An 89,313-nucleotide genomic window follows, 5' to 3' on the forward strand; every position below is an offset into this window, starting at 1 on the left:
CGCGGGCATCGACCCCCGTCTCACCACAGGCCGCCGCACACGATGAGGACCAGGACGAGCAGCACGAGCAGCCGCCGCCACAGCGGGAGGAGACATCGGCGGTGGCACGGCTTCTGCGGCTGCGGCTGCGGCGCACCATGACGACGACCGAACACGGCGCTCAGCCCTCGGGGTTCAGCTCAAGGTGCTCCTCCAGTCGGGCGATGCGTCGATTCAACGGTTCGAGTTCCTTCCGGACGGCAACGGCGAGCGCTTCCCGTACATCCGTGGATGCCACCTGTCGCCCCTGACCGCTCTCCGCTCGCAGATGGACATAGCCCGCGAGTGCGGCGGTGACGGCTCGTCGGACGAGCTTGGGTTCCGCGCCGAGCCCCCTGAGGACCTGTCCGGCCACCCCGTCGGGCTCCACGGCCAGACCGAGCAGCAGATGCTCGCACCCGATGTAGTTGTGGCCGAGTGCGGTCGCTTCCGTGACCGCCAACTCCAACGCGGTGGCCGCGGGCCCGTCGAACCGGCGCGGATCGCCGTCCGGCACGGCGGTCTCCGACCGGTCGGGCTGTCGGCGGACCAGATCGCGCCCGACCTGCTCGGGCTCGATCTCCATGGCGCGCAGTACATGGAGGGCCAGGTTGGTGCCCTCATCCAGCAACGCGCCCAGCAGGTGCTCGGTCCCCATCCTCGGTGCACCGGCGTCCCGGGCCCGCTCCACCGCCAGTTCGAGCACGGTGCGCGTCCTCGCGGTGAAGTGCGCCAACGCGCCGGTGGGTTCCTTGTCGAGGTCGGCCACGACCGTCTCGCGAATGGCGGTCAGCCGCCGCACGGCCTGTTCCAGGGCCCGCTGGCAAACGGCCGACACGGGCACCCCCGCCTCCTTCACCGCTTCGGCCAGTTCATCGGGCAGATAGACGTTGATCTTCGGCATCGCACACCCCTCGGGTCGACTAGTAACCCCAAGATAACCCCCTTGGGGTTATCACCACAGAACTGTCGGCGCATCAAGGGCCAAAGCCGGCCAGTTGCCCTCCATGGCCCCCGCGCCGCCCCACCACATCCGGATCGCCCAGCGATTCGCCCCGCCGACCACCCGACTTTCACCAGCAGCAAACGGGCCGGCCGGCCTCCAGCCATCCCGGAGAGACACGAACCCAAATTCACCTAAAAACACAATATTCACGACAAACTGCCGGTCAGTCAGTCCCTTCTCACGGGACATCAGCACAAGGAGAGCCCTCCATGAGACGCTCGCTCGGCGCGCGCATCTGTCTGTCCGTCCTCCTCACGGTCCCTGCAATCGGCCTCGGCAGCGCATCCGCTGCAGCCGCAGAACCCGAACCCTCCCCCGGGGTCACGGCCTCCACCGGTACGTACGCCCTCGATTCCCGGCTGGAGAAGTCCCTGGGTGAACACGCGGCCGGCTCCTATCTGGACTCGACGACCGGCGAACTGGTGGTCGCCGTCACCGACGAGGCATCGGCGGAGCAGGTGCGCAGGACGGGCACTCGCGCACAGGTGGTCAAGCGCAGCACGGCCCAACTGGAGGCCGCCATGGCGGTCCTGGAGGAGCAGGCGAAGATCACCGGCACCTCCTGGGGCATCGATCCGTCGACCAATCAGGTCGCCGTGGAAGCGGACGAGTCCGTGTCCGAACGCTCCATCGCCCTGCTCAACACGGTGGCCGGCGGTCTGGACGACGCGGTGAGGATCAAACGGGTCCCCGGAGTCTTCAACAAGGAACTGGCGGGCGGGGACGCCATCTGGTCCTCGGGCTACCGCTGCTCCGCCGCCTTCAACGTGGTCAAGGACGGGGTGCGCTCCTTCCTCACCGCCGGACACTGCACCAACATCGCCGCCAGCTGGGCCACGAGCAGCGGTGGTCCCGAGGTGGGAACCCGTGAGGGCACCAGCTACCCGACCAACGACTACGGGATCATCCGCTACACGGACAACTCCCAGGCTGAGGGGACCGTCAACCTGTACGACGGCACCTTCCAGGACATCACGTCCGCCGCCGACGCCATCGTCGGGCAGGCCATCCAGAAGAGCGGTTCGACGACCCAGCTGACCAGCGGATCCGTCACGGCGGTGAACGTCACCGTGAACTACAGCGACGGGCCCGTCTACGGTCTGGTGCGGACGACGGCCTGCTCAGCAGGTGGCGACAGCGGGGGTGCACACTTCTCCGGCTCGACCGCCCTCGGCATCCACTCGGGAAGCTCCGGCTGTCGGGGCACCAACGGCTCGGCCCTCCACCAGCCGGTGACCGAAGCGCTGAGCGTCTACGGCGTGGCGGTCTACTGACCAACCCGAACATTCCGCGGACGCGGGCGCCCCCGGCTGCTGTCGGAGGCACTCGCGTCCACCCCCCATTAGTCGGGCGCGGTATGACGCCTCATCAGCCGTCGTGGTCGTACACCGTGACCGATATGTCCCGTGCAATCAGTCGCTCGACGATCAAGGGCTCGATCCGGGACCAGACTCCTCCCGCGAGCCCCGTGCCGATCCGCGGCATATGGACACTCGCCCCGCGCTCCACAGCCTCCTCGGCCACTGCTGCGAGCGCCGTGTCAATGGCGTCATAGCGAACGGGAGACCCCTTGCTCCCACGCTTCATCCCGCGCTGCCCCACCATGTTGGCCACCCAGACATACGGGCCCACCTGAACGAACTGCACCGCCCCGAGTCCGAAGTCATTGCGCGCACGCTCCCGGTGCCAGCGGCGATAGGACGCCTCCGGCTCCGGCCAGCGACGCGAAAGCGCCACCACGAACCCCTTGCCCCAGCCGCCCAGGTCATTGCAGACATGGGCGATCAGCTTGATCCCCTTGCCCTGAGGCGCGGTGGCATCTCCCCGTACGTACACGATCCCGGACATGCATCCCACCGTACGATCCACCACTGACAATCCGCCTGAGCGGGCCCCGGAGCGAGCGCTGTGGCATCACTCGCTCCGGATCCCACCGGCCGATCAACGCCCGTCGGTGAACGTCTCCCCCCGCTCGGCCTTCGCCACCAGCAACGCGGGGGGTTCGAAGCGCTCGCCATAGCGGGCCGCCAGCTCCCGAGAGCGCGCCAGGAAGCCGGGAACGCCACCGGCGTACCCGTTGATGTACTGGAGCACGCCGCCCGTCCAGGCCGGGAATCCGATGCCCATGATGGAGCCGATGTTGGCGTCGGCGACGGACGTCAGGACGCCCTCTTCCACACAGCGCACCGAGTCCAGCGCTTCGGCGAAGAGCATTCGCTCCTGCATGTCCTCGAAGGGCACGTCCACATCAGTTCGGGTGAAGTGGGTGCGCAGACCGGGCCAGAGGTGGGTGCGCCGCCCGTTCTCGTACTCGTAGAAACCGGCTCCCGCACTGCGGCCGGTGCGACCGAACTCGTCGACCATCCGGTCGATGACCTCGTCGGCGGGGTGCGCGATCCAGCGGTCGCCCGACTCCTCGACCGCGCGCCGGGTCTCCTCACGGATCCTTCGAGGCAGTGTCAACGTCAGTTCGTCCATCAGGGAGAGAACCTTGGCGGGATAGCCGGCCTGCGCCGCAGCCTGTTCGACGGACGCGGGGTCGATGCCCTCTCCGACCATGGCGACGCCTTCGTTGATGAACCGGCCGATGACCCGCGAGGTGAAGAACCCCCGGGAGTCCTGGACGACGATCGGTGTCTTCCCGATGTGGCGTACGAGGTCGAAGGCGCGGGCCAACGCCGGATCACCGGTGTGCTCGCCCCTGATGATCTCCACCAGCGGCATCTTGTCGACGGGTGAGAAGAAGTGGAGCCCGGCGAAGTCCGCGGGCCGCTCGACCCCTTTGGCCAGGAGGGTGATCGGCAGGGTCGAGGTGTTGGAACACAGCAGGGCGTCCGGGGCGACGATGTCCTGGATCTCCTGGAACACCTGGTGCTTGAGCGCGGTGTCCTCGAAGACGGCCTCGATCACCGCGTCACAGCCCGCGAGGTCCGCCGGATCCGCGGTGGGGGTGATACGAGCCAGCAGGGCGTCCCGTTTGGCCTCGGTGGTCCGGCCGCGGGAGAGCGCCTTGGCCAACAGTCGCTCCGCGTACGCCTTGCCGTTGCGTGCGCCGTCGAGTGACACGTCCTTGAGGACGACGTCGATCCCGGCCCGCGCACAGGAGTAGGCGATGCCCGCACCCATCATGCCCGCGCCGAGGACCGCCACCTTGCGGACCGGTCGCGGCTCGATGCCCCGCGGCCTGCTGGCGCCGGAGTTCACCGCCTGGAGATCGAAGAACAGGGCCTGGATCATGTTCTTCGCGGTCTGTCCGACGACCAGTTCGGTGAAGTAGCGCGCCTCGATGGTCTGCGCGGTCTCAAAGCCGACCTGGGACCCCTCGACGGCCGCGGCGAGGATGTTGCGCGGTGCGGGGAAGGGAGCGCCCCCCGTCTGCTTCTTGAGGTTCGCCGGATACGCCGGGAGGTCCGCGGCGAACCGCGGGTTGGAGGGGGTGCCACCGGGGATCTTGTACCCCTTGACGTCCCAGGGCTGCTGTGACTCGGGGTGGGCGTCGATGAAGGCGTGTGCCCGGGTCATCATGTCCTGTACCGAAGTGGCGACTTCGTGGACCAAGCCGTTCTCCAGGGCCCGTGCGGGGGTGTACTGGGTGCCCTGGAGGAGCAGTTTGAGCAGGGCGTCCGCGACGCCGAACAGCCGGACTGTCCGGGTGATGCCCCCACCGCCGGGAAGCAGCCCCAGGGTGACTTCGGGCAGACCGATCCGGGAGCCGGGAGCATCGAGCGCGATGCGGTGGTGACAGGCGAGGGCGATTTCGTAGCCGCCGCCGAGCGCTGCTCCGTTGATGGCGGCCACGACGGGTTTGCCGAGGGTCTCGATCCTGCGCAGCGCCTGTTTGACGGACATGCCGGCGTCGAAGATCTGCTGCGCATCCGCAGGTCCCGCCCGGAGGAGGTCCTTGAGGTCACCGCCGGCGAAGAAGGTCTTCTTGGCGGAGGTGACGATGATCCCCCGGATCGAGTCTCGTTCGGCTTCGGCTCGGTCGGCGACGGCGGAGAGCGCTTGTCGGAACGCCTGGTTCATGGTGTTGGCGGACTGGTGGGGGTCGTCGAGGACGAGGGTGACGACACCGGTGCCGTCCCGTTCCCAACGGATCACAGGGGTGCTCTCAGTGTTCTCAGTGCTCTCGGTGCTCTCGGTGCTCTCGGTCATGGCGGGTCCTTGGAATCCTGGTGGGCTGGACGGCTTGTCAGCTGGTCCGGGGATCCGGGGACGGGCATCTGCATTGCTCACGAGATGCCCCTGGCCCCGATGGGTGCTCGCCCGGGGTCGACGGCCGGGAAGGTGGCTGCCGGGGGACGGATGGGTTGTGTCTGACATATGACCTCGCACCGCCCGGAGAGCGGTGTCGGCTGCGTCCGGTGCTCACCCTCGGCCTGCGGCCGGGGGGTATCCCCGCATCGCAAGGCGGAGGGTCGCTCTCCTACCGGACGTACTCGGGTGACTCCGACAACGCAGCGAGGGGTACCTCCCGTACCGCCAGGCACAGGGGGAGGGCGTGCAGGGCGTCGCGGACCAGGCGCGATGGGTCAGACACGGCCTAGACGCGTTCCACCACGGTCGCGATGCCCATGCCACCCCCGACGCACAGGGTGACCAGCCCGTACCTCTTGTCCTGGCGTTCCAGTTCGTCGACGAGGGTGCCGAGGATCATCGCTCCCGTCGCGCCCAGCGGATGCCCCAGGGCGATGGCACCGCCATTGACGTTGATCCGATCCAAGGGCAGGTCCAGATCGCGGGCGAACCGCAGGACCACCCCGGCGAACGCCTCGTTGATCTCGATGAGGTCCATGTCCCCGATGGTGAGCCCGGCTCTGGCGAGCGCCTTGCGGGTGGCGGGCGCAGGCCCCGTGAGCATGATGGTCGGTTCCGACCCGGAGACGGCGGCGGAGACGATCCGCGCCCGTGGGGTGAGCCCGTACCGCTCGCCGATGGCGCGCGACCCGATCGCCACCAGCGCCGCCCCGTCGACGATGCCGGACGAGTTGCCCGCGTGGTGCACATGGTCGATCTGTTCGACCCAGTGGTACTTCTGGAGTGCCACCGCGTCGAAGCCACCGAGGTCGCCGATGCCCGCGAAGGCCGGCTTGAGCGCGGCGAGGGAGTCGGCGGTGGTGCCGGGGCGCATGTGTTCGTCGCGGTCGAGGACGACGAGGCCGTTGCGGTCGCGGACCGGAACGATCGACCGGTCGAAGCGGCCGTCCTTCCATGCCTGGGCGGCGCGCTCCTGCGAGAGCGCGGCGTACTCGTCGACGTCGCGGCGGGAGAAGCCCTCGATGGTGGCGATGAGGTCGGCCCCGATGCCCTGGGGGACGAAGCCGACCGTGTGATTGGTCATCGGGTCGGCGAACCAGGCGCCGCCGTCCGATGCCATCGGCACCCGGGACATGGACTCGACGCCGCCGGCGAGGACCAGGTCCTCCCAGCCGGAGCGGACCTTCATCGCCGCCATGTTGACTGCTTCCAGACCCGAGGCGCAGAAGCGGTTCTCCTGTACCCCGGCGACCGTGTCGGGGAGCCCGGCGGCGATGGCGGCGATCCGGGCGATGTCGGAGCCCTGGTCACCGACCGGGCCGACCACGCCGAGCACGACATCGTCGATCGCCGCGGGGTCGAGCGAGGGGTGGCGGCGACGGACCTCCTGGATCAGTCCGACGACGAGGTCGATCGGTTTGGTGCCGTGGAGCGCTCCGTCGGCCTTCCCGCGTCCGCGAGGAGTGCGGATCGCGTCGTACACATACGCTTCGGTACTCACGTCAACAGCCTTTCGGAGGTACGGGTCGCGGGCGGTCGCCTGCCGTCGGCTAGCTCGGAGCCACTGAGGTCCGGAGACCGGGAACGCCCCAGTCCCTGCCCACCGCCTCCGTGTCGGCGCCGGGCAGGGCGGGCCCGGTGCGCACCGCGCCTGGCGTCGCGGAGAATCGAGGGGCGGGGGCCGGCTGGACGACCCCGAGGTGGTCGACGAAGGTGCCACGGGCGGCGAGGTGCGGGTGCGTGGGCGCTTCCCGGAGGGAGAGAACCGGCGCGACACAGGCGTCGGTGCCTTCGAAGACCAGCGTCCACTGGTCACGGGTGCGGGTCTTGAACTGGGCGGCGATGGCCTCACGCAGCTCACCCCAGCGTGCGAAGTCCTTGCGGGCGGGCACCTCGCCCTCGACGCCGAGGAGTCGGATGAACTCTCGGTAGAACTGCTGCTCCAGCGGGGCGACTGCCATGTACTCGCCGTCGGCGGTCTCGTACGTGCCGTAGAAGGGGCAGCCGCCGTCCAGCAGATTGCTGCCGCGGCGGTCCTGCCAGCCTCCGGCCGCCATCATGGCGTGGACCATGGTGGAGAGGTGGCTTGCGCCGTCGACGATGGCGGCATCGACGACTTGACCCCGGCCCGTTCCCGTACGGGCGTGTTGCAGTGCGGCCAGCACTCCGATCACCAGGTAGAGCGAGCCGCCCGCGTAGTCCCCGAGGATGTTGGCCGGCGCGACCGGGGGCTCGTCGGGTTTGCCGATCATGCCGAGGGTGCCGGTGACGGCGATGTAGGCGAGGTCGTGGCCGGCTCGTTCGGCGAGCGGCCCGTCCTGGCCCCAGCCGGTCATCCGGCCGTAGACCAGTTGGGGGTTGCGCACGTGGCATTCGGCGGGTCCGACGCCGAGCCGTTCGGCGACGCCTGGCCGGTAGCCCTCGATCAGGATGTCCGCGCGCTCCACCAGGTCGAGGACCTGGACGACGCCCTGCTCGGTCTTTAGATCGATGAGGACGGACCGTTTGTTGCGATTGGTGAGGTCGTACGCCGGGTCGATGGCCAGCCCCGCACCACCGGGTCGGTCGACGCGGACCACATCGGCTCCGAGGTCGGCAAGCAGCATGGCGGCGAACGGCCCGGGGCCGATGCCCGCGAGTTCCACCACGCGTACGCCCGTGAGCGGTCCGTGGGTGTGTGCTGTCGTGCGGGTCGGCTCGGGCGTGGCCGTCATCGGGCTCCCAGCAGTAGATGGAACGGATATGACAGATGCGAAGGTATGACAGAACTGATGCGACATCGGTGATGGTAAGAACGCGTTCCACTCGTGACAAGGTTCCCGCCCGGGCGCCGGGCGCGTCGCTTTGACGGACCCGACCGGGCGCCGCCACCCGGCTCCGGCAGGGCCCGGATCGCCCACGGCAAGCCCGTCTTCTTCCGGTGCGCGCGTGCACGCTAGCCTCGGCTGCCGTGGACAGCGGCGCGAGGGCGGAGGAACCAGTGAACGGCCAGGACGGGACCGGCGGCACAGAGCGTCCCCATGACATCGTGATCTTCGGAGCGACCGGGTTCGTCGGCGAACTCACCGCCCGGTACCTCGCCCGACACGCACCCGAGGGGTGCCGCTGGGCCATTGCCGGCCGCAGTCGACAGAAACTCGAACAACTGCGCAATTCGCTCTCCGTGCAGCATCCCGAGTGCGCCGAGCTGCCCCTCATCGTGGCGGCGTCCGACGACGCCCGGGCGGTCGGTGAACTCGCCGCCTCCGCCCGGGTGGTGGCATCGACCGTCGGCCCCTACCTCTGGCACGGGGAGGGGTTGGTCGCCGCCTGCGCCGATGCCGGCACCGACTACCTCGACCTCACCGGCGAGCCGGAGTTCGTCGATCTGATGTTCGTGCGCCACGATGCGCGGGCCCGGGAGACCGGCGCCCGACTGGTCCACGCCTGCGGGTTCGACTCCGTGCCGCACGATCTCGGTGTCTACTTCACCGTCCGCGAGCTTCCCGAAGGCGTGCCGTTGAAGGTGGACGGGTTCGTTCGTACCCGTGCCGCGTTCTCCGGCGGCACCCTCGCATCGGCACTCAATGTGCTGGGGCGGGGAAGGAAGTCCTTGCAGGCCGCGCGGGAGCGCAGGTTGCACGAGCCGCGGCTGGTGGGACGACGGGCCCGGTCACCGTTGGGGGGTCCCCGATTCAGTCGGGAAACCGGCGCCTGGGCGCTGCCGCTACCGCTGATCGATCCGCAGATCATCGCGCGTTCGGCCCGTGCGCTCCCCCGCTACGGCCCGGACTTCCGCTACCGGCACTACGCGGCGGTGAACTCGCTCCCGGTGGCCCTCGGCGGGGTGGCCGCCGTGGGCACCCTGGTGGGGCTCGCCCAACTCCCCCTGGCCCGAAGGTGGTTCTCGACGGTGGTCAAACCGGGCGATGGTCCCACCGAGGAGCGTCGGGCCAGGAGTTGGTTCTCGGTGCGCTTCGTGGGCGAGGGAGGCGGGCGGAAGGTCTACACGGAGGTGTCGGGGGGAGATCCCGGCTACGACGAGACGGCGAAGATCTTCGCGGAATCCGCGCTGTCGCTGGCCTTCGACCCGTTGCCGAACCACTCGGGACAGCTGACGCCGGCGGTCGCCATGGGCGACGCGTTGCTGGAACGGCTCCAGACGGCGGGCATCCGCTTTCGGGTGGCGGCCCGCTGCTGAGACCTCGGCCGCGCGGGACCGGTCGGGCTCGGACACCGCGGCACGGGCTCAGACACCGCGACCGGACTCCGTAGGAGCCACGGAGGAGACGGCCTCGGCAAGGGCATCGCGGCAGAGCCGATCGGCCCGGCGTGTGCTCTCCGGAAGCCGGAAGCGGGACGCCAACTGGAGGGTGTGGGCGCAGGCGTGGTCGAGGGAGATCCGGTGTCCGACCGATACGTACACGGGCTTCACCCGGTCCTGGGTGCGTAGTGCGCGGCCGACCTCCTCGCCATCGTCGGCGATCAGGGGCGCGGTTTCGCCGCGGTGCGGACCGGGTTCGTGATGGCTGAAGACGAACGGGTTCTTGGCCACACCGATGCTGGGCAGTCCCGTCAGCACGCCCAGATGGCTCGCGAGGCCGAACCTCCGTGGATGCGCCCGCCCATAGCCGTCGCACACGAGCAGCCCCGGATCACCCGTCAGTGCGGCCAGCGCGCCGAGTACGGCGGGGATCTCCCGGAAGGCCAGGAGGCCGGGTACGTAGGGAAAGGCGACCCTGCACACCGCGGTGCTCTGCTCGATGACCGTGTGGGTGCGGGCATCGAGGACGACGGCTGCCGCGGCGACGAGATCGAGGTCGTCGTCGTAGGCCACGTCCACGCCGGTCACGTGTCCCGTGCCGGGCTCCGGTCCCGGTTCGTCCAGAACGAGTCGATCCCGCAGTGCGTCTTGAACCGCCAGGGCGGTGCTTTCGTCGGCGGGCCAGTCGGCGGGCAGGTCAATGATCTTCATGGTGCGCCTCAGCGTAGGGGCTGTGGTGATTCGGTTCGGAGGTGTCCAGCGAGCTCAGTCGGCGTTCAGGACGGCGATACCGGCCTCCCCCTCGTCGAACCGCGCGAAGAGCTCTTCGAGCACGGCAGGTCCCGCGTGGTGGATGAGGAGTACGGCCTGTTTGTCGCCGTCCAGTTCGGCGGGGACGAAGTCGGTCGCGATCTCCCTGCGCATCAGGGCCACCCGATCCGCATCGGCGGCATCGCGCGGGAGATCGATCAACTGCTCACCCAATCGGCCCGGGTGATCGGCCAGATCGTGGAGGAGCACCTGTCGGGAGGCCATGAGGCTGACCGCGAGCCGGTCACCGGTGCGCTCGTACCGTGCCGACAGGTCGTGCGGCAGCAGGTAGAACACTCCCTCCTCCCCCTCGTGGCCGCGGTTGAGCAGTACGGAGACCATGCGCTCGCCGGGGTCGGCCGATCCCTCGTCGAGCGCGAGCAGCACACCGATGTCGTCCGGGTCGAACGCCGGAACCGCAGTGATCCACATACCGGGTGAGTCATCCATGACCGGCATGGAAGCACACGGCACCGACAGTCCTGCCACTCGGCCACCACGCCGTCGCCCGCCCCGGTGCGCGCAGAGTCCGTGGCGTAGCCTGACGGCCATGTTCGTACTGGAGTTGACGTACACGGGTGGCTCGGAGCGGGCCGATGAGCTGATGGACGCGCATCTGACCTGGCTGAACACCTGGTACGAGAAGGGTGTCTTCCTGGCGTCCGGGCGGAAGGACCCGCGCGACGGCGGGGTGATCCTGGCGGTGGGCGACGACCGTGAGCAGATCGAGCGGATCGCCGCGGACGACCCCTTCACCACCGGCGGGGTGTGTGAGTACCGGATCACGGAGTTTATCGCCACGCGGACGGTTCCGGAACTCGCCCCCTACCGCCAGCACCCCAGGTCCTAGTCCAGGGCGGGGCTGAGGCTGGCCTGCGCCTTCGTCTCGGTCTCCGCCTCCGCCTCCGCCTTATAGGTCTCCGCCTCCGCCTCCGCCTTAGTTGGAAACGGGCACGGGCAGCGGTCGGGGCCTTTCGTCCCCTCGGTCCCGACCGCATCGGCGCTTTCGGTCGTCTCAGTATTCTCAGTCGTCTCAGTGCTTTCGGGCGTCTCTGTGCTTTCGGGCGCTACGGTTCCAGCCGGGCGACCCTGCCCTTCTCCCCCGAAGCCCAGCAACCGGTGTCCGCGGCGCAGTCGACGGTGTCGTACGAGCCGGTGTCGACGGTGTGCCAGTTCCTGCCTCCGTCCACGGTCAGATCCGTACCGGTCGGACCGACGGCGAGCGCCGCGACCAAGGTGTGGGGCAGCCAGGTCACACCGGATCGATAGGCGGGCGGCGGGGACGTCGCCGGCCGCCAGTTCCGTCCGCCGTCCCGGCTCACGGCAGCGGCCTGCGGCGACGGCTGGCCGGTGCGGTAGTCACCGCCGACCGCCAGTCCGTGTCCACGGCCGTGGAAGGCGAGGGCGAACACCCCTCGGGCGGGATCGGCGGCGGGGATGCCGGACTCGGTGACCGACCAGGTCGAGCCCCGGTCGGCGGAGTGGAAGACTCTGGCCGTCGCTCCTCCCCCGGTCGCGAACCACACATCGCGGGGGCCGGAGCTGACCAGGCACTGGCCGCTGGCCGCAAAACCCGCTTCACCCTGCTGGGCGGGGGGCATTCCGGCGCTGGGGAGCACGCGCCAGGAGCGTCCGCCGTCGCGGGTGGCGAGGATGCGGAACGCGCCGTCCACCGGGTCGCTCAGGGCGAGCCCATGGCGGCTGTCGAAGAAGGTCATGCAGTCGTAGAAGGCCCGCGGGTCCGCGTTGCGGAAGGACTCGGTCCAGGAGGCTCCGCCGTCGCTGGTGCGCAGGACGCGGGACGCCTCGCCCTCCCCGATGGCGAGGACCACCGCCCTGCGCTGGTCGAACGCCTCGACATCGCGGAACTCCAACCCCTCGGCACCTGGTGGTGAGACGTTTCGCCAGCTGCGACCGGCGTCGGCCGTGCGCAGCACCGTGCCCTTGGAGCCGGCTACCCAGGCGGTGGTGCGGCTGACCGCGGCGAGCCCGCGGAAGCGTACGTCGGTGCCGGTGCCCTTCAGGCTCCAGATCGTCGCGCGTGGGGTTCGCTCGTCGTGCCCGCCGGCGGTCTGATGGTCGTTGCCGACGGGTGCCGCCTGCGCCGGAGTCAGCAGGGAGGCGGCGAGTACGGCTGCACCCAGCCCCATCGACACCAACCGTCTCGTCTTCCCCATGGAGGTCATGGCGCTGGAAGCTAGCCCAGCGGCCCCGGCCCGTCCAGGGCGCGATCCGGCCTCCCCGGCGGGCGCTCCCGGGTGCGGGCCGCGGCACTCGTTCCTACGCTGGAACCATGGCCCAGCCCAAGGAGTACACAGGCCGGGAGATCACCGTGACCTTCGCGCCCCGGCGCTGTCTCCACGCGGCCGAGTGCGTCCGAGGACTGTCCCAGGTCTTCGACCTCGAACGGCGCCCCTGGATCTCCCCGGACGACGCACCGGCGGACCAGGTCGCCGAGGTGGTGCGCCGCTGCCCTTCTAGCGCCCTGCGCTACCAGTACTCCGACGGCACGGACGAGGAACCCGACCGACCCACCCTGGTCACTCCCACCGCAGTGGGGCAACTGGTGATCCGGGGCGATCTGATCGTCCGGTCGGAGGAGGGCGACAGCCAGGAGACCAGAGTGACTCTCTGTGGTTGCGGAGCTAGCGAAAACCAACCGTACTGCGACCATTCGGGCCGCTGTGGCACCGAGTGACCAACTGAGCGAAGCGGAGCGCGACGGTATACGCAGGACCGGGCCCCTGCCTGCTGCGGGCGTCGCCCGATCGGAGCCTCGGTGACACAACTCACGCAGCTCCACGATGCACGCGATGGCCGATTCCCACGTCTTCACCCCTGTGAGTGAGGCGCGAGCCGACCATGTGCAAAGGAGCATTTTCTTGTCGACCGTCACCGTCATCGAGCAGGCCCTCCAGGCGCGTCTGGTCGCTTCAGCGCCCCGCATGGCGACCGTCCCGGTGACGCTGCGTTATGACTCAAGAGACCCTTTTGCCGTTCGGATGCATTTCCCGGCCCCCGCGACCCTGGAGGACTCCGAGGTCACCTGGGCCTTTGGACGAGAGCTGCTGGCGGCAGGGGTCAGCGCACCGTCCGGAGTCGGCGATGTACGCGTACGGCCCTACGGCTACGACCGGACGGCTGTGGAGTTCCGTGCGCCCCAAGGGGTGGCGATCGTGCATCTGCGCACCGGTGAGCTGCGCCGATTCCTGCGAAGGGCGCAGGGTGCGGTGCCCTGGGGGCGGGAGTACCAGTACCTCAACCTCGACCAGGGACTGTCCGAGTTGCTGCGCAACGGCCGCTGAGGGCTGTCCCGCAGTACTCGGCGGGCGCCAGGCCATAAGCGCCAGCGCTCAGGCCAGGTCTGAGCACCCCGCCCGGTCTGCCGTCGGACCCGCACTTCGTCTCACACGGCTGGCCGGGAGGAGGACGACCCCGTGCCCTGCCGACCCACGCGGGTTCAACCGACCGGCTCATGCGGATCAGCACCGACCCGATCCTCGGGCGTGCGCATCGATATCGCATTGACAGTGCCCCCCGGCCCTTCTTACGGTGGGACCGTTCCATTGCCGCTCGTGAGGAGAAGGACGTTGCTCGTCTGAGGTCTGAGACACCGTGTGCCACCGCCGTTCCGGCAGGTGTGCAGCGCGTGCGACCTCGGCCCCATGAGCCGTCCTGACCGCCCGGCGTTTTCCCCCTTCCGGCGTGGCCTCGCACACGTATCCCGGTGTCTCCCGTTGCTGCCTTGTACGAACCAAGCAACCCGGAGGCTCCATGTCTACTGCCCCCACTTTCATCACCTGCTCCGCCCTCTCCTTCGCCTGGCCGGACGGAACGGCGGTCTTCGACGACTTCCACCTCTCGGTAGGCCCGGGCCGCACCGGGCTCATCGGGCTCAACGGCTCGGGGAAGTCGACCCTGCTCAAACTGATCGCCTCGGACCTCGCCCCCACCGAGGGCACGGTCCGCACCATGGGCGAGGTCGGCTACCTCCCGCAGAACGTGGTGCTCGACACGGAGTTGCGCGTCGACGACGTCCTGGGCATCGCGGCGAAACGCAACGCGCTGCACGCCATCGAGGCGGGTGAGGCGAGCGAGGAGAACTTCACAACGGTGGGGGACGACTGGGACATCGAGGAGCGGGCCCGTGCAACGCTCGACCAACTCGGCCTCGGCCGCATCGGACTCGACCGTACGCTCGGCGAGGTGTCCGGCGGCGAGGGCGTGCTGTTGCGCCTCGCCGCACTGACACTGGCCCGACCCGCCGTCCTGCTGCTCGACGAACCGACGAACAACCTGGACCTCCATGCGCGACGGCGGTTGTACGACACCGTGGACTCCTGGTCCGGCGTGATGGTGGTGGTCAGCCACGATCGCGAACTCCTGGAACGGGTGGACCAGATCGCCGACCTACGCGAAGGCGAGGTCGCCTGGTACGGAGGGAACTACTCCGCGTACGAGGAGGCGCTCGCGGTCCAGCAGGAGGCGGCCGAGCGCATGGTCCGGGTAGCGGAGGCCGACGTCCAGCGGCAGAAGCGCGAGTTGGCGGCGGCCCAGGTGAAGTTGACCCGCCGCAAGCGCTACGGCCAGAAGATGTACGACACCAAACGCGAACCCAAGATCGTGATGGGCGAGCGCAAGCGGTCGGCGCAGGTGAGCGCGGGCAAGCACCAGATCATGCACGCCGGAAAGCTGGCCGAGGCCAAGGAACGGCTCGACGAAGCCGTGGAAGCGGTCCGGGACGACGACGAGATCCGCATCGAACTCCCCTACACCCAGGTCCATCCGGGTCGGGGGGTGCTGCGGCTCACGGAGTTGGAACCGCGCTACGGAGCTCCGTTCCAGGGCGAGTTCGAGTTGCGCGGTCCCGAGCGGGTCGCCCTGGTGGGTCGCAACGGCGCGGGCAAGACCACGTTGCTGCGCACGATCGCGGGCGAGGTGGAACCGGTCTCGGGCCAGGCGGACACGGAGGTCCCCCTGCGCTTCCTTCCGCAACGGCTCGACGTCCTCGTCGATGAACTGAGTGTCGTGGAGAACGTGGCACGGTTCGCCCCGGCCGCAACCAACAACCGAATCCGGGCGCAGCTCGCGCGCTTCCTGTTCCGTGGCGCGCGGGCGGACCAGCTCGCGGGGACCCTCTCGGGCGGGGAGCGCTTCCGGGCGACGCTCGCCGCGCTGCTCCTCGCGGAACCGGCACCACAGCTGTTGATGCTCGACGAGCCGACCAACAATCTCGACATGGCCAGTGTGCGCAGGTTGACGGCGGCGCTGGACGCCTATGAGGGGGCGTTGATCGTGGCCAGCCACGATGTGCCATTCCTGGAGTCCATCGGCGTCACGCGCTGGCTCCTGTTGGACGGCGGGCTCCATGACATCACCGTGGAGGACGTACGCGAGGGGCGGTTGGACGTGCCCCAGTAGTCCGGTGCCGCGGCAGTCCGGTGCCGCGGCAGTCGTGGTCCATCGGCGCTGCCTCGTCACTCGGTTGCCAACGGCCAGGAATCCAGACAGAGGGTGTCCGGATTCCTGGCTAGCGTCATCGGCATGCCCGAGAACATCGTCATCACCGGCGCCCGTGAGAACAACCTCCGAGACGTCTCCCTCGCCCTCCCCAAGAACCGGATCACGGTCTTCACCGGAGTCTCGGGGTCGGGGAAGTCCTCCCTGGTCTTCGACACCATCGCCGTCGAATCACAACGCCAGCTGAACGAGACCTTCACCTCGTTCCTGCGGAACCGGCTGCCGAAGTACGAGCGCCCGCACGCCGACGCGATCGATGAGCTCTCGGTGGCGATCGTCGTCGACCAGAAACCCATCGGCGGCAATGTGCGCTCCACCGTGGGCACGATGACCGATATCTACTCGGTGCTGCGCGTCCTGTTCTCCCGCCACGGCACCCCGAGCGCGGGGGCCGCGACCGCGTACTCCTTCAACGATCCGTCCGGGATGTGCCCGGAGTGCGACGGTGTGGGCAGCACCGTGGGTCTCGATCTCGACCGCGCCATCGACTGGTCGGCATCGTTGCGGGGCGGCGCGCTGCTGCTCCCGGGCCTGTCCGTGGGCAGTTGGGAATGGAAGCTCTACGCCGAGTCGGGCCAGTTCGATCCCGACAAGCCCCTGGACGACTACACCGACGACGAACGTGAACTGCTCCTCCACGGAATGGACTCCACCGTGCCGGTGCAGTTCGAATCGGGTGCGGTCCAGATGCGCTTCGAAGGCGTGGTCGGCCGGTTCACCAGGCTCTTCCTCAATCGGGACACCGCCGGCTTGTCCGTCAAGCGGAGGGAGGCGGCAGCCCGGTTCGTGACCCAGAGCCGGTGCCACACCTGCGCTGGTGCGCGGCTCAACAAAGCGGCACTCTCCAGTCGCATCGACGGTCTCAACATCGCGGACTGGGCCGCGATGGAGGTCGCCGACCTCGTGGGGGTACTCGGTCGAATCCACGATCCGGTGGCCTCCGTCATCGCAGACGCGGCCCGGGAGAAGGTGGAGCGCCTGGTGGGAATCGGTCTGGGCTATCTCTCGCTCGACCGGGAGACCACCACCCTCTCCGGCGGTGAAGGACAACGGCTGAAGATGATCCGGCATCTGGGGAGTTCACTCACCGGACTCACCTTCATCTTCGACGAGCCCAGCGCGGGTCTGCACGCCCGCGATGTGAGCCGGTTGAACGATTTGCTGATCCGGCTGCGCGATCGGGGCAACACCGTGTTGGTGGTCGAGCACGACCCGGATGTGATCACCATCGCGGACCATGTCGTCGACATGGGCCCCGGTGCCGGTCGGCACGGTGGTCATGTGGTCTACGAGGGTTCGGTCGCCGGGCTGCGCGCGGCCGACACACCCACGGGTAGGGCACTGCGCAGTCCGCTGGAGGTCAAGCAGTCATCACGCACCCCCACGGGTTGGCTGCCGTTGACCGGTGCCGCCCTGCACAACCTCCAGAACGTCGACGTGCGGTTCCCGACCGGGGTCCTGACGGCGGTGACGGGGGTCGCCGGCTCGGGCAAGTCCACACTGGTGTCCCAGGTGTTCACGGCGGCCCACCCGGAAGCCGTGGTGATCGACCAGGGCGCGATCACGGCCTCTTCCCGGTCGACACCGGCCTCGTTCCTCGGGCTCATGGACACCATCCGCGCGGTGTTCGCGCGGGCCAACGGCGTGTCACCCGGCCTCTTCAGCTTCAACTCCGAGGGGGCCTGCGCCACCTGCTCAGGGCGGGGCGTCATCCACACCGACCTCGCCTTCATGGACCCGGTGACGCTGACCTGCCCCGACTGCGAGGGTCGGCGCTTCCACTCGACCGTGCTGGAGCACCGGGTGAAGGGCGCGTCCATCGTCGACGTACTGGAGATGACCGCGGCCCAGGGCATCGACTTCTTCGAGGACCCCACACTGCTGCGCAAACTGCACACCTTGAACGAGGTGGGGCTGACCTATCTGACCCTGGGGCAGCCACTGAGCTCGCTGTCGGGCGGGGAACGGCAGCGTCTCAAGTTGGCCACTCAACTTCACCGTACGGGAAGTGTGTATGTGCTGGACGAGCCGACCACCGGACTCCATCGGGCCGACGTGGCTGTGCTGGTCTCTTTGCTGGATCGCCTGGTGGACGCGGGAAACTCGGTGATCTGCGTCGAGCACCATATGGACGTGGTGAAACGGGCGGACTGGATCATCGATATGGGGCCGGAGGGCGGCAAGCACGGCGGCACCGTGGTCTTCGCCGGTACGCCGCGAGGGCTGCTCGCGGACCGCAAGTCGTTCACCGCCGATTACCTCCGCCGTGACCTGGGGCTGGAGTAGACGCTTCCGCGCTGCGGGCGGCCTGGCGCACGGCGGGCCGTCGCCGCCGCGAACCCCATCCGAATCGTCCGGCCCGACCCGAACGAAGGGCGAATCGTTCCGTCTGACGGCGTCGGAGCGGCATCACACAGGCCGACCGCGGTTCGGGGTGACCGTCGCACGACCTTCACGCGGACGCCCCCGGGGGCGATCCGGACGGGGGTTACCGGCTTCTGCGGGGCGGGCCATGATGGGCCGCGACCAAGCCCCGCCGTTCCCAGGAGTCGCACCCGTGCCCAGCAGGAAAGCCCTGATCCGCCGACCGAGCCCGCGCCTCGCGGAAGGACTGGTCACCCACGTCGAACGGAGTTCCGTCGACGCCGACCTCGCCCTCCTCCAGTGGGAGATGTACGCCGAGGCACTGCGTGAGAACGGCTGGGAGACCGTCGAGACGGAAGCGATCGACGAACTCCCGGACGGTGTCTTCGTCGAGGACACGGTGGTGATGTTCCGCAACGTTGCTCTGATCACCCGTCCGGGTGCCGAGTCACGCCGGGCGGAGACGGCCACCATCGAGCAGACCCTGGCCCGGCTCGGCTGCTCGGTGAACTGGATCTGGGAGCCGGGCACCCTCGACGGCGGCGATGTGCTCAAGATCGGCGACACGCTCTACGTGGGACGCAGCGGGCGGACCAATGCGGCGGGGGTCCAGCAGTTACGCGCGGTCTTCGAACCGCTCGGCGCGCGCGTCGTCCCCGTACCGGTGAGCCGGGTGCTCCATCTGAAATCGGCCGTAACTGCACTACCGGACGACACAGTGATCGGGTATGCACCGCTCATCGACGCCCCGTCCGTCTTCCCCCGCCATCTACCGGTGCCGGAGGAGGCAGGCGCCCAGGTCGTCCTGTTGGGCGGCGGCCGGCTGCTGATGTCGGCGAGCGCACCCAAGACCGCGGAGTTGCTCGCGGATCTTGGCTACCAGCCGGTTCCGGTCGATATCAGCGAGTTCGAGAAGCTCGAAGGCTGCGTGACATGCCTCTCTGTGCGGCTGCGCGATCTGGCAAACTAGCGCGACTGACCAGCGTATATCACCTTGCGTAGTCGACGCGGCGGGGGGCGGGCTTGGACGCGCGCTTATCGCGCCCTTAACCTACGGTCTCGTAACCTACGAATCCGTAGGTAACTCTCCCGTCCCCAGGAGCATCTGTGACGATCACTTCTCCCCACCTCGGCAGTTCGGAAGCGTGGACTGACGCCCGACTGCTGTATGCGCTGGAGGAGGTCGTGGAGAAAGAACTGAACCGCCATCTCAAAGTCGCCAAGGACTGGATGCCCCACGAGTACGTCCCGTTCAGCGACGGCCGAAACTTTCCGGGCCTCTTCGAGGACGGCGAAGCCTGGGAGCCCGGGCAGTCGAAGGTCACCGACATAGGCCGTATCGCCCTCGTGGTGAACCTGCTGACCGAGGACAACCTCCCCAGCTACCACCACGAGATCGCCTCCCTCTTCGGTCGCGACGGTGCCTGGGGCACCTGGGTACACCGTTGGACTGCGGAAGAGGGCCGCCACGGCATCGTGATGCGCGACTATCTGCTCACCTCCCGTGCCGTGGACCCGGACAAGCTGGAAGAGTTCCGGATGTCGCACATGGCGGAGGGCTTCGAGTCCGACAACCGGCACTCGATGCTGCACTCGGTCGCGTACGTGGCCTTCCAGGAGCTGGCCACCCGGGTCTCCCACCGCAACACGGGCCACCAGTCGGGCGACCCCATCTGCGATCGGATGCTCGCGCGCATCGCGACGGACGAGAACCTCCACATGATCTTCTACCGCAATCTGCTGGGCGCGGCCTTCGAGCTCGCCCCGGACCTGACCATGGAGGCGGTCCGCGATGTCGTGGTCAACTTCCGGATGCCCGGACATGGCATGCCCGGCTTCGAGCGGGCCGCCGCGCAGATGGCGATCGGCGAGATCTACAACATGCGCATCCACCACGACGATGTGCTCGCGCCGGTGCTGCGCTTCCTGAAGGTCATGGAGATCCAGGGCCTCGGCCCGAGCGGACAGCAAGCACAGGACGAACTCGGGCTCTACATGGGCGGGCTCGACGCCGAGGCCAGCAAGTTCGACGAGAAGCTCGCCGCCCGCAAGGCACGGATGGCCGCACGGGCGGCCGGCTGAGTCTGCGGTCCACGAACGGGGCCGCCCGTGCGGCGGCCTCAGGACCGAAGCATCTCCGCAGGGGCGCCGGAAGCCGATGGGCACATCGTGCCGAGCGCCCCGGCGCCCGCGCCTGCCGTCTGCCGTCTGCCGTCTGCCGACTGCCGACGATCGCTGATTGCTGATTGCTGATCGCTGACGGGGTGCACACGGAGATCGATCGAATTCCCCATAGCGCTCCGGCCCCATTCCCTGGCCGGGCATCGAGCGGACCGCTGTGACCGCGCTTCCCCGTACGGAGTGAGCGCGCCCTTCACCCCGGTGATATCCCCGCCGCTGCAACGCGGAGCAGTCGCCGGCGCACCTACCTCACAGAAGCCTTCTGGAGGTGGGTATGACAGTGGCTCCAAGACGTCGTGCAATGTTGAAGCTCTTGGGTCTCCTGGGCGTCAGTACGACCGCGGTCGCTTTCGGCTATCGCCAGGATCTGACGCCCGGTGCGCCGCAGCGTTTTGCCCAAGATTCTTTGAACGACCGCCCTTTCGAACCCCAGATCTCTCTTCCCTCACGGTCCGTTCGGGAGGAGAACGGGCACTCCGGTTCTGATCGATGGCTCAGCGATCCCCGAGCCCCGCTCACCTCCAGTGACCGCGTACGCCAGATCCAGGGATATGCGTCGGCCACTTCGATAGGCCAGGGCGATGTCATCGACTTCCATGTGTCGGCACGCAGCAGCCGGACCTTTCGGATATCGATCTTTCGGCTGGGCCATTACGGCGGCAAGGGCGCCCGGTTGCGGCTGACCAGCCCGGTCCTCCAGGTCAGAGACCACAGAACGCCCGAAGCGGATCCCGATACGGGAAGCATCGCCTGCGAATGGCCCGCTTCTTGGAGCCTGCGCATCCCGTTCGGCTGGATGTCCGGTCTCTATCAGGCCGTGTTCACCGCAGATGACGGGTTTCGGGCCGCCACTCCGTTTGTCGTCAAGGAGGCGGAGCGGGCATCCGACCTTCTGGTGGTGCTGCCCTTCACCACCTATCAGGCGAGCAACATGTGGCCCAAGGACCGCCGTAACGGAAAGAGCCTCTACCGGGGTTATCGGGCGGACGGAACGATCGGGGGCGCCGATGGCCGGGCGTACGAGGTTTCTTTCGACCGCCCCTATTCCGGGGCGGGGATTCCCAGTTGGTTTCACCTTGACACCAGTTTCATCGACTGGGCGGAGCGCTCCGGACTCGATGTGACGTATGCCAGCAGCCTGGATCTCCATGATGGAACCGTGGACACCACCCGGTACCGTGCAGTCTTCTTCCCCGGGCACGATGCGTACTGGTCGGCCGACATGTTGGATTCGGCCCGGAAATCAGTGGCCGCCGGAACCCATCTCGCATTCCTCACTTCCCACAACGTCTATTTCCATGTCCGATTGAAACCTGCGCCGAGCCGACGGACCGAACGAACCGCAGGAACCGCAGGAACCAGACCGACCGCACGAACGATGGCCTGCTACAAGTCGAAGGCGGACCCGGCACCCGATCGGGCGGGCCGTACCTCGCGTTGGCGCGAGGTCGAACCAGGCCAGCGACGAGCTGAACAGGGCCTGCTGGGCATCCAGTTCAACGGGATCGTGGCGAAGCCGGTACCCCTGGTGGTGAAGGAGAGCGGCCACTGGCTGTGGGCCGGGAGCGGCGTGCGCGACGGGGACGAGTTGCCCGGCTTGGTGGGCGTGGAGGCGGACCGTCTCGACCCCACGGCCCCCACCCCGGTCGGGTCCCGTTTGACCCTGCTCGCCGAGTCCCCGTACCACGATCCGCGCCCCGTGACCGTGCCCGCGGTTCAGCACACGGCCATCACCGAGTACCGCAACGGCGCCCTGGTGTTCGTCGCAGGCACGTTCCACTGGCCGTTGGCCCTGACCGCTCCCGAGCATCTGAACGAGAAGATACAGAAGGCCACCGGGAATCTCGTCGCCCGGATGGTGCGCGAACAGCCCTAGCTGCCATACCGGTGATCGGTGATCGCAGGGCGAACTCCGCGGGCCACGCGGTCCGGGGCCGTCCGCCGTTCGCCGTTCGCGGACAGCCCCGGAAGGTTGCTGAGTGGGACGTCAGAAGGACAGTTTCCAACTGTGGATGGAGGCGGAACCCGCCCAGTCGTCACCGGACTGTGCTCGCAGATTCCAGGTGCCGTTCGCGGTCTCCGCGGAGGCGTCCACGGCGAGGGTGGCGGTGTAGCCGCTGCCTTCGCTCCAGTTGCCGTTGGCGAGGGGGTAGGCGGTGCCGTCCGGTGCCACCAACTCCAACACGGGGATGGAGTCGTTGAGGATGGAGAAGTCGACCAGCAGAATGGTGGGGGCGTTGCCGGCGACTCCGGTGACGGTGATCGGCGAGGAGACCTTCGCTCCAGGGGTGCCGTCCGGAAGGTGGCCCGGGATCGGGACGCTGGTGGTGTTCTCGAAGACCGGACCGGGGGGCCTCGGGGCGCCGCCGGGGCGGGTGCCGACATTGACCGCACCCCAGGCGTGCATCACATTCCTGTAGGTGGCCGAGGTGGCGCCGTAGAGGTCCCCGGCTGCGGAGAGGGTGGCGGCGCGGGCTCCGGCGTAGTCCGTGGTGGAGGTCATATAGACGGTGAGTGCCCGGTACCAGATCTTCGCCGCCGCGTTCCGTCCGATGCGGGTGACGGGCAGACCGTCATGGGTGCGGCTGTTGTAGTTGACACCGTTGATGGTCTTGGCGCCGCTGCCCTCGGAGGCCAGATAGAACCAGTGGTCGGCCGGGCTCGCGCCGTACCGCTTGTTCCCGCTCGAAGCGATACGGGGGTGCCAGTAGTCCGTGTAGGCACCGGCCTTGGAGGGTCGGTCCATGGGGCGCGTGAAGTCGCGTTCCCTGCCCGTGTAGGTCTTCTCCCGGATCAGGTAGTCACCCACGTCGTGGGCGTTGTCGGCGCTGAACTCCACTGCGGCGGCGAAGATGTCGCTGTTCGCCTCAGCCAGTTGGCCGGCTTCGCCGTAGTAGGAGAAGTTGGCGGTGTTGGCGCTGAGGCCGCGTACCATCTCGTGCGCCGTGGCCTCGATGCCGGTGTCCGGATTCGTTCCGCCATCGCCGTAGGTCACACAGAAGCAGGCGTCCCGCCAGAAGGAGTTGAAGCGGTCGTTGACGCTGTAGTGGACACGGGATGAACCGCCGTCCCCGTCGTTGCGGATGCCATAACGGTTGTGCTCATCCACGAAGTAGTCCCAGGTGACCTGGGCTCCATACGCGGCGTCCACGGCATCGGTCTGTCTGTTAGCGGAGGTGCCGCCGCCCCAGATGTTGTCGGTGTCGGAGACGAGTTTGCCCATGCCGTCCCCGTATGCGTTGCCGAGGTCATAGGTCCGGTGGCCCCCGCGACCGCTGTCGGTCAAGTTGTAGTTGGAGCCGAACTTGTAGACCCCGAGGTTGACCTCGCCGCTGTGTCGGCTGTGGCCGATGCCGCTGTCCCTGCGCAGGGCGTCATGGCGCGGGAGTTTGGCGCCGGTCGTGGTATCGACGTCCTGGCCGTCGCCGGGGCCGCTGCTGCTCTGCACGGCGTCGCGGCGGTGGATCTCGGCGCCGGTGGTGGCATCGGTGACGATGTGTAGTTCGCTGGGGGTGCCATCGGGCCGGACGCCGTTGACCACGGATTCCCAAGCGAGGATCGGGCGGTTGGAGGCGGCCCAGACCACCACTCGCGGGGCCTGCGCGAGTTTGATGCTGGTGTTGCCGTCCTTCTTCGCCCGGGTCAGGGAGTGGGCCTTGGCGGAGGCGGCGCTGCTGGTGGGGGTGGTGCTGGGTACGGAGATCCGTGCCGCGGTGGCCTTGGTCACGCTCTTCATGGCGCCGGTCGCGGTGGTGTGGACGATCAGATCGCCACCGAGGACGGGCAGCCCGCCGTAGGTCCGCTCGTACCGGGTGTGCACGGTGCCGTCCGTGTCCGTGAGCACGCTGCGCGGCACCAGACGCTCCTTGCCGCCGAGGCCGAGTGTGGCAGCGGTCCTGGCGCGCCTGGCGGTCGCGTCTGCGAGCAGGGCCGCTCGCTGCGCGGGGCTGAGTTTCGCGGGCAGGGCGCCGGCCCGGGCCGGTGCGGCCGGTGGAGTAGGCGCTGTGGGCGCGGCGCCCGCGGCGCCGGACGGCAGGGCCACGGCGAAGAGCGCGGCGGAGGCGAGGATCGCGGTCGAGACCTTGAGGGATAACCGTCTCAAGTGGACTCCTTCTGCGGGCGGCCGTGCGTTGAGGCCGGTACGGGTGGCCCGTCCGGCAGGCCGTGCCGGACGGCAGTGCAGGGCAGTGCAAGGCGTACAGGGCGGTACAGGGCAGTGCAGATGACGAGGCGCATGGGATGGCGGGAGGGGTGGATACCCCCGTGAACAAGCAGTACGGGACCTCAGCTGTGAGTGAGGTAGGGCGCCTGATAGCCATGTGAAGCGTGACACCAGAGGTTCAGATAGGACAGGAGTGCTTGGCGAGTTGGCCCGAACTCATCGGCGGGCCAAGATCGGCTACCGAAACCGCGAACGATCCGCGCGTTGGGGAGTTCCACGCCGCCCTGATCCGGTTGGACGGAGCCCGGCCAGGGACGGGCAGGTCAGGCACCCATGGGCATGGCCCCGTACATACTGACGACTTGGCCAACAGCACGTGGCGGGAGTGAGCGACGGATGCCTGCGGGCACTCTGCATGGGCGTGATTCGGATTCCCCCGTGGCGGCACCTTGGAGACGAGCTCGATGGGTGCCACGGCCTCGCGGGCGACACGGCAACCACTGCGCGGAGGTACCCGTATCCGGCGCAAGGGTCAGCGAGCTGGGGGCTTGAGGACCCGCCCGGCGACCCGCCCCGGAACTGCCAGTGGGGTGGGCGGTGCGCTCGGCACCACCCACCCCGGCTGCCCCCGTTCCCCCGTGGGCAGCGTCGTACGGCTCGAAGGGACGATCTAGCCCTGACTGCTCCGGCGCTGCTTCAGCCGGTGCCGTTCCTTCTCCGACAGCCCGCCCCACACACCGAACTTCTCATCGTGGGTGAGTGCGTACTCCAGACACTCCACTCGTCCCGAGCATGCTCGGCACAGTTGTTTGGCTTCCCGGGTCGATGAACCGGGGGCGGGAAAGAAGAAGTCGGGGCCCGTCTGTGCGCACAGTGCGCTCTCCTGCCACGAGAGGGCGTCGTCGGTGAGGGTGTTGATCGGCGTCGGCATGGGGGCCACGCTTCCCCAGTGCGATAAACAACCGATCAACGAGCGATCAACGGAGGTCAGCGGGAAGACACTTCTGGCCTAGGCCGACGATGCGGACTGTTCCGGCTGCATCACGGCGAACTTCGCCCCGAAGGGATCACTGAGCTTGGCGAAGCGGCCGACGCCTTCCATGTCCACCGGGGCCATGCGAACGGTACCGCCCGACTGGTCGGCCTGCCCAACGGTTGCGTCGCAGTTCTCGACCTGGAAGTAGGGCAGCCAGTACGCACCGTCCACCTCCGTGGGGTCGGTGGCCAACGGGACGATGCCGGCGAACATCGCGTCCGGATCGGTGCCTGCCGGATAGGGCATCACATACGAGGCGGAGCCGTCGGGAAAGGGCATGGTCGACGTACCCCATCCGAACACGCCCTGGTAGAAGGCGAGGGATGCGTCCTGGTCCTTCGCGTACAGCTCCAGCCAGCACAGACTGCCCACGCTGTCGACGAGGTCCAGGCCCTTGTTCTTCCCCGGCTGCCAGATCGAGAAGGGGACGCCACCGGGGTCCGCGAAGACGGCCATGCGCCCCAGGTCGAACACGTCCATCGGTTCGGCCGCCACCGTGCCGCCGCCCTGCCGGACGGCTTCGGCGGTGGCGTCGGCGTCCGGGGACTGGAAGTAGATGTTCCAGGCGGGTGGCCCCTGTTCCGGGGGGACCATCATCCCGCCGGCCGCCGTCTTGCCGCCCAGCTGGAACATTCCGTAGCCGCCCGCCTCGGGTCCGGCCGAGGCGAAGGTCCAGCCGAAGAGCCTCCCGTAGAAGGTCTTCGCCGTTTCGATGTCCGGGGTTCCGAGGTCGAGCCAGTCCGGGGAGCCTGTGACGAAACCGGTGGTGAGCATGGGTGTGCTCCTCTTGAACGATCGTGCGGACATCCCCCGCGGTCCCCTCTTCGAGTCTGCTCCGCATGGCCAGGTCCCGCATCCGTAGCCACGGTGGACCTCGCTTCGACGGGGACGGGACCACCCGGCTCCAGCCGGGCTGACGGCGTTCCTGGCACTGCCCCACCGGGGTCGGGGCCACCATCTTGACTCCGGCAACCGCGGCCTCCGGCCCGGACGCAGGGGCAGGGGCAAGGCAGGCAGGGGCAGGCCAAGGGCAGGGCGGCAAGGGGGCTGCGGGGCGGGGGCCCTCAGTCGGATGTGTCGCGTGCCCTACTGGGTTGCACCCGTTTCGGTTCACCGGGCATCTTCGGGTATTCCGGCGGATACGGAAGGTCACCGAGTCCGTGGTCCGCCTCATCACGGCGGGCCACCTCAAGCAGCGGTTCCAGACTGAAGCGCTGGTCGTCCATGTCCGCGTGGACGTCACCGAGCTCGGCATAGCGGGTGGGCATGGTCATGATGTCGAAGTCCTGGGGGACCGCGTCGTCGATCTCCTCCCAGCGCAGTGGCGCGGAGACCGGTGCATGGGGTCGCGGACGCACGGAGTAGGCAGAGGCGATCGTTCGGTCACGGGCGGTCTGGTTGTAGTCGACGAAGATGCGCTCGCCACGCTCCTCCTTCCACCATTTGATCGTCACGCGGTCGGGCATCCGGCCCTCCAACTGACGCCCGCAGGCGATCGCCGCCCGTCTGACCTGGGTGAAGGTCCAACGGGGTTCGATCGGTACAAAGACATGAAGGCCGCGACCTCCGGATGTCTTGGGCCATCCGCGTAGACCCACCTCCTCCAGAACCGCCCGCAGCTCATGCGCCGCCCGTACGGCATCCGCGTAGTCGGTTCCGGGCTGGGGATCGAGATCGATGCGCAGTTCGTCGGGATGGTCAGTGTCCGTACGGCGCACGGGCCACGGATGGAAGGTGACCGCGCCCAGATTGGCCGCCCAGAGGATGGCCGCGGGCTCCGTGGGGCACATCTCGTCGGCCGACCTTCCGCTCGGGAAGGTGATGTGCGCGGTGGGGATCCAGGTCGGGAGGTACTTGGGGGCACGCTTTTGGAAGAACGATTCCCCGTTCACTCCGTCGGGGTAGCGCTCCAAGGTAGTGGGACGGTCACGCAGGGCGCGGGTGATGCCGTCACCAACGGCGAGGTAGTAGCGGACCATGTCGAGCTTGGTGTAGCCGGGTCCGGGAAAATAGATCTTGTCCGGGTTGGAGACGCGCACGGTCCGCTCTCCGACTTCCAATTCCACCGCTCCAGCCATGAGGGTCAGCGTAGGGCGAGCCGACATCACTCGCATACCGGACAATCGATCCATGGATCTTCCGATCATGCCTCCCGTCAAGCCCATGCTGGCCAAGTCCGTGCGGAAGATCCCGCCCGGAATGCAGTACGAGGCCAAATGGGACGGCTTCCGGGCCATCGTCCATCGGGACGGTGATGAAGTGGTCATCGGCTCCCGCACGGGAAAGCCGCTCACGCGCTACTTCCCCGAACTGGCGGCCACCCTCCTCGACGTCCTCCCCCCTCGCTGTGTCATCGACGGGGAGATCGTGATCGTCCACCAGGGCCGGCTGGACTTCGACCGGCTCACGGAGCGCATCCACCCCGCCGATTCCCGGGTACGGATGCTCGCCGAACGCGATCCGGCAAGCTTCATCGCCTTCGACCTGCTGGCCCTCGGTGACGCTTCCCTCCTGGAAACCCCCTTGGTGGAGCGACGCGCCCAACTGGAGGCGGCGCTGGCCGGGGCACGACCACGGACCCATCTCGCCCCGGCCACCACCGATCAGGACCTCGCACAGCAGTGGTTCGAGACATACGAGGGAGCGGGGCTCGACGGTGTGGTCGCCAAACCGTTCGATCTGCCGTACCGTCCGGACGCCCGGCTGATGTTCAAGATCAAGCACGAGCGGACGGCCGACACGGTCGTGGCCGGATACCGCCTCCACAAGAGCGGTCCGATCGTCGGATCGCTCCTCCTCGGCCTCTACGACGACACCGGCGCGCTCCAACACGTCGGCGTCTGCGCCGCGTTCTCCATGAAGCGCCGCGCCGAACTGATGGAGGAGTTGGCCCCGCTCTTGATGGATTCGGTGGATGGACACCCCTGGGCGGACTGGGCACGGGAGAGCGCCCACGAGGGAGCGAGGCTGCCGGGGGCGCAGAGCAGATGGACGGGGCGGAAGGACCTCTCATGGGTCGCGCTACGGCCCGAGCGGGTGGTGGAGGTGGCGTACGACCACATGGAAGGCGATCGATTCCGGCATACGGCTCAGTTCCGCCGCTGGCGCCCGGACCGCACTCCCGAAGACTGCACCTACGCACAGTTGGAGGAGCCGGTGCGCTACGACCTGGCCGAGGTGCTGGCCGGACCCGCCCGCTAGACACGCCACTCGTCGTCTGAGCCTCCGTCAAATGATTTCGCTCGGCGGTGCGGTGCTCCCGCCGGACGGTCGTCTGCGCCCTCCGTCGGGACGGTCGACGCCCGGGGCGAGTGGATCAACATCACCTACGTACAGTCGACTTGGCGCCAATTGCCGAGCACATTCCGCGTCATGGATTCGGGTGAGTGGTCCCCGTTCGCGTAAGGTATGCCGTCGGTGCTGCCGGAGGCAGAGGCCGGGTGAGCCATGCGGTGGGTGCCGTGGTACGACACCGTCGATCGCAACCACGTCGACGGAGACGCGGCGGGCGGGGTGGCCGCTGTCTCATCCCCTGTGAGTCTTGCGCGTCCCTGACCGGTTGCTGTCCGCGGTGCGGCGGGCGGAAAGCCGGAGCCAGAAGGCCGGTCAGCCCGCCGAGGTGTGAACAGAAACCCATGGGACGGCCAATGGCGGTTGCCCCACCGACACATCCCTCCCGACGGTGCGGACTTCCGTCCGTGACGTGCGGAGGGCGGGCCCTGCCGGAGCACCGGCGCCCGAGCAGACAAAGGACTGGACCGTGACTCCCTCGCCCCTCATCCCCGTACCGATCCCCGACCGTGTGGCCGCCTTGATCGGGTCCTGCATGCCGGCCCATGTGCTGGAAGCGGAGATCGAAGCGGACAGTGCCGCCCGCGAGGTACACCGGTTCCGCGGTCCCCTCTGCCCCGACGACCGCGCCGACCGGGAACATCTGCTGTCGGTGGTGGCCCGCGCCAACAAGATCCTGGCCGCGCATCACCCCCTGTTGATGATCCGCCCCAACCGCGCCTACGGCTGACCCGCGGTCATCACCGGCCCCTGACCCCTGACAGCACCGAACCGCACCACACCGCCCACACCCGCCACCCCTTGCCCGTTGCCCGTTGCCCTTGCCCCGGGCGGACCTCACCGCATGCGGCTGACCTGCGGCGGTGTGAAGCTGCGAGGGTGACCAAGACCACCGGTGCCCCCGCACCCGCCGTGGCACCGCCCGTACTCGACGTACGACAGCGCAACATCGTCTTCGGCACGATCATGCTCGGGATGTTGCTGGCAGCGTTGGACCAGACGATCGTGGGCACCGCCCTGCCGACGATCGTGGCGGATCTGGGCGGTGGCGACCATATGTCCTGGGTGGTCACGTCCTATCTGCTCGCGGAGACGGTCGCCACCGTACTGGTCGGCAAGTTCGGTGACCTCTTCGGCCGGAAGCTGATCTTCCAGGTATCGGCGATCATCTTCATCACCGGCTCGTTCCTCTGCGGTCTCGCCGGCAACATGACCCTCCTCATCGTGTGGCGCGGCATGCAGGGCATCGGTGCGGGCGGGCTGATGGTCACCTCCATGGCGCTGATCGCGGATGTGGTGCCACTGCGGGAGCGCGGGAAGTACCAGGGTGCGATCGGTGCGGTCTTCGGTGTCGCCACGGTGATCGGGCCGCTGCTCGGCGGCTGGTTCACCGACCAGTTGAGCTGGCGTTGGGCCTTCTACATCAATGTGCCCCTGGCGATCGCCGTCGTCATCGCCGCGGCCCGGACAATTCCCGCCGTGCGTTCCGCGAGCCGCCCGATCATCGACTACCTCGGAATCGCCCTGGTCGCCATCGGCGCCAGCGCGCTGATCCTGGCCACCAGTTGGGGCGGCAACGAGTACGGCTGGAGCTCATCGGTCATCATCGGCCTGTTCGTCGGCGGCATCCTGGCGCTCGGACTCTTCTGCCTGGTGGAACAGCGGGCCGCCGAACCGATGCTGCCGATGCGGCTCTTCCGCAACCCCGTCTTCACCGTGTGTTCCGTACTGAGCTTCATCGTGGGCTTCGCCATGCTCGGCGCGATGACATTCCTGCCGACCTATCTCCAGTACGTGGACGGAGACTCGGCGACGATGTCAGGGGTGCGCACCCTGCCCATGGTGGCGGGGCTGTTGATCGCCTCGGTGTTCAGCGGCATCGTCGTCAGCAGAACCGGCCGCTACCGACTCTTTCCGATCTTCGGCTCCCTCGTGATGGGCATCGGCCTCTACCTCCTGTCCTTGATGGAGCCGGGCACGGCGACCTGGCTGGAGTCGCTGTACATGTTCGTCCTCGGCAGCGGAATCGGACTGTCGATGCAGGTGCTCACGATCGCCGTGCAGAACACCGTGGAGTACGCGGACCTCGGTACGGCGACCTCCGGAGTCACCTTCTTCCGTACGCTCGGGAGTTCGTTCGGCGCGGCGGTATTCGGGACGGTCTACACCAACTCGCTCGTGCCGCATCTGAGTCGGGGAATCCGTGAGGCGATCGGCGCCGGTGGTGTGGACGCGGCCACGGTCGCCCGACTCGCCCGCAGCCCCGAGGGGGTACGGCAGCTGCCGCCGCAACAACAGGAGCCCATCGTGCAGGCGTACGCGGACGCGCTGCACACGGTGTTCCTCTGGACGGTTCCGATTGCGGTCCTGGGGGTGCTGATCGCCCTCTTCCTCAAGGAGGTGCCCCTGCGGGACACGGCGCGTGAGGCATCGATCGATCTGGGGGACAGCTTCTCCTCGCCGACCTCGGGCGACTCGGCCAAGCTGTTGGAGGGTGCGGTGGCCACCATCGTGTCGCGGGCGGGGCCGGACACCGCGCGCACCCTGGTGGAGGGCTCTGCGAGCCGACTGGACATCGCGGGTGCCTGGGTGGTGATGCAGGTCGAGATGATGACCCGGCTGGTGGGACATGCGAGTACGGCTCTGATCGCGGCGCGGCACCGATTGCCTCCCGAAGTGCTGGCCCCGGTCTTCGATCGGATGGTCACCCAGGGGTTCGTCTCCCGCCAGGGCGACTACTACAGCCTCACCGGGGACGGGGAGCGGGAAGCCTCGGTGATCACCCGGGCGTGGCAGGGGTGGTTGGGGGATCAGCTGGAGCGGGACATCGGGCGCCCGGCCGGGCCGGGACTACGGGCTGCGGTCGATGCGATCGCCAAACGACTGCTGGTGGAGGACCTGGCGGAGGGACTGCCCCGCTCGACGGAGAAGACCGCGCTCACTCGATGAAGGTGCCGTCCACGTACGTCCAGGCGCCACCCGCGCGCTCGAACCTGCTGCGTTCGTGCAGCGCACCGCGATTGCCGTGGTGTCGGTAGCGGGCCCGGAAGGTGACCGAACCGGTGGAGTGGAACGGGCTGCCGTCGATGACCTCCAGGATCTCCAATCCCGTCCACCGCATGCCGGGGTCGAGTTCCAGTTGCACGGGTCGGGTGGTGGGGTGCCAGGTGCGCAGGAGATAGGCCATGTCCCGAGCGACGAAGGCCGCGTAGCGCGAGCGCATCAGGAGTTCGGCGGTGGGTGCGGCGGCCTCCCCCGTATGGAAGCGCCCGCAGCACTGCCCGTACGCGGCGGGCAGCCCGCAGGGACAGGGGGAGGCTGCGGTCAGAGCGGGAGCTGTGTCGCCTTGGTGGCGGGAGTTGCGTCGGGCCATGGATCCATTGTCCCGCGCCGGGTCGGCGACCGTGGTGCAGGGCTCCGGGCCCCGGATCGAGCGGGGTGAAGCCGCTGTGAGACCTGCCCGCTCAGCCGGTCATTCGGCAGCGGCCGAGGTGAACCGTACGGCCTCGGACGTCTGGACGAACACCGGATCCGAACCCAGCGCGTGTTCGGCCACTCGGGAAACGACCGACGCGGGAAGGTCGTCGAGCCCGTAGCTGGCATGGGCGTCATGGGGCAGGACGACGTCCAGCCCGCGCTCCAGCGCACCGCGGGCGGTCGCGCTGACACACATCTCGGACAGCACACCGCCGATCACAACGCTCCGTACGCCCCTGCGGTCGAGGAGCGCACCGAGGTCCGTCCCGGTGAACCCGTCGTCGTCCTCCTTGGACACGACGTGCTCGTCGTCTGACTCGACCACCGGTAGCTGGAGCTGCCAACCCGGCGAGCCCGGCTCGTCGACCGCACCCGGCTCGCCGTCGTTGCGCAGATGAACGATCAGCGCGCCTGCGGCGCGGGCGCGGTCGAGCAGGAGGGTGCAGCGGTCGATGAGCCGATCGGCATCGGGCACGGCCTGCTCCCCGCGGAGGAATCCCCGCTGGGCATCGACGAGGACCAACGCCTGCGCAACCGCACTGGTTGAACGTGGAACGGAAATCCAAGCCCCGGACTCGACGAACCCTCCCCCGACCGCAGCACCGGTCTGCTCATCGGGCATGCGGAATCCTCCAGAGGTCGGAGCGTCGGGTGGTAGCGCGTGTACTGTAGGTGACGGCGTGCGGCCATGTCGCCCGCACGCCGGTGCCTGTGCGTCGAACGCGCCGGCCCCTCATGGGTGCCCTGTCCTTCATGGGTGCCCTTTCATGGGTGCCCCGTCCTTCATGCATGCACCGAGGCAAAAGGCGCGACAACGGGCGCGGCAACGAACAGGGGCCATGCCCCAGCGGTCGAACGGTCAGGTGAGCAGGAAATCGGCCTGTCCGGCCTTGGCTCCCTGGATGAACGCGGCGATCTCGCTCGGCGTGTAGATCAGGGCGGGCCCGCCGGGATCGGCGGACTGGCGCACCGCGACCCGACCGTCGGCGAGCTTCATGGTCTCGAAGCAATTGCCGCCGTTACCACCGCTCCACGGCTTGTGCCAGCCCACCTCACCCAACTCGGTGGCCGGCATGCCGTTGTATATGTGGTCCATTCATAGCTCCTTGCGGAGACCCCGGAGGATCTCCTTCGTGCGTTGTGCAGGCGCCGCCTGAGCCGCCATGCGGTCCAAAACCTCCAGGTGGGAAGCGACCTCGGGGCGCGCGTCGAGATAGACCGCACCCGTCAGGTACTCGCTGTAGACCATGTCGGGGAGTTCGGGGACGGCGAAGCGGAACAGCACGAACGGCCCATAGGTACCGGGATGGTGCCCCGAGGAGAACTGTGCGATCTGTAGCGTCACATGGGGCAGTTCAGCGCCTTCGAGGATCCGATCGATCTGGCCCCTCATCACCGCCGGACTGCCCACGGGTCTACGGAAGACCGTCTCGTCCATGATCACCCACAGCCTCGGCGCATTGGGCTGGGTCAGCAGGGCCTGGCGTTCCATGCGCAGCGCCACATGACGCTCTATGTCATCGGGGTCGGTCTGACCCACGGCACCGCTGAGCATGATGGCCCGGGCATACTCCTCCGTCTGGAGCAGACCGGGCACGAAGTGCGGCTCATAGGCCCGGATGAGGCTCGCCGCACCCTCCAGGCTGACGTACATGCTGAACCAGCCGGGCAGCACATCGTGAAAGCGCTGCCACCAGCCCGGCTTGTTCGCTTCCTCGGCGAGTTCGATGAACCCGCGGGCCTCGTGATCGCTGATTCCATAGGCGCCCAGAAGTAGCTGCACGTACGGGATCTTCAGGGCGACCTCGGCGGTCTCCATGCGGCGAATCGTGCCCGCGGCAACCCGAAGGACCTTGGCTGCTTCCTCGCGCCTCAGCCCGGCGCGCTCGCGCAGATCCTGCAAGCGCTTGCCGAGTACGACCTGCCCCACCGTGGGGGCGGACCGCGGTTCACTCACTTCGAGACCTCCCCACGTGCTGTTGTTGGCAGCAGTCTGCCACGCGCTCGCATCGATGAATATGCCCACTCTGAAATTTTCAGAGTGGGTCTTGCCAAGTTGTCCATTCCAACGCAACAGTGGTCAGGTGAATCGTGACGCGCTCCACGCCCCACTCCTGGACCCGTGCTCCGGGGCCGACCACCATCGGTACGGCTTCGAGCTGCCGGCGCGCGTCGAGTATGTCTCCACGGCCCGAAAGCTCGCTCGCGATCGATTGGACTGCTGGGGCATAGGCGGCGACGTCCATGACACAGCCATGCTGGTGGTCTCCGAACTGGTCACCAACGCCGTCGTCCACAGCGGAAGCCATCGGATCTCCTGCGAGTTGCTCAACGATGTCGAACGGCTGCGGATCAGCGTGCGGGACCAGGGCTGCGCACCCAGCGGCCCACGGGTGTGCCACACCCAAGCCGCCGAGGAGCGAGGACGTGGTCTGCTCCTGGTGGAGGCCGTATCCAGCTCATGGGGGGCGCACGCCACCCAGCAGGGCAGCGGTCGAGTCGTCTGGGCAGAGCTGCTCCACACGGACGTCCCGTACGGCGCGGACTTTCCGCAACGGACGGAGCGATCTTGTTGAAACAGTTGACCGCCCGGTTGAGCTGGACCAGCCGGCGCACGGAGGTCGCAGGGTTGACCAGGCTGGTCCTGCCCCCCACGGTCGTGGCCACACTCGGTTGCGACGCGGTGGGCGTACCGGCTCGCTTCGGATTCCGGTTGCTGAGGCGGCTGCCCCGCAATGGCTGTGTTTTCGCGGATGCTGACTGGTGGTGGTGGATCGTCCCGACCGGCTCCGACCAGGAGTTGACCTGGCCCTTGCCCTCTCACTACGCCCAGGGCGCTTGTGTACCGGCAACCGACCCCCGGCTGATTCGTTGGCCCGACGACCGCAGCCCCTACACACCACCGATTCCGCTTTACCTTGTGGCCTGCCAACTGACCGGCACCGCGCCGCTATGGAGAGTGGATGGCACCGGACGCGGTCAGGGCCGCCCCTTCAGATAGGAACATCGGTGCGAGCAGTGAGGCGGGGTGCGATGACTGACGCTGTGCACAGCGGCGACCACGGTCAGTACTGCCCGATGCCCGGTGGAAACGACGGACGGCAAGGAAGGGGACCCAGCACGTGGTGATCACCGCAACCGCAGGACCGGGCACTCGGGTCCCAGACGAGACGGATAGTCTTCCGGGCATGTCGGAAGCCAACACGGACCCAGAACGGCAGGGGCTCACCCCACGTCAGGCTCGTCATGTCCGCATAGCGCTCTCCGCGGCCATCATGGTCGCGGTCGGACTGATGCTGGCCCTTCGGCTCGGGAGCACCCACTCGGTCCTCACGATGGGGTTCTACGGCATCGCCCTGATTCTCTCGGGGAGTGCCCTGGTACTGAGCAAGCAGGGGCGTACGCGCGTGGCCACGGTGGTGCTGGGAACCGGAGTGGCCGTCTGCCTGGCGGCGGAATGGGCGATCGCGTCCCTGAGGTGAGGGCGAGCCGCCCGGGGAACGGACCGCAGAGCGGTCACGGGCGGTGCACGGCAGCAGTACACGGTGAAGACGTCGGACCATCCCGAACCACCCGGACCACGGGGGAAATGGGGGAAGGGTAGAGCAGGCTTCCGCGCGGGGGAAGGCGGGGGAGCACCTGCTCAAGGGGCCGGCCTCCTGGGGGGAGGCCGGGCCCGGCCCGAAGTGGTGGCGGTCGAGGTGTCCTGGGGAGGACACGTCGGCCGCCCCACGCATGTTCGGGGGCGGACGTTCCACGCCCGTTCCATCCGCTGTGATCGGCTGCCTCGGCGGGCCTGACGGGCCCGCAGGGTCGGTCAGGGCCTGCGACCGCGAAAAGTACGGCGCAGGTCGCTCACCCAGGCATCGGGGTTCTCCCAGGGGATGAAGTGGCCTCCGTGGTCATGGGCGTTGACGTTCACATGGTTGAACCAGTCGGCTTGCGGACCGGTCTCGAAGGCCCGTACGCGCTCGTCGGCTGTCCGGACGCCGGGCGGGTTCTCGTAGGTGACGAAGGTCAGGCCGACCGGGGTCTGCACGGCCGGGGTGCGGTCGTGGGAGGGAGCCCACGGATAGCGGTTGGCATTGGCGTAGTAACGCATCGACGTGGCGATGGAGTTGTTCACCCAGTAGATCGTGGCGTGGGTGAGCAGGTCGTCCTTGGCGAAGACGGACTCCACGTCACCACCGTTGTCGCTCCACGCGTTCCAGCGCTCCAGCAGCCAGGCGAGCAGGCCGGCGGGCGAGTCGCTCAGCCCATGGGCCAGGGTGGCGCCGTCGAGCATGTGGACGGCGAGGTGGGATGCCCAGCGGTGGTCCAACTCGATGATGCGGGACCTGACATCGGTGGGCTGGTCGTCCGCGAGCGGCCGGTTCCGGGCGAAGTCCCAGGCACGGTGGCCGGTGAAGAAGTCGAGCGGCAGCCCGGAGCCGATGTGGATGCCGTACAACTCGTCGGCGTACTTGTGGCCGAGCTGGCTGGAGACGAGTGCGCCGATATCGCAGCCTCCGGCGGCGTACTTCTCGTATCCCAGCGTCTCGGTCATCAGGGTGTGCCAGAGGTCGGAGACCTTCCAGAAGTTGACGTCCGCAAATCCGGTGAGCGGACCGGGGAATCCGAAGCCGGGCAGCGACGGCACGATGACGTCGAACGCATCGGCGCGGTCGCCTCCGAACGCGGCCGGGTCGGCGAGCGGGTCGATCACCTTCGACCAGTGCCAGAACGTCCACGGCCAACCGTGGGTGAGGATCAACGGGATCGGGCGAGGACCGCGGCCGGGCTTGCGCATGAAGTGCACCGGGACACCGGCGACGCTCACCTGGTAGTGCTCGTGGGCGTTGATGGCGGCCTCGGCCTTGCGCCAGTCATAGCCGTCCCGCCAGTGGGCGAGGAGCTCACCGAGATAGCTGCTCGGGACGCCGTAGGACCAGTCTTCATTTCCTTCGTCCAGCGACGGACGGGTCGATGCGAGCCGAGTGCGCAGGTCAGCGAGGACCTTGTCGGGCACATGGATCGGGGTGGGCTCCAGGGGGAAGGCGTGCGGGCTGGTCATCGCATGGTTCCTTACTGGGTGGGGAAGCGATCTCGCCGGTCGGTGGGGGCGGGCCGTGAGCCGTGACGATTCGAGGAGTGCGGGCAGGGACGCGCGAGCGCCTGTCGGTGGGACGGGTCACGTCGGCCGGGGACCGATGCGCTCCTTTCGCCGCGGCTCGACCCACTGGCACCGACGGTGAACGCTCAACGGGTCCGACGATAGGGCGTTTCCACCTCGGCCCCGGGCCTGCGCCTCCTGTTTCGCCGCGCGTGACGCCCGCCGCACGGCGCCCCGTCCACTGCGCCCCGTCCACGGCAAAGATGCTCCGTTGCTTCTTGCAAACGGCTGACCGGCTGACCGGCTGCCGCGCGCTGGGAAGTCAGGAAGTCAGTTCGTGAGCGACGACGTCAAGACGGAGGGAATGCATGCGCCAGGGGAAGGAAGCACATGGATCGACCGGCTCTCGGCGGGAGCGCTGGCCGTCGCCTCCGACGGCCGCCCGCAGCGCGACCCGAAGCGAAGCGACGATGCGCCGAGACCTGCCAGGAGCACGGCGGCGGCCGATCGAGAGCACGGGAAGCGCGGTCGCCCGGTCCGTGCCCGAACGCACAGGGGCTGTCGCTGCGCCCTGTCCCCCGGACACGTACGGCCGCCTGGTCCGCTTCCGTACGGTTGCCGGCCCCAGAACATCGCAGGGTGTCCCGGGCTTCGTCAGCCGCCCGAGACGGCCCGCAGATGGGCCTTGCCCCGCCGGGTGCCGGATGTGGACGGCCGCTCGCGCAGCACCAGCGTCATACGGGTGTATCCCCGGTCCTGAAGTGTCGCTGGCGTTTCGTCCACGATCCGGCACTCGGCATGCCCCCACTCGGGGTCCGGGTGGTACAGCGGCCGTACAGCCCCGTCGTGGTGTACGGCTGCGGCTCCCGTGGCCCTCATCCAGTGGGGCAGTCCACAGCGATAGGCTGCGTCCATGATCGGGTCGTTGGCGATGTCACTGCGAATGGCCTGAAGCACCCCGTCGTTCTCGTAGCGCTCCAGAGCTGTTTCCAGTTGGGCGAGGAGCGGAAGGCACCAACTCGTCTCCCGATCACCCAGTACGGCCCCGGCATCGGGATGGAACAGGACGAACCGCAGGAAGTTCTGGTCCGGCATCGCCGTGGGGTGCTGCCCCATGGCACGGAACAGCATCTGGAACGCCGGGTTCACATGTGCCACGTCCCAGCGCTGGTCGAAGAGGACCGACGGCAGGGGCACGGAGTCCATCATCGCCGCGTAGTCGCGCAAATAGGCCCTGATGCCGGGGTCCTGAAGACCGGGCTCCTCCTCCGCGGACGGCAGCTCCGCGGGCCGGACGGGCGTGGGCAGCGGTACATAGGTACGGAGGGGGCCGGAGGGGAACGCGGGCCCCGAGGGTCGCGCGGGGCCCAGGGGCGAGGTCACCCGCGGTTTCACTCCCCCGAGTGCCGTGGGCGGCTCGCGGTCCACGGCGAGCCGGAAGAGCCAGCCGCCCTGCTGGTCGGTCATCTCCAACGCCTTGACGAGGGCGTAGAGCTTGTCGTCGGTCCACTCCTCCGAGGCCGCACGCTCCCAATTGCCGTACGCACCTGCACTGATGTCGAGCCGCGCGGCAACCTCCGCCTCGCTGAGCCCCAGCTCTTCCCGACGTCCCCGCAGTATGTCGGTGAGCCTCCTTGACCGGAGGGTCCCGCGGCCCGCAGCCGCGCACCCTCGACGTCCGTGGACACCAGGACGGTCAACACCCGCCTCATGTGTCATCGAGAACGCCACCCTTCCCGCTTCCCGAAGTACCGCCGCGGTAGCGCCTTTTGATCTTCACCCCGCCTGGTGATCCTGCTACCGCAGGAGCGACCATGTCAACTATCGTGGCATTCCACGTCGCTGAACGCCGAGATCGCGCCACAGCTGTGGCAATACCTGGCTGACGGTCCGGGAAACGGTTAATCTCCGGGCAGCCAACTGTGTGCGGAGCCATCTCGCGTGATCTAGGAGACCTACTGGTGACAGACGGCTTCTTGGTTCCGGGCCCGGCAACCGCAGGCCCCCTGGCGGCGTCGGTCGCCCGCGTCGCCGAACTCGCTGGCAGAGTAGGACTAAGCCACAGCGAGGTCTTCGACGTACACAAACTCTCCGAGGCTTCGGGAGTCCCCACCGACGTGGTCGGTGCGCTCCTGGAGGGAAGACCCGCAGGTCAACCCGACCTCCAAGCCCGCTTCCTCCAGCGGTTCGACCTGCTGCGACGCACCCGACTCAAACCCAACGGGCGCCGCTACACCCAGCAGGAGATCGCGGACGGCGCCGCCATGTCCCGTCAGCAGGCGGGTGCGCTGATCAACGGGGACCGCCGCCCGACCATGGAGCACTGTGACGCGATCCAGCGGTTCTTCAAGGTCCACGCGGGCTTCCTGACCGCCGACGACGCCGACGCGCTCAACGGCGCGCTCCAACGCACCGAACAGCGCCTGCTCCAGGACTACGCCGGCGAGGGCGATCCGCTGGAGCGACTGCTCCAGGACCACGGGGTGCGGGGCATCGCCTGGCGAGCCGCCCAACTGCCCACGGACAAGCACCGGGACAAGGTCACCGAGTGGCTCGACATGCTGCTCGAAAGTGTGAAACCGACAGAACCGGCCGATTCAACGAAGCCGACGGACGCATGACTGACGGAAACATGACTTCAGATGAGGACTGATGTCAGGGCAGGGTTAGTGCCGCACGCATGCGTACGGGCGCGGAGGGGGAGAGGAGAACGGTGAGCATTGGCAAAGAAATGCGTCGGCTCTGCGGCGAGCTGGTAGCCGGAATCGATCTGCCCGCCCCGGCCGAGCCCGCTGACCTCTACGCGGCCCTGTGCGGCCAGATGAGCAAGCGTCGGGGCCGGCCCGTGCGGTATCGCATGGCGAGCTTTCCTCCCGGTACGGCCAGCGGGCTCTGGCTCGACATGACCGATCAGGACCTGATCGTGATCGAGGAGCGGACCGCCCCCGACCACCAACTCGTCATCCTCGGGCACGAGCTGTGGCATATGAAGGCCGGCCACTGCACCCATCACGTCGAGGGCGCCGCGGTCGCCGCCCGGCTGCTGTCGGACGAGGCCGATCTCCAGGCAACCGTCCTCAAGGTGGCCGCCCGCACCCGCTTCGACCAGTCCGAGGAGAACGACGCGGAGAGTTTCGGCCTCCTCCTCGGCAGCAAGTGCCGCTCCTGGCTGGCCGGATCCACCAGTCGCGGCCCCAGACGGCGGGAAGGGCTCGCCGGCAGGATCGAGGCGTCCCTGGGATACCGGGGACCACAGGGCTGATGGACCCGCGCGCACGCGTGCGACTGACCAGCGCGGTCAGTCGGGACCCGCTGGAGCCGAAGGCCGGCCGGGACACGGTGCGACGCCACAACCTCAGTCTGGTGCTCCGCGCGGTGCGCGACGCCGGTGAGATCACCCGAGCGGGGGTCTCCGCCCGGGTGGGACTGACCCGTGCCGCCATCTCCTCCCTCGTGGAACAACTCCTGGACGGCGGATTCCTCTCCGAGTCGGGGAAGACGTTCAGCGGGCTGGCGGGGCGTCCGGGCACGGTGCTGAAGGTGGCGCGAACCGGGGTCGCCGGCATCGGTACGGAGATCAACGTCGACCATGTCGCCGTCTGCGTGGTCGATCTGGCGGGCACGGACCGGGTTCGGCTGGTGGAGCACCTCGACAACCGCGGGGCTCCCCCGGCACAGGTGCTCTGCCGGGCGGCGGCGATCACGGCGCGCGCCCTCGTCTCCGCAGCGGAACAGGACTTACGGCCCGTCGGAGCCACCTTGGCCCTCCCCGGGCTGGTGTCGTCCGGCACGGTATGGCAGGCGCCCAATCTGGGCTGGAGCCAGGTGACGGCAGAAGAACCCTTCACCCACGCCCTCGCCGCCCTTCGCCCGGAACTGCCCGCGCTCCCCGTCCGCTCGGAGAACCAGGCCAATCTGGCAGCCCTGGCCGAGCTCTGGTTCGGCAGTCTCGGACGCGTCCGCACCTTCCTCTATCTGACGGGGGAGATCGGTGTCGGAGGCGCCCTGGTCCTCGACGGCGAACTCCTCAGGGGCGCCCACGGCTTCGCCGGCGAGCTCGGACATGTGATGGTGGCCAAGGACGGCCCCGAGTGCCGCTGCGGCGCACGGGGCTGCTTGGAGCAGTACGCGGGGCAGCGGGCAATGCTGAGTGCGGCGCACATCGACCGGTCGAGCGGTGGCGCCGCGCTGGCCGAGTTGGAACGCCGGGCCCGCACCGGCGACGGCAGGGCCCTGGCCGCGCTCAACCAGGCGGGGTTGATGCTGGGCCGGGTACTGTCGGGCGCCGTGAACCTCTTCGACCCGGCGGCGGTCGTCCTCGGCGGCATCTACGGCCCGCTGGCGCCCTGGTTGATCCCGGGCGCCTCGATCGAACTCTCCACCCATGTCGTCTCGGGCCTGTGGCCGCAGACGGGCACCCGGTTACGGGCCGCCTCCCCGGCGGCGGACGCGGCTCGGGGTGCGGCAGGGCTGGTGGTGCAGGACGTGCTCTCGGATCCGCTGTTGTACGCACAGCGAGCAGCGACGGGCTGACCGGCGCGCCAAGCAGCCCGAACAGCCTGAGCCGCGGCACGGCGCCCGCCCGCCCGCCCGCCGAGGGACCGTCAGACAACCGGTCGGCCGCCCAGGGGGCCGCGGAGGTTCCAGTGCCGGTTCGGGAAGCGTGGAAGTGGAATCGGTTCGGGCAGGTTGGACCGAGACCCGTACCGACCGTGCACCGCCCCCGAGCACGGCCGATTGCCGGCCTCCGTATCGGCTTTCCCTGCCTCCGCACCAGCCCGACGGGCACCTTCGACGAGCCCTTCGCGAGAACCCCTTCCCACCAGCCCTGATCGACTCCTTAGACTGTCCGGTACATCTCATTCCAGTTACCGCTCACCCGACTGCGGTGAGAGGACGACCCACGCCTCGGAGGCGAACATGGGCACCCGTCGCACCTCACTGCCAGGAGTCGGAACGCAGTACGACTTCACCACCGAGGCAGGACGACACATTTCGGTCGTCGTCCACCACGATGGACGGCGGTTCCTCGGCTTCTACGCGTCAGACGACCCGGACGCCTGTCAGTTGGAGGTGCCCCTCTCCTCCGCCGAGGCGACCGCGCTGGCTCACCTCATCGACCCCGCCCCGATCGACGCCGTGCGGACCGATGGGATCGATCTGGTCACGGAGCACATCCCCGTCAGCTCCCGCTCCCCCTACCTGGGCCGACTGCTCGGCGAAACGGAAGCCCGCAGCCGTACGGGTGCCTCGATCGTGGCCGTACTGCGACGCACGAGCGCACACCCGTCACCCGGCCCGGACTTCAGGTTCGCCCTCGGCGACACCCTGGTCGCGGTCGGCACCCGTGAGGGCGTCGACGCCCTCGTCGAGATCATCGCCGGAGGCTGAGCGTGCACCACACCACCGAACTGCTGATCGAGCTGGGTGCGATCATTCTCGGTCTGGGGCTGATAGGCCGGTTCGCGGGACGCATCGGCCTCTCCCCCATCCCGCTCTATCTGCTGGTGGGGCTCGCGTTCGGCACGGGCGGGCTGTTGCCGCTGAGCGCCAGCGAGGACTTCGTCGCCGTGGGCGCGGAGATCGGCGTCATCCTGCTCCTGCTCCTGCTCGGCCTGGAGTACTCGGCGTCCGAACTGGTCGGCAGTCTGAAGACCCAGTACCCGTCGGGCGCGGTGGACTTCGTCCTCAATGCGCTGCCGGGTGCGGCAGCGGCACTCCTGCTGGGCTGGGGGCCGGTGGCGGCGGTCGCCCTCGCGGGTGTCACCTGGATCTCCTCCTCCGGTGTGATCGCCAAGGTGCTGACCGATCTGGGGCGCCTGGGCAACCGGGAGACACCGGTGATCCTCGGCATCCTGGTCATGGAAGACCTGGCGATGGCCGTCTACCTCCCCCTGCTGACCGCGCTGCTCGCGGGTGTCGGGCTCGCCGGCGGCAGCATCACCCTGCTGATCGCGCTCGGCGCGGTCGGCATCGTGCTCTATCTGGCACTGCGACACGGACGGCTGATCAGCCGTGCGGTCTCATCGGACAATCCCGAGATGCTGCTCCTGGTGGTGCTCGGTCTGACACTGCTGGTGGCGGGCATCGCGCAGGAGCTCCAGGTCTCCGCCGCGGTCGGTGCCTTCCTCGTGGGCATCGCACTGTCGGGTGAGGTCGCCGAGGGCGCGCGCAAGCTGCTCACGCCGTTGCGCGACCTCTTCGCGGCGGTGTTCTTCGTCTTCTTCGGACTCTCCACGGATCCGACGGCGATTCCCCCGGTGCTGCTGCCCGCACTGCTGCTCGCCGTGATCACGGCGGTCACCAAGATCCTCACCGGTTGGTACGCGGCCGGTCGGGTCGGGATCGGACCACGTGGTCGACTGCGGGCGGGCGGCGCACTGGTCGCCCGTGGTGAGTTCTCCATCGTGATCGCCGGTCTGGCCGTCGCCACCGAACCGAGGATCGGCCCGATCGCCACGGCGTACGTCCTGATCCTGGTGGTGCTGGGGCCACTGGCCGCCCGCTGGACCGAACCTCTGGTGGCCCGGGCGCAGAAGACCCGCAGCCGCAAGGAGCCGTTGCCCGAGTGCCACGACGGCCCGGCGCAGGGTGCGGCTCTCCCCCCGGAGGCCACGGGAGCCGACGTACCGGCGCAGGAGGGGCACGTCCCCGGCCCTGAGAAGGACGGTGTCATCGTGATCGACCCTCGGTAGTCGAAGGGCGTCCGTCCGGGCACACGGCCCGTTCTCGCATTCCTCACCCCCTCGGGAACCGCCCGAAGAGAGCGATCCATGACATCTGAGCACCCCGACTCCTTCGCGCTGCTGCCCGGCGCGCACGAGTCCCCGGTGATCCTTCACGTACCGCACTCCTCGCGGGCGATCCCCGATGCGGTGCGTGCGGGCATCGTCCTCGACGATGAGGCGCTGGAGCGGGAACTCGACCACATCACCGACTCCCACACCGCTCGGTTGGCGGCTGCGGCGGCCGAGCGGGCGGCGGTGCGGCCGTGGCAGTTCGTCAACGAACTCTCACGACTGGTCGTCGATCCCGAGCGGTTCCCCGATGAGCGTGAGGAGATGGCGACCGTTGGGATGGGCGCGGTCTACACCCGCACCACCCAGGGCGGGACGCTGCGGGAGTCGGTGGATCCGCAGCCGCTGATCTCGCGGTACTTCCATCCGTACGCCCGCTCGATGACGGCGGCGGTGGCGGACCGGTTGGCCGCCACCGGCAGGGCCGTGGTGATCGACGTCCACTCCTACCCCTCGCGGCGGCTGCCCTACGAACTGCACGGCGACGGTCCGCGACCACCGATCTGTCTGGGTACGGACGAATTCCACACGCCCTCCGAACTCCTCACGGCTGCCCGGGAGGCGTTCGCCCACTGCGGTGGCATCGAGGTGAACACCCCCTTCGCCGGTGCCTATGTGCCGTTGGATTTCTACGGCAAGGACGCCCGGGTCGGTGCGCTGATGGTGGAGATCCGTCGGGACCTGTACCTGGAGGAGCCGGGCGGGCCGGCGGGTCCGGGCTTGATCACGCTGGCGAGCGCCTTGGCGGCACTCGTCGACGTATGGACACCGGGGCAGCGGGCCGGACACTGATCCGGTGGCGCAGTGACGCCACGACCAGCCACGGCGGCCGGGACCCCGGTTCGGGTCCCCGCCGCCGTGGCGGTGGTGCTCAACGGGCCTGCCGTGAGACCAGTTCCTTCAGTTCGGCGTTGAGTCGCAGGACATTGACCCGGGGCTCCCCGATGAATCCGAGGACGCGGCCCTGGGTGTGGTCCGCCACGAGTGCCTCCACCTCGTCGGCGGGGAGTTGGTTGCGTTCGGCGACCCGCTGGGCCTGGAGTCGTGCATAGGCGGGTGAGATGTGGGGGTCGAGTCCTGAACCGGATGAGGTGACGGCGTCGGCGGGCACCTCGGACGGGCTGATCCTGCGCTCCGCGGTCGTGTTGTCCTGGATCACGGCCTTCTTGGCGTCCTCGATCCATTGGACGAGTTCGGCGTTGTCGGCGGAGCGGTTGGTCGCCCCGGAGAGGATCAGCGTGTACTGGGTGTTGACGCTGTTGGTGCCGAGTCCGTTGGAGGGGCGCGGTTGGAACCAGCGCAGATCGGGCCGGGCCGCCTCGTCCGGGTCGTCGGGATCCTTCTTGGGGAGCTGGTAGGTCTGTCCGATCAGGGACGAGCCGACGACCTTGCCTTCGGCTTTGAGTTCGGAGCCGTTGGCCTGGTCGGGGAAGAGCGTCTGGGCGGCGCCGGTGACGGCGAGGGGGTAGAGGACACCGCAGACGACGGTCAGCACCAGGAGGGTGCGCAGCGCGGCCGTGAGCAGGCGTCCGGTGTTGCGGATGGAGGTGTTCATGGCGGTCACCTGATGCCGGGGAAGAGGGAGATGAGCAGGTCGATGATCTTGATGCCGATGAAGGGGGCGACCAGACCGCCGAGCCCGTAGACGGTGAGATTGCGTCGCAGCATCCGGTCAGCGCTCGCGGGTCGGTAGCGGACCCCTCCCAGGGCGAGGGGCACCAGGGCGATGATGATGAGCGCATTGAAGATGACGGCGGACAGGATCGCCGACTCGGGCGAGGCGAGCCGCATGATGTTGAGTTTGTCGAGGCCGGGATAGACGACGGCGAACATGGCGGGGATGATCGCGAAGTACTTGGCCACGTCGTTGGCGATGGAGAACGTGGTGAGTGCGCCTCGGGTGATGAGGAGTTGCTTGCCGATCTCGACGATCTCGATGAGTTTGGTGGGGTTGGAGTCGAGGTCGACCATGTTGCCGGCCTCTTTGGCGGCTGAGGTGCCGGTGTTCATGGCGACGCCGACGTCGGCTTGGGCGAGTGCGGGGGCGTCGTTGGTGCCGTCACCGGTCATGGCGACGAGCTTGCCGCCCGCCTGCTCGCGCTTGATGAGGGCCATCTTGTCCTCGGGGGTGGCTTCGGCGAGGTAGTCGTCGACGCCGGCCTCCTTGGCGACGGCACGGGCGGTGAGCGGATTGTCGCCGGTGATCATGACGGTGCGGATGCCCATCCGGCGCAGTTCGTCGAAGCGCTCCCGCATCCCTTCCTTGACGACGTCCTTGAGGTGGATGACGCCGAGTACGCGGGCCCCTTCCGCATCGGCGGCGGCGACCAGCAGGGGGGTGCCACCGGCTTCGGCGATGGCATCGGCGATGTGGTCGGCGTCGGGGGAGATGTCACCTCCCTGCTCCCGGACCCAGGCGACGATGGAACCGGTGGCCCCTTTGCGGATACGACGGCCGGCGGTGTTGACGCCGGACATGCGGGACTGTGCGGTGAAGGGGACCCATTCGGTGCCGGTCAGTTCACCCGGGTGACGTTCGCGCAGTCCATGGGCCTCTTTTGCGAGGACGACGATGGATCGGCCTTCCGGTGTCTCATCGGCGAGGGAGGAGAGTTGGGCCGCGTCCGCGAGTTCGGCGGCACCCACTCCGTCGACGGGGACGAATTCGGCGGCCTGACGGTTGCCGAGCGTGATGGTGCCCGTCTTGTCGAGGAGGAGGGTCGAGACATCGCCGGCCGCCTCGACGGCGCGGCCGGACATGGCCAGCACATTGCGTTGGACGAGTCGGTCCATGCCGGCGATGCCAATCGCGGACAGCAGGGCGCCGATGGTGGTGGGGATCAGACAGACCAACAGTGCGGTGAGCACGATCAGCGAGGTCTGTTCGTCGGCCCCCGCGTAGGTGGCGAACGGTTTGAGGGTGACCACGGCGAGGAGGAAGACGACGGTCAGTGAGGCCAGCAGGATGTTGAGGGCTATCTCATTGGGCGTCTTCTGTCGGGCGGCGCCTTCGACCAGGGCGATCATCCGATCGATGAAGGTCTCCCCCGGTTTGGTGGTGATCTTCACGACGATCCGGTCGGACAGTACCTTCGTACCGCCGGTGACCGCGCTGCGGTCGCCTCCGGATTCCCGGATGACCGGGGCGGATTCGCCGGTGATCGCGGACTCGTCGACGGATGCGACACCTTCGACGACGTCCCCGTCGCCCGGGATGACGTCCCCCGCCTCGCAGACCACGAGGTCGTCGATGCGCAGTTCGGTGCCGGGGACGCGTTCCTCGACGGCACCTATGAGCCTGCGCGCGACGGTGTCGGTCTTGGCCTGGCGCAGGGTGTCCGCCTGGGCCTTGCCCCGGCCCTCGGCGACCGCCTCGGCGAGGTTGGCGAAGAGGGTGGTCAACCAGAGCCAAGCGGTGATCGCCCAACCGAACCAGTCGCCGGGATCGGTGATGGCGAGGGCGGTGGTGAGAACCGAGCCGACCAGGACGACGAACATCACCGGGGACTTGATCATCACCCGTGGGTCGAGTTTGCGCAGGGCGTCGGGGAGGGAGGCGATCAGTTGCCGGGGGTCGAACAGGCCGCCGCCGACCCGATGGGCTACCGGTGCGGTGTCACGGGGGTCGTGCGGGTGTGGTGCCCGGGTGGGTGTCATCGTGCTCATGACGCGAGCCCTTCAGCGAGCGGACCCAGCGCCAGGGCCGGGAAGTAGGTCAGTCCGGTGATGATGAGGATCGTGCCGACCAGGAGCCCGGAGAACAGGGGCTTCTCCGTGCGCAGGGTGCCCACGGTGGCGGGAACGGGCCGCTGCTCGGCGAGGGAGCCGGCCAGGGCGAGGACGAAGAGGATCGGCAGGAAGCGGCCCAGCAGCATCGCGAGACCGATGGTGGTGTTGAACCACTGGGTGTCCGCGTTCAGACCGGCGAAGGCCGATCCGTTGTTGTTGGCGCCCGAGGTGTAGGCGTACAGGATCTCGGAGAAGCCGTGGGCGCCGGAGTTGGTCATCGAGTTCCCGGGCGTCGGCAGGGCCAGGGCGGCGGCGGTGAAACCGAGCACCAGGGTGGGCGTGATCAGGATGTAGCAGGCCGCGAGCTTGATCTCGCGGGTGCCGAGCTTCTTCCCCAGGTACTCCGGGGTGCGGCCCACCATCAGACCGGCCAGGAAGACCGCGATGATCGCCATGATCAACATTCCGTACAGTCCCGACCCCACACCCCCGGGTGCGATCTCGCCCAGTTGCATCCCCAGCATGGTGATGCCACCGCCGAACCCGGTGTACGAGGAGTGGAAGCTGTTGACCGCGCCCGTGGACGTGAGAGTCGTCGCCACGGCGAACAGGGAGGAGCCCGCGATGCCGAACCGGGTCTCCTTGCCCTCCATCGAGCCGCCCGCGGTTTCCGGTGCGGGACCGTTGTGGGCGAACTCCGTCCACATCATCAGGGCGCTGAACCCGATCCAGATCACGGCCATGGTGCCGAGGAGTGCGTACCCCTGCCGGACGTTGCCCACCAACTGCCCGAAGGTGCGGGTGAGGGAGAACGGGATCAGCAGGATGAGGAAGATCTCCAGCAGGTTCGAGATGGCGTTGGGGTTTTCGAACGGGTGGGCGGAGTTGGCGTTGAAGTAGCCGCCGCCATTGGTGCCCAGTTCCTTGATGGCCTCCTGGGAGGCGACCGCGCCACCGTTCCACTGTTGGGTTCCGCCCTGGAACTGACCGACCTCATGGATTCCCGCGAAGTTCTGGATCACACCGCAGGCGACCAGCACCAGCGCGGCGATCACCGAGATCGGAAGCAGGATGCGGACCGTGCCCCGGACCAGGTCCGACCAGAAGTTGCCCAGCTCTCCGGTGCGCGAACGAGCGAAGCCCCGTACCAACGCAACGGCCACCGCCATGCCGACCGCGGCGGACACGAAGTTCTGCACCGCGAGCCCACCGGTCTGCACCAGGTGCCCCATGGCCTGCTCGCCGTAGTACGACTGCCAGTTGGTGTTGGCCACGAACGACGCGGCGGTGTTGAAGGCCTGGTCGGGGTCTATCGACTGGAAGCCGAGCGACCCCGGAAGCACCCCCTGCAACCGCTGGAGCAGATAGAGGAAGAGCACGCTCACCGCTGAGAACGCGAGCACTCCGCGGAGATACGCGGGCCACCGCATCTGTGTGTCGGGGTCGGCTCCGATGGCCTTGTAGATCCACTTCTCCGGCCGATAGTGCCTTTCCGACGCATACACACGGGCCATGTAGTCACCCAACGGGCGATACACCAACCCCAAGGCCGCTATGAGCGCCAGCAACTGGAGCACACCGGCAAGTACGGAACTCATATCCGGGCTAGAACCTCTCCGGGTACAGAAGCGCGAGGACGAGATAGCCCAGGAGGGCGACCGCCACGATCACACCGACAACGTTCTCGGCAGTCACAGCTTCGCCACCCCCTTGGCGACAACGGCCACCAGCGCGAAGACCGCGATCGTGACAACGACGAAGGCCACATCGGCCATCGTGAGCTCCCTATGTGGGGCGGGATGGGACGATTCGAGGAAACCCCTTTTCAGCCACTCCGCCGGTTTCGTTGATGTGTCCCATACGGCCGGGCACCTGCTCTTGACGGAACCTGTACGGCAACCGGGGCCAGGACATCGGCGACACCGGGAGATGCGGTGATCGGACCGATTGATCGATGGATGCGCCAACGATCCATCCGCGCGGTCCACCCGAACCCACTGTGAAAGATCGACGGCGGGTCGCTGATATTCGTGATGATTTGCAGTAATTTGCGGGTTTGAGTGATGGGCACGACAACGGTTCGTCACCGAGAGACGGCTGACAAGACCAACGGTCGGCAGCGATGACCGCGGCGCGAGGGGGCTGACCACAGGTGGACGGTGACGCCGGGCAGCCACAGGCGCGCCGACCACCCCCACGGGCAACGCAGTGGCGACGAACGGCACCGGTGCGCGCGGTCGCCATCAGGCCGGGCCCGAAGGCCCTGCACGGCACCACGTACGGGATCCGCAGCACCGACCGGCACACCGCACCCCGCCCCAGAACCACCGGCCCGACCCCATCCGCCACCGTTGCACTCGCTCCCCCGCCGCCCGGGCCCCGCCCCCTCACGGTGGAAGGTGCACGATGACGGACACCACACCGCCCAGCAGTGGGACACGGGGCGAACTGACCGCACGGTGTCGGACCTGGCTGCTCAACGGCCTGACCGAGCAACCGGCCCAACACCCCGGACCCCACCGGGCACCCACCCCGGAGCACCGCGGCCATCGATGGTGGCGCGTGATGTGTCTGACCGGGGTGGACTACTTCTCCACCCTCGGCTACCAACCCGGCATCGCCGCACTGGCCGCGGGACTCCTCTCCCCCCTGGCCACCCTCGTACTGCTGGCCTTGACCCTGCTCGGGGCCCTCCCCGTCTACCGACGGGTCGCCAAGGAGTCACCGCACGGCGAAGGCTCGATCGCCATGCTGGAACGGCTGCTGCCCTGGTGGGCCGGGAAACTGTTCGTCCTGGTTCTGTTGGGGTTCGCCGCCACCGACTTCATCATCACCATCACCCTCTCGGCCGCCGATGCCTCCGCCCATGTGGTGGAGAACCCCTACGCGCCGCAGTGGCTCCACGGCGAGAACCTCTGGATCACGCTGGTGCTCATCGGCCTCCTCGGCGCGGTCTTCCTCAAGGGGTTCCGGGAGGCCATCGGTGTGGCGGTCGTGCTCGTGGCCGTCTATCTGACGCTCAACGTGGTCGTGCTCGCCACCTCCGCATGGCAGGTGGTCAACGAACCGCGCGTGGTCCCCGACTGGTGGGACGCCATGACGACCGAGCACTCCTCCCCCTTCGTCATGATCGGGGTGGCGCTGCTCGTCTTCCCGAAACTGGCCCTCGGCATGTCCGGGTTCGAAACCGGAGTGGCGGTGATGCCACAGATCAAAGGAGGCCCGCAGGACACCTACGAACACCCGGTCGGCCGGATCAGGGACACCCGCAAACTGCTCACCACCGCGGCTTTGATCATGAGCGTCTTTCTGTTGCTCTCCAGCCTGGCGACGACACTGCTGATCCCCCAGGACGACTTCAAGGCAGGCGGTCCCGCCAACGGCCGCGCCCTCGCCTATCTGGCCCATCGCTACCTGGGGGAGGGCTTCGGCACCGCCTACGACGTCTCCACCATCTGCATCCTCTGGTTCGCCGGCGCCTCGGCGCTCGCCGGACTCCTCAACCTCGTACCGAGGTTCCTCCCCCGCTACGGCATGGCCCCCGAGTGGACCCGGGCGGTACGCCCCCTGGTGCTGGTGTTCGTGGCGATCGCCACCGTCATCACCTGGTACTTCGACGCCAACGTCGACAAGCAGAGCGGCGCCTACGCCACCGGCGTCCTGGTCCTGATGCTCTCCGCGTCGTTCGCCTCCACCGTGGCGGTTCGACGGGCCGGACACCGCAGGGCGGCGATCGGATTCGCTGTGATCACGGTGGTCTTCGCGTACACCCTCGTCGCCAATGTCATCGAGCGTCCGGACGGCATCAAGATCGCCGCACTGTTCATCGTCACCATCGTGCTGACGTCCTTCGCCTCACGGGTGCACCGGGCCTTCGAACTGCGCTCGGCGGAGGTCGACTTCGACACCACGGCGACGCACTTCGTCGAGGAGGCAGCCGCCGGCGGCCCCCTACGGATCATCGCGAACGCGCCGTCGGAACACACATCGGCCGCCTACCGGCTGAAGGAGTACCAACAGCGGCAGGAGACCCACATCCCGGACGGACACCCGGTGCTCTTCCTGGAGGTGTTCGTGAAGGACTCGTCGGACTTCACGGCCGATCTCCTGGTTCACGGGGAGGAGAAGCACGGGGTGCGCCGACTACGGGTGGAGGCGGCCACGGTCCCCAATGCCATCGCGGCGGTCCTGCTGCGCGTCCGGGATCTCACCGGCGATGTTCCGCACGCGTACTTCACCTGGACCGAGGGCGCTCCCTTCGGACGTCTGCTGCGCTTCCTGGTCTTCGGCGACGGGGAGACCGCGCCGGTGACCCGGGAGGTGCTGCGCCGAGCGGAGCCGGATCCGGAACGCCGCCCGCGAGTGCACGTCGGGTGAGACGGCCTCGGGCGAGCCCACCGACCGGGTCCGCCCGCGGGTGTCCCTCAAGGAAGATCCGAGGTGGACACACGAAGAACTCCCAGCCCGATTCAGTCGGTACTGGGAGTTCGATGAAACCGATCAGGGAAGCCATCCCTGGTGATTTCTGGTGTCCGAGGGGGGACTTGAACCCCCACGCCCGATAAAGGGCACTAGCACCTCAAGCTAGCGCGTCTGCCATTCCGCCACCCGGACTAGGTGACCACCGCGGTCTCCCGCGGCGACAAGGACAACAATACCAGGGGTTTAACCCGTCTCGTCTCGCCTTTTCGCTTCGGCCCCTGGTCAGAGCGGTGATCCACTTCGCTCCGCATTCAGGCACCACATCCAGAGGGAACGGATCGGGAACGAATCGGGTCGAAGGTGACCAGGCACTGCGGATCGAGGTGAAGGTCGGGACGGACGCAGAGGTCGAATCGACGGCATGACCGTGCAGGGGCACGTCGATCTCGCTGTGTCGACGGCCCACTCCTGCTCTCGCGCCCGATGCGCTCCGTGCGCCCGAGCGCTCACGAACCACGACACCGCGCCCCGTACACGCAAAGACACCGTGAGTGACGCTACCTTCAGTCGCGTGAGCGTTCGCAGCTATCGACGGCCCCGCCCGCTCTCACCGCTGCGTGAGCATCTGAGGGACACCCTGTGGTTCGCGCCCACGGTGGGGCTGGTCCTCGCCGTGCTGCTGTGGGTGGGGGCATCCGCGCTCGACACCGCGCTGATCACGGCGCTGAAGGAGGAGCAGTCCTACGACGAGGTCCGCTCCCTGGTGTCGATCACCGAGGACGCCAAGACGATCGTGACCACGATCAGCTCGGCCATGATGACCTTCATCGGTGTCGTCTTCAGCATCTCGCTCGTGGCCGTGCAGATGGCCAGCGGTCAGCTGACCCCCCGGGTGGTGCGGATCTTCGTACGCAGTCGCATCAGCAAGCTCACCCTGACGATCTTCCTGGCCACCTTCCTCTTCTCCCTCCTGGTGCTCACCTCCTACGACAGCGACATCAACCCGCGGCGCGTCAGCTCGGTACCGGTGATCCAGAGCCTGCTGACCATGGTGCTCGTGGCGCTGAGTCTGCTGCTGTTCATCGCCTATGTGTCATCGACCCTGCGATTGATGCAGGTGGGGCCGGTCGTGGATCGGATCACCCGGGAGGCGATGCGCGCTCTGGCACGCCAACCCACCGGGGAGGGGACGCCGGTGGAACTGCCGCCGGAATCCCTCCGCATTCCCTATCGAGGGCGGGCGGGTGTGCTGCGCGATGTGAACGTGACCTGGCTGGTCAGAAGGGCCCGACGGCAGGGGGTCGTGCTGCGGCTGATCCCTCGCATCGGGGACTTCGTCGTGCCCGGTACTCCGATGCTGGCCGTTCACGGCACGTCGAACACGCGGCTGCGGGTGCCCTCGTTCGCCGTTCACGTCGGCACCGAGCGCACATTCCACCAGGACCTCGGACTGGGGCTGCGACAGCTCTCGGACATCGCGCTGCGCGCACTCTCACCGGCAGTGAATGATCCGACGACGGCGGTCCAGTGCGTGGACCGGATCGTGCAGTTGCTGTCCGCGCTCGCCCACGAACCGCTCGGCGCCCTGCACCACCGGGACGCGCAGGGGCAGGTCAGACTCGAACAGGACGTGCCGAACTGGACGGATCTCGTCGATCTGGGGCTGGCGGAGATCCGAGCGGCCTCGACCGATGCACCGCAGGTCACCCGGCGGCTGATGGCAGCCATCGACGATCTGCTGCTCCTGTTGACACAGGACTCGGCTTCGACCTGGGGACGGGACGAGCGGGTCATGGTCGAGGAGCGGCGGATTCCCCTGCTGCGGCACCGGACACTGCTGGTGCAGTCTGTGGTCGGTACGGTGCCCGAAGCCGCGGACCGCGAGTTCGCGCTGCTGGCCGACCGGCAGGGAATCGGCTGACCAGGGGGCGCGCACGGTCGGCGTCAGCCCCCGCGTGACACCAGTAGCTCTTCAAGTCGATCGAGAAAGACCAACTGGCCCGGTACGAGTCGGGTGCGGGCCGCCTCCACCCCGGTCCACTCGACCCGATCGATCTCGGGAAACTCCATGAGTCGGCCCGAGCGCGGCGGCCATTCCATGGTGAAGTTGCCCGGCACGAAGGGGGCCGGATCGAGGTCGGCTTCCATCGCCCACAGGGTGACGATCTTTCCGTGGTGCTGTCGGGACTCGCCGAGTGGCAGCCACTCGCCCTCCGGTGGAGCGAACCCCAGCTCCTCTTCGAACTCCCGACGCGCGGCAGCCATGGGCTCCTCGTCGGGGGTGTACTCCCCCTTGGGCGCTGACCACGCCCGCTCCTCCTGGTCCTGCCAGAAAGGTCCCCCCATGTGCCCGATCAGAACCTCTGTCGAGAGGGCCCCGCTCCGATCGGGGGTGCGGAACAGAAGGAGTCCCGCGCTTCTCTTGGTCGCCATGCCATTCAGTCTGCCGGAGCCGTCCCCCATTCCCGGTCAGGAACAGCCCTGAAGATCACGGGAGCCTTCCCAGTCAGGGCGAGGCTTCCGGGTCAGGAAGAGGCTTCCTGGTCAGGGGCAGCGGATGACCTGGCCCGCGTACGACAGGTTTCCGCCGAAGCCGAACAGCAGGACCGGGTCGCCCGTGGAGATCTCGCCTCGCTCCACCAACTTGGCCAGGGCCATCGGGATCGAGGCTGCGGACGTGTTGCCCGACTCGACGACATCGCGGGCGATCACCGCATTGACCGCGCCGATCTTCTGAGCGAGGGGTTCGATGATCCTGAGGTTCGCCTGGTGCAGCACGACCGCGGCCAGTTCCTCGGGCAGCACCCCGGCGCGCTCGCAGACCTTGCGGGCGATCGGCGGCAGCTGGGTCGTGGCCCAGCGGTAGACGGTCTGCCCCTCCTGGGCGAACCGCGGCGGCGTCCCCTCGATGCGTACCGCATGGCCCATCGAGGGAACCGAGCCCCACAGCACGGGCCCGATGCCCGGGCGATGCCCACCCTCGCCGTCCTGGTCGTCGACCCCGAGGGGGTCCGCCTCGACGATCGCCGCTCCAGCGCCGTCGCCGACGAGAACACAGGTGGTGCGATCGCTCCAGTCGGTGATCGCGGTCATCTTGTCGGCACCGATCACCAGGACGCGTTCGGCAGCCCCTGCCCTGACGGCGTGGTCGGCGGTGGCCAGGGCATGGGTGAAACCGGCACAGACCACATTGAGGTCCATCACCGCGGGCGACTCCATGCCCAGCCGCGCTGCCACCCGGGCGGCCATGTTCGGGGACCGGTCGATCGCGGTGGACGTGGCCACCAGGACCAGCCCGATGTCCTGCGGAGTGAGGCCGGCCGCTGCGATCGCCTTGGCACCGGCGTGCGCGGCCAGCTCGTCGACCGGTTCGTCGTCCGCGGCACGGTGGCGGGTCTCGATCCCGACCCGCGTCCGAATCCATTCGTCGCTGGTGTCGACCAGAGCGGCGATGTCCTCATTCGTGAGTACGGTGGCGGGCTGGTAGTGCCCTAGGGCGGTGATACGTGAACCGGTCATCTGCGATCCCCTCCATGCGGGCAGTGGAAGACCCAAGTCTTGGCTGCTACCAACCGGTACGAGGGCAGGTGATCCAACAGGATTAGGCCCCCTGAATTTGGAGCTTCCGGAAGGATTGCGGCGCGGGCAGAGTGTTCGGCAGTGGTCGGCAGCCCCCCGAGTGTGGCAAACCAATTGACTTCCATGGGGCGGACGTGATCTGCGTCTCTTGTGATCATGATCGCCACGGCCGGTGCGAGAGGCCGCGGCGACGCTGGACGAGACCCCCGCCCGTCGGCGTCGGGGCGCCGACGTGACGGCCCCGCGGTGCGGGAGAATGGGACGTACCGGGGCCTCCGGGCCCACCTCGCAGAAGCCGGGCCACCTTGACGTCGAAGGGCGTGGCACCTCCGGACACCCAGAGATCGATGGATGGAAAGGGAGCCGCATGGGACGGGCCACCGAGCGCCGCCGCACCCTCCGTATCCGGGATGGCGTGGTGTCCACCCGCCCCGACACCCTGGTCGCCGAGGAGCCGCTGGAGATACGGCTCAACGGCAAACCACTGGCGATCACCATGCGCACCCCGGGGGATGACTTCGCTCTCGCGACGGGATTCCTCGTCAGCGAGGGAGTGATCGGCACCGCGGAGGAATTGCGTTCCATCACCTACTGCGCAGGTGCAACCGCGGACGGTGTGAATACGTACAACGTCGTAGATGTACGGCTCGCACCCGGCGTCACCGTTCCGGACATCAGTCTGGAACGGCATGTGTACACCACCTCATCCTGCGGCCTGTGCGGAAAGGCGAGCCTCGATGCCGTCAGGACGTCCACCCGATTCCCGATCGCCGACACTCCCCCGGTCCGTGTCACGCCCGCGCTGCTCGCCGCACTCCCCGACCGTTTGCGCGCGGCGCAGCGGGTCTTCGACCGGACCGGGGGGCTGCACGCCGCCGCACTGTTCTCCGAATCGGGCGAACTGCTCGACCTGCGTGAGGACGTGGGTCGCCACAACGCCGTCGACAAACTGATCGGCCGGGCCGTGCAGCAGGGCGGCCTGCCTCTGTCACGGGCCGTCCTCCTGGTGTCGGGGCGCGCTTCGTTCGAGTTGGCGCAGAAGGCCGTGATGGCCGGAATCCCCGTGCTCGCCGCGGTGTCCGCGCCCTCGTCGCTGGCGGTCGATCTGGCGTCCGAGTCGGGGTTGACGCTCGTCGGGTTCCTGCGCGGCAGCTCGATGAACGTCTACGCGGGGGAAGGCCGCATCGCCTTCGAGAGCGAGGACTGAACAAGTGGCTCTGGAGGAGTCGATGGACATGTTCGTTGCCGCGCGTCGGGGGGATGCGACGGCGTTGCGATCCGTCCTGGACACCGGTGCCGATGTGACCGCGCTCGACGGGGCGGGTTGGAGCGCCCTGCACCGGGCCGCCATGGCCACGGGCGAGGCCCCCGTCGCGGCCACCGAGACCCTTGCGGTCCTCCTGGCCCATGGGGCTCCTGTCGAGCAACTGAGCCGGGACGGACGCACGGCCCTGTACTTGGCCGCCGAGTTCTCCGCGACACCCGAACCGGTCGCGCTGCTCCTCGCACACGGTGCGGATCCCGACGTCCGGGACAGCCACGGCAACCACATCACGGTCAACGCCGCCGAGGAAGTCATCGGGCTCATCGAGGTCGCGATGGGTGGAGGGCCGGCGAGAACACCGGTGCCAGGGTCGACGAAGGCATCGACGACGGACCCGCAACCGACGGGGAGTTGGTCCAGATCCGATTGGCGCGGGGCGAAGAAACGCATCGCGCGGGTGTTCGCCGAGTTGAACACCGACGGATTCATCGCCCTTCCCGGTACGGGCACCACCCAGTCCGATGCCTTCTCCGACTGTCGCGACGAGTTCCACGCCCGAGGTGCTGACCTCGACGCCCTGGTGGGGTTCTGCTTCACCACCCGACAGGACACCCGGCGCGCCCGGGCCACGGGGCAGTTGCACCTCGCCTTCTGGGGAGCGCCCGAGGGGACCGCGGCAGAGATGGAACGCGCGGGAACGCGGGTGGTGGCGGCCTTTCGCCGGGCGGGGTTCACCGTGCTGTGGGACGGCTCGGGTGACAGTCGTCCCTGCGTCGATCTGACCCGCTGATCGAGCCGTCCCGACTGCGCCGCCGGCCCACGGAGTGTCCGTGCGGTCGCTGCGCGCCGGGATCGGGTGCGGGGGTCGCGGAACAGGCATCCTCCCTGCGGGACGTACGCCCCGCCACGCGTGATCAGGGGACAGCGAGCGGGTCGGTGTCTACGCTGAGAGCGGCATCACCGGAGGGGGACCCATGACGCCACGCGCCCTGCCATCTCTGCCGCAGTACCGTGAGGACGCCGTCACACGGCAACTGTGCGCACACACCCATCTCGACGAACGCTTCGCCCAGGAGGTGCTGGACGAGTTCACCGCGGACCGGTTGAAGGCGATCGGCTTACCCCTGGGCATCAATCTCGTCGCCCTGGTGCGTCACGCGAGCGCCGCGCAGCTGCGCAGGAGACGGCGGGACGCCCAACTGTTGTTCGTGCTCCTGGCCCTGATCGGGACGTTGATCGGCGCGCTGGTCTCGTTGACGAACGGCGCCCAGCAGACCGCCGCCGTACTGGCGGCGAGTGCCGGCCTGGCCCTGCTGACCGCGGCGGTCCTGGTCCACCGCGCACTCCACCTGGCCTGGCGCGCCGCCCGGGACGCCTACCGCGGCAAGGACCGGCCGCAGGATCTCGCTCCCGGCGTGGAACCGGAGGTTGAGGATCGCCTCCGTGCCCTGCGCAGGGCGAACGTCGTCCCGTACGACGCACAGGCCGAGGCCGACAACCCCTTCGTCGGCAGTGGGGTGCGGATCAAGGAGGACGTGTGGCCGAGCATTGACGTGGGTCGGCCCGATGACGCCCCGGGTGGTGGAAAGCTTCCCATCCTGCCCTTCGACACCGTGGACCTGCACGCCTACATGGCCCGTGAGATGGGTGGCATAGCGGGCCTGAGCGGGCTGCGGGCGCGCAATCGGCTGTACGTGCGGGGCCTGCACGTACGGGCGTTGGGTGCCGATCTGCTGCCGGACCCGCTCGGTCGTCCGCTGCCGAGGATCGACGAGCGGTTGGTCCAGTCCGGTGTGCTCCAGGAGGGCGGCGGGATGCGGACCTATCTCAGCCTCGAAGTGGTGGGCTCCGGCGGGAAGTTCGTGGTGTCGATGCATCTACGGGCCCGTCGTACGCTGGACCGGTTGTCCTGGCAGGTGGCGGCCTATGTGCTTCCGCCCGTCCAGCTGCGGTTCGAACACGTCGCCTACATCCCCCTCGGTGGCTTCGAGGAGTGGTGGGAGTTGGTCAAGGCGACGACCAAGAGCCTGCGCTGGATGTTGTTCAGCTCGGGGGGCCGGATCCAACGCCGCGCGTCGGCGCAGTCGCAGCGGAACAAGCGGCTGCGCAAGATCCGTCGGGAGATCTCCAAACACCACGTCGTGTACGACTACGGAGCGACGGACAGCCTGCGGGAGCGTGCCGCCCGGCCGGTGGACGAGATGGACTTCGACGAGCGGATGGACGCCCTGGACGTGTTGCAACGGCTCCAGCAGGGTGTGTTGGTGGCCACGGAGAAGTTCCTGAAGAATCACAACATCGACACCAGTGACTTCGTCCGGGCCCAGAAGGTGATCAACAACCAGACGTACAACATCGGCAGTGTGCAGGGCGGGCAGAACCAGTTCGGCAACTACGGCACCAACAACGCCCAGCAGGGCGGCGGTCCCGGGCAACCGGCGGGTCAGGCTCCGGCGTCCCCTGCGGGTGGCGCCACGACGACATAGCTACGCATCACTTCGGGGAGAGCGATGAACACGTACAACATCGGCAGTGTCAGTGGTGGACAGAACCAGTTCGGTGACCACGGGGTGAACGTGGACGGCCAGGGACGGGTGCAGATCAACCACGGTGCCTCGGCGGCGGAGGCCGTACGGCTCGCCGCTGAGTTGGTGGAACAGTTGCGGAGGGAGCAGCCCGGGCTCGTCGGCGACGCGGAGTTGTTGCAGGGCGAGATCGTCAGCGCACAGCAGGAGGGCCGTGCGGTCGACCAGGGGCGGGTGCGCCGCTGGTTGGACGCGATCCAGGCCGGTGCCGGGGCGGGCGGAGCAGCGCTGGCCCTGGCCCAGGCACTGGGTGGTGCGATCGGGCTCTAGACCGGGCCTCAGGGGCGTGGTGCCGGCCGGGCCACGCCCGTCGGAACGTTGCGCGGGGGCAGCCGTAGCTTTCGTGCCGCCATGGGCACCGCCGGGTGCCGGACTCCTGGTCTCGGGAGACCGGCACCGCGGTGCTGTCAGTCCGCGCTGACCACGGCCCGGGCCGAGCTCCCGAGCTGGATCTCCAGCCCGGCTCTGAGGGGCACGCTCTGCCCTGGCGCCACCTGTTGGGTGGTGCCGTCCGACTTTCGGGTGGTCCAGGTCTCCCGCGAGCGGTTGGTGAGACCGTACTTGCCGGGCTTCTGGGGATGTTCCACCAGCTCCGCCACCACGGAATCCGCGTCGTAGCGATGGCGTGTCGGCTCGGCGTGCAGATGGTGGTCGTACACCCGGGCCGCCCGGCGCAGTCGGAGGTTCCGTTCGACCCTGGGGCGTTGGGTGGTGACGACGAGCCGCGGGGGCAGCATCAGGACGCGGTTGCAGGACCAGCAGATGCCCGGGGTCGAGGTTCGTGGTTCCGTCATGTTCTGTCGTCCGCAGCCCGCGCAGACCACGATGGTGTCACGCACCTCGCTCAGGGCGTGGCGCCACTGGGTCTCGCGGACCCTGCGCATGCCGTCGTGAAGGCCGTCGGTGAAGTTCTGCGTGAAGAGCTTCTGGAGGACGGGCGGCGCCACCGCCCAGGTCGCGAGGACGGTGCCGTGTTCGACGGGGTCGGGCCGGTTGTCGTCGCTGACCGGGTCGAAGATGAACATGGGGCGTTTTCCGTAGAGCCGCCGTTCCGCAGCCTCGTCGAGACAGCGAATCTCCAACTCGGCGCGCCCTTTCAGCGGATGGTGGTTCATCAGCAGCATGAAGAGCAGGACGGACAGGGAGTGGAGGTCGGTCTGGGTGCCGGGGACGGCTCCCTGGTCGCCGCGCACCAGCTCGGGTGCCATGAATTCCATGGTTCCCGAGATGCCGGTGCTGTCGCCCTCGCTCACGGCGTTGTCGTTGTCGCAGACGAGGACATCGCCGTTGTCGGGGTCGAAGAAGATGTTGCCCCAGGAGATGTCCCGGTAGGCGATGCCACGGGAGTGCAGTGCCTGGTACGCCTCGACCATCTGGAGTCCGGCGGTGATCAGGGCCAGTGGGTTGGTCTTGAGCTGGCGGCGAAAGAGTGCGGGCAGTCCCTTGAACCGGTCGGGCCGAATGTCCATGAGGTAGCCGAATCCACCGTGCCTGCCGCCGGTGACGAAGGTCTGCGGCCAGAGGAACCGGTCGTCCTCGAAGTCACGACCGACCAGGCCCTCGACGATGGTTCGCTGCTCGGGAGTGGCGCACGCCGGGTAGTACCACTTGAGGGCCTTGTCGCCGGCACGGGTCTTGACCCGGTAGACCTCGCCTTGGCCGCCGGCGCCCAGCATATCGGCGACGGACACCTCCTCCCCGGTGTCCGTGGTGAGCTTGGCTCCGCTGTCGAGCATCCCGGACATCAGTCCTCCGTTTCCTTGCGTGCAGGGGTGGACCGCTGCAACGAGGCGACGACCGCGGTGGTGTCGTCGCCCGAGTAACTTCCGGCCCGGGCGAGCCACCCGGGTAGTGCGTCACCGACCGGATCCAGCCCCTCGTCGTCGATGCGCTGATCGAGCTCCCGTACGAAGCGGATGAAGCCTTCACGGGCGGCGAAGCTGTTGGAGAGGCCGTCGGTGGAGAGGGTCACCAGCCTCGGCCGACGTGCGGGATCGCTGATGGGTGCCCAATGGACACGTACGAGGTCCCATGCCTGTCTGCTGCACATCGACTCGGTCTCGTCGCCGAGTTCGAGCTGTTGCGGTGTCAGGGGCGAGGCGACCGTGCCGTCCGGGTGGACCACCATCAGGTCGCCGTCGCCGAGCTGCCAGGCCACGAAGAGCTCCTCGGTGAGGATCGCACCGATGAGCGTGGTGCCGTACGCGCGCAGCAGTGCGGGGCCGGTGCGCGGTGTTTCGCCCGCGACCGGGGTGTGCCGGTCGCCGACCCATGCCTGCCAGGTGCGTACCAGCTCCCGGGGCATGCGGTCGTGGGCGTCCGCCCAGAGTCTGCGCAGCCCCGGGCCGCTGCCCTCCCCTGCGCCCTTGGCCCGGGCGGCGAACTCGGTGGCACAGAGGGTGAAGACGTCCACGGCGTACCGTGCGCCGAGGTGGCTCAGCGGGTGGGCGGCGGAGCCGTGGCCGTCGGCGACTGCCATCACCAAGGCTCCGTCGGGGGTGTACTGGGCGTCCCACCAGTCCTGGTTGAGCGCCTTCGCCGGCCCCTGCACACTTCCGTGCCGCAGGGCCCAGGGCCGTGCTGGTTCATCTGGGTTGGGCACGCTCACCACACATCGTCGTCATCGTCGTCGTCCAGTGCGGGGGGAGCGTAGGCAGGGGCGAGTTGCTTGGCTCCGGGGGTGGCTCCCGCCACGGGCTGTGACGCGGCCTTGACGGCTGCCGTGGACGCCCAGCGGATGGCGGCGGCAAGTTGTTTCGGGTTGTTGGCGTCGAGGACCTGGAGTTCGGGGTTGGCGAGGAACTCCTGGAGGACGCTGCGGTCGGCGTCGGCGCCGATGCCGATCGCGACCCGTACGGCCTTCTTGCCCCAGGGCGTGGCGTCGATGGCGCGCAGTCCTTCGCGCCACTCGTCGAGGGGTTGTCCGTCCGAGACGAGTGCGAGCACGGGCTTGAGGGCCCGCTGCGGCATGGGCGGGGTTTCGAGTTCCCGGGCGACGGCGTAGAGCGCATCGCCGAGGTTGGTGCCGCCGTCGACCTGGACGTCCTGCCAGGTGAAGCTCTCCACCGGGGTGGGGGTGGCGATGTGCCACTGTGCCGTGGAGGAGAACGTCAGTACGCGCAGCAGTAGTTGGGCTGCTGGATTGTCGTGCGCGACGGACCGCATCTCCGGGATGGCCTCGCGGATGGCGTAGTTGAGCTGCCCGATCTTCTCACCCATCATCGAGTACGAGACGTCGAGAATCCAGATGAAATGGACCGGACGGTTCTCCATCGGGCCGCCGGGAATGTCACTCACTCCGTGTCCTCCTGTTCGCTGCCGTGGTGCGGGTTCGCCCTCATCGGGGCAGTACCCGGTTCAGCAGCAGTCCTGCGGTCAACAGAACGCCTGTTGTCACCAGGGCGGTGGCCGTGATGAAGAGGCCGAGTACGACCCGTCTGGCGCGTGCCGTGTGTTCGGGCAGGTAACTCATGCTGGACTCCCCCGAGTTCTGCTGTCGGTATGGACCCTAAGGCCGGTGGGACCCCGGGTGATGCCGGACGAGGATGTTGGTCCGCCCAGAGAGTGGGGCGTACGACCGCGGTGTGTGCCGGCGCACGCTGGGGGCGTACCCCGACGGGCGCGCGGGGGTGCTTTGCCGGTGCCTCGGTCCGGTGTGTGCCGCGCCCGTGCGTGCCGGGTGTCGTGCGCCGAGCGGGGCACACGGGACCGTACTGGTGCGTTGAACTGCACGGATGCCTCGGTATGCACCGCCGTGTTGTGCCGTTGGTGTGGATGGTTCCTACGGTCAGCGCGGGTACTGCGGCCGTTGCTGCCCATGCGCTCTTGGGGCTTGCCTTCACCGTTTGGCCGCCTCGCTGGTGAGGAGGGGCTTCACGGGGAGCCCGGTGCGGGAGAGGAGCCAGAGGACGGGTTCGGCGGCTCGTCTGCTCTCGCCGTCGAGCGCGCCGGCTCCGGTGGCGGCGTGTGCGCTGACGGCCCAGTAGCGGGTGGCGCCGAAGTCATGGCTGAGGCTCTGCACGAGGTCGCCCAGTCCGATCGCGCCGAGCCAGTCGTCGATCCTGGCGCCCGGGATGGGCAGCGAGGTCAGTTGGTCGAGGACATCGCGTTTGGTGACGACGGTGGCCACGGGCGTCTTGGCGCGCCGGCCCGACAGGGCGGAGAACTCACCGGCGAGGCGGTCATACGTGTCCTTGGGGCCTTCGGGTGAGGGGCGGGCGCCGCCGGCCTTCTGGGTGTCGGCGTCGCCGAGTTCGCGGCGTACTTCCGGTTCGGCGAGGACGTCCGCGACGAGCACCACTCCGTCGGCGTGTGCGAGGTACTGCTGCTCCCGCACGACGACCGAGTCCTGGAAGGTCTCCCCCATCGGGTCGTACAGATAGAGCAGTCGACGGGTGCGTCCACGGGTGATCTGGAGCATCATCGCCCGCGGCTGCTGGGTCGCGGTGCGGTGCACCCAGCCGTCCTGGTTCAACTGGCCCTTGAGACGGCGCAGTTCGCTGCGGTCCTCGTCGGTGGCGTAGGTGACGGTGATCTGGCCACGGTCCGACCAGGAGCGCAGTCCGGCGAACATCGCGGTCATCAGCATGGTCTTGCCGGAGGAGGTGCCGCCCACGATGGGGATGTGGACGATGCGGGTCGTGCCCAGCAACCGGGGCAGCGCAAGGCTGCAGTGCGGGCAGGACGCGGCGATCGTGTGGCGGCCGAGCAGCAGGCTGGTCCGCAGCCGCTCCCCGCAGACGCAGACGCGGCGGAAGATCCCGAGGCGGCCGGCGCGCAGCCGGCGGTGGACGGCCGGGCACCCGGGGCAGTGGTAGACGGGAAGGTCGATGGGTTGGTAGCAGCCGGGGTAGGGGCACTTCATCCGGACCCGCCGGCCCCACTGGCTCATCCGGTCCAGGGTGCGCAGGGTGAGGGCCGCGGCGGCCAGGAACACGCCCACCAGCCCCAACAACAGGGCGAAGACCAGGGTGATCAGAAGCAGCAGGACAGCCGCGGCCGAGGTTCCGATGAGGGCTCCCACACCGTAGCCGGGGCCGGTGAGGACCAGCACGGTGGCGGCGACGGCGCCCTCGGACGGTCGGCCGGAGCGGCGACCGACGGGAGTGGAGGGACGTCTGCCGCACAGGAGGTTGCGGGCATTGGTGCCGAGCCAGCGGCTGATCAGCAGTTGCCGAAGGGTCGTACCGGCGGCCCTGACCCAACTGAGCGCGTCCACGCGGAGTTGGTGTGTCCAGTACGAGGAGTGCGCGGGGTCGGTGGTGGCGGTCGGCACGGCACGGGGATCGTGCGCGCCGCTCTTGAGCGGGCCGATGCGTCGCCCGACGGCGCCGATGGTCCTGATGCTGACGACGGGCAGGGTGTACAGGGTGATGCAGAGGGCGACGATGCCGCTGTACCCGGCCACGACCAGTGCGGGGTAGAGGATCCAGGGGTTCACCGAAGGCGCTCCTCACCGGGTGGGATGGTGCCGGTTCCTGGCTGGTCGGCGGCCTTGCGGCCCAGCAGACGACCGCCGAAGCGGGCGATGCGGCCCGGTCGGCTCCAATCGCGGAAGTCGGCCGCCCAACGGCCCCCGGGCCGTTCCAGTTCGCTCGTGATCTGGGCGATGGTCTCGGGGGGCAGCTTCCGCACGATCGGCCGCAGCACGTCGGAGAGCAGCGCGGTGCGAGTGCTCTCCCAGGCGGGGTTGAGGCTGCGTCCGCTGGACCAGTGGATGTAGCAGGAGGCGAGGTAGGTGGGTGAGACGCGCAGCCGGTCGCGGATGGTGTCACTGGTGGCGACGGCCTGGTAGGCGGCCAGGAGTGCGGGTTGCTCGGAGCGGGCGAGCTGTTCGAGTTCCCCTGGGTGCGGTCGGCTGGAGAGGAGCCGTTCGGCGATGACGGTGCCGACACGGCGGGCGATGGACTCCTCCACGGGGTCAGCGGTGCGGCAGAGGGTGACGGCCTGCTCGGTGAACCCGGGCGGGGCAGTGTCGTCGACGATTCGACCGGCGAGGGCGAGGAGGGAGAGGGCGCTGCGGGTGCGGGCCTCGATGGGGCGGACGGCGTAGTACAGGAGGTCGGCGGCCAGTTGTGGGGCGTCGACGTCGTCTGCGGGTGCGCTGAGTGCGGCGCGGGTGGCGAGCTCGGCGATCCCGGAGGGCTCCAGCCGGTCGGGCGGGAGTTCATTGACGAGGAGCCGGGCGTGGCCCGTGGTGAGGATGCGGTTGCCCCAGACCAGCCGGTGCGCGGTGCGCAGGATGGCGGGGTGGCCGCGGTGCTCGGGCCCGGCTTCGGCGACCAGGGTGTGGAAGACCCGGACCGGGTCGTCGCCCTTCTGCCAGTGCATGGCGCCCATCCGGAGATGGGGGGTGGCGGTGAGGTCGGCATCGGGCAGGGCCGCTCGCACGACGGCGGCGAGTGCGGCGGGGTCACCGGTTTCGGCTGCCCGGTCCAGTGCAGTGAGGACGGCGGCCCGGACGCCGGGGTGGCGGCTGAGTGCCGCGGTGACGGCGGCCGGGTCGTCTGCCGGGAGGGCGCCCGGGTCGGTGGCACCTTCCGGACCGGGGTGGCTCGTACCGTCCGCGAGGTCACTGGCACGGGGTGGTGTGGGGCGCGCGCCGGGGCCGAGTTGGGTGAGGAGGGCGGTCGTGGCCCGTTCGGCGAGCACCGGGAGGGCTTCGGTGGTCGGGACGGCGAGGGCGTCGGCGAGGGCGAGGAGGGCGAGCACCAGCTCCAGCGGGTGGCCGGCGAGGTCGGCCAGGGCGGCGCGGAGGTCGTCCCGGAGCACACCTACAGCGGGATGTCCGGTGATCCGGGCGAACTGTGCGGACAGGGGTCTGAGCGCGAGCCATTCGGCGCTCGTCCGACCGCCGTCCCCTTCCGCGATGGTGACCAGCAACGGGCCCCAGAAGTCTGCGTCCTCGCCCTGTCCGTGGCGATGCGCCCAACGGGCGGCGGCGGCCCGGCTCATGGAGTCCAGCGCCACGCATTCGGCCGCGGCGACCGCTGCGAGCCGGGCGTGGTCGAAGGGGCCGTCGGCGGCGCGTTCGACGGGCAGTGCGGCTGCGGAGGCGAAGAGTTGGGGCAGTCCGGCCCGCCAGATGCGGGCGGCGACCGCGGCCCAGGGATCGTCGACAGTGGCCGGCGGCTGCGGGGACGAGATGTCGTACACGCGGTACCGGTGATCGTTGCCGATGGTGTGCCCCGAGCCGGGTTCCGGGCGGATGCCGATGATCTGCTGGGTGGCCTGGAGGGGGCGGCGGGTGTACGAGGTGAAGGTGAGCGTGGTCACGAGCTCCCGTGGGAGCACCGCACTGGCCAGGGCGACCCACTGCATGACGTCGTGGGGTTCGGCCTCGGCCAGGATGAGCTGGGGGGCGTCGGGGACGGTGAGCAGGGTGCGTACGTCGGCGAGGAAGGCGGGCAGCCGGTCGGCCCGGGACACGGCGAACGCGGTCAGTCCGGTGCGATCGAGGTGTTGCCCCGGGCGCAGTTCGGGTAGTGGGTCGGGCCGGCCGGTCGCGGGAGTCGCCGACGCCCAGGACGGGGAGTGCCACAGTTCCACCGGAAGCCGGCCCCCGGGAACGGGGGCGCCGCTGGGGAGCCAGACGGCGTGGGCGTGGAAGTTGCCGTAGCGCCCGCTGTAGTCGGCGCCGGTGTAGACGCTGTGGCACAGCAGCCGGCTGCCGTCGGAGAGGGTGCTGTGGGTGAACGCCGTCGGGAAGGAGGCGAGTTCGCCGGCGCTCGGCCGGCTGGGGGCATCGGGCGGCGGTTCGTAGCCGACGAGCTGTTCGATCTCGCGGAGCAGGTTGGCGGGCACGGTGTCGCTCACGGCGGTGAACCGGAAGCCTGAGCCGTCGGGGCCGGGGGCGGCCGATGTGTAGTGCAGTTGGGGCAGGATTCCGGGCCGGTTCATGCGCCGCCTCCCTTGGACTTGCGCACGGTGAGCAGCCCGCGCCGGGCGAGCAGCCACAGCAGGGGGTCTTCGACGCGGACGGGTTGGGGACCGCTGGTGGGTACGTCCGCGGGTGCGGTGGCGGGGGGCGAGGCGCCGAGTGAGGAGAGGCCGAAGTAGGAGACGTCGGCGAAGTCACGATCGAGCCTGCGGTGCAGTTCGCCGCCGTCCCAGCCGTCGAGGAGGGACCGCACCTCCTCGTGGACGGCGACCCGTCCTGTGTCGTCGAAGACCCCGCCGTCGTGGCGTGCGTTGTTCAGCAGGGGCGACTGTGGCTGGAGGATCGGCCGGAGCATGTCCGTCTTGGTGACTGCCACGGCCAGCGGGGTGCTCACCTTGCCCCGGGTGCCCCGTCTGCCGTGACCGCGCAGCTGTCCCGCGATGTCGGCGGCTATCTGCTGGGGGGACGTTTCGATCGGCGGAAGCGGAGGTCCGTAGCCCGGGGGGAGTTCCTGCCGTACGGAGGGGAGCTGGAGAGGGTCGACGAGCAGGATGATGCCGTCGGCAGCGGCGAGGTAGTCGGTGTACCGGTCCATGGCGGCGGCGTCCCCGAGGTCCTCTCCCGCGGCGTCGAAGAAGACGAGTGCGGTGTGTCTGCTGCCGTCCCCGAACCGTGAGGTGCTGGGCAGGCTCAGCCGGTAGAGCAGCGGGTCGTTGAAGCCGAGTGCGGCGGGACGGGTCGCCCCCGGCAGGTGCAGCCGGTCGTAGAGTTCGGCGGCCATCTCCTTGTCCCGTCGCTGGGTGTCGCTGCCCATGGCGGCGAGCGCCCCCTTGTAGACCCGGCCGACGCGGTGGCGGAGTTCATTGACGAGGACTGCGACGTAGGTGGACTTGCCGGTGGCCTTGGCTCCGACCAGGGCGATGATGCGGCTGTCCTGGTCGCAGTAGTCGCTCGGCAGGTCACTGTGGCACGACACGCACACCCTGACGGGGGTGAGCACTCCGCAGTCGGGGCAGGCGGCCCTGCTGCGGACCGGGCCGAGTGCGCGCCGACTGTCGAAGACGGGGCCTCGCATCCGGGCCTGCGGGCCGATCGCATTGCCCTTGAACTCCGCCCAGGTGTCGTCCCGTTGGGGCGTGCAGGGCTGCCGCCCGCCGCGCAGACCCGTACGGGTCATCAGACAGCGGTAGCGGAGTCGGGAGGCTGCTCCACGAGCGAAGCAGTAGGGACAGATGACCGTTGTCACGTCAGCGCACCACCAGGCGTTCGTGCGGGGGTTCTTTCAATCGCGTGCTGTCCGCGTGCGGCCCCAGGAGGAACGCGCGGAGGGTGTACGGGGCGCTCTCGCCCGTTGCGGCCAGGTCTATCTCTCGCTGGACGGGGTCGCCGTCACCGATCTCCACCCCGCTGAGCCGCAGCACGGTGACGCCGTCGGCGGGGTTGCGGGGGCGGGGCGGGGGGAGCTTCTTCGTTCCGCCGGCACGGGCGACCAGCACGAACTCGGGCAGGTCACTCTCGCTCGGATCGCTCCGGTTGGGGTACTCGGCGCGCAGCACGACTCGGCGTCGGCTGCCGGCGCGCCAACCGGGTTTGACCAGTTCGTAGGAGATGGCCCGGTAGGGAGGGAGCTCGACGGTGGCGCCGGCTCCCGCGGGGATCACCACATCGGCGTCGGCGAGCACGACCGCTTCGGCCCGAAAACGGACCGCCGCGGTGCCGACATCCAGCCGTAGACCGCCCCTGGTCAGATACGCCGACTTGGTGACGATCTGCTGGTGCTGGTGCCCGTACTGCTCCCAGCTGACCTGCACCCGGGCCGCGTCACCGGGCCAGTCGAAGGCCAGATGGACCTGGTCGGGTGCCTCCCGCAGGACGGTCAGCCGTTCGACGGGCGCGGGTAGTTCCAGTTGGATCGAGGGACCGATGCGGGCCCGTCCGTCGAGGACGCTCACCGCCGTCAGCCGGGCGCGGGTGCCGCGCGGCGGACGGAGTTCCGTACTTCCGCGTGCGGCGGGGGCCGAGGCGACGATGCGGTGCGGGGGCAGCTCGTCGAGGAGGAGATCGGTGCCTTCGGCGGGGGTGCGGGACGGCAGGTCCAGCAGTCGGACCTCACTTCCCCGACCGCCGCTCCAGACGGCGTTGACCGAGCCGCAGTCCCCCGCCGGTGTGGCATCGAGGGAAGTGATCGGATCGGGCCAGGGGTGGACCGTCGCCGACACGGTGATGCCGGGAGACAGGCCGTCTTCGCCGCTCGCCGTGCGGTAGTGGCAGCAGATCGTGTACTGGTAGTCGCCGGGGACGAGGTCCCTGTCGGTGAACCCGTCGAGCGTCGACGCCACGGGGTGTCCGCCGGGGTGGCGCGCCACGATGATGTCGCTGGCACCGGGCGGTGGTTGCCACGCGGCGGTGATGCGGGCGCGGGCGTCGGTGATGTGCGGCTGGCCGACGTCAGGCGCGAAGAGCAGGGGCGCGCTGTGCAGGGGCAGTTCCCGGACGCGCGGGTCCGCAGGGCCTTCGAGGGGCAGGACCGCGTAGTGGACCCGCTCACCGAGTGGGGCCGTGTCATCGGTGAACGCGGTCGCGTCGAGGGTCGGGACCAAGACGGTCCAGCGGCGGGAACTGGCGCGCACCAGTCGGTAGGGGCCGGTGGTGTGGCCGGACCACTCCAGGTCGATGGCGTCGGGCCGGATCCGGGCCCGGATCCGCGGGCCGTCGTGCGGGGTGCGTAACAACGCGGTGACGGGGGCGTTCTCGTCGACGGCGGTACGGGCGGCACGAAGCCGCAGCGCGCCGGCGTCGGCCAGTCGTCCGGTGCGCTCCAGCCGGTCGGCTTCGGTGAGGGAGGCGAGGGCCGCCGCTCGGCGCTGGGTGATCTTCCGGATGAGGGCGTCCAGCCGTTGGTCGCCGCCGGTGTCGCCGATCCGCGTCGCATGGGTGTGCGCACGGCGCAGTTCTCCGAGGTGCCAGGCGTCCACGATGTGCTCGGCGGCTTCGCGTCCTTCGACGGTGAGTCGCGGGCGTTGACGGACGGCGAAGGCGAGGGCCTCGCATTCGTCCGGGTCGACTCCGAACTCGCGGGCGGCTTCCGGACCACAGCCGCGGGGGTGTTGTTGCAGGAGGACGGTCAACTCGTAGAGGACGATGCGGCGCAGTGCCATGGGGTCCGCGGCCAGGGCCTGGTCATAGCGGGCGAACAGTGCGGTGACGGCGGAGCGGTCGATGCCGGGGAGGGCGTGCCAGACGTCCCGGCTCTCGTTGAGGGTGCGGCGGTTCACGGCGCGCCAGTGGCGACCCCGTTCGGGCCGGTGGAGGCCGTCGAGCACGCGAAAGCGGCGGGAGTCGACGGGCGTGTCGGGAAAGAGCGCGTCCGCGGCATGACGGAGTTTCAGCCTTCGCTGATGACCCTGGAGTTCGTCGACCCGGGGGACGAGGGGGGCGGCGGGCAGCGCTGGGACGGCTGCGGGCAAGCCCAGCAGGTGCCCGAAGTGCTGCGGCATCAGTCCCGTCCCCCACGTCACGATCCGTGCCCATATCTCAGCAGATCGCGATCAACGGCGGTAGCCGTTTGTCGAAGCATTCGCGTGTCGGTTTCGCCGCGGGCGGGGCCGTCGCCGGGGACGGGAGCGGGCGAGTGCGTCCAGCTGCCCGGACGGGTCGCGGGAAGCGGGAATTCCACGTCACACCTGTTGCAGGGTTGGAAGTTGGGGCGGATGTTGCGGCGGAGTCCGTCGGGCCAGGAGAGGTGGTCATCGACTCGGACGTGGGTCGCGAAGCAATGGGTGGGAGGCAAGCGATCGCATCTGATTGCCCGCTATGGGCTTCCGTCCACTGCGCCCTCCGTCAAAGTTCGTAAAGCGGTCTCCACGGATCGGTAAAGCCGCGGTCACGCCGCGGTACAGATTCCGTGGAGTTTTCGGACACTCACACTTACTGAAGAGTCAGAAGTACCCGCCCAACGACCGACGTATGATCGTTTCTTTGTTTCTGACCTGCACTGATGGATTTTCCGCATGATTTCCCAGCAGCGGCCATCCCGACCGGAAGGTGGGGTACGGTCGCGGCGCTGTGCGGAGCACCACAAGGAGCAGGCCCTTGCGCGAGTTCACTGTCCCGCCATTGGACACATCGCCCCTGGTCGGTGGAGTGGCCGATGCCGTTTTCGACCGCGCCCGGGACGATCCCGGTCACATCGCCCTGGGGCGCAAGGACGCGGACGGCATCTGGCGCGACATCAGTTCCGGCCAGTTCCGGGACGAGGTGCTCTCGCTGGCCAAGGGGCTCATCTCCCAGGGAGTGCGCTTCGGCGATCGCGTGGCGCTGATGGCACGTACGCGGTACGAGTGGACGCTGTTCGACTTCGCGATCTGGACGGTCGGGGCCCAGTCGGTCCCCATCTACCCCACCTCGTCCACGGAACAGGTCCTGTGGATACTGCACCACGCCGAAGTCTCGGCCTGCCTGGTCGAGCACGAGGACCATGCGATGACGGTCGGATCGGTCATCGGACGGCTGCCGCTCCTGAAGCGGCTGTGGCAACTCGACACCGGTGCGGTGGGCCACCTGGTCGCAGCGGGCGCGCACATCGACGACGAGGTGGTGCACCGGCACCGGCGGGCGGTGACCCCCGACTCCACGGCCACCGTGATCTACACATCCGGCACCACCGGAAGGCCCCGTGGCTGTGTCATCACGCACGCCAATCTGATGTTCGAAGCGGACACCCTGGCGGCCCGCTGGGCTCCGCTGTTCCGCACCCGCCCGAACAGTTCGCCGGCCACCCTCCTCTTCCTTCCCCTGGCCCATGTCTTCGGCCGGATGGTCGAGGTCGCCGCGATCCGCAGCGGAGTACGGTTCGGACACCAACCGACCCTCCATGAAGTCGAGTTGCTCCCGGAGCTACGGACCTTCAGGCCGACGTTCCTCCTGGCCGTGCCGTACGTCTTCGAGAAGATCTTCCACACCGCACGGCGCAGGGCGGAGGCAGAAGGGCGGATCGGCCCGTTCGACCGGGCCGTCGACGTCGCCGTGCGCTACGCCGAGGCCATGGAGCACCGCGCCTTCGGACTCGGCCCCGGACCGTCCGCGTCACTGCGGATGCAACACCAGTTCTTCGACAAGGCCGTGTACACCAAACTGCGCGAGGTGATGGGCGGCCGGGTGCGCCACGCCATGTCCGGAGGCTCGGGCATGGAGCGGCGACTCGGGCTCTTCTTCGCGGGTGCGGGCGTACAGGTCTACGAGGGCTACGGGCTCACGGAGTCGACAGCGGCGGCGACGGTGAACCCACCGGAGCGCCCCCGCTACGGCACGGTGGGACAGCCCGTCCCGGGGACCACCGTCCACATAGCCAAGGACGGCGAGGTGTGGCTGCACGGACCCCATGTGTTCGCCGGCTACCTCAACGACCGCAAGGGCACCGATTCCGTACTGCGCGAGGGGTGGTTGGCCACCGGGGACCTCGGTTCCCTCGACGACGACGGCTATCTGACCATCACCGGGCGGAAGAAGGAGATGCTGGTGACCTCCAGTGGCAAGAGCGTGTCCCCGGTCGTACTGGAAGAACGGGTGCGGGCCCACCCGCTGGTCTCCCAGTGCCTCCTCGTCGGCAATGACCGCCCCTACATCGCGGCCCTGGTCACCCTGGACCAGGAAGCCGTGGAGCACTGGCTGACGATGCGACGCCGGAGCCCGCTCGGCCCGGCCGAGTCGGTGCGGGACCCGGAGTTGGAGGCGGAGATCCGCAGGGCAGTCGTCGCGGCCAACTCCCTGGTTTCGCAGGCGGAGGCGATCCGTACGTTCCGGATACTGGCCCAGCCCTTCAGCGAGGAACAGGGGTTGCTGACCCCGTCGCTCAAGCTGAGGCGCAGGGCGATCGAGGAGGCGTACACCGCGGAAGTAGCGGCGCTCTACCGTTGACGCCGGGGCACGCGCACCGCGGGCACCACGGCGACAGCGCCGCGTCGACCCGGCCGCCTGCCCCGCGTCGACCACCCCGGGTGCAGGCGTCCGGTCGACCTCCGCGGTGCACCGTGCCCCGGCGGCCCGGGGTCGCTGCCGGACTTGGGGGATGCGCCGACTGACGGCGCATCCGTTGAACTAGTGTTCTCGTCATGAGCTTGGGGGAACTGGTCGGGTTCGGCCGTTCAGCGGATGTGTTCGCGATCGACGACCGATGGGTGTTGCGTCGGTACCGGGACGGAGGCGACGCAACCGCCGAAGCACTCGTCATGCGCCATGTCGCCGAACACGGCTACCCGGTACCGGGTGTGCGGTCGTCCGAGGGCAACCACGGCCCCGAGGCCCAGGTGGTTTCGCACGCGACCCGCGGTGAACTCGTCCTCCAGCGACTGTCCGGACCCACCCTGCGCAAGGCGATGCGGCAGGCCGCCGTCTCCGCCGATCAGACGGGTGCCATGCTCGCCGATCTCCTGCACCGCCTCCACACGATTCCCGCCCGCGTCTCCACCGACCCTGAACACCGGGTGCTGCATCTGGATCTGCATCCGGACAATGTGATGCTCACCCCGAGCGGGCCGATGGTGATCGACTGGCGCAACACCGAGGAGGGGCACCCGGCGCTCGACTGGGCCATGACGGCGTTGATCCTGGCGCAGGTCGCCGTGGGCCCCACCGCCGAGGCCACACACGGTCGGGCCGTGCTCGTCTCCCTGCTCCAGCGGCACGACCCCCTGATCCATCTGGGGGGAGCCCACGCCGACTGCCTGGCCGAGGCCCGTACACGAAGGGCGGCCGATCCGAACATGGACGCCCTGGAGGTACGGGTCCTCGACGACGCCGCGGCGCTCGTGCGCGAGTTGGAGACCGAACTGCGCGAGTAGGAGGCGCGCCGGCCCCCACACACTCCACGGCGGTGGCGCCGGGCCCGGTGCAGGTGCGAGACGAGGAGCGGCGGGGCGCACTGCCACCCGCCGGTAGGAGCCTTCTCGATCTTGTGTCCGGAAGCATCCCCGTGTGGTGGAACGCATGGCTAGGCTGGGCGACGCCGGTCACCGTAGACCGACGGGCCCACCCCGCGTGCCATCCGGACGTCGCATGGGCCGGTCACGACGGCCGGCACGACGCACTGGAGCACAGGCTTGACGGGGGAGGTCACCGGATGACCGAGGTCAAGGTCGAGACCGTGGCGCTCGGTCGGATCAGCGACGGTACGAGGCCCACGCCCGCACCGGGCGAGCGCTCGGCGGAGGTGGAGAAGGTCATCGTCCAGGCGTCGCGAATCGCCCAGCGGTCGTTGGCACAGACGCCCGAAGAGGACGGCTGGCAGATCTCCGGCATGGAGGTCAGTTTCGGACTGACGCCGGCGGCCGAAGCGGGGGCGGTGGCCGGCGAGCCGCGTTTCGAGGTCACCCTGACCGTGGAGCGGGAACCGAACTCGCCCTGAGCCCGCACGGCTCACGGCTCACGGCTCACGGCTCACGGCTCACGGCTCACGGCTCACGGCTCACGGCTCACGGCTCACGGCAACCCGAACGGCAGCGAGCAGCCGAACGTCAACCGACGCGAGCGCAGCCGCACTCCGACCCATATGGATCACGGTGCTTCCCGAACCCCGGAGACCCATGAGTGACGGGCACACGCGGCCATCGCGCCCCACCACCACCCCCATCGAACGCTCGAACGAAAGCGAGATGCCTCCCCTTGGCCGTACCGTCGGTTGCAAGGGAATGCCCTCCCGAGAATGATCGTTCTTCCAGGGAGAATGGGAGAGCACCCACCGACGACGTAAGGATTCCCCCCTCGTGAGCAAGGTCCCCTCCATCACCCTCAACAACGGTGTCGCGATGCCCCAGCTCGGATTCGGAGTCTGGCAGGTGCCGGACGACGAGGCGGAGCAGGCGGTGACCACGGCCCTGGAGGCCGGATACCGCAGCATCGACACGGCGGCCGTCTATGAGAACGAAACCGGTACGGGCCGAGCGGTCGCCACCTCCGGACTGCCCCGCGAGGACCTCTTCATCACCACCAAGCTGTGGAACAGCGACCAGGGGTACGACTCCACCCTGCGCGCGTTCGACGCATCTCTGGACCGGTTGGGTCTGGACTACGCGGACCTGTATCTGATCCATTGGCCCATGCCGGCGCAGGACACCGCTGCGGACACCTACCGGGCCTTCGAGAAGATCCTTGCGGACGGCAGGGTCAAGGCGATCGGCGTCTCGAACTTCCTCCCGGAGCACCTTGAGCAGCTGTTCGACAAGACCTCCGTCGTCCCGGCCGTCAACCAGATCGAGCTCCACCCCCATCTCCAGCAGGAAGCCTCCCGGGAGTTCCACGCCCGGCACGGCATCGCGACCGAGGCTTGGTCACCGCTGGGACAGGGCAAGGGCCTGCTGGAGGTCCCGACGGTCGTGGCCGTGGCACACAAACACGACCGCACCCCGGCACAGGTGGTGCTGCGCTGGCACCTTCAGCTGGGCAATGTGGGGATCCCCAAGTCGGTGACGCCTTCCCGCATCCGGGAGAACCTCGATGTGTTCGGGTTCGAACTCGACGCGGACGACCTGGCCGCACTGAAGGCCCTCAACGAGGACCGGCGGCTGGGGCCGGACCCGGCGACCTTCAACGTCGCCTGAGACAGCGGTCGTTCACCTCGGCGACCCGGGCCGCCCGTCCTCCCATGCGGTCACGGGTCGCAACACCGCCCATATTCTCGTACAATTGTTCGATGTGAGTATCGGGTCGAGCGAGGAGTACATGACGTGAGCGGGGCCCTCTCGGCCGGCCGGTACCTGGTGCGCAACACCGGCAGTGGACTGCTCCTGGAGGTGTACCGCGGGGCGAAGGGCAGCGGCGCCGTGGTGCAGCAGGGCGCGGAGGACGGTTCCGTCGCCCAACAGTGGCAGATCGACCCCGTACCGAACGGCGGCGGTCTCTACCACTTCGTGAGCGTCGCCAGCGGCAAGCGGCTCGACGTGGCCAATGCCTCCACCGAGAACGGAGCCCGCGTCCAGCAGTGGCGCGCCAACAACTTCGGCGCGCAGGAGTGGATCGTCGAACAGCGGCTCGATGCCCCGGGCACGGTCTCCATCGTCAGCTTCATCAGCGGGCTCCTCCTGGAGGTCGCCGACGGCAGCAAGGAGGACGGCGCCCGGGTGCAGCAGTGGGAGGACAGCGACTCCCCCGGTCAGCAGTGGCAGCTTGAACGCTGCCCCTGAGCAACACCACCCGGACGTCGCAACCTTCCGGCACCCCCGTCAACTCGCCCCCGTCCAATCGGGTTGCGCGTTGGTGGTGATCGCTCATGGAGTCGAAATCGCCCGTGCCCGAGGTGCGGACGGAGGTCGTTGTCGTGTCGGCAGTGCGATTCCCGTGCGGTGTTCCTGCGGGCTGATGCCGCGAACGCGCTTGAAGGCGGCGCTCAGCGCGAACGAACCGCTGTAGCCGACCTTGCGGGCCACGGTGTCGATCGTGGCGTTCGTGGTGCGCAGCAGATCGGCGGCGAGGTCGAGGCGCCAGCGCGTGAGGTGGGTCATCGGCGGCTCGCCCGCGAGTTCATGGAAGCGTCGGGCGAGTTGGGCCCGGGAGACCCCGCAGGCACCGGCGAGGGAAGCCACCGTCCAGGGGTGGGCGGGGTCGTCCTGCATCAGCCGTAGGGCCCGTCCCACGACGGGGTCGCCCAGGGCGACGTACCACGCCGGTGCGTGGGCCTCGGGCCGGGCGAACCAGGAGCGCAGGGCGGCGACCAGCAGCAGGTCCAACGTCCGGTCGAGCATCACGCTCTGCCCCGGCTCCTCCCGCTCCATCTCTTCGGCGAGGAAGGGCAGCAGCGGGCACGTCCAAGTGCCGGCGGGGATGTGGACCAGCGGGGGCAGGGCGTCGAGCAGCCTGCCGCTGACTTCACTCTGCACCTGGTAGGTGCCGATGTGCAGGACGGTGCTGCCGTTGGGGTCGTTGCCCCAGGTCCGTACGCCCATGCGCATGGCCTGATCGAGCGGCTCCCCTCGCAGGGTGTGGCAGGTGCCGCCGGGACCGGCCAACACCTGGGGCGGAGTGTCGGGGCGGTCCGCAATGGTGTAGGGGGCCGGGCCGCGCGCAATGGCCAGATCACCCGGATGGAGCCGGACCGGGTCCCCACCCTCGGGGACGATCCAGGCGGATCCCTCGGTCAGACACATCAAGGAGAGGGGAGCCTCGTCCTCGACCCGTACGGACCAGGGCGGCGTCACCACCATGCGGAGCAGAAAGGCTTCACGGGCACGTGGCCCGTCCAACAGTCCGGCAAGTGCATCCATGAGAGCAGCCTAGACGCAGACGTATGGGATTGAGCCTCTGCAGCATGGATCGTCCACGTTGAGTGGTCGAACCTGGTGTCATGACAGCGAATGCAGAGCAGAATACGGTGTTGGTGACGGCGGCGACGGGCAAGACGGGCCGTCGGGTGGCGGCGCGGCTGCGCACCCTGGGCACCCCGGTCCTGGCGGGTTCACGCACCCCCGGGAGCGGTGCGGGCGAGGTCGTCTTCGACTGGCAGTCCCCAGCCACCTGGACCCCGGCGGTACAAGGGGTGACCTCGGTGTACGTGGCCTTCTACCCCGATCTCGCGGCGCCCGGAGCGGTCGAGGCGATGAGCGCTTTCGGCCGGGTGGCCGCGGCGCAAGGAGTGCAGCGGCTGGTGTTGCTGTCGGGCCGCGGTGAGCCGGAAGCAGTGGTGGCGGAGGACGCGCTACGGGAGTCGGGAGTGCCGCTGACCGTCGTACGAGCGGCCTTCTTCGCCCAGAACTTCTCCGAAGGCGTGTTGGCGGACAGTGTCGCCCAGGGGGCGATCGCCTTTCCCGGAGAGCAGACACCCGAACCGTTCATCGACGTCGACGATCTGGCCGACGTCGTGGTCGCCGCATTGACCGAGGACGGCCATCTGGGCAGGACGTACGAGATCACCGGCCCGCGGCTGCTCACGTTCGAGCAGGCGGCCACGGAGCTGGGGGCCGCGCTCGGCCGCGAGGTGAAGTACCTGCCGGTGTCGGAGAACGAGTTCGCCGCCCTGCTCCAGCAGGTCGGATTCCCCGAGCCGGACGCCGCCTGGCTGGCGGCGCTGTGCACCATGCTGATGGGCGGACACAACGCGTCGACCACCGACACCGTGCGCGAGGTGCTGGGGCGCGAGGCGAAGGACTTCGTGGACTTCGCCCGGGACGCGGTGGTGGAGGGCGCCTGGAAGGAGTGACCCGGGTTGCCGTGGTCCGCCGAGTCGACGCTCGGCGGACCGTGGCGGCGCCGCGCCGACGGACGGGTTCGGCGGACAGTTCCGATGGACGGCTTCGGCCTCAGCGCAGATGGTGGTGAGCGCCCGGACATGGGCGCGTCGGCCGGATGACACCCAACGGCGCCCTGGCTCCTGGCTCCTGGCTCCTGGCTCCTGGCTCCTGGCTCCTGGCTCCTGGCTCCTGGCTCCTGGCTCCTGGCTCCTGGCTCCTGCGTGACGTTATGCCCCCGCCTCCGGTGGCGCGACCACCGGACCGTCTTCGAGCAGCCGGTCCACCGTGTCGGCCTCGCGGGCGGACTTGTCGGGGCGGTGGCGCAACACTCGGGCGAACCGCAGGGTGACCCCGGCCGGATAGCGCGACGAGCGCTGCACCCCGTCGTAGGCGATCTCCACCACCAACTCGGGGCGCACCCGTACCGTGAATCCGTCGTCGTCGACCGCCAGTTCACCGAGTCGGGTGGTCTGCCAGCGCAGCATCTCGTCGGTCAGTCCTTTGAACGTCTTGCCGAGCATCACAAAGGTGCCGTCCGCGGTGCGTGCGCCCAGATGGAGGTTGGAGAGCGTCCCGGTACGGCGCCCGTGCCCCCACTCGGCGGCGAGGACCACCAGATCAAGGGTGTGTACGGGCTTCACCTTCAACCAGGAGCGTCCGCGACGGCCCGCCGAGTAGGGCGCGTCGAGTGCTTTGACCAGCACGCCTTCATGGCCGCGCCGCATGGTGGCGGCCATGAACTCCTCGGCCTCGGTGAGCTGGCGGTCGTCCGACGGGTCGAGGACCACGGTCCGCCGGATGCGCATCGGCTCGGGAACGACCCGGGCGAGGACGGCGTGGCGCTCAGCGCCTGACAGGTCGAGGGTGTCCTCGCCATCCGCGGTCAGGACGTCGAAGAAGACCGGCGACACCGGCAACGCGGCACGGGCCGCAGCCACGTCGGTGCGCGACCCCACCCGGGAGGCGATCTCCTGGAAGGGCACGGGTCGGCCCGATGCGTCCACCGCGATGACCTCACCGTCGAGGATGAAGGGGTCGCTTCCCATGCCGCGTGCCGCCGCACTCACCTCGGGCAGCCGATCGGTGATGTCGTCGAGGGAACGCGTGAAGATCCGGATCAGCGCACCGTCCCGGTGGACCTGGATCCGGATGCCGTCGAGCTTCTCCTCCACCGCACAGGGGACGGCGAGCGTTCGTACGGCGTCACCGACCGTCTTCGCGGTGTGGGCGAGCATCGGGTGTACGGGGGTGCCGACCCTGAGCCGGAACCGAGCGAGGGCGTCCGGGCCCTCGGCGAGGAGCGTCCGGGCGACCCGTGGGAGGGAGCCGTCGAGCATGACCGCACGGCGCACGGCCGGCGGCGGCGCGTTCGCGGCCCGGGCGACGGCCTCCAGGGCGATGGCGTCGAGGGCCCCCTGCCGCACCTCTCCCATCAGCAATCGGGTGAGGAACTGCTGCTCCTCGGCGGTTGCGGCGGACATCAACTGTGTCACCAGGCGTCTGCGCTCCCCCTGGGAGCCGGGGCCCTGGAGTGCGGCGAGCCCGGTGAGCGCCCGATCGACGCCCAAGACGGTCAGGGTGGCGTCGCGTGCGGGCGGCGGCGGCTCCTTGAGGGTGCTCCATCCGATGCCGATGCGACCTTGGGGGACGCGTCCGGCGAGGTAGGAGATGACCAGGGGGACCAGCGCGGGGTCGGTGTCCGAGAAGAGCTCGGCCAGTAGTTCGGTCTTCCGCGAACGCGCTGACGTCGCGGCCACGTCCCGGGACACGTCGGCGAGTCGAGCCAGCAGCATGGGGCCATGGTGCCCCGCACCGTGGAGCACCGCATCCCAGGACGGTTCGGGCTCCATGTGCGGTTCGGGATCCCAGGACGGTTCGGGATCCCATGTGCGGATCGGGATCCATGTGCGGATCGAGCCCACCCGGTCCGGGGCGACCTCGAACGCTTGTACGTCCATGCGGTGCAACCGCCACCGCCCCTCAGGAACGCCGTCGCGGCGGGAGCTCGCGCCGCTACCGGGCCTCCGCTTCGATCCCCTCGCGGGACGCCCCCGTACCCTCTCGCCCGCCCGCGTCACCCCACCGCGGAGGGACCTCGGCAACCGGCCTGATCGAGGAGTGCCGACCAGGCGCCGATCGCCCTCACACAGCCGTCCCGACGGACCGGTACCCGGGCAACTGTCGTGACGTATCAAGCCTGTTGCATACTGATGCACTACATCGCGGCATACGTACTACCCGCCCCCACGACCCCCCAGCGCGCGGAAGTCCGCCCCGAGGGACCGAGGGGCGCGGGGCACAGCCCGCGGCGTACGGTGACACGTGGGTGGAGGAACCCGACGAGTCCGTTCAAGGGCGGTTGAGAGCGTCGGGCAGAACCGGGGGTGGGCCGTGCGGAGCATGGACGGGGCAGTGCGCCGATCGAGCGCACGCCCGGAATCGGATCGCCGAGGACCGACGGCCGGCGTCGCCGTGCACCCCGGACGAGGTGGTGCCCCATGGACGACGTGAGCATGACGGCCCCCGCCGCGCTCCTCTTCGGAGCCTTCCTGGTGAAGCTGCCGGCCCTGGTGCGCAATCGGCACGACATCCTGCTGCGCGCGGTCTGCGGACTGCTGCTCGTCGCCAGTCTGGTGTTCCTGCTGGCGGCCGTTCCGACGGTCGCCGCGATCAACCGGATCTCCGGGATTCCCAATCTCGCCGCCCCCATGGTCTACGCGGTGCTGACCGCCTTCAGCGGCGCCTGTGTCGTACTGATCATCATCTGGCGCGGTGGCACCACGGAAGCGACCCGAAGGGCCTCGTCGATCTGCGTGATCGCCTATGGACTGGTGATCATCGCTCTGATCGTGCTGTTCATCCTCGGGGACGCACCGGTGGAACGGCGCGAGGACCTCGACACCTACTACGCCAACACCCCTTTCATCCGCGAGATGATCGTGCTGTACCTCCTGGCGCACAGCGTGGCCTCCGTCGTGATGACCGTGCTGTGCTGGCGCTGGTCGCTCCAGGTGAAGGGCGTGCTCCGGGTCGGCCTGCTGCTGATCTTCGGGGGGTACATCCTCAACCTCGGCTTCGACGTGGCGAAGCTGTCGGCCGTGGGTGCCCGTTGGGTCGGCCACGACTGGGACACCCTGTCCACCGATGTGGCCCGTCCGCTGGCCTCGGTGGCGGCCCCGCTGGTGGGCGGTGGTTTCATCCTCCCGTTGGTGACCCAACGGGTCGGCATCGGCTGGCGAACGGCCGTGCGGTACCACCGTCTCGCCACCTTGGAACGACAGTTGACGGGCGCTTCCGGCAGCGGCACATCGACGGTGGCCATCGGCCCCTGGGCCTCGCTGGAGCTGCGCCTCACCCAGCGCGAGGCCGCCATCCATGACGCGATCATCGGTCTGCGGCCGTACTTCGACTCGGCGATCCACGACGAGGTTTACGGCCAGGCCCTGGCCCAGGGGCATCCCCCTGACCGGGCCCGCATCCTCGCTGACGCGGCGATGGTCGCCGCGGCCGGCGAAGTAAAGGCGGCACACCCCAACCGGATGACCCTTGTCGAGGGCAAGGAGTCCGTGCAACCTTCCACCCAAGCGGATGATCTTGTGCAGATGTCCCTGGCACTGCGCCGTTCGCCCCTCGTCCATGAAGCGTGCCGCCGGGCGGCCTTGTCGGAGAGCAGCAACTCATGAGTGAACCCTTCAGATCCCCGCGAGCCGCCCGGGTGCGTCGGGCAGTGATCATCGGAGGAGGGTTCGCGGGTGTTCTGGCAGCCGCCGCGTGCCGGGCGTTCGTGGACGAGGTGACCATCGTGGAGCGCGACTCCCTGCCCAAGGAGCCGCTCCCCCGCAAGGGACTGCCGCAGGCACGGCACCTCCATGCACTGTGGTCGGGTGGCGCGGACGCCGTCGAGTCACTTGTCCCCGGGGTGACGGGCGAACTGCTGGCCGCCGGTGCCCGGCGCGTTCCGCTGCCCACCGGAATGGTCTCGCTGTCCCCCGGGGGGTGGTATCGACGCTGGCCGGAATCGCACTATCTGATCGCCTGTAGTCGGGACTTGTTGGACTGGGCGATCAGAGACTTGGTGGTCCATCAGCCGCGTGTCACCGTGGTGGAGGAGGCAGAACCCCTGGGTCTGACGGGCGATGCACGGCGGGTCGACGGGGTCCGAATACGCTTGAGGGACGGCTCCGAGCAGCTGTTGACGGCCGATCTCGTCGTCGATGCCTCAGGCCGTTCCTCACTGGGACCCCGATGGTTGCGGGAGCTGGGGGTCGGGCCGGTCAGGGAGTTGGCCGTCGATGCGGGGGTGGCGTACGCCAGCAGGGTCTACCGCGCCCCGGCCGGCTCCGAGGACTCGCCAGTCTTCGTCATCCAACCGGACGCCCGGCTGCCCGGGCCCGGCCAGTCCGCGAGCATCATGCCGATAGAGGACCAGCGCTGGTTGGTGAGTCTGTCGGGCACCCGCGGCGGCGAGCCGACGAACGACGAAGCCACCTATCTGGATTTCGCCAAAAGTGTGCGCCATCCGCTGGTGGGAGAGCTCCTCGCGCACGCCGAGCCGTTGAGCGGGATCACGGTGACGCGCAGCACGGTGAACCGACGGCGGCTCTACGAGAGGTGCCGGCAGCTTCCCGAGGGATTCGTGGCGGTCGGCGACGCCGTCGCCGCGCTCAACCCCATCTACGGTCAGGGCATGTCGGTGGCGGCGCTCGGAGCGGTCGCACTCCGTGACGAACTGCGCCGGGCCGGGGTCACGGCCCCGGGGCTCGCCCGGCGTGCCCAGCGCGCGATCGCCCGGCCCGCCCAGGTGGCATGGGCGCTCGCGACCGGGCAGGACATCTTCTACCCCGGCTCAAGGGGCCGGCTCCCCAACGCCGTCGACCGGCTGCTGAGCCGCTACGTCAACCGACTCGTCACCACCTCCACCGGCTCGTACTCCATGGCCAAGGCGCTCACGGATGTGATGACGCTCCAGTCCGGATTCGACCGGTTGATCCGCCCCGACGTGCTGATCGGAGCGGTACGGGGGCCACTGCGGCCCCGGCTGTCGGGCCCGCCGCTGACCCGGCGGGAGCTCGGATTCCTCGACCCCGATGAACACAGCGAACCGCACGAACACAGCGAACTGCACGAACACAGCGACCCCAACAACGCAGACGGTGGCGGTGGCGGGGGCGGCCCACGCGAACCGGCCGCAGTACGGCACGAGTCCGGACCCGCCGATCGGAGCGCCTCGGGTCCTGGCCCCCGGGTCGAAGTCACCGGAAAGCGACACGGAACCGCGGCCCGGGCACACCGCGCACCAGATCGCGCGGCACAACAGGATCCGCCGGACATCACCTGATCGTGTCCGGATTCCTCAGCACGTTACCGGGAGTCCGCGCCCACACCCCCTCGGCCTCGGTACGGTGTGGGCGCAGGCCGAGGTCGTCGAGCGGGGGAGCGGAGTGGGCACCAAGAGCGCGATGCGCCAGCTTCGCGACGAACTGACCCGTGCAATCGAACAGGCCAGGCCGGTCGGACCCGAGGACGTCTTCGCCGCCCTGTGCGCCCGACTCAGCGAACGGCGCGGCAGGCCGGTGGTCCTCCATCTGGTCGACTTCCCTCCGCAAACGGCCAGTGGGCTCTATCTGGACATGGCGGACCGGGATGTCATCTGCGTCCAGGCGACCACTTCACCCCTGCACCAACTGATCATCTTCGGCCATGAGGTCTGGCACATGGTCGCCGGACACGGCAGCGCGCATCCCGGCGTGCTGGTCGACCCCGCACACCGGGCACCTGACGGGACGGCCACCGCCGCCCGGTTGGCCACCGACAGCACCGGCCTGCCGACCGTGGCGAAACTGGCCGCGCGCACCGACTTCCGCCAGGCGCAGGAGACGGAAGCAGAAACCTTCGGACTGGAGCTCGGGGCCCAGCTGCGCCGTTGGCTGGAACGACCGGGCGACCCCGCACCCACCAGCGCACTCGCCCAGCGTATCCAGGCATCTCTCGGACACCGCCAAGGCTGAACCATGCGCAACAGCGACTACTACCTCCCGTCCGTCCTCCTGGCCATCGCCCTGGCCGCGAGACTGCCCGCGCTGCGCCGCGGCTGGCGTGATCCGCTCGTACGCTCGGTGCACTTCCTGCTGTTCACCGCCACGTCCTGCTTCGTCCTCGCCGCCCCCGCCACCATCGCCCTGATCAACGGCCTCACGGGTACGCCCAACATCGCCGCCCCACTCGTCTACTGCTTCCTGTGTGCGTTCAGCTGTACCTGTCTGGTCCTGATCGCGTACTGGCGCGGCGGCCCTCCGGAGCGCGTCAGACGGGTGACCCGCGGCTGGATCGCGGCGTACGGGACGGTGATCGCCGTCCTTCCTGTCCTCTTCGTCCTCGGGGAAGCCCCGGTGGAGCGACTGCGGGACTTCGACACGTACTACGCCCACACCCCCTTCCTGCGGGAAATGATCGTCCTCTATCTGCTGGCGCACACGGTGGCAGCCGCCGTGACCACGCTGATGTGCCTCCTGTGGGCGCGGGCGGTGGGCCAGTGGCTGCGGGTGGGGCTGTGTCTGTTGGTGGCGGGATTCTTCTTCAACCTCTCCTTCGGGGTGGCCAAGCTGACCGCGATCAGCGCTCGGTGGGCGGGCGGGAACTGGGACGTGCTCAGTACGACGGCCGCGCCGCTGCTGGCCTCGGCCGGCGGGCTGACCACGGCGATCGGATTCCTGGTGCCCCTCCTCGCACCGCGGTTCACGGCAGCCCTCCAAGCCGGCCTCACGTACACCCGACTCGGTGCGCTGTGGCACTGGCTCAGCCGCGCACAGCCGGGTGCAGAGGTGCCGAGGCGCCCTCGGATTCCCTGGTGGGCCGCGCCCGAACTGCGGTTGACGGTCCGCGAGACGGTGATTCACGACGAACTGCTCAGGCTCCAGCCGTACCTCGACGACCGTGTGCGGCGCCGGGCCTATGCATCGGCGGTCGTGGGCTACGCGCCCCGGAGGTACGCCAAAGCGGTGGGCGTGGCGGCGATGGTGGTCACGGCGGTGGAGGCACGCCGCGACGGTCAGCCACCGGGCGAGGGCTCGGATCCCGCACAGGCGGGGGTCCATGCGCTGACCGCGGCGCTCAGTCCCGGGCGGGAGGGGTTGGTGCGGCTGTCGCAGATACTGCGCTCGCCCTATGTCACCGACGCGGTCCGCAAGGAGGCCGCCGGTTCAGCGGAGCCCCCGTCCGACGGAGAGGACCAGGCACAGCCTGCCGGCGACGGCACCGTACCGCGTCGGGCGACGGTTCGGCCCGGTCCGGTCCCCGCGCCGACACACGAGTACGCACCCACCGTCATCGGTCGATGGACCTGTCGGGCCCGTTGTCGTCAACGAATCACCTGGATGTCGTACGGAGTCCGCTGCGCGGTCCAGCCGTGCGCCCTTGAGGATCGCCCCATCGACCCCGTCTGAGCTGGGCGAAGACAACACCGACCAACAAAAGTGACGCAGGTCACATCATACGATCGTCCTCCTGGTGGAGTTTCCCGGAGCCGAACTGCGTCGTAGCCCACGAGGAGTTGACCAAGCAGCCACAGAGGAGCGCCTCGATGTTCCCCACTGTTGAACAGCCGGTCCCGGCCCACCTCATCAGCGACGCACCCGAGCCAGTGACCGTGACCGTTCGTCTGAACTACGACGCCCAGGACCCGCTTGCGGTCCACATGATCTTCCCCACCGCGGTCTCCCTCGACGGGGCGTGCGTGACCTGGACCTTCGCCCGTGCGCTCTTGGATTCAGGACTGCACACGCCGTCGGGTGAGGGCGATGTCCACATCTGGCCCTACAACCGAACGCACACGATGGTGGAACTGCGCTCGGCCGAGGGAGTGGCCCTGTTGCGCTTCGCCAGCGGTCGACTGCGGCACTTCCTGCTCCACTCGTACGCCACGGTCCCGACGGAGTCGGAGAGTCAGGCCCTCGACATCGACGCCGGCCTCGCGGCCCTGCTCGGCGAAGCGAAGGACTGGCAGGACTGACGAGGTCGACCAGCCCCCTGGCACTCCTCCGCCCGATCCGGCGTACTACCGTCGAGACTTGACGACTGCCGCATCGAGGACGACGGAAGTGGGTCCGCTCCTGCGCGGTTGGCGCGAGCGGCGACGGGTGAGCCAGTGGAACTGGCCCTGCGCGCGGACTCCTCCGCCCGGCACATCAGCTTCATCGAAACGGGACGCTCCCGCCCCAGCGAGGAGATGGTCCTACGCCTCGCCCAACACCTCGACGTGCCCGTCCGGGAACGCAACTCACTGCTCCTGGCCGCGGGCGATGCGCCCAAGTACGCGGAGACACCCCCCTCGCCGATCCCGCGATGGCAGGGCTGCGCGAGGGGATCGATCGGCTCCTGCTGGGCTACGAGCCCTACCCCGGCATTCGTCGTCGACGGCGTCTACGACGTGGTGGCGGCGAACCGCGGCATCGGCATGCTGTTGGAGGGGGTCGCGGACCATCTGTTGACACCGCCGCTCAACGCCATGCGCATCACGCTCCACCCCGAGGGCCTGGCCCCGCGCATCCGGAATCTGCGTGAGTGGCGCGCCCATCTCCTGACCCAGATGGAGCGTCAGATCGCACTGGTCCGCTCCCGGGAACTGCGCGCCGTGTACGAGGAGGTGGCCGGCTATCCCACCCCGCCACGCGGCGAACCGATGAAGGCCAGCCATGAGTTCGCCCCGCATCCCTACTTCGCGCTGCCGATGCAGATCGAACATGACGGGCACGTACTCTCCTTCGTGTCGTCGATCTCCACCTTCAACACCCCCATGGATGTGACGGTCGCCGAGTTGGCCATTGAGACGTTCCTGCCCGGAGACCCGGCGACCGTCGAATTACTGCGCTCGCTCACCCTCTGAAGGGGGTCTCCCGAGCCCCGAGAGCGGCCCACTGAAGCGCGGCGAAAGCCGCCACCACCAACGACTGGAGCACGATCCACACCGAACCCGCGACGGTCGGGTCGAACCAGAGCAGGGGCGAGGCGAGGCTCAGCACGACCCACAGCGCATTGCACTCGATCACGAGCTTCACGGGGAACGCGGGCGGATTGCGCCGGGCGCCGACCACTGCGACCAGGAGCGCGTATCCGATGAGGAAGATCCCCAGGACCAGCAGGGGCCCCTCCCCCACCCCGGTCAGTCGGGCGACGGTGCCGGGAACCGCGGCGTAGGCCAGGCCGTTGACTCCGGTGACGACCGCGTCCAGGAGCAGGAAGCGGCGCAGCATGGCCCGGGGCTCGGTGGTGCGGGCGATACCGGAGAGAAACGTGGCGGACATGGTGGATCGGCCTCCATCGGGATCGGCTGAACTCTCGTGTTCCAGTGACCCGGGCGGAGTGCGCCGCCCGGGTCCCGGTGGGTCCAGACTGCCGGCGGGGATGACGGCGGTCGATTACGCGAGAGGTAATGGCGGGGTTGGCTCCAACTGTGGCTTCCGCACAGGTCACGCCGTCGCCCACATGGAGACTCCGTCCACCGGGAGCCAGAACGGGAACCACGGATGGTGATTCATGGGCCCTGACTCAGCCTTGGGAACCACCGACGCCGAAGATGCGGTCCATCGCTTCCGCTCCACCAGCGATCACAGGGCGCAACTGCCTCCGGTAGACCCGTTCCGTGGTAGCGGTAGGGCTGTGTCCCACGCCCCGGGCAACAACCTCAATGGGAATCCCGTGGTCAGACATCAGGGGTAAGAAACCCGTGCGAAGCTCCCGCGCCGTCCATTCGCACGGAGCCTTGACTTGCATCCCGCAGCAGCGTTCTCGCCCCAAAAGCCAAGGAGCCGTTGAGCGGGCAGATCCTCTTGGGAAGCGGATATCGATGGCGACCCGATGATGCGGGATAATCATGACGCCGCACCGTGGGCGAGCAAAGAACAGGAATATTGCCCGATATGCCGGATCTTGCAGAAGTCAGTAAAAACAGGCTTCCTCTCAGATGAAACCGCTGGTCAGGAACTGTGGTCCCCGCGCATGCGGGGGTGGTCCCGGGCGCTCAAGGCACAATGGCCGGTGCCGGGGGTGGTCCCCGCGCATGCGGGGGTGGTCCCAGCGATCCGACCCGTCCTATTTAGGCGGGTTGGTGGTCCCCGCGCATGCGGGGGTGGTCCCGCGCCCAGTACGGCCTGTTCAGCCTCCACCAGGTGGTCCCCGCGCATGCGGGGGTGGTCCCTCCCGGACGCCGTAGCCGCGATCATCGCCGCCGTGGTCCCCGCGCATGCGGGGGTGGTCCCGGGCTGGCTAGGGTCGTTCCTGGCGTTGTCGTGTGGTCCCCGCGCATGCGGGGGTGGTCCCAGCGATCCGACCCGTCCTATTTAGGCGGGTTGGTGGTCCCCGCGCATGCGGGGGTGGTCCCGCGCCCGTAC

General features: G+C 68.8%; 74 protein-coding genes, 1 tRNA gene, 1 pseudogene and 1 CRISPR repeat array. Of the genes and pseudogenes, 40 read left to right on the top strand and 36 right to left on the bottom strand.

Annotated elements, in window-relative coordinates:
- Nucleotides 1-160: 160 nt before the first annotated feature.
- A complete protein-coding gene (locus tag ACFXJL_RS19930) occupies nucleotides 161-922 on the bottom strand; it encodes a Clp protease N-terminal domain-containing protein (protein WP_384694162.1) in 762 nt (253 codons plus the stop codon).
- A gap of 311 nt (nucleotides 923-1,233) precedes the next feature.
- Between ACFXJL_RS19930 and ACFXJL_RS19935 the strand changes: the two genes are divergently transcribed.
- Entirely contained in the window at nucleotides 1,234-2,298 is a 1,065-nt protein-coding gene (locus ACFXJL_RS19935; RefSeq protein ID WP_358879327.1) for a S1 family peptidase, read from the top strand.
- A 94-nt stretch (nucleotides 2,299-2,392) separates the two neighbouring features.
- On the opposite strand, the gene ACFXJL_RS19940 is transcribed toward ACFXJL_RS19935, so the two are convergent.
- The 4 genes from ACFXJL_RS19940 to ACFXJL_RS19955 form a co-directional block, all read right to left on the bottom strand.
- Nucleotides 2,393-2,872 (bottom strand): Appr-1-p processing protein, encoded by a 480-nt coding sequence (locus tag ACFXJL_RS19940; RefSeq protein WP_384694165.1) that lies wholly within the window; start codon nucleotides 2,870-2,872, stop codon nucleotides 2,393-2,395.
- Between the two features lie 93 nt (nucleotides 2,873-2,965).
- Nucleotides 2,966-5,179 carry a 3-hydroxyacyl-CoA dehydrogenase NAD-binding domain-containing protein gene (locus tag ACFXJL_RS19945; protein WP_384694168.1) on the bottom strand — a complete coding sequence of 738 codons (2,214 nt, stop codon included), beginning with the start codon at nucleotides 5,177-5,179 and terminating at the stop codon, nucleotides 2,966-2,968.
- Nucleotides 5,180-5,567: 388 nt separating this feature from the next.
- Nucleotides 5,568-6,782, bottom strand: a complete 1,215-nt coding sequence (locus ACFXJL_RS19950; protein ID WP_358879330.1) for an acetyl-CoA C-acetyltransferase — start codon at nucleotides 6,780-6,782, stop codon at nucleotides 5,568-5,570.
- A gap of 49 nt (nucleotides 6,783-6,831) precedes the next feature.
- A complete protein-coding gene (locus ACFXJL_RS19955; RefSeq protein ID WP_384694171.1) occupies nucleotides 6,832-7,995 on the bottom strand; it encodes a CaiB/BaiF CoA transferase family protein in 1,164 nt (387 codons plus the stop codon).
- Between the two features lie 266 nt (nucleotides 7,996-8,261).
- Between ACFXJL_RS19955 and ACFXJL_RS19960 the strand changes: the two genes are divergently transcribed.
- On the top strand, nucleotides 8,262-9,461 hold the full coding sequence (locus ACFXJL_RS19960) for a saccharopine dehydrogenase family protein (protein ID WP_384694174.1): 1,200 nt from the start codon (nucleotides 8,262-8,264) through the stop codon (nucleotides 9,459-9,461).
- 48 nt (nucleotides 9,462-9,509) lie between these two features.
- On the opposite strand, the gene ACFXJL_RS19965 is transcribed toward ACFXJL_RS19960, so the two are convergent.
- Together ACFXJL_RS19965 and ACFXJL_RS19970 are read right to left on the bottom strand one after the other, a co-directional pair.
- Nucleotides 9,510-10,235 (bottom strand): endonuclease V, encoded by a 726-nt coding sequence (locus ACFXJL_RS19965; protein ID WP_384694177.1) that lies wholly within the window; start codon nucleotides 10,233-10,235, stop codon nucleotides 9,510-9,512.
- A gap of 54 nt (nucleotides 10,236-10,289) precedes the next feature.
- The gene (locus tag ACFXJL_RS19970) at nucleotides 10,290-10,784 is read right to left on the bottom strand and encodes a hypothetical protein (protein ID WP_384694180.1); all 495 of its coding nucleotides are present in this window, start codon (nucleotides 10,782-10,784) and stop codon (nucleotides 10,290-10,292) included.
- Between the two features lie 100 nt (nucleotides 10,785-10,884).
- On the opposite strand from ACFXJL_RS19970, the gene ACFXJL_RS19975 reads away from it, so the two are divergent.
- Nucleotides 10,885-11,184, top strand: coding sequence for a YciI family protein (locus tag ACFXJL_RS19975; protein ID WP_384633521.1), 300 nt, complete (start codon nucleotides 10,885-10,887; stop codon nucleotides 11,182-11,184).
- Nucleotides 11,185-11,401: 217 nt separating this feature from the next.
- On the opposite strand, the gene ACFXJL_RS19980 is transcribed toward ACFXJL_RS19975, so the two are convergent.
- The gene (locus ACFXJL_RS19980) at nucleotides 11,402-12,511 is read right to left on the bottom strand and encodes a WD40/YVTN/BNR-like repeat-containing protein (protein ID WP_384694183.1); all 1,110 of its coding nucleotides are present in this window, start codon (nucleotides 12,509-12,511) and stop codon (nucleotides 11,402-11,404) included.
- A 116-nt stretch (nucleotides 12,512-12,627) separates the two neighbouring features.
- Here ACFXJL_RS19980 and ACFXJL_RS19985 point away from each other — a divergent pair, with 116 nt between their 5' ends.
- The 7 genes from ACFXJL_RS19985 to ACFXJL_RS20015 all read left to right on the top strand — a co-directional run bounded on the left by ACFXJL_RS19985 (nucleotide 12,628) and on the right by ACFXJL_RS20015 (nucleotide 22,275).
- Nucleotides 12,628-13,032 (top strand): (4Fe-4S)-binding protein, encoded by a 405-nt coding sequence (locus tag ACFXJL_RS19985; protein WP_384694186.1) that lies wholly within the window; start codon nucleotides 12,628-12,630, stop codon nucleotides 13,030-13,032.
- 247 nt (nucleotides 13,033-13,279) lie between these two features.
- Nucleotides 13,280-13,639: an SsgA family sporulation/cell division regulator gene (locus ACFXJL_RS19990; RefSeq protein ID WP_329027886.1), complete on the top strand. Its 360-nt coding sequence runs from the start codon at nucleotides 13,280-13,282 to the stop codon at nucleotides 13,637-13,639.
- A gap of 469 nt (nucleotides 13,640-14,108) precedes the next feature.
- Nucleotides 14,109-15,755, top strand: coding sequence for an ABC-F family ATP-binding cassette domain-containing protein (locus ACFXJL_RS19995; RefSeq protein ID WP_384694189.1), 1,647 nt, complete (start codon nucleotides 14,109-14,111; stop codon nucleotides 15,753-15,755).
- Nucleotides 15,756-15,878: 123 nt separating this feature from the next.
- Nucleotides 15,879-18,140 (top strand): ATP-binding cassette domain-containing protein, encoded by a 2,262-nt coding sequence (locus tag ACFXJL_RS20000; protein WP_384694192.1) that lies wholly within the window; start codon nucleotides 15,879-15,881, stop codon nucleotides 18,138-18,140.
- Between the two features lie 271 nt (nucleotides 18,141-18,411).
- Nucleotides 18,412-19,188: a dimethylargininase gene (gene ddaH, locus ACFXJL_RS20005; RefSeq protein ID WP_358879340.1), complete on the top strand. Its 777-nt coding sequence runs from the start codon at nucleotides 18,412-18,414 to the stop codon at nucleotides 19,186-19,188.
- A 137-nt stretch (nucleotides 19,189-19,325) separates the two neighbouring features.
- Complete coding sequence (locus ACFXJL_RS20010; protein ID WP_358879341.1) at nucleotides 19,326-20,300, top strand: acyl-ACP desaturase; 975 nt, start codon at nucleotides 19,326-19,328, stop codon at nucleotides 20,298-20,300.
- Between the two features lie 400 nt (nucleotides 20,301-20,700).
- Entirely contained in the window at nucleotides 20,701-22,275 is a 1,575-nt protein-coding gene (locus ACFXJL_RS20015; RefSeq protein WP_384694196.1) for a N,N-dimethylformamidase beta subunit family domain-containing protein, read from the top strand.
- A 111-nt stretch (nucleotides 22,276-22,386) separates the two neighbouring features.
- Here ACFXJL_RS20015 and ACFXJL_RS20020 read toward each other — a convergent pair whose 3' ends face one another.
- The 4 genes from ACFXJL_RS20020 to ligD form a co-directional block, all read right to left on the bottom strand.
- Nucleotides 22,387-24,501: a M4 family metallopeptidase gene (locus ACFXJL_RS20020; protein ID WP_384694199.1), complete on the bottom strand. Its 2,115-nt coding sequence runs from the start codon at nucleotides 24,499-24,501 to the stop codon at nucleotides 22,387-22,389.
- A gap of 730 nt (nucleotides 24,502-25,231) precedes the next feature.
- Nucleotides 25,232-25,492, bottom strand: coding sequence for a WhiB family transcriptional regulator (locus tag ACFXJL_RS20025; protein WP_384694202.1), 261 nt, complete (start codon nucleotides 25,490-25,492; stop codon nucleotides 25,232-25,234).
- A 78-nt stretch (nucleotides 25,493-25,570) separates the two neighbouring features.
- Nucleotides 25,571-26,371, bottom strand: a complete 801-nt coding sequence (locus tag ACFXJL_RS20030; protein WP_384694205.1) for a VOC family protein — start codon at nucleotides 26,369-26,371, stop codon at nucleotides 25,571-25,573.
- Between the two features lie 290 nt (nucleotides 26,372-26,661).
- The gene (ligD, locus tag ACFXJL_RS20035) at nucleotides 26,662-27,675 is read right to left on the bottom strand and encodes a non-homologous end-joining DNA ligase (RefSeq protein ID WP_358879346.1); all 1,014 of its coding nucleotides are present in this window, start codon (nucleotides 27,673-27,675) and stop codon (nucleotides 26,662-26,664) included.
- A 52-nt stretch (nucleotides 27,676-27,727) separates the two neighbouring features.
- Between ligD and ACFXJL_RS20040 the strand changes: the two genes are divergently transcribed.
- From ACFXJL_RS20040 to ACFXJL_RS20050, 3 genes are all read left to right on the top strand, one after another.
- Nucleotides 27,728-28,798 carry an ATP-dependent DNA ligase gene (locus ACFXJL_RS20040; protein ID WP_384694208.1) on the top strand — a complete coding sequence of 357 codons (1,071 nt, stop codon included), beginning with the start codon at nucleotides 27,728-27,730 and terminating at the stop codon, nucleotides 28,796-28,798.
- 559 nt (nucleotides 28,799-29,357) lie between these two features.
- Nucleotides 29,358-29,618 carry a hypothetical protein gene (locus ACFXJL_RS20045; RefSeq protein WP_329024965.1) on the top strand — a complete coding sequence of 87 codons (261 nt, stop codon included), beginning with the start codon at nucleotides 29,358-29,360 and terminating at the stop codon, nucleotides 29,616-29,618.
- Between the two features lie 149 nt (nucleotides 29,619-29,767).
- The gene (locus tag ACFXJL_RS20050) at nucleotides 29,768-31,837 is read left to right on the top strand and encodes an MDR family MFS transporter (RefSeq protein WP_384694211.1); all 2,070 of its coding nucleotides are present in this window, start codon (nucleotides 29,768-29,770) and stop codon (nucleotides 31,835-31,837) included.
- On the opposite strand, the gene ACFXJL_RS20055 is transcribed toward ACFXJL_RS20050, so the two are convergent.
- The 4 genes from ACFXJL_RS20055 to ACFXJL_RS20070 all read right to left on the bottom strand — a co-directional run bounded on the left by ACFXJL_RS20055 (nucleotide 31,827) and on the right by ACFXJL_RS20070 (nucleotide 34,322).
- Nucleotides 31,827-32,261, bottom strand: coding sequence for a YchJ family protein (locus tag ACFXJL_RS20055; protein ID WP_358879349.1), 435 nt, complete (start codon nucleotides 32,259-32,261; stop codon nucleotides 31,827-31,829). The two genes, ACFXJL_RS20050 and ACFXJL_RS20055, sit on opposite strands and share 11 nt — an antisense overlap.
- A 99-nt stretch (nucleotides 32,262-32,360) precedes the next feature.
- Complete coding sequence (locus ACFXJL_RS20060; RefSeq protein ID WP_384694214.1) at nucleotides 32,361-32,987, bottom strand: isochorismatase family protein; 627 nt, start codon at nucleotides 32,985-32,987, stop codon at nucleotides 32,361-32,363.
- Between the two features lie 237 nt (nucleotides 32,988-33,224).
- Nucleotides 33,225-33,461, bottom strand: a complete 237-nt coding sequence (locus ACFXJL_RS20065) for a DUF397 domain-containing protein (protein ID WP_329024957.1) — start codon at nucleotides 33,459-33,461, stop codon at nucleotides 33,225-33,227.
- Nucleotides 33,462-34,322, bottom strand: coding sequence for a helix-turn-helix transcriptional regulator (locus ACFXJL_RS20070; RefSeq protein ID WP_329024955.1), 861 nt, complete (start codon nucleotides 34,320-34,322; stop codon nucleotides 33,462-33,464). It lies immediately after the preceding gene.
- Between the two features lie 127 nt (nucleotides 34,323-34,449).
- Here ACFXJL_RS20070 and ACFXJL_RS20075 point away from each other — a divergent pair, with 127 nt between their 5' ends.
- The 3 genes from ACFXJL_RS20075 (at nucleotide 34,450) to ACFXJL_RS20085 (ending at nucleotide 35,847) form a co-directional block, all read left to right on the top strand.
- Nucleotides 34,450-34,941 (top strand): ATP-binding protein, encoded by a 492-nt coding sequence (locus ACFXJL_RS20075; protein ID WP_358879352.1) that lies wholly within the window; start codon nucleotides 34,450-34,452, stop codon nucleotides 34,939-34,941.
- Nucleotides 34,935-35,366 carry a hypothetical protein gene (locus ACFXJL_RS20080; RefSeq protein WP_384633479.1) on the top strand — a complete coding sequence of 144 codons (432 nt, stop codon included), beginning with the start codon at nucleotides 34,935-34,937 and terminating at the stop codon, nucleotides 35,364-35,366. Before ACFXJL_RS20075 ends, ACFXJL_RS20080 begins: the two co-directional genes overlap by 7 nt.
- 187 nt (nucleotides 35,367-35,553) lie before the next feature.
- Nucleotides 35,554-35,847: a hypothetical protein gene (locus ACFXJL_RS20085; RefSeq protein ID WP_358879353.1), complete on the top strand. Its 294-nt coding sequence runs from the start codon at nucleotides 35,554-35,556 to the stop codon at nucleotides 35,845-35,847.
- Between the two features lie 335 nt (nucleotides 35,848-36,182).
- Here ACFXJL_RS20085 and ACFXJL_RS20090 read toward each other — a convergent pair whose 3' ends face one another.
- Both ACFXJL_RS20090 and ACFXJL_RS20095 read right to left on the bottom strand, forming a co-directional pair.
- Nucleotides 36,183-37,418 (bottom strand): epoxide hydrolase family protein, encoded by a 1,236-nt coding sequence (locus ACFXJL_RS20090; RefSeq protein ID WP_384694218.1) that lies wholly within the window; start codon nucleotides 37,416-37,418, stop codon nucleotides 36,183-36,185.
- A gap of 693 nt (nucleotides 37,419-38,111) precedes the next feature.
- Nucleotides 38,112-39,176: a helix-turn-helix domain-containing protein gene (locus ACFXJL_RS20095; protein WP_358879355.1), complete on the bottom strand. Its 1,065-nt coding sequence runs from the start codon at nucleotides 39,174-39,176 to the stop codon at nucleotides 38,112-38,114.
- 242 nt (nucleotides 39,177-39,418) lie between these two features.
- Here ACFXJL_RS20095 and ACFXJL_RS20100 point away from each other — a divergent pair, with 242 nt between their 5' ends.
- From ACFXJL_RS20100 to ACFXJL_RS20125, 6 genes are all read left to right on the top strand, one after another.
- Nucleotides 39,419-40,078: a helix-turn-helix transcriptional regulator gene (locus ACFXJL_RS20100; RefSeq protein ID WP_358879356.1), complete on the top strand. Its 660-nt coding sequence runs from the start codon at nucleotides 39,419-39,421 to the stop codon at nucleotides 40,076-40,078.
- A 110-nt stretch (nucleotides 40,079-40,188) separates the two neighbouring features.
- On the top strand, nucleotides 40,189-40,719 hold the full coding sequence (locus tag ACFXJL_RS20105) for a toxin-antitoxin system, toxin component (protein ID WP_329027882.1): 531 nt from the start codon (nucleotides 40,189-40,191) through the stop codon (nucleotides 40,717-40,719).
- On the top strand, nucleotides 40,719-41,990 hold the full coding sequence (locus ACFXJL_RS20110) for an ROK family protein (protein WP_384694221.1): 1,272 nt from the start codon (nucleotides 40,719-40,721) through the stop codon (nucleotides 41,988-41,990). The genes ACFXJL_RS20105 and ACFXJL_RS20110 overlap by 1 nt, the downstream gene beginning before the upstream one ends.
- Before the next feature lie 387 nt (nucleotides 41,991-42,377).
- A complete protein-coding gene (locus ACFXJL_RS20115; protein WP_358879357.1) occupies nucleotides 42,378-42,848 on the top strand; it encodes a TrkA C-terminal domain-containing protein in 471 nt (156 codons plus the stop codon).
- A 2-nt stretch (nucleotides 42,849-42,850) separates the two neighbouring features.
- Nucleotides 42,851-44,152 (top strand): cation:proton antiporter, encoded by a 1,302-nt coding sequence (locus tag ACFXJL_RS20120; RefSeq protein WP_358879358.1) that lies wholly within the window; start codon nucleotides 42,851-42,853, stop codon nucleotides 44,150-44,152.
- Nucleotides 44,153-44,230: 78 nt separating this feature from the next.
- Nucleotides 44,231-45,046, top strand: coding sequence for an N-formylglutamate amidohydrolase (locus tag ACFXJL_RS20125; protein ID WP_384694224.1), 816 nt, complete (start codon nucleotides 44,231-44,233; stop codon nucleotides 45,044-45,046).
- 79 nt (nucleotides 45,047-45,125) lie between these two features.
- On the opposite strand, the gene ACFXJL_RS20130 is transcribed toward ACFXJL_RS20125, so the two are convergent.
- From ACFXJL_RS20130 to kdpF, 4 genes are read right to left on the bottom strand one after another with little or no spacing between them, the layout of a single operon-like run.
- On the bottom strand, nucleotides 45,126-45,809 hold the full coding sequence (locus tag ACFXJL_RS20130; protein WP_358877789.1) for a potassium-transporting ATPase subunit C: 684 nt from the start codon (nucleotides 45,807-45,809) through the stop codon (nucleotides 45,126-45,128).
- Between the two features lie 5 nt (nucleotides 45,810-45,814).
- Entirely contained in the window at nucleotides 45,815-47,920 is a 2,106-nt protein-coding gene (gene kdpB, locus ACFXJL_RS20135; protein ID WP_384694228.1) for a potassium-transporting ATPase subunit KdpB, read from the bottom strand.
- On the bottom strand, nucleotides 47,917-49,581 hold the full coding sequence (gene kdpA / locus ACFXJL_RS20140; protein ID WP_358877791.1) for a potassium-transporting ATPase subunit KdpA: 1,665 nt from the start codon (nucleotides 49,579-49,581) through the stop codon (nucleotides 47,917-47,919). Before kdpA ends, kdpB begins: the two co-directional genes overlap by 4 nt.
- A 7-nt stretch (nucleotides 49,582-49,588) precedes the next feature.
- Nucleotides 49,589-49,678 carry a K(+)-transporting ATPase subunit F gene (gene kdpF, locus ACFXJL_RS20145; RefSeq protein WP_329024935.1) on the bottom strand — a complete coding sequence of 30 codons (90 nt, stop codon included), beginning with the start codon at nucleotides 49,676-49,678 and terminating at the stop codon, nucleotides 49,589-49,591.
- Between the two features lie 711 nt (nucleotides 49,679-50,389).
- Here kdpF and ACFXJL_RS20150 point away from each other — a divergent pair.
- Nucleotides 50,390-52,360, top strand: coding sequence for an amino acid transporter (locus ACFXJL_RS20150; protein WP_384694231.1), 1,971 nt, complete (start codon nucleotides 50,390-50,392; stop codon nucleotides 52,358-52,360).
- Nucleotides 52,361-52,509: 149 nt separating this feature from the next.
- On the opposite strand, the gene ACFXJL_RS20155 is transcribed toward ACFXJL_RS20150, so the two are convergent.
- A tRNA-Leu gene (locus ACFXJL_RS20155) sits at nucleotides 52,510-52,597 on the bottom strand.
- 379 nt (nucleotides 52,598-52,976) lie between these two features.
- On the opposite strand from ACFXJL_RS20155, the gene ACFXJL_RS20160 reads away from it, so the two are divergent.
- Nucleotides 52,977-54,326, top strand: a complete 1,350-nt coding sequence (locus ACFXJL_RS20160) for a DUF2254 domain-containing protein (RefSeq protein WP_384633402.1) — start codon at nucleotides 52,977-52,979, stop codon at nucleotides 54,324-54,326.
- 23 nt (nucleotides 54,327-54,349) lie between these two features.
- Here the strand turns inward: ACFXJL_RS20160 and ACFXJL_RS20165 are convergent, their stop codons facing one another.
- Nucleotides 54,350-54,838, bottom strand: coding sequence for an NUDIX domain-containing protein (locus tag ACFXJL_RS20165; RefSeq protein ID WP_358877808.1), 489 nt, complete (start codon nucleotides 54,836-54,838; stop codon nucleotides 54,350-54,352).
- A 111-nt stretch (nucleotides 54,839-54,949) separates the two neighbouring features.
- Entirely contained in the window at nucleotides 54,950-55,924 is a 975-nt protein-coding gene (locus ACFXJL_RS20170; protein WP_329024926.1) for a beta-ketoacyl-ACP synthase III, read from the bottom strand.
- Between the two features lie 427 nt (nucleotides 55,925-56,351).
- Here ACFXJL_RS20170 and fdhD point away from each other — a divergent pair, with 427 nt between their 5' ends.
- From fdhD to ACFXJL_RS20190, 4 genes are all read left to right on the top strand, one after another.
- The gene (gene fdhD / locus ACFXJL_RS20175) at nucleotides 56,352-57,191 is read left to right on the top strand and encodes a formate dehydrogenase accessory sulfurtransferase FdhD (protein ID WP_358877809.1); all 840 of its coding nucleotides are present in this window, start codon (nucleotides 56,352-56,354) and stop codon (nucleotides 57,189-57,191) included.
- Between the two features lie 22 nt (nucleotides 57,192-57,213).
- Nucleotides 57,214-58,038, top strand: coding sequence for an ankyrin repeat domain-containing protein (locus ACFXJL_RS20180; RefSeq protein ID WP_384694236.1), 825 nt, complete (start codon nucleotides 57,214-57,216; stop codon nucleotides 58,036-58,038).
- Between the two features lie 184 nt (nucleotides 58,039-58,222).
- Entirely contained in the window at nucleotides 58,223-59,734 is a 1,512-nt protein-coding gene (locus ACFXJL_RS20185) for a hypothetical protein (RefSeq protein ID WP_384694239.1), read from the top strand.
- A 24-nt stretch (nucleotides 59,735-59,758) separates the two neighbouring features.
- The gene (locus tag ACFXJL_RS20190; RefSeq protein ID WP_358877812.1) at nucleotides 59,759-60,103 is read left to right on the top strand and encodes a hypothetical protein; all 345 of its coding nucleotides are present in this window, start codon (nucleotides 59,759-59,761) and stop codon (nucleotides 60,101-60,103) included.
- Nucleotides 60,104-60,240: 137 nt separating this feature from the next.
- Here ACFXJL_RS20190 and ACFXJL_RS20195 read toward each other — a convergent pair whose 3' ends face one another.
- From ACFXJL_RS20195 to ACFXJL_RS20230, 8 genes are all read right to left on the bottom strand, one after another.
- Nucleotides 60,241-61,578, bottom strand: coding sequence for a protein kinase (locus ACFXJL_RS20195; RefSeq protein ID WP_384694242.1), 1,338 nt, complete (start codon nucleotides 61,576-61,578; stop codon nucleotides 60,241-60,243).
- Nucleotides 61,578-62,435 carry a PP2C family serine/threonine-protein phosphatase gene (locus ACFXJL_RS20200; RefSeq protein ID WP_384694245.1) on the bottom strand — a complete coding sequence of 286 codons (858 nt, stop codon included), beginning with the start codon at nucleotides 62,433-62,435 and terminating at the stop codon, nucleotides 61,578-61,580. The genes ACFXJL_RS20195 and ACFXJL_RS20200 overlap by 1 nt, the downstream gene beginning before the upstream one ends.
- Before the next feature lie 2 nt (nucleotides 62,436-62,437).
- Nucleotides 62,438-63,106 (bottom strand): VWA domain-containing protein, encoded by a 669-nt coding sequence (locus ACFXJL_RS20205; RefSeq protein WP_358877962.1) that lies wholly within the window; start codon nucleotides 63,104-63,106, stop codon nucleotides 62,438-62,440.
- A gap of 64 nt (nucleotides 63,107-63,170) precedes the next feature.
- A complete protein-coding gene (locus ACFXJL_RS20210; RefSeq protein WP_329024911.1) occupies nucleotides 63,171-63,305 on the bottom strand; it encodes a hypothetical protein in 135 nt (44 codons plus the stop codon).
- 366 nt (nucleotides 63,306-63,671) lie between these two features.
- Nucleotides 63,672-65,273 carry a hypothetical protein gene (locus ACFXJL_RS20215; RefSeq protein ID WP_358877815.1) on the bottom strand — a complete coding sequence of 534 codons (1,602 nt, stop codon included), beginning with the start codon at nucleotides 65,271-65,273 and terminating at the stop codon, nucleotides 63,672-63,674.
- The gene (locus ACFXJL_RS20220) at nucleotides 65,270-67,732 is read right to left on the bottom strand and encodes a GTPase-associated protein 1-related protein (protein ID WP_384633387.1); all 2,463 of its coding nucleotides are present in this window, start codon (nucleotides 67,730-67,732) and stop codon (nucleotides 65,270-65,272) included. Before ACFXJL_RS20220 ends, ACFXJL_RS20215 begins: the two co-directional genes overlap by 4 nt.
- Nucleotides 67,729-68,958 (bottom strand): hypothetical protein, encoded by a 1,230-nt coding sequence (locus ACFXJL_RS20225; RefSeq protein ID WP_358877817.1) that lies wholly within the window; start codon nucleotides 68,956-68,958, stop codon nucleotides 67,729-67,731. The genes ACFXJL_RS20220 and ACFXJL_RS20225 overlap by 4 nt, the downstream gene beginning before the upstream one ends.
- Nucleotide 68,959: 1 nt before the next feature.
- Nucleotides 68,960-71,209 carry a hypothetical protein gene (locus ACFXJL_RS20230; RefSeq protein ID WP_384694249.1) on the bottom strand — a complete coding sequence of 750 codons (2,250 nt, stop codon included), beginning with the start codon at nucleotides 71,207-71,209 and terminating at the stop codon, nucleotides 68,960-68,962.
- A gap of 595 nt (nucleotides 71,210-71,804) precedes the next feature.
- Between ACFXJL_RS20230 and ACFXJL_RS20235 the strand changes: the two genes are divergently transcribed.
- From ACFXJL_RS20235 to ACFXJL_RS20255, 5 genes are all read left to right on the top strand, one after another.
- Nucleotides 71,805-73,628: an AMP-dependent synthetase/ligase gene (locus ACFXJL_RS20235; RefSeq protein WP_384694251.1), complete on the top strand. Its 1,824-nt coding sequence runs from the start codon at nucleotides 71,805-71,807 to the stop codon at nucleotides 73,626-73,628.
- 194 nt (nucleotides 73,629-73,822) lie between these two features.
- Nucleotides 73,823-74,551: a phosphotransferase gene (locus ACFXJL_RS20240; RefSeq protein WP_384694254.1), complete on the top strand. Its 729-nt coding sequence runs from the start codon at nucleotides 73,823-73,825 to the stop codon at nucleotides 74,549-74,551.
- 278 nt (nucleotides 74,552-74,829) lie between these two features.
- Complete coding sequence (locus ACFXJL_RS20245; protein WP_358877821.1) at nucleotides 74,830-75,114, top strand: hypothetical protein; 285 nt, start codon at nucleotides 74,830-74,832, stop codon at nucleotides 75,112-75,114.
- A 358-nt stretch (nucleotides 75,115-75,472) separates the two neighbouring features.
- Entirely contained in the window at nucleotides 75,473-76,306 is an 834-nt protein-coding gene (locus ACFXJL_RS20250) for an aldo/keto reductase (protein ID WP_384694257.1), read from the top strand.
- 126 nt (nucleotides 76,307-76,432) lie between these two features.
- Complete coding sequence (locus ACFXJL_RS20255; protein WP_384694260.1) at nucleotides 76,433-76,888, top strand: RICIN domain-containing protein; 456 nt, start codon at nucleotides 76,433-76,435, stop codon at nucleotides 76,886-76,888.
- Between the two features lie 84 nt (nucleotides 76,889-76,972).
- Here the strand turns inward: ACFXJL_RS20255 and ACFXJL_RS20260 are convergent, their stop codons facing one another.
- Entirely contained in the window at nucleotides 76,973-77,965 is a 993-nt protein-coding gene (locus ACFXJL_RS20260) for an AraC family transcriptional regulator (protein ID WP_384694263.1), read from the bottom strand.
- 80 nt (nucleotides 77,966-78,045) lie between these two features.
- On the opposite strand from ACFXJL_RS20260, the gene ACFXJL_RS20265 reads away from it, so the two are divergent.
- Complete coding sequence (locus ACFXJL_RS20265; RefSeq protein ID WP_384694266.1) at nucleotides 78,046-78,897, top strand: NAD(P)H-binding protein; 852 nt, start codon at nucleotides 78,046-78,048, stop codon at nucleotides 78,895-78,897.
- A gap of 258 nt (nucleotides 78,898-79,155) precedes the next feature.
- Here the strand turns inward: ACFXJL_RS20265 and ACFXJL_RS20270 are convergent, their stop codons facing one another.
- On the bottom strand, nucleotides 79,156-80,721 hold the full coding sequence (locus ACFXJL_RS20270) for an ATP-dependent DNA ligase (RefSeq protein ID WP_384694425.1): 1,566 nt from the start codon (nucleotides 80,719-80,721) through the stop codon (nucleotides 79,156-79,158).
- Nucleotides 80,722-81,426: 705 nt separating this feature from the next.
- Between ACFXJL_RS20270 and ACFXJL_RS20275 the strand changes: the two genes are divergently transcribed.
- From ACFXJL_RS20275 to ACFXJL_RS20300, 6 genes and pseudogenes are all read left to right on the top strand, one after another.
- Complete coding sequence (locus ACFXJL_RS20275) at nucleotides 81,427-82,611, top strand: MAB_1171c family putative transporter (RefSeq protein WP_384638512.1); 1,185 nt, start codon at nucleotides 81,427-81,429, stop codon at nucleotides 82,609-82,611.
- Complete coding sequence (locus ACFXJL_RS20280; RefSeq protein ID WP_384694268.1) at nucleotides 82,608-84,266, top strand: FAD-dependent oxidoreductase; 1,659 nt, start codon at nucleotides 82,608-82,610, stop codon at nucleotides 84,264-84,266. Before ACFXJL_RS20275 ends, ACFXJL_RS20280 begins: the two co-directional genes overlap by 4 nt.
- 121 nt (nucleotides 84,267-84,387) lie before the next feature.
- Nucleotides 84,388-84,936: a hypothetical protein gene (locus tag ACFXJL_RS20285; protein WP_384694271.1), complete on the top strand. Its 549-nt coding sequence runs from the start codon at nucleotides 84,388-84,390 to the stop codon at nucleotides 84,934-84,936.
- Between the two features lie 3 nt (nucleotides 84,937-84,939).
- Nucleotides 84,940-86,370 (top strand): MAB_1171c family putative transporter, encoded by a 1,431-nt coding sequence (locus ACFXJL_RS20290; protein WP_384694274.1) that lies wholly within the window; start codon nucleotides 84,940-84,942, stop codon nucleotides 86,368-86,370.
- Between the two features lie 137 nt (nucleotides 86,371-86,507).
- Nucleotides 86,508-86,936, top strand: coding sequence for an SsgA family sporulation/cell division regulator (locus tag ACFXJL_RS20295; protein ID WP_384638524.1), 429 nt, complete (start codon nucleotides 86,508-86,510; stop codon nucleotides 86,934-86,936).
- Between the two features lie 58 nt (nucleotides 86,937-86,994).
- Nucleotides 86,995-87,809 (top strand): annotated as a pseudogene (locus tag ACFXJL_RS20300) (helix-turn-helix domain-containing protein).
- Here the strand turns inward: ACFXJL_RS20300 and ACFXJL_RS20305 are convergent.
- Entirely contained in the window at nucleotides 87,799-88,227 is a 429-nt protein-coding gene (locus ACFXJL_RS20305) for a hypothetical protein (RefSeq protein WP_384694278.1), read from the bottom strand. The pseudogene ACFXJL_RS20300 and the gene ACFXJL_RS20305 sit on opposite strands and share 11 nt — an antisense overlap.
- A 681-nt stretch (nucleotides 88,228-88,908) precedes the next feature.
- A CRISPR array of direct repeats spans nucleotides 88,909-89,303; the repeat unit is 29 nt; unit sequence GTGGTCCCCGCGCATGCGGGGGTGGTCCC.
- Nucleotides 89,304-89,313 lie beyond the last annotated feature (10 nt).

Source organism: Streptomyces sp. NPDC059256 (assembly GCF_042753785.1).
Classification (GTDB): Bacteria; Actinomycetota; Actinomycetes; order Streptomycetales; family Streptomycetaceae; genus Streptomyces.

What these genes read in the sequence shown, in the direction of transcription:
- ACFXJL_RS20015 (WP_384694196.1), top strand. Translation starts at nt 20,701, where the DNA reads ATGTTGAAGCTCTTGGGTCTCCTGGGCGTCAGTACGACCGCGGTCGCT.
- ACFXJL_RS20125 (WP_384694224.1), top strand. Translation starts at nt 44,231, where the DNA reads ATGACATCTGAGCACCCCGACTCCTTCGCGCTGCTGCCCGGCGCGCAC.
- ACFXJL_RS19940 (WP_384694165.1), bottom strand. Translation starts at nt 2,872, where the DNA reads ATGTCCGGGATCGTGTACGTACGGGGAGATGCCACCGCGCCTCAGGGC.
- ACFXJL_RS20280 (WP_384694268.1), top strand. Translation starts at nt 82,608, where the DNA reads ATGAGTGAACCCTTCAGATCCCCGCGAGCCGCCCGGGTGCGTCGGGCA.
- ACFXJL_RS20025 (WP_384694202.1), bottom strand. Translation starts at nt 25,492, where the DNA reads ATGCCGACGCCGATCAACACCCTCACCGACGACGCCCTCTCGTGGCAG.
- ACFXJL_RS20220 (WP_384633387.1), bottom strand. Translation starts at nt 67,732, where the DNA reads ATGAACCGGCCCGGAATCCTGCCCCAACTGCACTACACATCGGCCGCC.
- ACFXJL_RS20290 (WP_384694274.1), top strand. Translation starts at nt 84,940, where the DNA reads ATGCGCAACAGCGACTACTACCTCCCGTCCGTCCTCCTGGCCATCGCC.
- ACFXJL_RS20190 (WP_358877812.1), top strand. Translation starts at nt 59,759, where the DNA reads ATGAACACGTACAACATCGGCAGTGTCAGTGGTGGACAGAACCAGTTC.
- ACFXJL_RS20065 (WP_329024957.1), bottom strand. Translation starts at nt 33,461, where the DNA reads ATGGACCACATATACAACGGCATGCCGGCCACCGAGTTGGGTGAGGTG.
- ACFXJL_RS19985 (WP_384694186.1), top strand. Translation starts at nt 12,628, where the DNA reads ATGGCCCAGCCCAAGGAGTACACAGGCCGGGAGATCACCGTGACCTTC.
- ACFXJL_RS20110 (WP_384694221.1), top strand. Translation starts at nt 40,719, where the DNA reads ATGGACCCGCGCGCACGCGTGCGACTGACCAGCGCGGTCAGTCGGGAC.
- ACFXJL_RS19975 (WP_384633521.1), top strand. Translation starts at nt 10,885, where the DNA reads ATGTTCGTACTGGAGTTGACGTACACGGGTGGCTCGGAGCGGGCCGAT.
- ACFXJL_RS20305 (WP_384694278.1), bottom strand. Translation starts at nt 88,227, where the DNA reads ATGTCCGCCACGTTTCTCTCCGGTATCGCCCGCACCACCGAGCCCCGG.
- ACFXJL_RS20030 (WP_384694205.1), bottom strand. Translation starts at nt 26,371, where the DNA reads ATGCTCACCACCGGTTTCGTCACAGGCTCCCCGGACTGGCTCGACCTC.
- ACFXJL_RS20085 (WP_358879353.1), top strand. Translation starts at nt 35,554, where the DNA reads ATGTCGGAAGCCAACACGGACCCAGAACGGCAGGGGCTCACCCCACGT.
- ACFXJL_RS19965 (WP_384694177.1), bottom strand. Translation starts at nt 10,235, where the DNA reads ATGAAGATCATTGACCTGCCCGCCGACTGGCCCGCCGACGAAAGCACC.
- ACFXJL_RS20180 (WP_384694236.1), top strand. Translation starts at nt 57,214, where the DNA reads ATGGACATGTTCGTTGCCGCGCGTCGGGGGGATGCGACGGCGTTGCGA.
- ligD (WP_358879346.1), bottom strand. Translation starts at nt 27,675, where the DNA reads ATGGCTGGAGCGGTGGAATTGGAAGTCGGAGAGCGGACCGTGCGCGTC.
- kdpB (WP_384694228.1), bottom strand. Translation starts at nt 47,920, where the DNA reads ATGAGCACGATGACACCCACCCGGGCACCACACCCGCACGACCCCCGT.
- ACFXJL_RS19945 (WP_384694168.1), bottom strand. Translation starts at nt 5,179, where the DNA reads ATGACCGAGAGCACCGAGAGCACCGAGAGCACTGAGAACACTGAGAGC.
- ACFXJL_RS20205 (WP_358877962.1), bottom strand. Translation starts at nt 63,106, where the DNA reads ATGGAGAACCGTCCGGTCCATTTCATCTGGATTCTCGACGTCTCGTAC.
- ACFXJL_RS20150 (WP_384694231.1), top strand. Translation starts at nt 50,390, where the DNA reads ATGACGGACACCACACCGCCCAGCAGTGGGACACGGGGCGAACTGACC.
- ACFXJL_RS20295 (WP_384638524.1), top strand. Translation starts at nt 86,508, where the DNA reads ATGTTCCCCACTGTTGAACAGCCGGTCCCGGCCCACCTCATCAGCGAC.
- ACFXJL_RS20265 (WP_384694266.1), top strand. Translation starts at nt 78,046, where the DNA reads ATGACAGCGAATGCAGAGCAGAATACGGTGTTGGTGACGGCGGCGACG.
- ACFXJL_RS20285 (WP_384694271.1), top strand. Translation starts at nt 84,388, where the DNA reads ATGCGCCAGCTTCGCGACGAACTGACCCGTGCAATCGAACAGGCCAGG.
- ACFXJL_RS20260 (WP_384694263.1), bottom strand. Translation starts at nt 77,965, where the DNA reads ATGGATGCACTTGCCGGACTGTTGGACGGGCCACGTGCCCGTGAAGCC.
- ACFXJL_RS20210 (WP_329024911.1), bottom strand. Translation starts at nt 63,305, where the DNA reads ATGAGTTACCTGCCCGAACACACGGCACGCGCCAGACGGGTCGTACTC.
- ACFXJL_RS19995 (WP_384694189.1), top strand. Translation starts at nt 14,109, where the DNA reads ATGTCTACTGCCCCCACTTTCATCACCTGCTCCGCCCTCTCCTTCGCC.
- ACFXJL_RS20105 (WP_329027882.1), top strand. Translation starts at nt 40,189, where the DNA reads ATGCGTCGGCTCTGCGGCGAGCTGGTAGCCGGAATCGATCTGCCCGCC.
- ACFXJL_RS20245 (WP_358877821.1), top strand. Translation starts at nt 74,830, where the DNA reads ATGACCGAGGTCAAGGTCGAGACCGTGGCGCTCGGTCGGATCAGCGAC.
- kdpA (WP_358877791.1), bottom strand. Translation starts at nt 49,581, where the DNA reads ATGAGTTCCGTACTTGCCGGTGTGCTCCAGTTGCTGGCGCTCATAGCG.
- ACFXJL_RS20130 (WP_358877789.1), bottom strand. Translation starts at nt 45,809, where the DNA reads ATGAACACCTCCATCCGCAACACCGGACGCCTGCTCACGGCCGCGCTG.
- fdhD (WP_358877809.1), top strand. Translation starts at nt 56,352, where the DNA reads ATGGGACGGGCCACCGAGCGCCGCCGCACCCTCCGTATCCGGGATGGC.
- ACFXJL_RS20090 (WP_384694218.1), bottom strand. Translation starts at nt 37,418, where the DNA reads ATGACCAGCCCGCACGCCTTCCCCCTGGAGCCCACCCCGATCCATGTG.
- ACFXJL_RS19980 (WP_384694183.1), bottom strand. Translation starts at nt 12,511, where the DNA reads ATGGGGAAGACGAGACGGTTGGTGTCGATGGGGCTGGGTGCAGCCGTA.
- ACFXJL_RS20165 (WP_358877808.1), bottom strand. Translation starts at nt 54,838, where the DNA reads ATGGCGACCAAGAGAAGCGCGGGACTCCTTCTGTTCCGCACCCCCGAT.
- ACFXJL_RS20240 (WP_384694254.1), top strand. Translation starts at nt 73,823, where the DNA reads ATGAGCTTGGGGGAACTGGTCGGGTTCGGCCGTTCAGCGGATGTGTTC.
- ACFXJL_RS19955 (WP_384694171.1), bottom strand. Translation starts at nt 7,995, where the DNA reads ATGACGGCCACGCCCGAGCCGACCCGCACGACAGCACACACCCACGGA.
- ACFXJL_RS20060 (WP_384694214.1), bottom strand. Translation starts at nt 32,987, where the DNA reads ATGCCCGATGAGCAGACCGGTGCTGCGGTCGGGGGAGGGTTCGTCGAG.
- ACFXJL_RS20185 (WP_384694239.1), top strand. Translation starts at nt 58,223, where the DNA reads ATGACGCCACGCGCCCTGCCATCTCTGCCGCAGTACCGTGAGGACGCC.
- ACFXJL_RS20275 (WP_384638512.1), top strand. Translation starts at nt 81,427, where the DNA reads ATGGACGACGTGAGCATGACGGCCCCCGCCGCGCTCCTCTTCGGAGCC.
- ACFXJL_RS20270 (WP_384694425.1), bottom strand. Translation starts at nt 80,721, where the DNA reads ATGCTGCTGGCTCGACTCGCCGACGTGTCCCGGGACGTGGCCGCGACG.
- ACFXJL_RS19930 (WP_384694162.1), bottom strand. Translation starts at nt 922, where the DNA reads ATGCCGAAGATCAACGTCTATCTGCCCGATGAACTGGCCGAAGCGGTG.
- ACFXJL_RS19970 (WP_384694180.1), bottom strand. Translation starts at nt 10,784, where the DNA reads ATGGATGACTCACCCGGTATGTGGATCACTGCGGTTCCGGCGTTCGAC.
- ACFXJL_RS20095 (WP_358879355.1), bottom strand. Translation starts at nt 39,176, where the DNA reads ATGACACATGAGGCGGGTGTTGACCGTCCTGGTGTCCACGGACGTCGA.
- ACFXJL_RS20115 (WP_358879357.1), top strand. Translation starts at nt 42,378, where the DNA reads ATGGGCACCCGTCGCACCTCACTGCCAGGAGTCGGAACGCAGTACGAC.
- ACFXJL_RS19935 (WP_358879327.1), top strand. Translation starts at nt 1,234, where the DNA reads ATGAGACGCTCGCTCGGCGCGCGCATCTGTCTGTCCGTCCTCCTCACG.
- ACFXJL_RS19990 (WP_329027886.1), top strand. Translation starts at nt 13,280, where the DNA reads ATGGCGACCGTCCCGGTGACGCTGCGTTATGACTCAAGAGACCCTTTT.
- ACFXJL_RS20230 (WP_384694249.1), bottom strand. Translation starts at nt 71,209, where the DNA reads ATGCCGCAGCACTTCGGGCACCTGCTGGGCTTGCCCGCAGCCGTCCCA.
- ACFXJL_RS20040 (WP_384694208.1), top strand. Translation starts at nt 27,728, where the DNA reads ATGGATCTTCCGATCATGCCTCCCGTCAAGCCCATGCTGGCCAAGTCC.
- ACFXJL_RS20055 (WP_358879349.1), bottom strand. Translation starts at nt 32,261, where the DNA reads ATGGCCCGACGCAACTCCCGCCACCAAGGCGACACAGCTCCCGCTCTG.
- ACFXJL_RS20170 (WP_329024926.1), bottom strand. Translation starts at nt 55,924, where the DNA reads ATGACCGGTTCACGTATCACCGCCCTAGGGCACTACCAGCCCGCCACC.
- ACFXJL_RS20195 (WP_384694242.1), bottom strand. Translation starts at nt 61,578, where the DNA reads ATGTCCGGGATGCTCGACAGCGGAGCCAAGCTCACCACGGACACCGGG.
- ACFXJL_RS20000 (WP_384694192.1), top strand. Translation starts at nt 15,879, where the DNA reads ATGCCCGAGAACATCGTCATCACCGGCGCCCGTGAGAACAACCTCCGA.